Origin of the sequence: Actinocatenispora sera (assembly GCF_018324685.1) — a bacterium.
Classification (GTDB): Bacteria; Actinomycetota; Actinomycetes; order Mycobacteriales; family Micromonosporaceae; genus Actinocatenispora; species Actinocatenispora sera.
In genome coordinates, this window is the sequence record NZ_AP023354.1 from 2,319,330 (window position 1) to 2,434,672 (window position 115,343).

Below are 115,343 nucleotides of genomic sequence, written 5' to 3' on the forward strand. Positions count from 1 at the left end.
CCGCTGCTGAGGGCGGTCAGCCGGGCGACGTTGCCGGACCGCTGGGGCGCGGCCCGGGTCGATCTCACCGACGCGATCGCGCGGTCGAAAACCGCCGGAGGAGTCACGCGTGGCAGCTCGCCTCGTCGTCCTGGTGTCCGGAGCGGGGTCCAACCTGCAGGCGTTGCTCGACGCCTGTGCCGACCCGGGGTACGGCGCGACCGTGGTGGCGGTCGGTGCCGACCGTCCGGATGTCGAGGGCCTGGCCCGCGGAGCGCGCGCCGGTGCCGAGACGTTCGTCGTCCGGGTCGGCGACTTCCCCGACCGGGCCGCCTGGGACGCCGCGTTGACCGAACAGGTCGCCAAGTACGAGCCGGATCTGGTGATCTCGGCCGGTTTCCTGAAGCTGGTCGGACCGGCGTTTCTCGCCGCGTTCGGTGGCCGGTACCTGAACACGCACAACGCGCTGCTGCCGGCGTTCCCCGGCATCCACGGTCCGCGGGATGCCCTCGCGTACGGTGTCAAACTCGCCGGTGCCACGTTGTTCCTGGTGGACGAGGGTGTCGACACCGGCGCGATCATCGCCCAGGTGGCGGTCCCGGTGCTCGACGACGACACCGAGGACACCCTGTCCGAACGCATCAAGCAGGCCGAACGGCCGCAGCTGGTGGAGTACGTCGGCCGGATGGTCCGGGAGGGCTGGACGGTCACCGGAAGAAAGGTCACCGTTCCGTGAGCGACATCGCGAGGAAGCCGATCCGGCGCGCACTGGTCAGCGTGTACGACAAGACCGGGCTGGAGCAGCTGGCCAGGGCGCTGGCCGACGCCGGCGTGGAGATCGTGTCGACCGGCAACAGCGCCCGCACGATCGCCTCGTACGGGGTGCCGGTGACGGCGATCGAGCAGCTCACCGGGTTCCCGGAGTGCCTGGACGGGCGGGTGAAGACGCTGCACCCGAAGGTGCACGCCGGCCTGCTCGCCGACGTACGACGAGACGAGCACGTCAAGCAGCTGGCCGAGCTCGGCGTCGAGCCGTTCGACCTGCTGGTGAGCAACCTGTACCCGTTCCGGCAGACGGTGGCCTCGGGCGCGTCGTTCGACGAGTGCATCGAGCAGATCGACATCGGCGGCCCGGCGATGGTGCGCAGTTCGGCGAAGAACCACGCGAACGTCGCGGTGGTCGTCTCACCGGAGCTGTACCCGGAACTGATCGAGGCCATCGCGGCCGGCGGCACCACGGCCGAGCAGCGCCAGCGGTACGCGCTGGGTGCGTTCCGGCACACCGCGTCGTACGACGTGGCGGTCGCCTCCTGGCTGGGCGGCCAGACCGAGCGGGGTTTCCCCGGCTGGACCGGCGCCACCTGGGACCTCGCCACCACCCTGCGCTACGGGGAGAACCCGCACCAGCAGGCAGCGCTCTACCGGCACTGGCGGCCCGGCCTCGCGCACGCCGAGCAGCTGCACGGCAAGGAGATGTCGTACAACAACTACACCGACACCGACGCGGCGTGGCGGGCGGCGCACGACTTCACCGAGCCGTGCGTGGCGATCATCAAGCACGCCAACCCGTGCGGCATCGCGGTCGGCGCCGACGTGGCGGACGCGTACGCGAAGGCGCAGGCCTGCGACCCGCTCTCGGCGTACGGCGGGGTCATCGCGGCGAACACCACCGTCACCGAACCGATGGCCCGCAACATCGCCGAGGCGAGCTTCGCCGAGGTGGTCGCCGCGCCGGACTTCGAGCCGGCCGCGGTCGAGGTGCTCAGCAACCGGTGGAAGAACGTCCGGCTGCTGCGGGTACCGGCCGAGGCGGCGCCGGACCCGGTGGAGTTCCACGGCATCTCCGGCGGCGTGCTGATGCAGACCGTCGACAGGATCGACGCGTCCGGTGACGACCCGGCGAACTGGACCCTCGCCGCCGGTGAGCCGGCCGACGAGGCGACCCTGGCCGACCTGGCGTTCGCCTGGCGGGCGATCCGCGCGGTCAAGTCGAACGCGATCCTGCTCGCCGCCGACCGCGCCACCACCGGCGTGGGCATGGGCCAGGTGAACCGGGTCGACGCGGCGCGCCTCGCGGTGCAGCGGGCCGGCGCCGAGCGGGCCGCCGCGTCGGTCGGCGCCTCGGACGCGTTCTTCCCGTTCCCGGACGGCCTGGAGGTACTGGCCGAGGCCGGCGTGCGCGCCGTCGTCGAGCCGGGCGGGTCGAAGCGCGACCCGGAGGCGATCGCCGCCGCGAAGGCCGCCGGCGTCACCCTCTACTTCACCGGCACCCGGCACTTCTTCCACTGACGGTCGCGGCTGCCGCCCCCCGCACTGGTGGCAGCACCGCGCGCTCGGCGGTACATGGTTGGTCCGGGCGCGCGGGGCCGTGCCGGCGGCTCACGCTCGGCGTGGTGCCGACTCCGCGGGGATCGCCGCGAGCAGCGTCCTCGTCGCCTCGTCGAGGCGGCGCGCGTCCGCCGGGTCGAGGGTGTCGAGGGTGAGCGGGACGGGCTTGTCGCGGTCGATCGCGGTCAGCGGTGCGACCGGCGGGGCGTCGACGAAGCCGTGGATCGGCGCGATGGACTCGCCGACCGGGCGGGCGGAGAGGCGCGCGGCGGCGCGGATGATCACCCGCATCGGGGCGGCCAGCGGGCTGAGGTCGCCGCTCCTGGTGAAACCCGGGTGGTAGAGGACGTACCGGATCGGGTTGTCGGGCTGTGCCGCGAACGCCACGCCGAGCAGGTCGTTGGCCCGGCCGGCCTGGAGCTGCGCGGTCACCATGCCGTAGCCCCGTTCGAGTTGCAGGTCGTCCCAGTGGACCGCGCCCCTGGTCGTGCCGACGCCGGCGACGTTCACGATCACGCCGGTGTCGCTGCGGCGCAGTTGCGGGGCGAGGCCGTGGCTGAGCAACTGGCGGCTCAGGTAGTACAGCGCGAAGGTCTGCTCCAGGCCCTCCGCGGTGGCGATCCGCTTCGGTGCCTGCCGGTTCGCGAACAGGGCCAGCGCGTCGACGGTCGGGTACCGTGCGGCGATGTCGCCGATCGCGGCCCGGGTCGCGGCGACGCTGGACAGATCGGTCCGGATGAACTCGATCGGGCTGCGGGCGCGGCGGGCGGCACCGTCCTCGACCAGCCGCCGGCCCTTGCCGGGGTTGCTGCCCAGCGCGATCACGGTGTCACCGCGCTCGGCGCGGGCCAGCGCCAGGGCACGGCCCATACCGTCGGTTCCGCCGCTGATGACGACGACGCGTGGCCGGCTGGGTCGGATCAGGTCGGGCATGGGCTCATCCCTAGGTAGTTACTTCTGGTACGCACTACCATCATCGGTAACCATGGCAGGGTGCGGAAGGAGGCAGTTTGATGTCCGGTACGGACATGGATGTGCCCTCGATGGTGCGCGCCCCGCTGCCGAGCCCGGTCCCGGCCGAGGAGTACGAGCAGTGCCCGGTGACCGACGTGCTGCGTCGGGTCGGGGACAAGTGGTCGGTGCTGGTGATCGTGCTGCTGGGCAAGCGCTCGTACCGCTTCAACGAACTGCACCGGGGGATCGAGACCATCAGCCAGCGGATGCTGACCCGCACGCTGCGCGGTCTGGCGGCAGACGGGTTGGTGCACCGGGAGGTGTTCCCGACCGTTCCGCCGTCCGTCGAGTACAGCCTCACCCCGCTCGGGCGGACCCTGCTGGTGCCGTTGTCCGCGCTCGCCGACTGGGTGGTGCAGCACCGGGCCGAGATCGCCGCGGCCCGGCAGTCGCGTTCCTGACCCGACGCCGCGTCGCCGGAGCGCCGGTGCGGGTCAGCCCATGTGGTCGAGGTCGGCGCGGGTCACCTCGTGCTCCAGTGGCCGGCCCGACCGGTACCGGTCGATCTCGGCGAGCACGATGTCGCCCTGCCGCCGCCAGCCGGCCAGGGTGCCGGCGGCCTGGTGCGGGGTGAGCAGCACGTTGCGCAGGCCGCGCAGCGGGTGGTCGGCCGGCAGCGGCTCCGCGTCGTACACGTCGATCGCGGCGTCGATCCGGCCGGTGGCCAGCTCGGCGAGCAGCGCCTTCTCGTCCACCAGCCAGGAACGGGCGGTGTTGACCAACCCGGCGCGGTCCGGCATCAGCGCCAGCTCCCGGGCACCGATCAGGTGTCGCGTCTCGGGCAGTACGGGGGCGTGCAGCACGACGACCCGGGACTCGCGCAGCAGCGTGTCCAGGTCCGTACGGCGAACCCCGAGCGCGGCCGCGTCCGCCTCGGTGAGCAGCGGATCGGCGACCGACACCACGGCGCCGAGCGCCCGGGCCATCGCGATGAAGGCCCGGCCGGTACGAGAGGCGCCGACGACGCCGATCGGGCAGCCGGCGATCTCGTGCCGGGCCGGCGCGACCGATGCCTCGGCCCAGTCGGTACCGGCGTGCATCGCATGATCGAACCGGGGCAACTGGTGCAGCAGCGCGAGGGTGAACGCGAGCGCCACCTCGCCGACCGCCGGCGCCATCGCCTGCCCGGCCTGGGTGACCCGGATGCCCCGGTCGAACAGCTCGTCGGTGACGAAGAACTTGACGGTGGCGCCGGTGTGCGCGACCAGCCGCAGCTCCGGCGCCAGGTCCAGCAGCTCGGCGGTCAGCCGCGGCTGTCCCCAGCTGGTCACCAGAATCTCCGTACCGGGCAGCGCGGCGACCAGCCCGGTATGGTCGTCCACCAGCCGGAACGCGGGCAGGCCGGCGGGGAAGAACTGGCGACGTAGCGCGGGGGACACGCTCACCAGCACCGGATGGTCGATCATCGTGGTCCCTTCGGGTGGCAGGATTCGTGCAGGGCCGCCGGAACCGGCACGGGGGATGCCGGACCGCGGCCCAGGACAGGGAGGGGTACCGGGTGCGCGACGAGCTGGCCCACACGGCGCCGCGGCTGACCGAGGCGATCCGCGGTCGGTTGATCGCCGCACCGGTGACCCCGATGGACGAATCGGCGCACATCGTCCCGGCCGACCTCGACCGGTACGCGGCGGCGATCGCCGGCGCGGTCGACGGCGTCTGCGTCTGGGCGCACACCGCCCGTGGCCTGGAGCTCACCGACGCCCAGCGGGACGACGTACTGGCGGCGTTCCGGGACGCGACCGGCGGGCCGCTGCTCGCCGCGGTCGGCCCGCCGGCCGGGACCGGCGACGACTTCGCGAGCCAGTGCGCGGCGACCGCCCGGCTGGCCGAGCGGGCCGCCGCCGGCGGGGCCGACGCGCTGATGGTCTACCCGGTGTCGAGCCTGCGCGCACCGGACACCCAGGCGGAGCGGACGATCCGGCTGCACACCGAGGTGGCCGCCGCGGCCGGGCTGCCGGTGACCGGCTTCCTGCTGTACCCGGAGGCGGGTGGGGTCAGCTACCCGCCGGCACTGCTGACCGAGCTGTCGGCGCGGCCGGAGGTGCTCGGCGTCAAGCTGGCCACCCTGTACGACGCGGTCGGCTGCCAGGACGCGATCGCGGCGATCCATGCCGGCGGTGCGCTCGCGATCACCGGCGAGGACCGGATGTTCGGCCCGTCGCTGCTGTGGGGCGCGGATGCCGCGCTGGTCGGCGTGGCGGCCGCGGTCGCCGAGCTGTCGGCCCGGCTGGTGCACGCCTGGTTCGCCGGCGACACGGCGGCGTTCGTGCCGGCGGCGCGGCGGCTGGACCGGTTCGCCGCCGCGGTGTTCCGTGACCCGATGGACGGGTACGTGCAGCGCATGCTGTGGGCCGCCGAGCGCGAGGGCATCATCCCGGCGGCGGCGGCGCACGACCCGCACGGCGTCCGGCCGGACCCGGCCGACCGCGCCGCCGTCGTCGCCGCCTACCGGGACGCGATCGCTCACTGACCGGGGCGCCGGCCCGGCGCCGCCGAGGCGCCCCGACGGCCCGGTGCCCCGGTGCGTCATCGCGCCGCGTACGCGGCCTGCGCCGGGGCAGCGAGGTCGAACAGCGCGGCGGCGTTGCGCCAGTACAGCGCCTCGGCGGTGGCCGGGTCCAGCGCGGCGTCCTCGACCAGGCCGAACGAGACCGCCGGGTCGATCAGCGTCGCGTCGGTGCCGAACAGCAGCTGGGTGGCCGGTACCCGGGCGGCGACGTGCGCGACCTGGCCGGCATCGGTGATCGAGCAGGACGGTTCGAGGTAGAGCCGGTCGCAGCCGCGAGCGGCCTCGGCGGCGAGGTCCCAGCGGTTCGCGCCCATGTGCGCGGCGATCACCCGCAGCCGCGGGTTCGCGGCGAGTAGCCCGGGCAGGTCGAGCACGTCGCCGCCCCAGGTGTGGATCAGGATCGTCGCCGCGTACTCGTCGAGCAGCGCAAACGTGTCCCGCATCTGCGGCGACGAGATCTCCCGGCGCGGGTACCCGGTGTGGATCTTGACACCGCAGAACAGCCCCGACCCGGCGTAGCGCTTCAGGTCGGCCTCGGTGGCGGCCGGATCGTTCGGGTTCGCGACGAGGTAGCCGCGCAGCCGCGGGTTCGCGGCGAGGATCTCGGCCAGCTTGGCGTTGCCGCCGGGCGCGTCGTAGGTGACCGCCTCGGACGCGGAGACGATCTGCAGGCTGATGCCCCACTCGTCCATCACCCGCAGGTTCTCGGCCACGTCGCCGATGTCCATCGCGAAGAACCACGGCCCCCAGTGTCCGTGCACGTCGATCACCGGATGGTTCTTCACGGCTTCTCCAGGAGGGCTTCGAGGGTACCGCCGGTGACGGCGGCCCAGTCGGCGTCGGACAGCCGGGCGCCGCGCATCCGCAGCGTGGCCGGCGAGGTGTCGTGCAGCGGGGTACGCGAGCCGAACACGAGATGCTCGGCGCCCACCTCGCCGACGACCGTCTCGATCGAGTCCGGCGCGTTCAGCAGCCGGGTGGACGCGACGAAGCCGGGTTCGCGCCGGGCGAGCAGCACGAAGTCGGCGACGTGGTAGGCGTGGACGTCGAGGAACACCACCCGCGCGCCGCGGTCGGCGAACGCCGGCCAGCAACCGCGTACGTCGCCCTCCACCAGCGGCAGCAGGCCCCGGGCGAGTACCGCGTCGACGACGTGCCGGTAGCCGGGGAACACCGGCTCGCAGCCCTGCAGCGGGCCGAACAGTCGCACCGCGCGGACCCCGGCGGCGACCATCCGGTCGAGTTCCGCCTCGGCCCGCAGCGCGTGCCGCAGGTTGATCGTGGCGACCGGCAGGAAGCCCGGCCCGGCGGCGAGCGTCTCGGTGTTGCCGTCGACGTCGTCGAACCAGGCGCCCCGGCCCGAGCACACCAGCCCGGTCTCGATGCCGGCGGCGGTCAGCTTCGCGCGTACCGCCGCGGGGCGGAAGTCGAGCTCGGCGCGGGCCGGCCAGGTGCCGCAGAGGGTGTCGCAGTCGTACCGGATCGGATCAGCGCGCATGATGCTTGGACACCTTCCGTACCGCCTCGACGATGTCGGCCACGTCCCGCTCGGTGAACCGCTCGTTGCACTGCAGGACGAGCAGGGTGCGGTCGATCAGGTCCTCGGCCACCGGGCAGTCGCCGGCGGCGTACCGCATCTCGGCGCGGGCCGGCGGCGACGTGAACGGGAAGTTCGACGTGCCGAAGGCGTGCCGCTCGGTCAGCGCCGGGTTGAGGTAGACCGGCCGGTCCAGGTAGCCGGCGGTGACCGGGATCCCCTCGGCGGCCAGAGCCGCGCCGAAGCGCTCGTTGTCCGCGCCGGCGACCGCCGGGTCGAGCAGCATCGGGAACAGCCAGAAGCTGTGCCGCTCGATCTCGGCCGGCTCCGGCAGTCGGAGGCCGGGCAGGTCGGCGAGGTCGTCGACCAGCCGGCGCGCCACCGACCGGCGGGCAGCCACCACGTCGGCCAGCCGGGTCAGCTGCACCCGGGCGACCGCGCCGACCAGCTCGGTCATCCGGTAGTTGAGGCCGTAGAACAGGTGGGTGCGCTCGCCGGTGTCGCGCGGCCAGCCCTTGTCGGCGAACAGCCGCATCCGGCGGGCCAGCGCCGGATCGCCGGTGACGGTCAGCCCGCCGTCACCGGCGCTGATGTGCTTGGACTGCTGCAGGCTGAAGCAGCCGATGTCGCCCCGGGTACCGGCCCAGGTGCTGCCGCCGTCCGGCACGGTCAGGTACGCCTGGGCACAGTCCTCGATGACCGCGATGCCGCGCGGCCGGCACAGCGCCACGATCTCGTCGATGGGCGCCGGCCCGCCGAACAGGTGTACCGGAATCACGGCGCGGGTGCGCTCGGACAGCGCGGCCGCCACCGTCTCCGCGGTCAGGCAGCCGGTGACCGGGTCGACGTCGGCGAAGACCGGTACCGCGTTGCAGGCCAGTACGGCGATGACGGTGCCGAAGTCGGTGATCGGCGGGACGATCACCTCGTCGCCCGGCTCGGGGTCGATGGCGGCGACGGCGAGGTGCAGCGCGGCGGTACCGGACGTGCTCGCCACCGCGTGCCCGACGCCGAGGTAGTCGGCGAACTCGCGCTCCAGCGCGTCGACTTCGGTGCCGGTGACCCGCCACAGCGCGCCGGACGCGACGACCCGGGCCGCGGCGGCGGCCTCGGCGGCGCCGAAGGTACGGCCGGACGCGTCCGAGACGGTGGGGAAGGGGGTGTCGCGTACCGGTGTCCCGCCGTCGAGGGCGAGCGTCATCGTGTTCCTCCTGCTACTCGGCCGGCCGGCGGTGTCGGCAGCGCCCGGATGCGCCGGACGCGTCCGTTCGGCGCGCTGCGGGCCGGCAGGTATGGCCGATTATGGTCGCGACCGTAAGGCCAGGCAAGGGGGCAGCGCCACGTAGGTGCCAGGTAGTCCCATTGACCGCGCGCCGGTCCGGCGCTACCGTCCTGCAACGAACCATTTGAGCCATGACCTTAATTGGTAATAAGGCCCCTCGAGCTCGTGGTCTTGGAGGCACCGTGCCCACACCCCGACACGATCCCCGCTTCGACTCCCACCGCACCACGCCGCCCCAGCTGTCGCGCCGTGGCTTCGTCGCCGCGCTCGGTGGCGTCGCCGCTGCCGGCGCGTTGTCCGGCGTCGCGTTCGGCGGCCCGGCGTTCGCCGGCGCCGCGCCGCTCGCCGCCGACGCGGCGACCCTCGCCGACCTCGGTATCCCGCTGTCCGACGTGCTGGCCATCGGTGGCGCCGTCGGCCCCGGCCCGGACGGGCGGCCGGTGCTGTGGTCGGCGGTGTCCGGCGATCCGGCGCACCTGGTCGCGCTCGACCCGGCCAGCGCGAAGACCGTCTCCAGCCAGCCGCTGCCCGGCGCCCCCGGCTCGTACGCCGTGGCGATCGGGCCGGACGGCACGGTGTGGGTCGGCGCGTACAACACCGGGCAGCTGTTCCGGCGGCCACCGGGCCGGGACAGCGCGGTACAGGACCTCGGCCGGCCGCTCGCCAGCGAGACGTACATCTGGCGGCTCGCCATCGACGCGGCCGGCATCGTCTACGGCTGCACCTACCCCAGCGCCAAGGCCTTCGGGTACGACCCGGCCACCGGTGCGGTGCGCGACTACGGCACCGTGGTCCCGGGCATGTCGTACGCCCGCAGCATCGCCACCGACGGCGGCAAGCTCTACGTCGGCACCCAGCCGGACGCGAACGTGGTGGAGATCGACGTGGCCACCGGTGCCAGCCGCCAGCTGCCGCTGCCCGACGAGGTCGGCGACGGCGTCGGCAGCACCGTGTACGACCTGAACGCCTACCGCGGTCTGGTGTACGCCCGGTTCGGCTCCGCCATCGACGGCAGCCTCGGCATCTGGGACACCCGCCGGCGCAGCTGGAGTCCGTTGCGGGACAAGGTGGCCGGGCTGGACGTGTCGGAGCCGGGGCCGGGCGGGCTGGTCTACTACACCCGCAACGGGGAGCTGACCGGGCTGCTGCCGCGCACCGGTACCGAGGTGGGCACCGGGCTGACGTTCGCCGGCCGGGTGGTCAACAACCGCGGTATCGGCTGGGTTTCCCTGCCAGCCAAGGAAACCCCGGGTCAGACCCTGGTCGGGCTGCTGTGGCGCGGCGAGATGTTCTCGTACAACCCGAAGACCGGGGCCGCGTCGCGCACCGCGACCGACATCCCCGGCGAGCCGATCCCGCTGGCCAGCCTCGCGGTCGGGACCACCGGGCGGCTGTGGGCCGGCGGGTACCTCAACGGCGGGCTCGCGCAGCTCGATCCGCAGACCGGATCGCCCGCGTTCCAACGGTTCGCGCAGACCGAGAGCGTGCTGGACCTGGGCGCGGACATCTGGCTCGGCACCTACCCCGACTCCCGCCTCTACCGGTACGACCCGAGCAAGCCCTGGAACAGCCCGGAGTACTCGCCGGGGCCGGAGGGCACGCCGGAGAACCCGGTGAAGGTCGTCGACCTGCACGACGAGGACCAGGTACGGGCCCGGGCCAGCGTCGACGCGGGCGAGCACGTCGCGTACGGCACGCTGCCGAACACCACGCTCGGTGGCGCGCTGGTGCTGGTGGCGAAGGCGACCAACGCGGCGAGCGTGCACCGGCCGGTGGTCACCGACCAGTCGATCGTGTCGCTCGCGTACACCGCCGGCACGATCGTCGGCGGTACCTCGATCCACGGCGGGTACTCGGTGCCGGCGCCGACGCAGACCGAGGCGAAGCTGTTCGGGTTCGACCCGGTGGCCGACGCGAAGACGTTCGAGGCGGTGCCGGTACCGGGCGCCGAGTCGGTCGACGGCCTGGTCGTCGACGCCGACGGCGGCGTCTGGGGCTACGCGGCGGGCACCCTGTTCGCCTTCGACCTGGCCAGCCGTACCGTGACCCGCCGGGCCACGGTGGGCGCCGGCACCGGCCGGCTCGGCTACGACGCCGGCACGGACACGTTCCTGGTCCTGTCCGGTGGCACGCTGCACCGGGTGGCGCGCGCCGACCTCGCGGTGACCGCGGTGGTCGACACCGATGCCACCTTCCTCGCGGTCGCCCCGGACGGCACCGCGTTCCTCGGCGCCAACACCCACGTGTACCGGGTGGTGCCGGCATGAGCGAGCGTGCGCGAGCGAGTCATGGCCGTCGTCCGCTGCGGGCGCCTCGGCGAGAGGCAGGCACGAACGGAGGCGGCCCGAGGCGGGTCGCGTCGTCGCGCGGGCGGATGGCGGGTCGACTCGGCCGGCTGGCCGGACTGGTACTGGTGGCGGCGCTGGGCGCCGCGTCGCTCGTGGCCGGCCCGGCCGCCGCCGCGCCGGCCCGGCCGGCGGGCGGGACCGCCGCCGCGCCCCGGGTGGACGATCTGGGCCCGGCCTCCGAGGTCACCTCGACCGGCGTGGCCGAACCGGTGGGCGATCTCGTCTACACCGCGACGTCCGGTGTCTCGCCGGTGCAGGTGGCCGCGTTCGACCCGGCACAGCACCGGGTCACGACGACGATCGACCTGCCGACCGGCGCCGGGACCTGGGCGATGGCGCACGTGGGTACCGACCTGTACGTCGCCACCTACGACCCGGGCGACCTGTACCGGATCGACACGACGACCGGCACGGCGACGAAGGTGGCGAACTTCGGCTCGTTCGTCTGGGCGATCGCCGCGGCGCCGGACGGCACGATCGTGGCCGGCACCTATCCGGACGCCGGGGTGTGGAGCTACGACCCGGCGACCGGCCAGACCCGCAGGTACGGCGCCGCCGTGGCGGGCGAGCAGTACGTGCGGTCCATCGCGGTCACCGACACCACGATCTTCGCCGGCGTCGGCGCGCACGCGCACCTGATCGCGATCGACCGCACCACCGGGGACCGCACCGACGTGCTGCCCGCGCAGTACGCGAACCGGACGTTCGTGGCGACGCTCGCGCTGTCCGGCAACACCCTCGCCGCCGGCCTCTCGCCGACCGGCACCATGCTGGTGTTCTCGCTGGACGACCTGGCGCACCCGGTCGAGGTGCAGGCCGACGCGGCCGAGCAGTACGTCACCGCGATCACCGTGCACGGCGACTCGATCTACCTCGGTACCCGGCCGGCCGGCGTGCTGTGGCGCTACGACACGGCGAGCGACACCGTCACCCGGCTCGGTTCGCCGTACGACGGGGCGTACTTCAACCGGATCATGGTGGGCGCCGACGACGCCGTGACCGCGGAACTGACCAGCACGTTCGTCGACTACGACGCGGGCACGGGCACGTTCGACGGCACCGACCTGACCGCGGCGGGCCTGCCGCCGGCGCCGGAGCTGGCCATGCAGGTCACCGCCACCGACGACCGGGTCCTGGTCAGCGGCAAGGCCGGCGTGCAGGTGCACGACCTCGCCACCGGGGCCAGCCACCGGACGTTCCTGGCCGGTGAGGCGAAGACCATGACCCCGGTCGGCGGGCACGTCTACCTCGGTGTGTACACGCTGGCCCGGCTGTTCTCGATCGCACCGGACGGTACCGAGCTGCACAAGGTCGGGGACGTGGCGAACGAGCAGACCCGGCCGACCGACGCGGTGTACGACCCGGCGGTGGGCAAGCTGCTGGTGACCACCGAGGCCGACTACGGCAAGTACAACGGGGCGCTGGCCTGCTTCGATCCGCGCACCGGAGCGGTCCAGGTGTACCGCGGCGTGGTGCCGGACCAGTCGGTGCGCTCGGTCGCCGCCGCCGCCGGCACCGCCTACCTGGGCAGCGAGATCCGCAACAGCCTGGGTACCGACCCGGTCGTCAGGGAGGCGACGCTGTCCGCGTTCGACCTGCGCCGCGGCGCGGTGCGCTGGCAGGTCACGCCGGTACCGGGTGCCGGCCAGATCACCGACCTCGCCCTCTGGCGCGGCAAGCTCTACGGCACCACCGACACCGGGACCCTGTTCGCCTTCGACCCCCGTACCCGAGCCGTACTGTCCACAGTGGATGTCGGCGCCGGCGCCACGCTGGTGACCGCGGGCGGCCAACTCTACGGCGCCACCGGCGAGCGGATCTTCCGGGTGAACGGTGACGGCACCACGACCACCGTGCTCGACGACCTCGCCGCCGAAACCTACGGCCCACCCATGCTCGCCGCGGCCCCGGACGGCGACTCCCTCTACACCGTCCGCCACCGCAACCTCATCCGCCTCTGGCTCTGACCAACCCCGGCCCGCGCCGCCAAACCCTCCACAACGGACACAACAAGAACGGCGCGGGCCAGGGCGTCGCGGGAGCACGGCCTCGGACCAATGCGTAGCGGCCCGGCACCCCGACGGCGAGCACCCTTCCCCGACCTTCCGAGACGCCCAGGCGGCGTCAGGACCTCGTCTCCGCGTCCCCGGCGGGGGATGGTCAAGGGGGCGACCCCCTTGACGGGGAAGGAGCGCGAGGAGGGGGCGAAGCCCTCTCCTCGCATTCCGCCACGCGGGGTCAAAGCGGCGAACAGAGGTGGCCTTTACCGCACCAGCCACACGCGGCAGCCGTACAGAGGTGGCCTTCACACCAGCACCCCGAGCGGGCAGGCGGAGAACAGGGATGGCCTTCACACCGCCGGCCCGAACGCACCGGAACGCGGCAGACAACCGCCCTCAGCCGAGGCGGACCCGGTAGATGGTCGGGGGCCGCCCGGTCGTGCCCGCCATGACCCGCCCGATCGGCTGCGCCACCCCGGCCCGCTCCAACCGCTTCAACGTACGGCGGGCCGATCGCGGCTCGATGTCGAGCGCCTCGGCCACGTCGGACGCGGTGACCCCGTCGGCACCCCGCTCGTACAGCATGGCCTTGAGCCGGTCCAGGTTCGCCTTGGACAGGCCGGAGCGGCGCGCGGCCACCCCGACCGGCACCGGCTCGTCGTCGCCGGCCTCGGCCGGGCCGACCCCGCCGAGCATGATGTCGCCGCCGTTGCCGAGCGACACCACGGCGGCGAACGGTCCGGCGGCCCGGCAGCGGGCCAGGGCGCGGCGGGCCAGCGCCTCGGCCTCGGCGGCCGAGCGGCCGACGCCGCAGCCGACGTGCGCCCACATGTGCCGCTGGCTGAGCGCCCCGAGCAGCGGCAGCCGCTGGAAGCCGCCGGTCACGCCCTCCAGCACGCCGCGGGTGGTGACCAGCAGGTACCGGCCCTCCTGCAGGGTGAACAGGCTGCCGGCGAGCGCGGTGATGTCGTCGGCGAGTTCCTGGTCGGGTTCGGACAGGTCGATGAAGCCGAGCACCACCTGGGCGTCGGCGTGTACCCGGCCGGCGGAGGCCAGCATGATCGTCTGCAGTGCGGACCGGACCGACACGATCGCCGGGGCCAGCCGTACCGTCTCGATGTCGCCGCGGATCTGCTCGTACACCGAGCGGACGCAGGTGATCGCGACGCTGCGCTCGGCGCTGCGGGCGGCGGCCCGGTGGAAGTCGGCGAACTGCGCGGCGTCGCGCCCCGGCCGGTACTCCATCACCCGGACCCCTTCGACCGGCAGTGCGGCGTCCCGGAACGCCTCCACCACCTGGTCGCGGTCCAGGGTGTCGATGCTGATGGTGTCGACGGCGCGGCCGGAGGACAGCAGCTCGACGAGCACCCGGTACAGGGTGGCCCCGCTGTAGGTGATGTAGGTGGCGGGCCGGTCCAGCACCCCGGCCTGCTGCGCCAGCGTGTACGGGATGGCGCCGGTGAACAGCCAGGAGTCGACCTCCGGCGGCCGGTCGGCGACGATCTCTGCCGCCTGCGACTCGTTCTGGTACGGCAGCGGGTGCAGCTCCAGCTGTGGGAAGTCGCGGGCGGCGACCTGCTGTACCAGCGGTACCAGGTCAGGCGGACCGACCACACCGACGGTGGCCCGCACCTCCGCCTGGTACCGGGGGTTGGTCATCACGCCTGCATCGTGCCATGTCATGGAGCCGCCGTACCGTCCCGCACCGCCACGGTCGGCCCGGTGGCCAGCGCCTTCGGGTCGTCGAGCCGGGCCGCGCCACCGGTCAGGTCGGGGTAGGCGGCGAGCACCCGGTCGATCTGCTCGGCCTGGCCGGCGGAGAGCCGTTCGGCGTCGGCCAGGCACCAGTTGCCGGCCAGCAACCCGTCCCGGGCGAGTACCTCGTTGACCCCGGCGATGCTGCCGGCGAAGCGGTGCGCGGCGTCGAACACCGCCGAGTTCGCGTCGGTGAGCTGGGCGGCGCGGGCCAGCAGCTCCAGCGGTACCGGCGCACCGGCGCGGACGATCGCGCGGGCCTGGGCGTGCAGCGCCACCGCGGCCGGGGTCCACACCGCCCACTGGCCGAGCAGCCCGCCGACGATGTGCACCGTGGTCGGCCCGAACCGGTACGGGGTGAGCAGGTCGGCGACGATGTTGTCGTCGTTGCCGGTGTAGAGCGCGATCCGGTCCGCGCGGCCGGCGTCGACGACGGCGCGGATCACCTCGATCGTCGCGTACCGGTCGAACGGTGCGATCTTGATCGCCTCGACGCCGTCCAGCTCGGCGTACCGGCGCCAGAACTCGTAGCCGAAGCTGCGCCGGCCGATCGTCGGCTGCAGGTAGAAGCCGAAGACCGGGAGGATCTCGGCGACCGCGGCGACGCCGGCGAGAATGTCCGCCTCGGGCGCGTCGCCCCAGCCGTTCATCGCCACCAGCGCCAGGTCGTAGCCGAGGTCGGCGGCGAGTCGTGCCTCGGCGACGGCCCGGTCGGTCGGTCCGAGCACCCCGGCGACCAGCAGCGCGCGGCTGCCACCGACCGGGTTCGGCGCCACCGCCGCGGCCTCCTCGGCGGCCAGCCGCAGCACCGGCTCGTACAGCCCGTTGTGGTGGATCTCGAACTGGGTGGTGTGCACGCCGACCGCGACGCCGCCGGCGCCCGCACCCAGGTAGTACCGGGTCAGGCCGCGCTGCCGGGGCTCGTCCAGCCGCAGGTCGGCGGTGAGCGCCAGCGGGTGGGCCGGGATGACCATGCCGTCGCGCAGCCGGCTGCGCTTCTCGTCGTCGTACATCAGAACTTGCCCGCGCGCTCGGTGAAATGGGTGGGCTTGTCCAGCAGCGGTCCGCCCTCCAGCAGCCAGGCCACGGTCCAGTCGAGCATCTCGGCCAGGCTGACGGACGGGTAGCCGAACAGGCCGAAGCAGCGGGCCGCGTTGGACAGCAGCGCGGTGTCGGCCTCGGTACCGGCGAAGACCGGTTCGCGGTCGAGCCGGCGACCCAGCTCGGTGGCGAGCCAGCGCACCGAGGCGGTTTCCGGCCCGGTCACGTTGAGCACCAGCGGCGGCGTGGCCACGTGCGCCAGCGCGCTCAGCACGTACCGGTTGGCGTCGCCCTGCCAGACGACGTTGACGGCGGCGTTGCCGAGCTGCACCGGTTCGCCGGCGCGGACCGCCCGGGCGATGTCGGTGAGCACCCCGTACCGGCAGTCGATGGCGTAGTTGAGCCGGATGATCGCGAGCTTCGTGCCGGTCGCCGCCGCCTGGTGGGTCAGCACCCGCTCGCGCCCGAGGCAGGACTGCGCGTACTCGCCGACCGGGTCCGCCGCGACGGTCTCGTCGGCGCCGCCGGAGTGCAGCGGCACCAGCGGGTAGACGTTGCCGCTGGAGAACGCGACGAGGTTGGCGCCGGCGTAGCGCTGCGCCACCCGGCCCGGCAGGTACGTGTTGAGCGCCCAGGTGGTGGCCGCGTCGGCGGCGGTGCCGAACTTGCGGCCCACCATGTACACCACGTTGGGCGCGTCCGGCAGGCCGGCGAGGGCGACCTCGTCGGTGAGGTCGGCGGCGACGGTGTGCACGCCGGCCTCGTCCAGCTCGGCCCGGGCCTGCTGGTCGGAGAACCGGGACACGGCGTGCACCCGGCGGTCGCCGGGCAGCCGCTCGAACGCCTCGGCGGCCATCCGGGCCAGGCTCACGCCCATCTTGCCGGCGGCGCCCAGCACGACCAGGTCGCCGTCGGTGCGGCCGAGCTGCTCGATGAGCCGGTCGTCCGGCTCGTGTACCCGGCGGGCGATCAGCGTGCGCAGCGCCGTCATCGGTATCTCCTCCACTGCGGGCTGGGGAGGGCAGCTGGTTCCGGCGTCGGTCCCGAGCCCGCTCATCCCCAGGATAATGGCTGCGCCGAAAGTATCCGGAGCTAGACGGCGCGTCAACGGGTCCCGCTCCACGGTCACTGTTGCCGCAGGTATTGACCGCATCTCCGAGCCTGGCTATCTTCATCGTGACTTCAGGCACGACCGTAATTGATATGAGGGGTCGATCCTCTCGGGCCCGCGGGTCTTCGGCTGCGAGACCTCGCACCGGTGCTACCGGCCGCGCCGGTGGCCGACCACCGCGGCACCCGCTTCGACGCGGCCATCCCAGCGAGTCACGGACAGGGAGTGCAGGCAATGCGAGTACGGGCAATGGCCGCGGCGCTGGTCGCGGGCGTGCTGGCGGTGACCGCCAGTGCATGCGGCTCGGGCTCGGACGCGAAGGTGCCGTCCGATCCGAGCAAGGTGTCCGGCACGGTCACCATGTGGATCTACCCGATCAACGAGAAGATCGAGAACACCTGGTGGAAGTCGAGGGTCGCGGCCTTCGAGAAGAAGTACTCCAAGGTGAACGTCAAGGTCGTCGTCCAGCCGTGGGCGAACCGGGACGAGCAGCTGACCACCGCGATCGCCGGCGGCAAGGGCCCCGACGTGGTCTACCTGATCCCCGACCAGGTCCCGCAGTACGCCAACACCGGCGCGCTGGCCGACGTGTCCGACGTCGTCGCCAAGGACAAGGACTTCCGGCAGAACGCCCTGGACGCGATGAGCTACCAGGGCAAGCTGTACGGCGTACCGGTGCTGATGTCGGAGACGGGCACGGTCGCCAACAAGAAGGTTCTCGCCAAGGCCGGCATCGACGCGCCGCCGGCCACCTGGGACGAGGCGCTCGCCGACGGGGCCAAGCTGAAGAAGAAGGGCCTCTACCTCACCGACTACGTGGCCACCCCGGACGCCACCCTGAACCAGACCTTCTACCCGCTGCTGTGGCAGGCCGGCGGCAGCGTGCTGTCGTCCGACGGCAAGAAGGCGGCGTTCAACTCGCCGGCCGGGGTCAAGGCGCTGACGTTCGTCAAGACCCTGGTGGACAAGGGGTACGTGCCGAAGGACAGCCTGACCGTCACGCCGAAGCCGGACCAGAGCGTGCTGTGCACCAACAAGGCGGCGATGGGCTTCGCCAGCTCCACCGCCGAGGTCGGCATCTGCCCCGGGTACCAGGCGAGCGACTGGCAGGTTGCCGCACCGCTGAAGGAGACCAAGTCGGTCTCGTACGGCACGGTCGGCGGGCTGAGCGTGCTGTCCGGGTCGAAGAACGCGGCCGCCGCGAAGGCCTGGGTGCAGTGGATCAGCTCGGCCAGCCAGCTCAAGCAGTTCGACCTGGACCACGGCTACTCGTCGCCGCGTACCTCGCAGGGCAACCTGATGGCCGACCAGCCGCTCGTGGGCGACAGCGAGAAGTACCTCGGCCAGATGAAGACCGGCGTCACCAACGCCGCGGCCCCCCGGCAGCTGATGGACGTCGTCAAGCCGCACCTGCAGGCGGCGCTGCTCGGCAAGGTGAGCGTCAAGCAGGCGCTCGCCGACGCCGAGAAGGATGCGAACAAGCAACTCGCCCGGGGCTGACCCGGCTCGCCGCCGCCCGGAGCACCATTCCGGGCGGCGGCGTCCGCACGAGGTCGCGACGCCCTGCTGCCGGGGCCGCTGAGAACAGGAGCGCACATGACGACGCAGACCGCGCCGCGCACCGAGCCGGCCGGCACCGGCCGGCCCGCGCGAGCGTCTCGCTGGAGCCGGATGCGACGGTCGGGCAGCGGGATAGCGCTGCTGTTCGTCGCGCCGTACCTGCTGCTGTTCCTGGTCTTCCGGATCGGCCCGACGCTCGCCGGGATGGCGCTGAGCCTGGCGAAGTACCAGATCACCGGGATCGTCGAGTGGCGCGGGCTGTCGAACTTCCAGCGGCTGTTCACCGACGACCTGTTCTGGAACGCGCTGCGGGTGACCGTGGTGTACACGGTGATCGCGGTGCCGCTGACGCTGATCGTGGCGCTGGTGATGGCGCAGCTGTCGGCCCGCTCGATCCGCGGCATCCGGGTCTACCGGGCGCTGTACTTCCTGCCGGTGATCACCAGCCTGGTCACCAGCGGCGTGATCTGGCAGTGGCTGTACGCCGAGCACGGCCCGCTGAACGGGCTGTTCGGCCTGCTCGGCATCGGGCCGGTGCCGTGGCTGTCGTCGGGTGCGGCGGTGCTGCCGTCGCTGTCGCTGCTCAGCGTCTGGACCCGGTTCGGCTACGACATGCTGATCCTGCTGGCCGGGCTGCTCGCGATCCCGAAGGAGTACACCGAGGCGGCGATGCTCGACGGTGCCTCGGCCTGGCAGAGGTTCTGGCACATCACCCTGCCGCAGCTCAAGCCGGCGATGTTCTTCGTGGTGATCCTGGAGATCGTGCAGTCGTTCCAGGTCTTCGACGTCATCTACGTGATGACCGGTGGCGGCCCGGTGCGATCCAGCTACTCGCTGGTGTTCTTCGTGTACGACCAGGGCTTCCACTACTTCGACTTCGGTTACGCCAGCGCCGCCGGCGTGGTGCTGTTCGCCATCACCCTCGTCGTGTCGCTCGTGCAGCGGCGCCTGTTCCGGGAGGACTGACCGGTGTCCACTGTGGAGCGAGTCGCCCGGAAGCCGCGCCGCAACAGGCGGCGGCTGTGGGCGCACCTGCCGCTGGCGATCGTCGCGGTCGCGACGATCTTCCCGTTCTACGTGATGATCGTGCTGTCGCTGCGCAAGGGGCAGTCGCTGTCGCTGCCGGACGCGCTGCTGCCGTTCCACGTCAACTTCGGCGCGTACGCCGACGTGCTGGCGCACGCGCAGGTGGTGCGCTGGATGCTCAACACCGCCGCGTACTCGGTGCTCAGCGTCGTGCTGGTGCTCGTGTTCGCGTCGTTCGCCGCGTACGCGTTCGCGAAGAAGCGGTTCTTCGGCCGCAACGCGATGTTCTGGACGCTGCTCGCCACGCTCATGGTGCCCTACCATCTGACGCTGATCCCGCAGTTCATCCTGATCTCCCGGATGGACGGGCTGGACACGCTGTGGGGCCTGATCGTGCCGACGCTGGCGAACACCCAGGCGCTGTTCCTGATGCGGCAGTTCATCATGGGCATCCCGGACGAGCTGATCGAGGCGGCCCGGATCGACGGTGCCGGTGAGATCCGGTTGTTCTGGCAGATCGTGCTGCCGCAGACCAAGCCGATCCTCGCCACGCTCGGCGTGTTCGTGTTCCTGTGGCACTGGAACGACTTCCTCTGGCCGCTGGTCGCCACCCGCTCGCCGGACCACTACGTGCTCACCGTCGGCCTCAACAGCCTGCAGGCGCAGGACTCGTCGTTGACGGTGACGATGGCCGGCGCGGTGCTGACGTTCCTGCCGATCCTGCTCGTCTACGTGCTGCTGCAGCGGTACTTCGTGCGCGGCGTGACGATGAGCGGGCTGAAGTGAGCGCCGCCGTGCGGATCGGTCTCGTCGGGACCGAGAGCTCGCACGTCGACCACCTCGTGCGGTACTGCAATGCCGAGCACCGCGCCGGCCCCGCCCGGGTGGTCGCGGTCGCCCCGGCCACACCGGACGAGCAGGTACGCGACCTGGGCATCGACCGGGTCGTCGGGGCGCCGGAGGAGCTGCTCGGGCTGGTCGACGCGGTGGTGATCGCCGACCGGGACGCGCGCCGGCACGCCGGGCAGGCGCTGCCGTTCCTGACCGCCGGGCTGCCGACGCTGGTGGACAAGCCGTTCGCGGCCGATCTCGCGGACGGCGAGGCGATGCTCGCCGCCGCGCGGCGGCACGGTGCGCCGCTCACCTCGTACTCGGCGCTGCGCTGGCATCCGGCCCTCGCCACCGTGACCCGGCCCGAGCCGCGCGCGGTGGTGACCACCGGCCCGGCCGACCCGGCCAGCCCGTACGCCGGGATCCACTTCTACGGCACCCATCCGGTCGAGCTGGCGCTGCTGCTCGCGCCCGGCGAGATCGGGCCGGTGCAGGTGGCGACGGGCGACGGGATCGTCGTCGCCCACGCGGTCGTCGGCGGTACCGCGGTGACCGTCCAGTTCGTCGCGCCGGCCGAGCAGCCGGTGCCGTTCCACGTGCAGGTGACCGGCGCTGCGGAGGTCGTCGGTACCGCACTGGAACTGGGCCCGGACTACCTGCATCCGGGCCTGGACGCGTTCTTCGCGATGGTCCGTACCGGGACCCCACCGGTGCGGCTCGACGACCTGCTGCGACCGGTCCGGTTCCTCGCCCCGGTCGCGCACCACCTGGCAGCGCCGGGATCCGGTACGGCATCCACTCCGGTACGGACCCCGGATCCGGTGCCGCCCCGGAACACAGCACCGCCCCGGAACGCAGCACAGCCCTGATGCGGCTCCGCCGCTGGGCGGAGCCATGCTTCCGAGAAGGGATCACCGTGCGAAGACTCCGCCTCGTCCCCCTCGTACTCACCCTGCTCGCGCCGCTCCTGCTCGCGGGCGCCGCACACGCCGCGCCCGCCGCACCGGCCGGCGGCACCGATCCGGTGCAGGACCTCGGTACCCCGCTCACCTCGCTGACGGTGATGCAGGGCGCGGTCGGCCACGAGCCGGACGGCTCCGACGTCATCTACGCGGTGCCGGCCGGCGAGAACGCCGAACTCAACGTCGTCGACGTGCACAGCCGGACGTTGAAGCGGGCGATCCCGCTGCCCGGCGCGGCCGGCGCGTGGGCGATCACCGTCGCCACCGACGGCAGCGTCTACGTCGGCAGCTACTCCAACGCGCACCTCTACCGGTACACCCCGGCCGACGGCACGGTCGCCAATCTCGGCCAGCCGATTCCCGGCGAACAGTTCCTCTACGGGCTGACCGCCGGCGACGACGGCACCGTGTACGGCGGCACCTACCCGCACGCGCACGCGTTCCGCTACGACCCGGCGGACGGCAAGGTCACCGACTACGGCTCGCTGGACGACGTGCAGCAGTACGCCCGCTCCGCCGCGTACGACCCGGACGACCGGGCGCTGTTCGTCGGGCTGGCGACGCCGAAGGCGCGGCTGCTGCGCATCGACGTCGACTCCGGTGCGGTGACCGAGCTGACCCCGGACGATCTCACCGGCACCGAGTTCTCCGACCTGAGCTACGCGGGCGGCCGGGTGTTCGGCAACGACCACGGGCAGCTCGTGGTGTTCGACGCGAAGACCGGCCAGCAGGTGCACTTCACCGACCCGTCCGGTACCTCGGTGCGCGAGTTCCCGCTGTCCGGGCGGGGCGTCTCGCCGGCGCGGGACGGCGGCGTCTGGTTCACCACCAGCACCCTGCACCTGATCCGGTACGACCTGGCCACCGACACGCTGACCGACAGCGGCGTGCGGGTCACCCGCGGCGCGGGCATCGGGTACGGCTGGGTCGACGACCCGACCGGCCCCGCCCTGTACGGCCTGGCCGGCAACTACTCCGCCGGCACGTTCCGGTTCGACCCGGCCACCAAGGGGCTGACCCAGTGGTCCTCGCCGCTGCGGTACGTGCCGGTGCCGCTGATGAACGTGCTGCCGGACCCGACCGACGGCACCGTGCTGGTGGACGCGTTCCTGAACGGCTCGGCCGGCGCGTACGACCCGGCGACCGGGAAGACGACCGCCGCGCCGCGGCTGGGCCAGGTCGAGGACTGGGCCTGGGGCGACGACGGCAAGGTCTACTTCGGCATCTACCCGTACGGCCAGCTGTCGGTGTGGGATCCGCACGCGCCGGCCGGCGCCGACAACCCGCGCACGCTGTTCGCCCTGGTCGACAGCGACGAGCAGAACCGCCCGGTGGCGGTGGTACCGCACGGGCGGCAGGTCTACGTCGGCACCACCCCGGGCTACGGCGTGTACGGCGGGGCGCTGAGCGTCTACGACCTGGACACCGGCGACCTCGCCGTGCACCGCGACATCGTGCCCGACCAGACCGTGGCGTCGCTGCTGCCGGTCGGCGACGTGGTGTGGGGCGGCTCCAGCATCGACGGCGGCCAGGGCACCGAGCCCAAGGCCACCGAGGCGAAGCTGTTCCGCTACGACCCGGCGACCGGCACCAGGACCGCCGAGTACACCCCGGTACCGGGCGCAGAGAGCATCACCGCACTGACCGTCGGGCCCGATCACGACCTGTGGGGTCTCGCCGACGGCACCGTTTTCGGGTTCGACCCGGACACGCACGCTGTGGTCCGCCGCATTCCGGTGTTCACCGGCGGTACCGGCGCCCAGGACGGCGCGCTGGTCTGGCGCGACGGCATGCTGTACGGGGTGTCCGGCGGCCGGCTGTTCGTGGTCGACTCGCTCGCCGGCACCGCGCAGGTACTGCGCTCGAGCGGGCTGCTGCGGCTGGCGCCGGCCGCCGACGGCACGATGTACACGCTGCTGCAGCCGGAAGGCAGCGTCGACCGCACCCATCTCGCCGCCTTCACCCCGCCCGCCGACGCCTGCCCGAACTCCGACCTGCGCGGCACGGTCTGGGCCGGCGAAGTGGACAGCGGCGTACCCAACCGGTTCGTCGGCGACGGCTGCACCCTCACCGACCGGCTGCCCGACCCGACCGCGCACTGGCCCAGCCACGGCAGCTACGTCTCCGCCGTCACCAAGGCGGTGGACACGCTGGTACGCAACGGATCCGTCACCGACGACCAGGGCGACGCGATCGTCTCCGCCGCCGGTCGATCCACAGTGGACTGATCCCCTGGTGGCATCGGCGAGCTGCCCGCCCGCCGGTGCCACCACGCGGTGGTGATCGGCGTGCCTTCTCGTTTCCGGCGCGCATTTCCTGGACACGACGCCGATCGCTCGTCTGCAGGTCGCCTACCGCCGATGCGCTGGCGTGTCTGGGCACTTACCGGCCACTCGGTGAGCGAAGGCCGGCGCACCGCACTTGGCGAGATTCTGGAGAAGCTCGGGTACCGGGATCGCGGGTTTGCCCGCCTTGCCGGTGTCGGCGCTCTGCTCTCGAATGACCGATGTCACCGTTTGCGGCGCCAGATCGAACTGATGCAGAAGAAAGTCATCCGGGTCCAGGCACTCGATGTGGAGGGGGGCGCACGCCGATGTTGGGAAACCGTTCCGATCGTCGCTGACGATCACGTCCGCGCGCCCAACCACCGCCGCCGCCAGTACGTGTCGGTCTTTCGCGTTGTTCTCCATGCTGTTCACGATCGGCTCGTAGCCCTCGACGAGGGCATCGTCGAATGCGGCGTTCATGCACCGGAACATGTGGTCGATGCTGGACTCGGTGGCAGTCGGTGCGAGTTCGAGGATGTGACGTCTGGTTTCGTCCAGGATGCTGGCAGACCACAGTGGTCGATACAAACCTGCCTCCGCGATGCGCAAGAGCGTGTCGCGGAGGCAGCTAGGAATCAGGACGTTCGCGTCTAGCAGGGCGGAGAAAGGCACTCAGGTAGGTTATTCGTCCTACGGGGCGTTCTGCTGGAAGCGGATCACTCCGTGTTATCTGGCCGTTCAACTGATGGCAACGGGGCATCGTAGAGCCCCATGTCGATGCTGTCCTGGGTCAACTGCCTCAGGGCGCTCCGCCTCTCGCTACGCCGCCGTTGCTGGTAGTCGATCAAGTCCGCGAGCTTGACGCGGCGGTGCATGTTGGGCTTCTCGAAGGGGATCTTCCCTGCTTCAAGCATCTTCGTCAGGGTTGGGCGCGAGACGCCGAGGAAATCGGCGGCCTGCTGCGTCGTGAGTGTGGTGTGTTGAGGTGCGATGGTGATCGCGTACCCGTTGGCCAACGCCTCCACCGCATTGACCAAGACTTCGTGCAGGCGGGGCGGCAGCTCGATGGCAGTCCCGTCTGCGCCGATGAGTTTGGCGTGTGCTTCTGGAACCTCTGCCCCACGCTGGCGAAGTACCTGGAGCAGGTTGACAACGGTCGCGTGATCGGTGGCCTCTGGCAGGATCGTCTGCTCGTCCATCACTCTTGCTGCCGTCGTGGTCATAGCCTCAGCCTCACCTAAATTCGAAAGAAACGCAACCACCTGTCCGGTCAAACGAGGGAAGAGCATCCTCGTGGCGGCGAGGTGTCGCCGGTGTGGGTCGGCCGTCGGGTCTCGATCCTGGGCGGCGACCTGTCGGCGCGGTCTGGGCTGCCGTTACCCCTGGTCGGACGCGTGGTGGGGGAGGAGGTAGGCCAGGGCGAAGGTGACGGCGAGCAGGACGATGGCGACCGGGATCGTGGTGCGCAGCGCGGCGGTCCAGGCGGCGGCGTCGGGGTGCGACCCGGCGAGGCCGAAGAACAGCGAGCCGATCACCGCGGTACCGGTGGCGGTGGCGACCTGCTGTACCGCGTTCAGCAGGCCGGCGCCGGCGCCGACGTGGTCGCCGGACACGTCGCCGAGCACGAAGGTGAACAGCGGCGCGAAGACGGTGCCCAGGCCGAAGCCGAGGACCAGCAGCGCCGGCGCGAAGTGCCACCAGGCCAGATCGCCGGCGCCGACCAGGGTGAGCAGTGCGGTCAGGGCGGCGAGGCCGGCGGCGATGACCAGCACGCCGAGGTGCAGGATGCGGCGGCCGAGCCGGCCGGCGACGGCGCCGCCGACGATGCTGCCGACCACGATGCCCAGCGCGTTCGGCGCGCTGGTCAGGCTGGCCCGCAGCGGGCTGTAGCCCAGCCCCAGCTGCAGGTAGAGGGCGAACGACAGGGTCACGCCCATCACCGCGGTGAAGAACACGATGCCCAGCACCAGCCCGCCGGTGAACGAGCGCCGCCGGAACAGCGCCGGCAGCACCAGCGGATCCCGGCCGGCGCGGCTGCGTCGTACCTGGTGGGCTGCGAACACCGCGAGCAGCGCGGCGCCGAGCGCGAGCAGCGCGAAGCTCCACCACGGCCAGCCCAGCTCCCGCCCCTGCACCAGCGGGTACAGCAGGGCGACGAGGCCGGAGCCGACGAGCAGCATGCCGACCGGGTCGAGCCGCTGGCCGCGGGTGGGCCGCACCGACGGCAGGAACAGCACCGCGCCGACGATGCCGGCGAGCCCGATCGGCAGGTTGATCAGGAAGATCGACCGCCAGCCGGTACCGAACAGGTTCGCGCCGAGCAGCACCCCGGCGAGGATCGGCCCGCCGACCGCGGACAGCCCCATCACCGGGCCGAACGCACCGAACGCCTTCGCCTGGTCCTTCGGGCCGAACATGTCCTTGAGCAGCCCGAGCCCCTGCGGGATCAGGATCGCGCCGAACGCGCCCTGCGCGGCGCGGCAGGCGATCAGCATCGCCGGCCCGGTCGACAGTCCACATGCGACGGACGCGGCGGTGAACCCGATCGCGCCGAGCAGGTACATCCGGCGCCGCCCGTACAGGTCGCCGAGCCGGCCGCCGGTGATCAGGCCGAGCGCGAACGCCAGCGTGTAGGCGGCGCCGAGCCACTGCATGAACGTGGTACCGCCGCCGAGCCGGTGCGCGATGCCCGGCGCCGCGATGGTGGTGATCGTGCTGTCCAGCAGGTCCATCACCTCGGCGCACAGCACGACGGCGAGGCCGAGCCAGCGCCAGCGATATCCGGGTGGTGCCGCGGTGCGGGCCGGGGTGTTGGTCGCGCTGCCGGTCTCGGTTGTGGCCATGGAAGGCTCCCGTACATCGATCGTGGAACGAACAGTGTTCGTAAGTCGAGTACCGTTCTACGGCGCGAATGGTGATCGCGTCAACTGGTATGGTGGCGGCGTCACTGTGCGGAGGGACACGCCGACGACGTTCGCGGCGCGAGGAGGGTGCATGACCGAGATTCCGGCACCGCCGTGGCGCACCGGCAAGCGGCCGGTACGCCAGCCGCTGAGCCAGGACGCGATCGTCGCCGCCGCGACCCGGGTGCTCGATGCGGAGGGGCTGGACGCCGTCTCGATGCGGCGGGTGGCGCAGGAGCTCGGTACCGGACCGGCGTCGCTCTACGCGCACGTCGCGAACAAGGACGAACTGTACGAACTGATGCTGGACTCGGTGGTCGGTGAGACCGTGGAGGACGCCGAGCGCGCGGTGCGGGAGTCCGACTGGCAGCAGGGGGCGCGGCGGATCGCGCGGGCCGGCCGGGACGCGCTGCGCCGGCACCGGGATCTGGCCCGGGTGGCGATGACCGGGTTCCCGTTCGCGCCGAACAGCATGCGCGTCACCGAGGCGTACCTGGCGATCCTGCGCGGCGCCGGGCTGCCCGACCAGATCGTCGCCTGGGCGGTCGACCGGCTCGCCCTGTATGTGACCGCCGACGTGCTGGAGGGTGCGTACTACTACGCCAAGGGCTGGAAGACCGAGGAGCAGGCGCACGCCTACTTCGAGCAGGCCGCCGAGTACCTGCGGACGCTGCCGCCGGAACGGTTCCCGAACACCGTGGCGATGGTCGACGCGCTGGTGTCCGGCGGCTCGGACGAGCGGTTCGAGCAGGGCCTCGACATGATCCTGGACGGCGTCGCCAAGTACCTGCCGTGAGGCCGCGGACCGTCACAGCCGGGTGGCATGCTGCACCGCATGACCGACGAGGACGGACAGCCGACGCTCGCCGACCGGCCGGAGCGCGTCGCAGCGCCGGAGCGGGTCGGTGAGCGGATCGATCACGAGGACTGGGCGTGCGCGACCCTCGACCGGCAGCGGTTCGTCGACTGCGAGTTCGTCGAGGCCGACCTGACCGAGCTCGCGGCGACCGGTAGCACGTTCGAGCGGTGCACGTTCGTCGGCGTCCGGCTCAACGCCGCGGTGCTGACCCGGTGCGCGCTGCTGCACTGCACGCTGCGGGCCGCGTCGCTGTTCGGGGCCACGTTCGACGACTGCAAGCTGACCGGTACCACGTTCCTGGGGTGCACGCTGCGGCCACTGACCGTCCGCGGCGGCGACTGGTCGTACGTGTCGTTGCGCGGCCACGACCTCGGCCGGCTCGACCTGCGCGCGGTGCGGTTGCGCGAGGCCGACCTGTCCGAGTCCGACCTGAGCCGGGCCGACCTGCGCGGCGCCGACCTCGGGTACGCGAAGCTGTCGCACGTCAAGCTGGTCGACACCGACCTGCGCGGTGCCGACCTCACTGCCGTCGCGCTGCGCGGGCTGGACCTCACCGGCGCCCGCATCGACCTCGGCCAGGCCGTCCAGGTCGCCAGCTCCTACGGCGCGATCGTCGAGGTGTAACGCCGACGCCGCACCCCGCCGCCCCGTACGCTCGGCAGGAACGCTTGCCGGATGCCCGGGCCGCTGCACGGTTCGTGTTGGTCGGCCGCGTCGGTACGTCGAAACGAGGAGAGGTCTCCCCGGGGAGGAAGAAGCGGATGTCCTGCAGCCATTTGGACCGGGCGGCCGAGCGCCCCGACCCGCAGCCGGAGACGCCGGCCGGCTGCACCGACTGTCTGGCCGAGGGCCGGCACGACTGGGTGCACCTGCGGCTCTGCCTGACCTGCGGTCACGTCGGCTGCTGCGACTCGTCGCCGGCGACCCACGCGACCCGGCACTACCAGGGCACCGAGCATCCGGTGATGCGCTCGGCCGAACCGGGCGAATCGTGGCGCTGGTGTTTCCCCGACGCCATGGTCGGCTGATCCACGCCACTGCCGTCCGCCCGCGTCGATCATGGTGCGGTGCATCTCGTCCGCGGTGGATCATGCTGCCGTGCACGACGCCCGCGGTTGACCATGTTGCCGTGCACGCCGTTGCCGTGCACGCCGTCAGCGGTTGATCCTGTGCCGCGCCGTCGGTGCTGGCACGGCGCAGCACACCGTGATCGACGGGCCGGACGTGCGATGGGGCGTGGACCGGGGCGCCGGGGCAGCGTGACAGACTGCGGTGTGTGAGCGAGCAGGCGACGATTCTCGACGGCAAGGCGACCGCGGCGGCGATCAAGGACGAGCTGCGGGCGCGGGTCAAGGCGCTGACCGAGCGGGGCAGTACCCCGGGGCTGGGCACCATCCTGGTCGGCGACGACCCGGGCTCGCACGCGTACGTGGCGGGCAAGCACCGCGACTGCGCCGAGGTCGGCATCACCTCGATCCGGCGCGATCTGCCGGCCGACGCCACCCAGGCCGACGTGGAGCGGGCGGTCGACGAGTTGAACGCCGACCCGGCCTGCACCGGCTACATCGTGCAGCTGCCGCTGCCGGACCAGATCGACACCCAGGCGATCCTGGAGCGGATCGACCCGGACAAGGACGCCGACGGCCTGCACCCGGTGAGCCTGGGCCGGCTGGTACTGGGCGAGGCCGGCGCGCTGCCGTGCACCCCGCGGGGCATCGTCGAGCTGCTCACCCGGTACGGGGTGGCGCTGCGCGGCGCGGAGGTCACCATCATCGGCCGCGGTACGACCGTGGGCCGGCCGCTCGGCCTGCTGCTGACCCGGCGTACCGAGAACGCCACGGTGACGCTGTGTCACACCGGGACCAAGGATGTCGCGGCGCACACCCGGAACGCCGACGTCGTGGTGGTCGCGGCGGGTAGGCCGCACCTGCTCACCGCGGACATGATCAAGCCGGGCGCGGCGGTGCTCGACGTCGGCATCACCCGGGTACCGCAGGAGTCCGGCAAGGCGAAGCTGGTCGGCGACGTGCACCCGGGCGTGCGGGAGGTGGCCGGTCACCTGGCGCCGATGCCCGGCGGCGTCGGCCCGATGACCCGCGCGATGCTGCTGACCAACGTGGTCGAGGCCGCCGAGGCGCAGCTCGGCTGAGCAGACCGGCCGCGCGGCGGATCCGGGCCCGGGAGGTGGGCATGGCCGGCAAGGTGTCGGTGATCGGCGCCGGCGCGTACGGCGCGATGACGGCGCACCGGTTGGCCGAGTGCGACGCGTTCGACACCGTCGTACTGACCGACGTGGTGGAAGGCCGTGCGGAGGGGCTGGCGCTGGACATCGGGCAGTGCCGGCCGATCGTCGGGTTCGAGACGCACGTGGTCGGGCGCACCACCGGCCGCGACGGCGACGGGTACGACGTGCTGGCCGGTTCGGATGTGGTGGTGCTGGCGGCCGGCGTGCCGCGCACCCCGGGGATGGGCCGGCAGGAGCTGCTGGAGACCAATGCCGGGGTGGTGCGCGCGGCCGCGGCGCAGATCGCCCGGTACGCGGCGGATGCGGTGCTGATCGTGGTGACCAACCCGCTGGACGAGATGACCGCGCTGGCGCAGCGCGTCACCGGGTTCCCGCACGCGCGGGTGATCGGCCAGGGCGGGGTGCTCGACTCGGCCCGGTTCACCACGTTCGTCGCCGACGAGCTCGGTGTGCCGGTCTCGTCGGTGCGTACCCTCACGCTCGGATCGCACGGTGACGCGATGGTTCCGGTACCCTCACGGTCCACTGTGGATGGTCGGCCGCTGGCCGAGGTGCTCGACCCGGACGCGCTGGACGCGGTGGCCGAACGCACCCGTACCGGTGGGGGCGAGATCGTCGCGCTGCTCAAGACCGGGTCGGCCTCCCACGCGCCGTCCGCGGCGGCCGCGGCGATGGCCCGGGCGATCGTCGGCGACACCGGTACGGTGCTGCCGGTGTGCGCGTGGCTGACCGGTGAGTACGGGATCAGCGACGTCTACCTGGGGGTGCCGGCGGAGCTCGGCGCGGGCGGCGTGCGCCGGATCGTCACGGCGCCGCTGACCGAGTCCGAGCTGGCCGCGCTGACCGAGGCGGCGGACACCGTCCGGGCCCGCCAGGAGAACCTGCGCTGACCGGGCCGCGGACACGTGGCCGGGCCCGCGCCGCGAAGTCGCGCCGCCGGGAGCCTGGCTTGCGCCGCGAAGCTGCGGTGACCCGGGTGGTCAGTGCCGGGCCAGCGTGGTGCGGTACTGGCTGCGGGCGGCCCGGCGCGGCCCCTCGGCGGCGCACCACAGACAGAACACCACGAACGCGCTCGGGATCGCCGACCACAGCCACCAGGGCGCGTCCCAGCCGCCGAGCAGGCCGATCATCAGCCAGACCACGATCTGTGCCGCGGTCGACACCAGGGTCAGCCCGGTGAACAGCCGAAGCGCGAGGAACAGTCCGGCAGGCGGGTACGGGGTGACGGGTACGCCGCGCAGCGCGGTGGTGAGGTGGCCGCGGTTGGTGGCACCGTTGATCCGGTTCAGCGCCCCCGCGTAGGTTTCGGCGTCGAGTTCGTTGCGCTGGTAGGCGGTGCGCGCGGAGTCGCGGGCGATCCGCCGGTCGATGTCGTCGATCGGCAGGATCTCGGGCCACAGCAGGTGGCTGGCGACCGTGGACGTGGCGCTCATCGTACGGCTCCTGGGGGTATGGGTGGAGGCTGTCGGTGCTGCGCCTACCAACCTGCCCGAACGGCCGGTCGGTGACGATCCGGCGACCCGGCGTCCGGGTCCTGGAGCTGCCCCCACCGCCTTTCGGGTGCTGCACGGGCAGGCCGGTCGGCGCCGGCCCGGCCCCAGGGTGTACGGGCGGGAGCTTGTCCAGTACGCTCGTACTGTTAATGACGTGAGAGGAGAGCCCGGCCGATGGCCAAGATCAAGGTAGCCAACCCGGTCGTCGAGCTCGACGGCGACGAGATGACCCGGATCATCTGGAAGCAGATCAAGGACCAGCTGATCCTGCCGTATCTCGATGTCGATCTTGAGTACTACGACCTGGGCATCGAGCACCGCGACGCGACCGACGACCAGGTCACGATCGACGCGGCGAACGCGATCAAGAGGCACGGCGTCGGCGTCAAGTGCGCGACGATCACCCCGGACGAGGCGCGGGTCGAGGAGTTCGGCCTGAAGAAGATGTGGCGCTCGCCCAATGGCACCATCCGCAACATCCTCGGCGGCGTGATCTTCCGCGAGCCGATCGTGATGTCCAACATTCCCCGGTACGTGCCGGGTTGGACCAAGCCGATCGTCATCGGCCGGCACGCGCACGGTGACCAGTACAAGGCGACCGACTTCGTGGTCCCGGGGCCGGGCAAGGTGACGATCACCTACACCCCGTCCGGCGAGGGGCAACCGATGGAGTTCAACGTCGCCGACTTCAACGGCGGCGGCGTCGCCGTGGGCATGTACAACTTCGACGACTCGATCCGGGACTTCGCCCGCGCGTCGCTCCGGTACGGGCTGGACCGCAAGTACCCGGTCTACCTGTCGACCAAGAACACGATCCTGAAGGCGTACGACGGCCGGTTCAAGGACATCTTCGCGGAGATCTTCGAGGCGGAGTTCAAGGCCGACTTCGACGCCGCCGGCATCTGGTACGAGCACCGGCTGATCGACGACATGGTGGCGCAGGCCATCAAGGGCGACGGCGGCTACGTGTGGGCCTGCAAGAACTACGACGGCGACGTGCAGTCCGACGTGGTGGCGCAGGGCTTCGGCTCGCTCGGCCTGATGACCTCGGTGCTGATGACCCCGGACGGCCGCACGGTCGAGGCCGAGGCCGCGCACGGCACCGTCACCCGGCACTTCCGCCGTTACCAGAAGGGCGAGAAGACCTCGACCAACCCGGTCGCGTCGATCTTCGCCTGGAGCCGGGGCTTGGAGCACCGCGGCAAGCTGGACAACACCCCGGAGCTGGGCGAGTTCGCCCAGCAGGTCGAAGCGGCCTGCGTGGAGACCGTCGAGGCCGGCCAGATGACCAAGGACCTGGCGCTGCTCATCGGCAAGGACGCCCCGTGGCAGTCCACCGACGAGTTCATGTCCTCGATCGCCGACCGGCTCGCCGCCAAGCGCGCCTGACCGCACGACCGCCGGCGCCTCCCGGTGCCGGCGACCTTGCCAACGGCCCGGACCGTACTCGGTCCGGGCCGTTGGCGTGCTGCCTCCGTACGGGTGAATTCGGTTGCGGGGCAAGCGAAAGCGTGCTCGACTTCCGGCGTGATCGAACTGGACACCTCAGCGCTGGCCCTGGCCTATCGCGCCGAGTACGACGACCAACTGCGCGCCCGGGCGGGCAACAGTTACGGCGGCACGATCGAGCGGGTCGGCCCGCTGGTGCGCAAGACGGCCATGGAGGGCACCGGTTTCGTGCTGTACCGCGATCTCGGCGGGCTGCGCGGGGCCGAACTCGATGCGCTGATCGACGACCAGGTGCGGCACTACGCGGCGCTGGGCCAGTCGTTCGAGTGGAAGTGGCACCACTACGACGAGCCGAGTGATCTGACCGATCGGTTGCGCGCCAAGGGATTCACCCCCGAAGAGGCCGAGACCATCCACATCGGACCGGTTGGGCCGCTCGCCGTCGAAGGCCCGGCGCCGGCGGGTGTCGTGCTTCGCGAGGTCACCGAGCGCACCGACCTGGACCGGATCCGCAGCATGGCCGAAGAGGTCTGGGGGTTCGACTTCGGTTGGCTGCCGGACGCGCTGTCGCGCGAGACGTCCGGGCCGGACGACGACCCGACCGTCGTGGTGGTGGCCGAGGCCGGCGGCCGGGTGGTGTGCGCGTCCTGGATCCGGTTCCACACCGGTACCGAATTCGCCTCGCTGTGGGGCGGTTCGACCCTGGAACAGTGGCGGCGGCGCGGCATCTACCGGTCCCTGGTGGCCTACCGGGCCCGGCTGGCTGCCGCCCGCGGGTACGCCTACCTGCAGGTCGACGCGTCGCCGGACAGCCGCCCGATCCTGACCCGGCTGGGGCTGCTGCCGGTCGCCGTGACGGTCCCGTACATCTGGCGACCGTCCGAATAGGACGAGCCGGCTGGTCCGGCGGGAGCGAGCACGTCGCCGGACCGATGCCTGCGTGGCCAGGCTGAGCAGGTCGCCGGCCGATGGCTGCGTGGCGAGGGCGAGGCGGTGGCCGTCCCGAGGCCCGTCCGAAGAGGACGGGCCTCGGATCAGGCGAGCCGGCCGGCGCCCTGGGAGGGGACCGCGAGGAACGTCGCCGGCTCGGTGAAACCGTTGGTGGCGAAGGCGGTCCGGACCGCGGTGGCCACCGTGTCGACCGCGCCGGCGTCGGTGAGCGCGAGCACGCAGCCACCGAAACCGCCGCCGGTCATCCGCGCGCCGTACGCGCCGGCGGACAGTGCGGCCGCGACCGCGGTGTCGACCGGCGGCACGGTGATCTCGTAGTCGTCCCGCATCGAGGCGTGCGACGCGGACAGCAGCGGGCCGATCGCCCGCAGCTGGCCGGCGCGCAGCAGCGACACCGTGTCGAGTACCCGTTGGTTCTCGGTGACGACGTGCCGGACGCGGCGCCGCGACTCGTCGTCCGGCAGCGCGGCGAGCGCCGCGTCCAGGTGTCCGTTGGAGATGTCGCGCAGCGCCGGCACGCCGAGGATCCGGGCCGCGGCCTCGCACGCGGACCGGCGCTTGGCGTACTCGCCGTCGGTGTGCTGGTGCGGTGCGCGGGTGTCGATCACGAGCAGGGCCACGCCCGCCGCGTCGAGGTCGAACGGTACCTGCTCGGTGGACAGGTCCCGGCAGTCCAGGAACAGGGCGTTCCCGGCCTGGCACAGGATCGACGCGGACTGGTCGAGGATGCCGGTGGGTGCGCCGACGTAGCCGTTCTCGGAGCGCTGCACCAGCCGCGGCCGGGCCGGTACCGGAATGTCCACATCGGACAGGTCCGTCAGCGCGCCGAGCACCGCGCACTCCAGCGCGTGCGAGGAGGAAAGCCCGGCGCCGAGCGGCACGTCCGAGTCGATGAACAGCTGGGCGCCGGCGACCCGGTGCCCCGCCTCGTGCATCGCCCAGACCACCCCGGCCACGTACGCCGACCAGCCGGTCAGCGCGCCGGGGGCGGCGGCCGAGGCCGCGTCGATCTCGACGGTCTCCTTGGTCAGTGTCGAGTGGACAGTCCACTGTGGACTATCGAGCCGGCGGGCGGCGACCGTGGTGCGCTGCGCCAGCGCGAACGGCAGGACGAAGCCGTCGTTGTAGTCGGTGTGCTCGCCGATCAGGTTGACCCGCCCCGGTGCGTACCAGACGCCGTCCGGTTCCCCGCCGAACACCTCAGCGAACGACGTCACGAGCGCACCCCCGAGCTTCCCGGCGCCGCGACGGCGTCACGACCGGCCCTTGTCGTACTGGTAGAAGGTCCAGGCGTCGGCGATGATGGCGTGCAGGTCGGCCTTCGCCGGCGTCCAGCCGAGCTCCCGGCGCGCCTTCTCGGACGAGGCGACAACGACCACCGCGTCGCCCTCCCGGCGCGGTGCCAGCGTCACCGGCAGCTTCGCCCCGGTCACCTCGCGCACCACGTCGATCACCTGCTTGTTGCTGTACCCGTTGCCGTTGCCCAGGTTGAAGATCTGGTGCCGGCCCGGCGCGGTGTGCCCCAGCGCCAGCAGGTGCGCGGTGGCCAGGTCCTCGACGTGGATGTAGTCACGGATGCAGGTGCCGTCCGGCGTGTCGTAGTCGTCGCCGAACAGGAGGAACTCGTCCCGGTCGCCGGCCGCGGCCTGCAGCGCGATCGGGATCAGGTGCGTCTCCGGGTCGTGCCGCTCGCCCAGGTGCCCGGCGTCGGACAGCGACGCGCCGGCCGCGTTGAAGTACCGCAGGCTCACCGCACCCAGGTCGGAGGCGCCGCAGGCGGCGGTGATCATCAGGTCCACCGCGAGCTTGCTGCTGCCGTACGGGTTGGTGGGCGCCGGCGGGGTCTGCTCCGTGATCAGGCCCTCGCCCGGCCCGTCGCCGTACACCGCCGCGGTCGAGGAGAACACCAGCTTCGGCACGCCCGCGGCGCGCACCGCCTCCAGCAGCGCCAGCGAACCGCGGATGTTGGTGTCCCAGTAGAGCTCCGGCTTGATCACCGACTCGCCGGCGGCGATCTTCGCGCCGAAGTGCAACACCCCGTCGAACCCGGCCTCCGGCGTCAGCACCCGCGCGACGTCGTGGATCGACAGCTCGTGGAAGGCCACCTCGGCCGGCACGTTGTCCCGGTGCCCGGTCGACAGGTCGTCGAGGATCTCCACCTCGTGGCCGGCCGCGAGCAGCGCTCGGGTGACGATACTGCCGATGTACCCGGCGCCGCCGGTGACGAGAAGCTTCACGGTTCTACCTCGACTCCCTCAACATCTGCGCCGCCCGTTCCGGACGGATGTCGTTGACGAATGCCCCCATCGCCGACTCCGATCCTGCCAGGTACTTGAGCTTGCCCGGCGCGCGGCGGATGGAGAACAGCTGGAGGTGCAGGTAGGCGAGGTGCCGGTCGGCGTGTACCGGGGCCTGGTGCCAGGCCGACACGTACGGCATCGGCAGGTCGAAGAGCGCGTCGAAACGCCCCAGTACGTCCAGGTAGATGGGCCCGAACGCGTCCCGCTCGGCGTCCGAGAGCGCGGGGATGTCGGGCAGCTGGCGGTGCGGGTACAGGTGCACCTCGAACGGCCAGCGGGCGGCGGCCGGCACGAACGCGGTCCAGTACTCGTTGCAGGCCACCACCCGGGAGCCGTCCGCGCGCTCGGCCGCGAGCAGGTCGGCGAACAGCCCCCGCCCGCCGGTGCGGTGCCGGTACCGCCGGGCCGAGTCGAGGCTCGTCGCGGTCTGCGGCGTCACGTACGGGTAGCCGTAGATCTGGCCGTGCGGGTGGTGCAGGGTGACGCCGATCTCCTCGCCGCGGTTCTCGAAGCAGAACACCTGCGCGATGCCGGGCAGCGCGGAGAGCTCGGTGGTCCGGTCGGCCCAGGCCTCGACGACGGTACGCACCCGCTCCGGCGTCAGCTTCGCGAACGACGAGTCGTGGTCGGCGGTGAAGCACACCAGCTCGCAGCGGCCGCGGCCGGGCACCACCGGTACCAACCCCTCGGCGAGCTGGTGCCCGGTGCCGTCGCCGATCCGGTGGCTGAACGACGGGAACCGGTTCTCGAACACCACCACGTCGTAGTCGTACGCGGGGATCTCGGTGGCGCGCTCCGGGGTCGACGGGCACAGCGGGCACTGGTCCGACGGCGGCAGGAAGGTGCGGTTCTGCCGGTGCGCGGCGACCGCGACCCACTCGTCGAGCACCGGGTCGTACCGCAGTTCGGAGGCGGGCGGCGGCTCCGGCAGCTCGCGGCGGTCCGGCATGCTGCGGTCGGCGTCGTCGCGCTCGTCGAAGTAGATGAGCTCGCGGCCGTCGGCCAGCAGGATCGGGGTGCGCTTCATCGACTCGCCTGTCCAGCGTCCACGTCGTTGTCGGTATCGGGGGTGCCGCCGGCCGGTGCCACCAGCAGGTCGCCGACGAGCCCGCCCAGGATCTGCTGGGCGTCGTCGGGTAGCCCGTCGTCGGTGACGAGCGCGTCCGCCTCGTCCAGCCGGGCGATGGTGGAGATGCCGACCGTCTCCCACTTGGTGTGGTCGGCCAGTACGACCAGCCGGCGGGCCGCCGCCACCAGCGCCCGGTCGGTCTCCGCCTCCATCAGGTTCGGGGTGGTGAAGCCGGACCGTTCGTTGATGCCGTGCACGCCGAGGAACAGCTGGTCGAGGTTGAGCGACCGGATGGCGGTCTCGGCGAACGGGCCGACCAGCGCGTCGGACGGGGTGCGGATGCCACCGGTGAGCACGACGGTCTGGTCGGTGCGGCCGTTGTGGTAGAAGACCTCGGCGACCGGCACCGAGTTGGTCACCACGGTCAGCGACGGTACGTCCAGCAGCTGGTGGGCGAGCGTCCAGGTGGTGGTGCCGGCCGACATCGCGATCGCGGTACCGGGGGAGACCAGGTCGGCGGCCCGCCGGGCGATGGCTTCCTTCTCGGCCTGCTGGCGCATCGACTTGGCGGCGAAGCCGGGTTCGTCGGTGGAGCCGGGGGCGAGGGTGGTGGCGCCGCCGTGCACCTTGGCCAGCAGCCCGCGCTGCGCGAGCGACTCCAGGTCACGGCGGATCGTCATGTCCGAGACGTTGAACTCGCGCACCAGGTCGGATACCCGGACGCCGCCGTGCCGGCGGACCAGGTCCAGGATCGCGGACTGCCGTTGCTGTGCGAGCATCTGGGGGCCTCCTGCGGGTGCGCCGACTGCGATGCACCGGGCCGGACGAGCGGACGTGTTCGGCCCGGCTGACGGGGTGGCCCGCCGGTCGGCGGCGTGGGCCCCCAGTCGACGGAGTCCGTCGTCGCCGTTATCAACTCTTATGCCAGACCGACCAAGAGTCAACACGTTCGAACGAGAGTGTTGCACACGTCCGCCACCGCCCGATCGGTCGGGTCATCCTCGTACCGTCGGCCTGTTTCCCGCGCGTTGCCACCGGATGGCCGATCCGTGACTACCGTGTGGGCAGCGCGGATCGACGTACCGAGCCGGTTTGGCATCGATCGGGCCACGAGCCTGGTGAGGGACTTGACAGGTCCTCACCCTGGCGGTGGAATGTGGGGACTTTTGAAGGGTCGCGTTTGATTCCTCGTTCTTTCCTGTAGGGGGTTTCCCATGGCGCAGTCATCGACCGGAAGCGGTCCCGGTGCCGCTGGCCATGCCGTCTCTCGGCGCGGCCTGCTGCGTGCGGCCGGCATCGGCGCGGGCGCGCTGGCGGTGCCCGGCCTGGCCGCGGCGTGCAGCAGCGACAGCGGCTCCGGCGGGACCACGAAGGGTGGCGGCAGCAGCTCGAAGATCACCTTCGGCTCCAACTACTCCGATCCCGCGCCGAAGCAGGCGTTCGCCTCGCTGATCTCGGCGTCGAAGTCCAAGACCGGAGTCACCACCAAGATCAACACCACGGACCACAACACGTTCCAGAACAACATCACGTCCTACCTGCAGGGCACCCCGGACGACCTGGCCACCTGGTTCGCCGGCTACCGCATGCAGTACTTCGCGAACCAGGGTCTGCTCGACCCGATCGACGACGTGTGGGACAAGATCGGCGACAACTTCCCCGACGTGGCGAAGAACCTGTCGAAGGGCGTGGACGGGCACTACTACCTGGTGCCGATCTACAACTACCCGTGGGTGGTGCACTACAACAAGAGCACCTTCGCCAGCAAGGGCTACGAAGTCCCGAAGGACTGGGACGCCTTCATCGCGCTGTGCAAGCAGATGAAGAAGGACAAGATGGTCCCGCTCGCGTTCGCGGACAAGGACCTGTGGCCGGCCCTGGGCATGTTCGACATCCTGAACATGCGGATCAACGGGTACGACTACCACATGAAGCTCATGCAGAACAAGGCGGCGTACACCGACAAGGAAGTCACCAAGGTCTTCGACCAGTGGCGTGAGCTGATGCCGTACCTGCAGTCCGGCGCGAACGGCCGGATCTGGCAGGACGCGGCGAAGACGCTGGAGGCCAAGAAGGCCGGCATGATGTTCCAGGGCACCAACCAGGTCGCGGCGCAGTACGTGACCGACAAGAAGGACATCAAGGACCTGGACTTCTTCGCCTACCCGGCGATCAACCCGTCGTTCGGCCAGGACTATATGGACGCCCCGGCGGACGGCTTCATCATGCCGAAGAAGGCGAAGAACACCGCCGGCGCGAAGAAGGTGCTGGAGTACATCGGCACCAAGGAAGCCGAGATCGCCTACCTCAAGTACGACCAGTGGGACGTCGGTCTGGCGAAGGACCTGGTCGCGCCGACCTACAACGACATCCAGAAGAAGTCGGCGCAGATGATCGCCCAGCAGAAGGCGGTCGCGCAGTTCGGCGACCGGGACACCGACCCGGCCATGGCCACCGCGCTGGAGCAGGCGATCCAGAAGTTCATCGGTGAGCCCACTCCCGGCATGATCTCGACGATCCAGCAGAGCCTGGCCAAGCAGGCCAAGTCGATCTTCAACGGCTGAGTTCGCCCACCGCCGGTACGTGACCCGAACGTACCGGCGGTGCGTGCGCCGGCGGTGTACCGGTGCCGGTACCGGGTGCCGGCGAGAAGACGCAGATGGGAGTCCGAACGGATGGCTTCGACGGTGAACGACGCGTCGCCGGCGGTGGCGCAGGCGCCGAAGCGCCGTCGCCGCCGGCTCGGCCGGTTGACCAAGAAGGAGATCCTGGTCGTCCTCGGCATGCTCGCCATACCGGTCGTGGTCGACCTGGCGTTCGTCTGGGGCCCGGCGCTCGCCTCGGTGGTGCTGTCGTTCTTCCGGTGGTCGGGCGTCGGCGGGTTGCACCCGCGGGCCTGCCGGCCGTCCGGCGGCCTGATCCAGGACAACGGCTGCTTCACCGGCGTGGACAACTACCACCGGGCGGCGACCAACTACCCGCCGTTCTGGCCGGCGGTCGAGCACAACGTGTTGTGGCTGCTGGTGTTCATCGTGATCGCCACGCCGCTGGGCATGCTGTTCGCGGTGGTGATCGACCGCGGCATCAAGGGCAGCCGGATCTACCAGAGCGTGCTGTTCCTGCCGGTGATGCTGTCGCTCGCGCTGATCGGGATCATCTGGGAGTTCATCTACTCCCCGAACTACGGCCTGATCAACACGGTGATCGGCCACAACCAGGACAACAACCTGATCGACTGGCTGGGCAACCCGCACCTCAACCTGTGGGCGGTACTGGTGGCGGCGACCTGGCGACAGGCCGGGTACGTGATGGTGCTCTACCTGGCCGGGCTGAAGGCCGCCGATCCGGCGCTGCGGGAGGCGGCGCAGGTGGACGGCGCGAACGCCTGGCAGACGTTCTGGCGGGTCATCTTCCCGACGCTACGGCCGATCAACATCGTGATCATCGTGGTGACGGTGATCGAGTCGCTGCGCGCGTTCGACCTCGTCTACATCATCAACAAGGGCTCGAACGGGCTGGAGCTGCTGTCGGTGCTGGTCACCAACAACATCGTCGGCGAGACCTCGCAGGTCGGCTTCGGCTCGGCGCTGGGCGTCGTGCTGCTGGTCATCTCGCTGATCCCGATCTCGATCTTCCTGTACCAGAACTTCAAGCGGAAGGAAGGCCGATGAGCGAGCGTGCGCGGTATTGCGTGTCGTGCCTCCTCGGACTTCCGACGAAGGAGGAAGGCCGATGAGCGCGGCCACCGCCGACGTGGGCTCGGTGTCGCGGCAGCAGGTCGGACGCCGGGTGCCGATCGGCCGGATCCTGTCGTACGTGCTGATGATCGGCGCGACGGTGCTGTGGCTGGTGCCGATCCTGTTCGCGCTGTACGTCTCGCTGCGGCCCTACGCCGAGACGTCCAAGCTGGGCTACGTCTCGTTGCCGCACAAGCTGACGTTCTCGAACTACGTGAACGCGTGGCAAGAGTCGGACATGTTCCACTTCTTCCTGAATTCGGTGCTGATCACCCTGCCTGCGGTCATCATCACGCTGTTCCTGGCGTCGCTGGTGGCGTTCGTGCTGACCCGGGTGAACATCAAGATCAACGTGGCGATGCTGATCCTGTTCACCGCCGGCAACCTGCTGCCGCAGCAGGTCATCATCACCCCGCTGTACCGGCTCTACCTGCTGATTCCGCTGCCGCACTTCCTCGCCGACAGCGGCCTGATGTACAACTCGATCGCCGGCCTGGTCGCCATCAACGTGGCGTTCCAGCTGGGGTTCTGCGTGTTCGTGCTGAGCAACTTCATGCGCACCATCCCGGACGAGATGTACGAGGCGGCCATCGTCGACGGTGCCTCGCTGTGGACCCGGTACTGGAAGCTGACCCTGCCGCTGGTTCGGCCGGCGCTGGCCGCGCTGGCGACCCTGCTGACGACCTGGATCTACAACGACTTCTTCTGGGCGATCACGCTGATCGAGACCGGCAGCCGCCGGCCGGTGACCTCGGCGCTGGCCAACCTGCAGGGCCAGTTCGTCTCGAACCAGAACCTGATCGCGGCGGCCGCGATGATCGTCGCGATTCCCACTCTGGTCGTCTACATGCTGCTGCAGCGCCAGTTCATCTCCGGCCTGACCCTAGGCTCCACCAAGGGCTGACCGCCCCACCCCCGCCCCCCAACCCCCCAACCCCCCACCCACCCCCCGGTTGATCAAGGGATCGGTTCACGAAGGCCCAGGTCGGGCCGGACCGATCCCTTGATCGACTTTCCGGGCCCTTGATCAACGGTGCCGGTACGGGCGTGGGACGGGTCGCAGCGGGCTGTCGGCCTGCTGACACAATTGCGGCATGCCCGATGCTCGACCGCGCGTGTTCTCCGGTATCCAGCCCACCGCCGACTCGTTCCACCTCGGCAACTACCTCGGCGCGCTGCGCAGCTGGGTGCGGATGCAGGACACCCACGACTCGCTCTACTGCGTGGTCGACCTGCACGCGATCACCGCCGGGCACGAGCCGAAGGTGCTGCGCCAGCGCACCCGGGTGGCTGCCGCCCAGCTGCTCGCGATCGGCATCGACCCGGAGCGCTCCACCCTGTTCGTGCAGAGCCACGTGCCGGCCCACGCGGAGCTGGCCTGGGTGCTCGGCTGCATCACCGGCTTCGGCGAGGCCAGCCGGATGACCCAGTTCAAGGACAAGGCGGCCCGGCAGGGCACGGATCGGGCCAGCGTCGGGCTGTTCACCTATCCGGTACTGATGGCCGCCGACATCCTGCTGTACCGGGCCGCCGAGGTGCCGGTGGGCGAGGACCAGCGGCAGCACCTGGAGCTGTCCCGCGACCTGGCGCAGCGGTTCAACCGGGACTTCGGCAAGACGTTCGTGGTGCCCGAGGCGTACATCCCGGCCGACACCGCGAAGATCACCGACCTGCAGGACCCGACCAGCAAGATGTCCAAGTCGTCGTCCTCGCCGAACGGGATCGTCGAGCTGCTCGACGAGCCGTCCCGGTCGGCCAAGCGGATCCGCAGCGCGGTCACCGACACCGGCCGGGAGATCGTGTACGACCCGGAGCACAAGCCCGGCATCTCCAACCTGCTGTCGATCTACTCGGCGTTGTCCGGCGAGACGGTCGCCGAGCTGGAACGGCGGTACGAGGGGCACGGCTACGGCGACCTGAAGAAGGACCTGGGCCAGGTGGTGGCCGACTTCACCACCCCGATCCGGGAGCGTACCCAGGGCTACCTGGACGACCCGGCGGAGCTGGACAAGATCCTCGCGGTCGGCGCGGAGAAGGCCCGGGTGCTGGCCGACGCCACGCTGCGCCAGGTGTACGACCGGGTCGGGTTCCTGCCCGCGGCCGGATAGCGGGCGACCGGCCGCCGACCCGCTCGGTTGGCGCGCCGGTGGCCCACACCCGAGGCCGGGCTGTACGACAGGTGTACCGGCCGGTTAGGGTCTGCCTCGCGGGACCTCGGAGGCAGGAGGTGCGCTCGCCGGCGTGGCGCCGTCGGGCGTGGTGCGACACGGTCTTTTGCTGGAGGCGCGATGCGGGTCATCGGGGTGGCGATCGACGTTCCCGAGCCCTGGGGCAGCTATCTGAACCGGTGCCGGGCCCAGGCCGGCGATCCTCAGGCCGAGTACGTCCCGACGCACCTGACCCTGCTGCCGCCGACCCAGATCGACGACGACGCCGAGCCGGCCGTCGAGCGGCACCTGGCCGAGGTCGCCGACCGGCACGCCGGGTTCAGCCTGCTGCTGCGCGGCACGGGTACGTTCCGGCCGATCACCGACGTGGTGTTCGTCGCCGTCGCGGCCGGCATCAGCGAGTGCGAGCGGCTGGCCGCCGACGTGCGGTCCGGCCCGCTCGAGCGAGAAATCAAGTACCCGTACCACCCGCACATCACGGTGGCGCAGGACGTGTCGCAGCCGGCGCTGGACCAGGTGTTCGCCGACCTGGCCGGCTTCGAGGTGCGGTTCGACGTGGTCGGGTTCCGGCTGTTCGTGCACAACGGTGACAGCCGCTGGCGGCCCCGCCGGGACTTCGCGCTGACCGCCTGACATCCGCGGCGCCCCGGCCTGTCGCGCCGGCCGCCACGTCGCGCTGACCGCCTGACGTCCCGGCCTGTCGGGCCGGCAGCCACGTTGCGCCGATCGCCGGACGCCTCGGCCTGTCGGGCCGGCAGCCACGTTGCGCCGATCGCCGGAGACTCGTGCGGTCACGTCGGGCCGGGCAGCAGGGACCGGACGCCGGCGAGGTAGTCCGGCCGCTCTGGCCCGCCGATCAGCACCCGCTGCAGGATGTACCCGGGGACCAGCCCGAACAGTGCCGCGCCGGCCTGTCCAGGGTCGGTACCGGCGGGCAGCATGCCGGCCGCGGTGGCCCGCCGGGCGTAGTCGACGAACAGCGCCCGCAGCCGCTCGTACGTGCTGGCGACGAACTCGGCCATCGTCGCGTCGTGCATCGACTCGCCCCACACCTGGACCGCGAGCCGCAGTATGCCGCCCTCGCCGACGTGCCGGTCGACCTCGGTGAGGACGGTGTCGAGCAGGCGCAGGACCGGTGGCGGCGGATCGGCGTTCAGGCCCGCCCCGACGCCGGCGAGGATCTGGCCGATCGTCTCGCCGGCGATCGCGGTCATGATCTCGTCCTTGCTACGGAAGTAGCCGTAGACGGCGCCGGCGGACAGCCCGGACTCGGCCAGGATGTGCTGCATCGAGGTGCGGTGGAATCCGTTGCGGTCGAAGCAGCGGCGGGCGGCGTCCAGGATCTGGCGGCGCCGTGCAGAGCGGTGTTCGGCGGTGACCCGAGGCATGTCGCCACAGTAAAACGAATGTTCGTTCTTGACAACCGCGACACGTCGGTGGACCCTTGGAATCCAAGAGAACGACCATTCGTTTTGGAGCGGTCATGAACATCCGCACCGTGGAATCCGGGACCGAGGCGCCCGACACCGCCCGCCGGCGCACCGTCGGCCCGCTCGTCGGCATCGTGCTCGCCGTCGTGGCCGTGCAGGCTGCGCTGCTCACCATGTTCGCCTGGCCGGCGCTGCACAGCGCCCCGCGCGACCTGCCGATCGTCGTGGCCGGCCCGGCACCCGCCGCGCACCAGCTGGCCGGCCAGCTCGCCGCCGCCAAGCCAGGCGCCTTCGAGGTCGACACCGTCGCGAGCGACGCCGCGGCCGATCGCGCGCTGCGCCAGCGGGACGCGTACGGGGCGTTCCTGATCGGCCGCGGCGGCGTGCAACTGCACGTGGCGTCGGCCGCCTCACCGCAGATCGCGATGCTGCTGCGGCAGGTCGCCCAGGGCGCCGAACAGCGCACCGGTACGCACGTCGCGGTCACCGACGTGGTGCCGACCGACAAGGACGACCCGAACGGCGTGGTGCTGTCGATCGGCATCCTGCCGCTGGTGATGACCAGCATGCTGGCCGGCATCCTGCTCGGGCTGGCGATTGCCTCCCGCTGGCTGCGCCTCGTCGGGGTGCTGCTGTTCGCCGCGCTCGCCGGGCTGGCGTCGATGGCGATCGGGCAGTACGCGCTGGGCGCGGTGCCCGGCAGCTACGTGCTCAACGCCGCGGTGGTCGGGCTGCTGGCACTGGCCGTGGCCGGCAGCATGCTCGGACTGGTCGCGCTGCTCGGCGCGCCCGGCGCCGGCCTCGGGGTCGCCGTGCTGTTCGTCGTCGGGATCCCGCTGGCCGGGCTGACCTCGGCGCCGGCGCTGCTGCCGGCCGGGTGGGGTGCCGTCGGCCAGTTCCTGCCGCCCGGCGCCGGCGGCACGTTGTTGCGCTCGGTGGTCTACTTCGACTCGGCCGGCGCCGGCACGCCGCTCGCGGTACTGGCCGGCTGGGCGGTGGTGGGCCTGGCCCTGCTGCTCGTCGGGCGGGCCAAGCCGCGCCGCCGGCTGCCGGTGGCGGCCTGAGCGCGCCCCGGATGGCCGCCGCCGGTTACCGGCGGCGGCCTGAGCCGGGACAGCACGACGGCCCCGGGCGGGCTACCGCTCGGGGCCGTCGGCTGAACATGAAGCGACCCATGGGTGCTTCCTTCCAAGCTGGAAGGCCCAGGTGGACAAAGCCTGGGACCCATGGGCCGGATGGTTGCCTGGGATTCGCCGGCCGTCGCCCACCCACCTCAGCCACTCGCGGCTGGGGGTGCCGGGGGCGATGCCCGCCGGCGCGGGTCTGGGGGCTGCGCCCCCAGGAGGCGAAACGGAGAGATGAGGCTCGCGTTCTCCGCGAGCACACTCCGACCAATCTCGCAGTCGTCCGAACGGCGGCTAGCGGACAACCACCTCGCGAGTCCGTTTACCACACATGTATCGGACCACCTCCTTTCCCACGTGGCTCGAACAGTACGCCCGTACGCGCCGGGTCGCCAAGGTCTTTTCGGGGGTCTGTCGACAGGCGGGTGCCGGCCGATCCCGGCGCGGTCGGGGCGGCTTCGACGGGCGGTAGAAGAGCGGCGATACTGGCCCGGTGAAGCTGTCCCGACTGACCTCCACGCTGCTGATCGCCTTCGGCGGGTGGACCTGGATCATCTGGCCCCGGTTCGCGCTCGCGGTCTGGCAGGACGACCGGGCCTGGCGGCACGGTTCACCGACCGCGTTCCTGTGGGTGCACGTGCTGCTGATCGCGGCATCCGTACTGTTCGGTACCGCCATCGCGGTGCTCGGCGTGCGCGGCTGGCTGGCGTTTCGCGCCGCCACCGGGACCGGTGCGAGGGAAAAGCCTGGAAAGATACATACACATTGATCTGCCTGGGCCGAAGGCCACCTTCCGGGCCGCCATCGTCCGGGCAGGTCACGGCTCGGTACCGGGGTGCCAGGCCGCGACGATGTGGCGGGGCCGCTACAGCTACGCTGCCCACCGGTAACGCCACTGCAGCGGAGCAGTGGCAGGTGCGGAAGGAGACCGTCTTGCGCCGGGTGCGTGGGGTGCGGCTCGTCACGGTGCTCGCGGTCGGAGGGCTCTCGCTCGCCCTGGCCGCAGGCTGTGGCAAGCCGCCGGAGAAGAAGGCCGAGGGCGGCAGCGGCAGCAGCGGCCAGTACAAGGCCTGCATGGTCACCGACACCGGTGGCATCGACGACCACTCGTTCAACGCGTCGGCCTGGCAGGGCATGCAGGACGCGAAGAAGGACGACAGCAAGGTCGAGATCCAGAACACCCAGTCCTCCAGCGAGCAGGACTACGAGCCGAACCTGACGAAGTTCGTCAACGCCAAGTGCGACCTGGTGATCGGCGTCGGCGGCCTGATGTCGGACGCGCTGACCAAGGTGGCGAAGGCCAACCCGAAGCAGAAGTTCGCGATCATCGACGCCTCGGTCGACCTGCCGAACGTCTACTCGATGCAGTTCAACACCGCGCAGCCGGCGTTCCAGGCGGGCTACCTCGCGGCGGGCATGAGCAAGACCGGCAAGGTCGCCACCTACGGCGGGGTGAACATCCCGCCGGTGACGATCTACATGGACGGCTTCTGGGAGGGCGTCCAGTACTACAACAAGGCCAAGCACAAGAACGTGCAGGTCCTGGGGTGGAACGAGAAGTCCAAGAAGGGCGTGTTCGCCAACAGCTTCACCGACCAGAACAAGGGTCAGTCGCTGACGAAGACGTTCATCTCGCAGGGCGCCGACATCATCCTGCCGGTGGCCGGCGGTACCGCGCTGGGCACGGCGGCCACGACGGTCAAGAGCAACGGCAAGCAGTCCACCATCTTCGTCGACTTCGACGGCTGCGTCAGCGCGAAGAACTACTGCTCGACGTTCCTGACCTCGGTGACCAAGGGCATCGCGGCCGCGGTGCAGAAGGCGGTCGAGGGCGCCCAGCAGGGCAAGGCGCTGACCGGCAGCTACATCGGTGACCTGAGCAACGACGGCGTCGGCCTGGCCCCGTACCACGAGTGGGAGTCCAAGGTGCCGGCGGCGCTGCAGAAGGACGTCACCCAGGTCGGTGCGGACATCAAGGCCGGCAAGATCACGATCACCTCCGGGGCGCAGCCCAAGTAACGGGAGGCCGCGCGGACCGGCGGCCACCCGCCGATCCCGGTCCGCGACCTCTGGCGCCGCCCGGCGGCGGTACGGCAGCACCCTGCCGTACCGCCGCCGAGGCGTCACGTGCAGATAGGGGCGGGACGCTGAAACTCGAACTGCGGGGCATCACCAAGCGGTTCGGTGACCTGGTCGCGAACGACCGCATCGACCTCACGGTGGAGCCGGGAGAGATCCACGCGCTGCTCGGTGAGAACGGCGCCGGCAAGTCGACCCTGATGAACGTCCTCTACGGGTTGCTCGACCCGGACGAGGGCGAGATCGTCGTCGACGACGTACCGCGCCGGTTCGCCTCGCCGCGGGACGCCATCAACGCGGGCATCGGCATGGTGCACCAGCACTTCATGCTGGTCCCGGTGTTCACCGTGGCCGAGAACGTCATGCTGGGCGCCGAGCGCACCAGCGCGTTCGGCTGGCTGGACCGCCGCCGGGCCCGGCGCGACGTGGCCGCCGTGTCCGAGCAGTACCGGCTGCGGGTCGATCCGGACGAGCTGGTGGCGAACCTGCCGGTCGGCATCCAGCAGCGGGTCGAGATCATCAAGGCCCTGGTGCGCGAGGCCGACCTGCTGATCCTGGACGAGCCGACCGCGGTCCTGACCCCGCAGGAGATCGACGACCTGCTCACCGTGATGCGGTCGCTGAAGGCGGCCGGCAAGTCGATCGTGTTCATCACGCACAAGCTGAAGGAAGTCAAGGCCATCGCGGACCGGATCACCGTGGTGCGCCGCGGCCGGGTGGTCGGTACCGCCGAGCCGACCGCGTCCGAGGACGAGCTGGCCGCGCTGATGGTCGGCCGCAACGTGAAGCTCACCGTGGACAAGGAGCCGGCCACGCCGGGCGAGCCGGTACTGCACGTCGACGGGCTGACGGTGGCCGACGACCGCGGGCACCGGGCGGTCGACGCGATCGGCCTGACCGTGCACCGCGGCGAGATCCTCGGCGTCGCCGGGGTGGAGGGCAACGGGCAGACCGAGCTGGTCGAGGCGATCATGGGGCTGCGGCCGGCGATCGGCGGCTCGGTCGAGCTGGCTGGCCGGCCGGTGCTGTCGTCGGCCCAACACGTGGCCGCCAGTACCGCGGCGGTGCTGGCCAGCGGGGTCGGCTACGTGCCGGCCGACCGCGGCCACGACGGGCTGGTCAGCGACTTCTCGGTGGCCGAGAACCTGGTGCTGGACCGGTACCGGGGTGAACCGTTCGGGCGCGGCCTGTCGCTGAAGCCGACCGCGATCCGCGACTCGGCCCGCGAGCTGATCGACGAGTTCGACATCCGTACCTCCTCGCAGGCGACGCCGGCCGGCACCCTGTCCGGCGGCAACCAGCAGAAGGTGGTGGTGGCGCGGGAGATGTCGCGCCCGCTGTCGCTGCTGGTGGCGGCGCAGCCGACGCGGGGGGTGGATGTCGGTTCGACCGAGTTCATCCACGCCCGGATCGTCGCCGAACGCGACAACGGCGCCGGCGTACTGCTGGTCTCCAGCGAACTGGACGAGATTCTCGGCCTGGCCGACCGGATCGCGGTGATGTACCGGGGAAAGGTGCTTGCGGTGGTGACTCCGGACACGCCACGGGAGCGGATCGGCCTGCTGATGGCCGGCGTGACCGAGGACGCCGCCGGCGACATGTCGGCCGCGGAGGACGGCGATGAGTAGCGACGACGACAAGCCGGCGGTCGACGGCACCGGCGCGGCGAACACCCCGGACGGCAAGGACGAGCCCACCGGCAAGACCGGCGGCAGCCCCGACGCGGAGCCGACGGGCGGCACGCCGGCGGGGCCGGCCGGTGACTCGCGGCGCAGCCGTACCGGCATCGTCATCGACGCGCTGACCACGGCGAACACGGCCACCGTCACGGTGCTTGCGATCGTGCTGGCGCTGGTGGTCGGGGCGCTGGTGATCGCGCTGTCCGACCAGCAGGTGCTGGACTCGATGCAGTACTTCTTCAGCCGGCCCGGTGACACCTTCTCGGCGGCCTGGCAGGCGGTCTCCACCGCGTACGCGGCGCTGTTCACCGGCTCGATCGTCGACCCGGAGACGCTGAACTACGCCTGGTGGGGGATGGCGAGCTGGACCCAGGTCCTGACCCCGATCTCCGAGACGCTGACCTACGCGGCGCCGCTGATCGGTACCGGCCTCGCCGTCGGCCTGGCCTTCCGGGCCGGCATGTTCAACATCGGCGCGCAGGGCCAGGCCATGATGGGCGCGATCGGCGCCGGCCTGGTCGGGTTCGTACTGCCCTGGCCGCCGGTGATCGGCGTGATCGCGGCGGTGCTCGGCGGCCTGCTCGGCGGCAGCATCTGGGGCATGATCGCCGGCTGGCTGAAGGCCAAGTTCGGCGCGCACGAGGTGATCACCACGATCATGCTCAACTACATCGCCGCGCCGAGCTTCGTGACCTGGCTGGTGGTCCAGCACGGGATCCAGCAGCCCGGCCGCAACGACCCGATCAGCAGGCCGGTGGTGGACAACGCGCAGCTGCCGCACCTGTTCGGCAGCGGGCTGCGGGCGAACCTGGCGATCGTCCTCGTGGTCGCGGCCGCGATCGGGGTGTCCTGGCTGCTGCGGCGGTCCACCCTCGGCTTCGAGTTCCGCGCGGTCGGCTCGAACCCGAACGCCTCCCGGACCGCCGGGATCAACATCGACCGTACCTACCTGCTGGTGATGATCTTCGCCGGCGCGCTGGCCGGCCTCGGTGGCGCGGCCATCGTGCTGGGCAACACGCCGCACTCCATCACCCCGTCGGTGGTCGGCAACATCGGCTTCGACGGCATCACCGTGGCGCTGCTGGGCCGCGGCAAGCCGGTCGGGACCGTACTGGCCGGGTTGCTGTTCGGTGCGTTGCAGGCCGGCGCGTCGCAGATGCAGGTGACCTCGCAGATCCCGCTCGAGGTGTCGACGATCATCCAGTCGTTGATCGTCATCTTCGTGGCGGCGCCGGCGCTGGTGAAGGCGGTGTTCCGGCTGCGGGCGCAGCGGGTCGGCACGATCGGACAGAATCTGGCGAAGGGGTGGAACGGCTGATGGTCGGCCCAGGACAGGCGGTCCTCTCCGATGCCGTGGCGGAGTCCGTCGCGGTGCACGGGTACTGGACCCGGTCGCGCAAGGCGGGCCTGGTCTACCTGCTCGCCGGCGTGTTCGCGGCGGTGGTGTTCGGCCTGGCCACCCCGGCGCACGAGACGGCGCGCTTCACCCTGTCGGTACGGTCCAACGGTGCCGGCATCGATCTGCCGGCGCGGGTGTTCGCGATCGCGTTCGGCGTGGCGTGCATGCTGGTCGGCGCGGGCATGCTCGGCGGGTACCTGAAGCGGCGGTTCGGCGCGTCGACCGCGGTCGCGGTGACCGCGTTCGTGCTGTCGTTCCTGTGCTGGCAGATCGCCGGCCACTTCCTGCCGCTGGTGGGTCTCGCGCAGCAGACGCTCTACCTCGCGGTGCCGCTGATCCTCGGCTCGCTGGCCGGGGTGTTGGGCGAGCGCTCCGGCGTGATCAACGTGGCGATCGAGGGACAGCTGCTGACCGGCGCGTTCTGCGGCGCGCTGTTCGGGTCGATCTTCGCGAGCGCGTGGGTCGGGTTGATCGCGGCGGCGATCGGTGGCGGCGTGATCGGCGCGATCCTCGCCGTACTGGCGATCCGCTACCTGGTCGACCAGGTGGTGCTGGGCGTGGTGCTCAACGTGTTCGCGATGGGCGTCACCGGCTACCTGTACGACCGGTTCATGCAGCCGAACTCGGCCGCGTACAACACGCCGCCGATCTTCGGCCCGATCCGGATCCCGCTGCTGGCCGACATCCCGGTGATCGGCCCGGTGCTGTTCCAGAACACGATCATCACGTACCTGGCGATCGTGCTCGTCGTGATCGTCACGCTGGCGTTGAACAAGACCCGGTGGGGTCTGCGCACCCGGGCGGTGGGCGAGCACCCGACCGCGGCCGACACCCTGGGTATCCGGGTCCGGCTCGTCCGGTACCGCAACGTGATCATCGGCGGCCTGATCGCCGGTGTCGGCGGTGCGGCGTTGACGATCGGCTCGGTCGGCCAGTTCGGCAAGGACATGTCGGCCGGGCGCGGGTTCATCGCGCTGGCGGCGCTGATCTTCGGCCGGTGGAGCCCGACCGGCGCGCTGTGCGGGGCGCTGCTGTTCGGCTTCGCCGACGCCCTGCAGAGCTATCTGACGTCGATGAACAGCGTGATCCCGTCGCAGTTCCTGACGATGCTGCCGTACCTCGCGACGATCCTCGCGGTGGCCGGCCTGGTCGGCAAGGTGCGCGCGCCGTCCGCGGACGGCAAGCCGTACGTGAAGAGCTGACGTGACCGACCAGGACGAGCCGGCGGTCGACTGGCCCGCGCTGCGGGCGGCGGCCCGCGAGGTGATGACGCACGCGTACGTGCCGTACTCGAGGTATCCGGTCGGGGCGGCCGGGTTGACCGACGACGGCCGCGTGGTGACCGGCTGCAACGTCGAGAACGCCGCGTACGGCGTGGTGCTGTGCGCGGAGTGCGGGGTGGTGTCGGCGCTGCATGCCACCGGCGGCGGCCGGCTGGTGGCGGTGTCCTGTGTGGACAGCCGGGGCGCGGCGCTGATGCCGTGCGGACGGTGCCGGCAGCTGCTGTGGGAGCAGGGCGGGCCGACCTGCCTGGTCGACGCCGATCCGGCGCCGCTGTCGATGGCGGAGCTGCTGCCGCACGCGTTCGACGTCACGGACCTGTCGTCCGGTACGCCGGGCTGACCCGCCCGGCACGGGCCGGCGCGACGTTGATCAAGGGCCCGCACGTTGATCAAGGGCCCGCAAGGTTGATCAAGGGATTCGTACGGATTCACCGCGGTCTTCGGGTACGAATCCCTTGATCAACCGGGTGGAGCGGGACGGGACGGGACGGGGAGTAGGGGGAGTTATGGGGTTTGCTGCGGTTGACGTGATTCGGGCCAAGCGGGACGGGCGGGTGCTGTCCGACGCGGCGATCGACTGGGTGATCGGGGCGTACACCGCCGGCGAGGTCGCCGAGGAGCAGATGTCGGCGCTCGCGATGGCGATCCTGCTCAACGGCATGACCGGCGCCGAGATCGCCCGGTGGACTGCGGCGATGATCGCCTCGGGCGAGCGGCTCGACCTGTCCGGCGCGCGGCGCCCGACGGTCGACAAGCACTCCACCGGCGGGGTCGGGGACAAGATCACGCTGCCGCTGGCGCCGCTGGTGGCGAGCTTCGGCGTGGCGGTACCGCAGCTGTCCGGCCGCGGTCTCGGCCACACCGGCGGCACGCTGGACAAGCTGGAGGCGATCCCGGGCTTCCGGGTGCGGCTGTCCACGGCGGAGTTCGTCGGTCAGCTGCGCGAGGTCGGCGCCTCGGTGTGCGCCGCGTCCGACGCGCTCGCCCCGGCCGACCGCAAGCTGTACGCGCTGCGCGACGTCACCGGCACCGTCGAGTCGATCCCGCTGATCGCCAGCTCGATCATGAGCAAGAAGATCGCCGAGGGCACCGACGCGCTGGTGCTGGACGTCAAGGTCGGCTCGGGTGCGTTCATGAAGGACCTCGACTCGGCGCGCGAGCTGGCCCGCACCATGGTCGAGCTCGGCGGCGCGCACGGGGTGCGGACGGTCGCGCTGCTCACCGACATGGCGACCCCGCTCGGCCTCGCGGTGGGCAACGGCATCGAGGTGGCGGAGTCGGTACAGGTGCTGGCGGGTGGCGGGCCGGCCGACGTGGTGGAGCTGACGCTGGCGCTGGCCCGGGAGATGCTCGCCGCGGCGGGCCGGCCGGACGTCGATCCGGAGGCAGCGCTGGCGAACGGTACGGCGATGGACTCGTGGCGCGCGATGGTGCGCGCGCAGGGCGGCGACCCGGATGCGCCGCTGCCGGCCGCGGCGGAGACGGAGCTGGTACGCGCCGAGCGGGCCGGCGTGGTGTCCACGATGGATGCGTACGGGGTGGGCATCGCGGCGTGGCGGGCGGGCGCCGGGCGGGCCCGCAAGGAGGACCCGGTGTCGGCGGCGGCCGGGGTGTTGCTGCACCGCAAGCCGGGCGAGTGGGTGGAGCGCGGCGACGTGCTGGCCGAGCTGCGCGCCGACGATCCGGCCCGGATCGCGCCCGCGCTGGACGAGTTGCGCGGCGCGATCACGATCGCCGACGAGGCCCCGCCGCGCCGGCCGCTGGTCCTGGATCGCGTCAGCTGACAGTTGACGTCAACGAAAGGTTGACGGTCTACCATGCGTCAACCTATGGTTGACGCATGGCAGACGACTTCGTGTCCCTGGGGGCACTCATCGACCAGGTCAACTCGACCACCGACGACCCCGTCGAGCGACTCGCCAGCGCGGCCCGCCGCGCCGGCGAGCTCAGCGCGCTCGGCGACCAGCTCATCGGCCACTTCGTCGACACCGCACGGGTCTCGGGCGTCTCCTGGGCCCAGATCGGGCAGGCGCTCGGCGGGGTGAGCAAGCAGGCCGCGCAGAAGCGGTTCTCGCCCGACTTCTCGCGCTTCACCGCCCGCGCCAGGCACGTGATGACCGGTGCCGAGGCGATCGCGATCGAGCACCGGCACAGCTACATGGGCACCGAGCATATCCTGCTGGCGCTGTGTGCCGATGCGCAGAGCGTCGCGGCGATCGCGCTCGACGCGGTCGGCGGACCGCTCGCGGAGATCCGGGACGCGGCCACCGCGGCGCTCGGCCCGGCGAGCCCGGTGCAGGGCAAACCGCGGTTCACGCCGAAGGCGATGGCTGCGCTCACCGGCGCGATGAACGAGGCGATCAGCCTGAACCACAACTACATCGGCACCGAGCACCTGCTGCTCGGCCTGCTCGCCGCGGGCTCTGGCGACGACCCGTCGGTGGCGGCCCGGTTGCTCGCCGAGCGCGACATCACCCACCAGGCGGTGCAGGACAACGTCGTCGCGCAGATCGCCGGGATCCTGCGGGAGCGAAACGAGACCCCCTGATGCCGGGTGCCGCCGCGCCGACCTCATAGTCTCGGCACCATGCCTGAACTGATCAGCACACCGACCCAGATCCCGGTGCCCGGCGGCAAGGTGATCAAGGAGTACGTGGGACGCGTCAACAGCGGCACCGAGGCGGTGTCGGTGGCCCACATGATCGCCCCGGCCGGCTGGGACGAGCCGGCGCAGACCCCGGAGTTCGACGAGTACACGGTCGTCCTGCGGGGTCTGCTGCGGGTGGAACACGACGGCGGTGTGATCGAGGTGGCGGCCGGCCAGGCGGTGATCGCGCGCGCCGGCGAGACCATCCGGTACACCACGACCGACGGCGCCGAGTACGTCGCGGTCTGCCTGCCGGCGTTCGCCCCGGACCTGGCCCACCGCGCCTGACCGGGGACAGCGGGCGTCGCGACGTCCACCGATAAGGGCACTCGACGACCCACCCGCGTCATCAAACGCTGCGTGCCGCGTTGATCACCGAGAGGTTGATTTCGGGTCTCGTCGACCCGGCACGACGCAGGAGGTGACGGGGGCGTGGACGGCTCGATCCTGGACCGGATGGCGCTCGCCCCGGACCCGACCGAGGTACGGCGGGGCACGCTCGACGAGCTGAGCCGGCTCGGCGTCCGGCTGCCGCCCCCGCAGTACCCGCTGATCTGGGATCCGGGTGACCGGGTGGCGATCCGGCCGCGGCGCGACCTGGCCTGCCGCGCCGCGATCCTCACCGTGCTGCTGGCGGTGCACGACGGGCTGCCGCGGCGCGGCGCGATGCGCTGGCTGCGGGACGCCCGGCTGCTGGACCGGGTCAGCCGGCGGGAATGGCGGTTCATCGCCGGCCGGGTCGGTGACCCGGCGCTGGTCGACCTGCAACGCGACGCGGCGCACGGGCTGGTCTGGATGCTCGGCCTCGCCGACGACCTGGACCCGCTGCTACCCCGATCCGACCGGCTGGACGTCCTGCTGCCCGACCCGTGGGCCGACCCGGCCGCGTTCGACGGCTGGCTGAACCGGCTGCCCGGGCCGCGGCGCGATCCGGCCGACGCCGCCGCACTGCTCGACCTGTACTGCTGCCTCGACTGGGCCTACCAGGAGGGGGAGCGCCACGGCGACCCGGCGCCCGGGCCGGTACCGCCGGTCGCGATCGGCGCCCGCCGCTGGGCGCTGGAGTGGGCGGTGGTGCTGCGCGGCCCGTACCACGGCGACCCGCCGGACTGGGACGACGTCGACCTGTCGGTCTGACCCGGCCAACCCGCCCGCGCCGACTCCGCATCGGTGCGGGCGGGCCGTCAAGCAGGGCGTGGGAGCCGGCCACGGCCGGCGCCCACGCGCGCTACCGAACCATCCGTGCGCCAGACACCCTCGCCGTAGGCGTAGCAGGTGTAGAAGGTCGTGACCTTTCCGTTGGTCTGGTGGTCGGCCCAGGAACCCATCATCTTCCAGATCACACCGACCTTGGTGCACGCCGGCGATCCGGGTCAGCCGCGACGTGGCCAGGCCGCCACGCGGTAGCCGAAATGTCGCGGCCTGCACCGAGCGACTAGGGTCGGTACATGGCACGACCAGTACCCACCATCGACGAGATTCGGCAGGCACCCAAGGTCCTGCTGCACGACCACCTGGACGGCGGGCTGCGGCCCGCGACCATCATCGAGCTGGCCGGCGAGATCGGCTACACGGACAGCCTGCCCTCGACCGACCCGGACGAGCTGGGCCGCTGGTTCGTGGAGGCGGCGAACTCCGGCTCGCTGGAACGATACCTGGAGACGTTCGACCACACCGTTGCGGTGATGCAGACCGCGGAGGGCCTGCAGCGCGTCGCCGCCGAGTGCGCCGAGGACCTGGCCGCCGATGGCGTGGTGTACGCCGAGGTCAGGTTCGCGCCGGAGCAGCACACCGCCCGCGGGCTGAGCCTGTCCGAGGTGGTGGCGGTCGTCCTGTCCGGCTTCGCGATCGGCAGCCACCGCGCCGCCGAGGCCGGGCACCAGATCCGGGTCGGCACCCTGCTCACCGCGATGCGCCACCAGGCCCGGTCGATGGAGATCGCCGAGCTGGCGGTCGAGTTCCGGGACGAGGGCGTCGTCGGCTTCGACATCGCCGGCGCCGAGGCGGGTTTCCCGCCCACCCGGCACCTGGACGCGTTCGAATACCTGCAGCGGGAGAACTTCCACTTCACCATCCACGCCGGGGAGGCGTTCGGGCTGCCGAGCATCTGGCAGGCGATCCAGTGGTGCGGCGCCGACCGGCTCGGCCACGGCGTGCGAATCGTCGACGACATCGCCCGCACCCCGAACGGGCACCGCATCGGCCGGCTCGCCCAGTACCTGCGGGACAAGCGGATCCCGCTGGAGCTGTGCCCGTCGTCGAACGTGCAGACCGGCGCCGCCGCCTCGATCGCCGAGCATCCCATCGGGCTGCTGCACGACCTGCGGTTCCGGGTCACCGTCAACACCGACAACCGGCTCATGTCCGGTACCAGCATGTCGCGGGAGATGGCGCTGCTCGCCGAGGCGTTCGGGTACGGCTGGAACGACCTGCAGTGGTTCACCGTCAACGCGATGAAGAGCGCGTTCATCGGCTTCGACGAGCGGCTGGCGTTGATCAACGACGTGATCAAGCCGGCGTACGCGAAGCTGATCGGCTGAGGCGATGCGGCTGCTGCGTGCGCTCGGCTGGGTCCTGGTCGTCCTGCTCACCGTGGTCATCGTGGTGCGCTGGGCCGGCTGGGACCGGATCACCCCGTTCGTGCAGGCGATGGTCTTCGTGCCGTACCTGAGCGGGCTCAGCCTGCTCGGCATGCTGATCCTGTTCGCCGGTGGCCGCAAGAAGCTCGGCATCTTCATGGTCCTGGTGACCATCGCGTACGCGGGCGCGCTGCTGCCGCGATGGGCGGTCGGCCCGGTGCCCAAGCCCAAGGGCTACCAGCTGCGGGTGATGACGGTGAACCTGCACGAGGGCGGCGCGGACGCGGCGGGCCTGGTGCGCCGGATCGCCTCGGTCAAGCCCGACCTGCTCGCGGTGCAGGAGCTCACCCCGGCCGCGGTGGGTGCGTTGCGCCGGGCCGGGATCGACAAGTACCTGCCGGGCCAGGTGCTCAAGCCGGCGGACAAGACCACCGGAACCGGGCTGTACTCGGCCGGCAACCTCCGCGCGAGCAGCCTGTCCGGCACCACCTCGACGCTCGCCCGGGCCACCCTGCGGGTCGGCGACACCACCCTGGACATCGTCTCGGTGCACACCCGTACGCCGATGTTGGGGTCCACCGTGGGCGACTGGACCCGCGACCTGTCGGCGCTGCCGCGTACCACCGAGTCGGGCAGCCAGCTGCTGCTCGGCGACTTCAACGCCACCCAGGACAACCAGGCGTTCCGGCAGCTGGAGGACAACGGCTACCACGACGCGGCGATCGGCGTCGGTGCCGGTCTGAAGCCGACGTACGCCGGCTGGCCGGTGCCGCCGACGCCGGTCGACCACGTGCTGCTCGACCGCGGCGTCAAGCCCCGGGGCATCGACACCTACCGGCTGCGCGGCACCAGCCACCGGATCCTCGTCGCCGACCTCGCGGTCGGCTGAACGGCCCCGGCCGGGCGGCGGCACGGAGCCGAAGCGGGCGAGTGGGACGCGCAGGTGCGGGCGCCGACCGGTCGGGTGGATCGCGCAGGTGCGGGCGCCGACCGGCTGGGTGGATCGCGCTGCCCGGCCGGGCCGGTGGGGCTTTCCGGCCGGTGGCTCGACGCTGCCCGGCCAGTGCGGTCAGGCCGGCGTGGTCGGGCCGTTCGGCTCGGTGCTGCTGCGCGGCGGCCCGGACGGCTGCTCGCTCGGCGGCGCGGTGGGATCCTGCGGCGCGACCGGCCGGGACGGCGGCTCGTCGGCCGGCGGCCGGGAGGGCTCGTCGTCCAGCCCGATGCGGATGTTCGGGTCGGTCGGGATGGCGGCCGGCGGCGGGTCGTCCAGACCGATCCGGATGTTCGGGTCGTGCGAGACCTCGACCGGCGCCGCGTCGAGCGCGTCGCGCACCACGTGCAGGGCGCTCTCCGGCAGCTCGGACTGCATGATCGTGGCGCCCGGGAAGCGCTCCAGCTCGCTCTGCAGCGCCGCCGTCGACACGTTGCTGACCAGCAACGCCAGCGCCGTGGTGCCCGGCCGGACGGTCTCCCGCAGCTGCTTGACCTCGTGATCCTTGATGCCGGTGTCGATCAGCTTGCCGAGCAGCGCGCCGCCACCGCCGGCGGCGGCACCGCCGACCAGCGCGCCGATCGGGCCGCCGAGCAACGTACCGATCAGCACGCCCCACATGGCGCCGCCGAGCGCGCCGCGGCCCGGGGTGAGGTCGGTCGTCTCCCGCACCATCGACCGGCCGTCGGTGCCGCGGCTGACGAACACGGCGTCGTGCAGGGTCAGCTGACCCTCCTTCACCAGCCGCGTCGCGGCCAGCAGGAACTCCTGAGCGCGCATCGCGTCGTCGAAGTCGATGACGACCAACTTGCGGGCATCCTGTTCGGCCACTGACCCCTCCCGGCATCCGGCTTCTGGGCCAAGCCTAACGGCTCGGCGGCGTCGTGGCCGTACGGTCGTTCTTCACGCCCGGCGGCCACGTCCGGTTGCGGACAGTGGCGCGGCACTCATTGCCCGTACCTGCGTGTCTTCGCAGGTCATGAGCGTGTTGAACTGATCGGGTCCGGCCTTGGGGGAGGCGGACGAGATTCCGAGGTGGGGGAAATGCGTACCACTGTGTTCACCGTGCTGTTTGCCGTGCTGTCGATCCTCGTCCTGGTGAAGGCGATCCGCGCCATCCGCCGCGACGGCTCCTGATCCGCCGCTGCGGCCGGTTCGCCGCGTCGTCCCGGCCAGCGGCACCGCCCGACCCATCGACGTGCCGGTCGCACGATCGGCTACTAGGGTCGGTCGGGAGATCGGTGTCCCGCCCGGGCACCGGCGTCAGCCGACGGTCGGGGAGGCAGCAGGTGACCGAGCAGGTCGTAGGGGCGGCGGAGGAACTGCGCGGGTACGACCCGCGGACCGGTGCGGAGGTGGGGTCGCCGGTGCCGGCGACCGACCCGGCGACCCTCGATGCGGTCGCGCGGGCGGCGGCCGAGGCGGCGGGACCGCTGGCCGCGCTCGGGCTGCCGGAACGCGCCGGGTTGCTGCGCGCGGTCGCGACGGCGCTGCGCGAGCACGACGCCGAGCTGATCGCGTTGGCCGACGCGGAGACCGCGCTCGGTTCGCCGCGGCTGCCGGGCGAGCTCGCCCGGACCGCGGCGCAGTTGGAGCTGTTCGCCGACGCGGTCGAGGAGGGCTCGTTCTGCGAGGCGACGGTCGACCTGCCGGACCCGGGCGCGACGCCGCCGCGGCCCGACCTGCGCCGGTTGCTGCTGCCGCTCGGACCGGTCGCGGTGTTCGCGGCGAGCAACTTCCCGTTCGCGTTCTCGGTGGCCGGCGGCGACACCGCCTCGGCGCTCGCGGCGGGCTGCCCGGTGGTGCTGAAGGCGCACCCGAGCCACCCGGTCACCTCGGTGCGTACCGGTGAGGTCGTCGCCGCGGCGCTCGCGGCGGCCGGAGCGCCTGCCGGTACCTTCGCCGTCGTGCACGGGGAGCAGGCCGGCCGCGACCTGGTCACGCACCCGGCGATCACCGCGGTCGGTTTCACCGGTTCGCTCGGCGGCGGCCGGGCGCTGTTCGACCTGGCGTCCTCGCGACCGGACCCGATCCCGTTCTACGGCGAGCTGGGGTCGCTGAACCCGGCGGTGGCCACCCCGGCCGCGGTCGCGGTGCGCGGGGCCGAGATCGCCAAGGGCTTCGTCGGGTCGTACACGATGGGCAGCGGCCAGTTCTGCACCAAGCCGGGGGTGCTGTTCCTGCCCACCGGGCACGCGCTGGCCGAGGCGCTGGTGCAGGCGAGCCGGGCGGCCACCGTCGCGCCGCTGCTCAACGCGCGGATCCGGGCCGGGTACGACGCGGGCGTGCGCGAGCTCGCCGCGGTGCCGGGCGTCCGGCCGCTGCTGGCACCGTCCACCGTGGACGGGCCGGGGTTCGGGGCGAACCCGGCGCTGCTCGCGGTCGACGTACCGACGCTGGTCGGGCACGCCGACGAGTTGCTGCGGGAGTGCTTCGGCCCGGTGTCGCTGATCGTCGAGTACGCGGATGCCGACGAGTTGCTGCGCGCGATCGAGCTGCTGCCGGGCAGCCTCACCGGCACCATCCAGGGCGAGGAGAGCGAGCCGGAGCTGCCGGCCGCGCTGCTGGAGGCGTTCACCGAGCGGGCCGGCCGGGTGCTGTGGAACGGCTGGCCGACCGGCGTGGCGGTGTCCTGGGCACAGCACCACGGCGGCCCCTGGCCGGCGACCACCGCGCCGCTGTTCACCTCGGTCGGCGTCACCGCGATCCGCCGGTTCCTGCGCCCGGTGGCGTACCAGGACGTGCCGGATTCGCTGCTGCCCGCCGCGCTGCAGGACGCGAACCCGCTCGGTCTGCCGCGCCGGGTCAACGGCGTCCCCACCGACGCCCCGGTCACCCGCCCTGACCGCGCTCCCGCGCCGATCGAGGCCGGCCCTCCGACGCGGGCCGCGACCGGTACGAATCCCTTGATCAACGCGGGGACGGGCGGCGAGGGGTGAGCGACGGCGCATTGCCTTCGGTCGACGGGGCTGGCAAGCTCGCGATCGCAAGATCAGCGACAACCCTGGTCGTCAGCGGGACGGCAGGGGTGGCAAGGGAGCAGCGGTGGCAACCGACGAGCAGGTCATCTACGACCCGCAGACCTACCAGACCGGCATGCCGTACGAGCAGCTGACCCGGCTGCGCGAGGCGGCGCCGGTGTCCTGGGTGCCGGAACGGTCGGTCGACGGCGTCGACCACGGCCCGGGGTACTGGGCGGTCTGGCGGCACGCCGAGGTCAAGTACGCGCTGAAGCGGCCGCAGCTGTTCTCCTCCGAACTGGGCGCCACCCAGATCCGCGACCCCGCGACGCCGGAGGACCTGGCGTACGTGCGCAAGTCGATGCTGAACATGGACCCGCCGGAGCACTCCCGGCTGCGCCGGATCGTGAGCCGCTCGTTCACCCCGCGGGCGGTCGACCGGCTGCGGGAGCGCATCGTGGAGCGGGCCCGGCTGATCGTCGACGAGATGATCGACGGCGCCACCGACCGCACCGCCGACTTCGCCAAGGTCGCCGCCGACCTGCCGGTGTGGACGCTGGCCGACGTGCTCGGCGTGCCGCAGACCGACCGGTACCTGATGTTCGACTGGGCCAGCCGGGTGATCGGCTTCCAGGATCCGGAGTACGCGGCGATCTCGCTCACCGACGCCACCGGCACCACCCCGATGGCCAAGGCGGCGCTCGCGGTGCGGCCGAGCCCCGGCCCGGACGGCACCATGCCCGACCCGCGCACCCGTGGCGGCATCCCCGACCTGTACGCGTACGCGCACGAGCTGGCGGCCGAGAAGCGCCGCGCGCCGGGCGAGGACATCATGTCCCTGATGCTGTCCCAGGTGGACGGCGACGGGCTGTCCACCGACGAGTTCGAGAACATGTTCTGGCTGTTCGCGGTGGCCGGCAACGAGACGCTGCGCAACGGCATCCCGGGCGGCATGTACGCGCTGCTGCACCACCCGGAGCAGTGGCAGCGGCTGGCCGCCGACCGGTCGCTGCTACCCGGCGCCGCCGACGAGATGCTGCGCTGGTGGACTCCGGTGATCCACTTCCGCCGGACCGCCACCGAGGACACCGAACTGGCCGGCCAGCGCATCGCCGTCGGCGACAAGGTGGTCGTCTACTTCGCCTCGGCGAACCGGGACCCGCGGGTGTTCGACGATCCGGACACGTTCGACGTGACCCGGTCGGCCGGCGATCACCTGTCGTTCGGGCACGGCCCGCACTACTGCCTGGGCTCGATGCTGGGCAAGGCGCAGCTCGTGGCGATGTTCGACGCGCTGCTGGACCGGCTGGTCGAGGTCCGCGCCGCCGGCGAGCCGCAGCGGCTGCGCTCCAACTTCCAGCACGGCATCAAGCACCTGCCGGTCAGCTGGACCCTGCGCTGAGCGGGGCCGGGAACCGTTGCCCGGCAACGGCTCCCGGCCCGGACGTACTACCCGAAGGCTCCCGCCCCCGGGTTCGCTACTCGGACGCCTTCGCCGTCGGCGTCACCAGACGCTTCAAGGACGCCGCGATGGCGCCGACGATGCCGCGCGGCAGCAGCCGCAGTACCAGGATCAACGCCAGGCCGTAGGCGATGATCTCGACCTGGCCGCCGGCGTGGCTGGACACCGCCGGCAGCCACTCCTTGGCGAACCGGGCGAGCGAGACGACCACGAACGCGCCGACCGTCGCCCCGTACACGCTGCGCCGGCCGCCGACGGTGGCGATGATCAGCAGCTGCAGCGACAGGTTCAGGTCCAGCGTGTTCACGTCGACGAAGCTGGACCACAGCGCGTAGAGCGAGCCGGCCAGCGCGCTGACCACCGCGGCCAGCACGAACGCGAACCGCTTCTGCGGCGCCGGGTCCACGCCGGCCGACTGCGCCGCGATCGGCGAGTCGGAGATCGCCAGCAGGGTGGTACCCAGCTGCGAGCGGCAGACCCGCTGCACCACCAGGCTCGCCACCACCAGGACCCCGGCCGCGAGGTAGAAGAAGCTCACGTCGTCGGAGAACTCCAGCCCGCCCAGCGACAGCGCGGGCAGCCCGGAGATCCCCTCGGCGCCGCCGGTCAGGTCGAACTGCTTGACCACGACGGCGAGCACCAGGCCGACCGCGATCGTGGCGAGGGTCAGGTAGTGGCCCGCGGCCCGGAACAGCGCCAGCCCCAGCAACCAGGCCAGCAGCCCGGCCGCGATCATGCCGACCAGGATGCCCAGCAACGGACTCTGGTGGTAGTGGACGGTCATGATCGCCGTCGCGTAGGCGCCGGTGCCGTAGAAGGCCGCCTGCCCGAGCGAGACCTGCCCGGCGTACCCGGTCAGCGGCACCAGCCCCAGCGACGCGGTGGCGAGCAGCACCAGCAGCACGCCGTCCGACATCGTGTACGGGGCGACCCGGGTGAACACGAACGGGATCAGCAGCAGCGCGACCAGCAGCAGCACGGCCGGCAGGCCCACCCGGACCAGCGGTCGCAGCACCCGGTGGGCATCCACCCGGCCGAGCAGGCCGCTCGGTGCCTCGGCCGGGGCGGTGTCGGTCGCGGCCATCAGACGCGTTCTCCCGTGACTCGGCGCAGCAGCCCGGTCGGCCGGGCGATCAGCGCCACCAGCAGTACCGCATAGGCGATGCCGTCGGCGAACCCGGACTGGGACGACGGCAGGTACCCGCTCGCCAGCGCCTCGACGACGCCGACGGCGAGGCCACCGGCGACCGCGCCGGCCGGCCGGTCCAGCCCGCCGATCACCGCGGCGGCGAAGCCCTTCAACCCCAGCCCGATGCCGACGCTGGCGTCCGGCGACTGCAGCGGGGCCAGCACGATGCCGCCGATCGCACCGAGCGCCGCCGAGGCGAGGAACACCAGCAGCGACATCCGGCTCGGCGAGATGCCGGACAGCCGGGCGGCGTCCGGATCCATCGCGGTGGCCCGCATCGCCCACCCGGTGCGGGTGTGCGTGAGCACCAGCCAGACCGCGAGCATCACCAGCGCCGCGATGCCCACCACCCAGACGTACTGGCGGTCCATCGAGGCCCCGCCGAACCGCAGCGCCTCGCCGCCGGTGAACGGCCGGGCGAACTTCGGCTCGGTACCGATCGTCACGAACGCGATGCCCTCGATGACGATCGAGGCGCCGATGGTCAGCATGATCGCCTGGTCGGTACGGCCGGCCGCCTGTCGCGGCAGCACCAGCCGCTCCAGGGCCAGCCCGACCAGTACGGTGACGGCCAGCGCGGCGAGCGCCGCGAGCACCATCGGTACCTGGTGCTCCTCCAGGACCGCGAACAGCAGCCCGGCGAGCATCACGAACTGACCCTGGGCAAAGTTGATCACCCCGGTGACCTGGGCGATCAGGGCGATGCCCAGGCCCACCAGGGCGTATGCGGACCCGGTCGTGAGACCGGTGACCACGTACTGCAGCAGTTCGCTCATCAGCCGAGATCGCTGAGAGACCACGTCCCGTTCTTCACCTGAAGGACGGTCAACGAGGACTCACTGACCCCGCCGTGGTTGGTCGAGCTGAACTGGTACGTGCCGAACGCGCCGTCGTAGCTCAGGTTCTCCAGTGACTTCTGGATGTCCTGCGGGTCGGCCGAGCCGCCCTTCTTGATGGCGGCGACGATCAGGTTCAGCGCGTCGGCGGCCATCGGCGCGAAGCCGGAGAAGCCACCGTACTTGGCCGAGTACTCGGTGAAGAAGTTCTTCTCGGTCTGCGCGGCCGGGGTGGTCGCGGTGATCTCGTTACCGGCCAGCACCCGGGAGTGCACCATGTACGAGCCCTCGGACGCCGCACCGGCGCCCTTGACGAACAGCTCCGAGCCGGCGCCGGTGTCGTAGTAGACGTGGTCACCGGGGAACTTCTTCTGCCGCAGCGCCTTCGCGGCCAGGCCGGACTGCGGCGGGATCGCCCACACCACGACGGCGTCCGGCTTCGCGGCGGTCACCTTCGTCGCCTGGACGCTGAGGTCCTTGACCGAGTCGGAGAACTTCTGGTGCGCGACCAGGTCGATCTTGCCGGCCTTGTCGAGCGCCTGCCATTCCTTCAGCCCGGCCTCGCCGTACGGGTTGTCCACCGACAGCACGGCGATCTTCTTGATCTTCTTCTTGGCGAACGCCTTCATCATGACGTTGCCGATGATGTCGGTGTTGCCCGGCGTCTTGAAGACGTACTTCTGGACCGGGTTGACGATCGCGCCCGAGGATCCCATCGAGATCATCGGGATCTTGGCCTTCTCCACCACCGGGATGACCGGCATGGTGGTGGGCGATGCGCCAGCGCCGACGATCGCTGCCACGTGGTCGTTGTTGATCAGCGCCTTCGCCACGGTCACCGACTCGTCCGGCGTCGACTTGTTGTCCCGGATGATCAGCTTGATCTTCTTGGTCTTGCCGCCGACCTTGATTCCGGTCTTGTTGATGTCGGCCTGGACCATCTTGAGCGCCCGCTGGTACGCCTCGCCCTGAACCGCGGCGGGGCCGGACAGTTCGAGGTCGGCCCCGATGACGATCTGCGAGCTGTCGTCACCGCCGGAACTCTGCTCCTTGGCACATCCGGTGCCGACGGAGAGTGTCACCACTGCGGCAAGACCAGCCGCTACCCAGTGTCGCGTGGACACCTGCTCGCCCCCTGCTCAGTTCGTGGGATCGAACGGGTGGGCCGAGACGGCACAACCCGTCGCGCCACCGCTCAGCCGGACCACAACGTGCGTGGCCGCCGCGGGTCGGGCGGGTCGACGTGCGAACGACTACCGCAGTGCAGCGCAGCGATGATCTTCATGATCTTCGTGCCGGGCGTCAAGCGGTGGACCTGCGCGGATGTCGGATTGATACTCAACCGCAAGACAGCTCACGCAAGCCAACGCGGAGATGACCGTACGCCACGACATAGGTGGAGATCGATGCGTGGTGATGTACGTCGCGGCGCCGGCCACCGCGTGTGTCGAGTCAACCACCCATCGTCGATCCGGTACGCCGATCGGGTGACCGTGGCGGTCGGAACCGGGGCCCGGCCGGTACGGAGGGTCAGGGCACGGTATTCAGGACAGCGCGGTCTGCCGGGCGGTCGCCGGCCGAGCCGCTGCGATGATCGTCCGGCGCACGGCGGTGGCCGACGCCGGCCGGCACCCCAGCGCGGCCTGCCGGGCCAGCACCCGGGCCTCGTCGCGGTAGAGCCGTACCCCGCGGCGCACCAGCACCCGCGGCGGCTTGCGGTGCTCGCGCAGGTCACGGGCCAGCCGCCGGCAGAAGGTGACGGCGCGCGGCCGGCGCAGCGCGTACGCGGCGGCGAGCACGCCGCGGTCCCGGCACGCGGCGGCGATCTCGGCGGCAAAGATGCCCTCGGCCACGAACACCCGGGCGCCGCGCAGCTCGAGCCGCTCGTACCCGGTGCACCGGTCCACGCTGATGTCGTAGTGCGGTACCTCCACCGAACCGGTCCGGGCCAGCAGCTCGATCGCGGCGACCGCGGCGGTGGCGTCCCAGCTGACCGGCGACTCCCAGTCGACCGGCGCCGGGTGCGGGCCGGTCGCCGGCCCGTCACCGACGCGGGCAGCCGCGGGTCGTCGCCGTTGAGGTAGAAGTCGTCCAGCGGGAGCACCGGCACGCCGCACCGGCGCGCCACGTACGACTTTCCGGAGCCGGACGGCCCGGCCAGCAGCACGACCCGGGCGATACCTCCGTCGGCGTGCATCGCCCCTCCGTTCGGCTCCGTCGACAGGTCTCGAGCAGGGTACCGGTGCGGCCGCGCCGCGGCGGCGGCACCGATCGCCACCCGCGGCCGAGAAAGCACCGCTGACCTGCTGTTTCGTTCCGCGCCTGGGGTTGCGCAGGGTGGCCGGAAACACGGTCGGCGCGCAGTGCACGGCCCCGGGGAGCCTCGCCCCGGGGCCGCCTCGAGCGCCTGTCGCCGCGGTCGCGTCAGTTGCTCAGGTGCCACTCGCCGTTCTTGACCTCCAGTACGGCCAGCGCCGACTCCTGCAGCCCGGAGTGCTGCTTCGCCGAGTTCTGGATCCGGCCGGAGAGCCCGTCGATGCCCATCGACTCCAGCGCGTTGCGCAGCTTGGTGTGGTCGGTGCCCTGGGTGTTCTCGATCGCCTGCTTGATCATCCGCAGCGCGTCGGCCGCGAACGAGGCGAAGCCGGAGTAGTTCCCGTACTTCGAGGAGTACTCCTTGAACCACTGCTTCTGGTCGGCGACCTGCGGCGTGGTGGAGGTGACGTCGTTGATCGCGAGCGTCTGCGGGAACACCATGTGGGTGCCCTCGGCGGCGCTCTGCGCGCCCTTGACGAACAGCTCGGCGCCGGCGCCGGCGTCCATGTAGACCTTGTCGCCCTTGATCCCGGCGTCCTCGAGGTTCTTCGCGGCGATACCGGCGGCCGGCATGACCGCCCACATCACGACCGCGTCCGGGTGCGCGTTCTTGATCTTCGTGGCCTGCGCGCTCATGTCCTTGTCGTCCTGGCCGAACGACTGGCTGTCGACGACCTTGATGCCGTTCTTCTTCGCCAGCTCGGTCACCGACTTGCGGCCGTCCTGCCCGTACGGGTTGGACACGTTGAGCAGCGCGATCGACTTGACGTGCTTCTGCTTCAACGACTTCATCAGCACGTCGGCGTCCTGCGCCGGGTTCGGCGAGATCTTGAACGTGTACTGCCGCTGCGCCACCGGTTCGGTCACCGCACTGGCCGAGGACAGCGCGATCATCGGTACCTTGGCCTTCTCGACGATGCTCGTCACCGGAATGGTGCAGGCCGAGCAGCCACCGCCGATCAGCGCCGTCACGTGCTCGTTCTTGATGAAGTCGTTGACGTTGGTGGTGTTCTTGGCCGGATCGGTGCCGTTGTCCTTGATGATCAGCTTGAGCTTGCGGCCGTTCAGGACACCCTTCTTGTTGATGTCCGCGACCTCGAGTTGCAGCGCCTTCTTGTAGACCGTGCCGATGCTCTGGGTGGGACCGGACAGCTCGAGGCTGGCTCCGATCTTGATGTCACCCTTGCTGTCCGACGCGCTCGACTCGTCGGCCGCGCAGCCGCTGAGCCCGACCGCAGCGGCCGCCAGCGCGGCACAGCTGAGGGCCGCGGCAGTACGCCGTAGCTGAAACACGTGTGCTCCTCCTCGGTGTGTCCGGTTCGGCCGGGAGGTGGGACGTCAGTCCACCGCGGTTGCCTCCCGGCCGCGTACCGCCCGGGCGAGCCGCCCGGCCAGTCCGATCAACCCGCCGCCCACACCCCGGGGCAGGAACAGCAGGATGACGATCAGCGCGATCCCGTACACGACGATCTCGTAGTTGCCGGTCGCCTGCGGAATCACCTTGGGGATCAGGGTTTTGGACGCCTCCGAGAACGTGATGACCACGAAGGCGCCCACCGGGGCACCCCAGACCAGCCGCTGCCCGCCGATGGTGGCGATGATCAGCAGCTGGACCGAGCTGAGAATGCCGGCCTGGCCGGGGTCCATGTACGTCGACCAGTGCGCGTACAGGCTGCCGGCGAGCGCGGACAGCGCCGCGGCCAGCGTGAACGCGTTGCGGCGCAGGCCGGCGATGGACACCCCCGCCGCGGCCGTCGCGACGGGGCTGTCGCCGAGCGCGGTCAGCGCCTTGCCGACCGGCGAGCGAAGCAGCGCGTCCACCACGATCACCGCGAACAGCAGCACCAGCGCGACCAGGTAGTACATGTCGACGTCGCCGGAGATGGTGAAGCCGAACGGCGCCAACGCCGGGATGCCGGGGATGCCGTCCGCGGCGCCGGTCAGCGGCAGCTGGTTCGCCAGGTAGCTGACCAGCAGCCCGAACGACAGCGTGGCGAGCACCAGGTACTGCCCCTGGGCCCGGAAGATGAACGTGCCGACGAGGTAGGCGACCGCGGCGGACAGCGCCATCCCGGCGACCATCGCGAGCAACGCGTTGGTGTGCCAACGGGTGGTCAGCAGCGCCGAGGTGTACCCGCTGATCGCGAAGAACGCCGCCTGCCCCAGCGAGATCTGCCCGGCGTGCCCGGTCAGCGGGATCAGCCCGAGCGCGGCGATCGCCTGGATCGCCATCAGCACGCCGACCGACATGGTGTAGAAGGGCACCCGGGTGAACACCGCCGGCACCAGCGCCAGCACCCCGAGGAAGATCGCGTACCGCAGCCAGCGGGACCGCAGCACCGCGGCGAGCACGTCGGTCATCCTGACTCCTCCGCGGCGGCGAGTGCGTCGTCGCTCATACCCGCACCACCGAGGCCCGGTGCAGCAGCCCGGTGGGCCGGATCAGCAGCACCAGCAGCAGCAACCCGAACGTCAGCGTGTTCTTGTAGTCGCTGCTGATGTACCCGGTCGCGTACGCCTCGACCAGGCCCACCAGCAGCCCGCCGAACACCGCGCCGACCGGGGACGACAGCCCGCCGATCACCGCCGCGGTGAACGCCTTGAGCCCGAACGGGATGCCGACCGAGGCGTCCGGCGGCTGCAGCGGCGTCAACACGATGCCGCCGATCGCACCGAGCGCCGCCGCCAGGGTGAACGCCAGCAGGCTCATCCGGGCCGGCGAGATGCCCATCAGCCGGGCCGCGTCGGTGTCCATCGCGGTGGCCCGCATCGCCGTACCGGGCAGCGTGCGGGTCAGGAACAGCCACATCAACACGACCGCGACCACGGTCGCGAGCGCGCACCACAGGTACTGCCGGGGCAGCCGTGCGCCGCCGAACGAGATCGGGCCACCCCCGGTGAACGCCTTCGCGAAGTGCGAGTCGGCGCCGAACACCAGCAGCGCGAGACCCTCCAGGGTGATCGAGGCGCCGATGGTGAGGATGACCAACCGTTCCCGGTTGGCGCGCCGGGCCGGCCGGATCACCAGCAGGTTGAGCAGCGCGCCGACCACGGTGGTGATCAGCAGCGCGAGCAGCGCGGCGACCGGCTCCGGCAGGCCGGCCCCGGCGAAGCTGGCGAACGTCAGCCCGCCGATCATCACGAAATCGCCCTGCGCGAAGTTGATCACGCCAGTGACCTGGAAGACCATCGCGACGCCGAGGCCGACCAGGGCGTAGGTGGTGCCGGTGCCCAGCCCGGTCAGGGTGAAGGTCAGAAACTCCGACATGCGCCGCTACCGCGCCGCTCTGCAGCTGTTCACTGGGCCGGCTGCCCCAGGTACGCCTGGTGCACCCGCGGGTCGTCGCGCAGCGCGTCGACCGAACCGGCGGTCACCACCGTGCCGCGGTCCAGCAGGTAGCCGCGCTGCGCCACGTGGAAGGCGACCTGCGCGTTCTGCTCGACCAGCGCCAGCGTGGTGTCCCGGCCGGCCAGCTCGACCAGAGCGTCGGCCACCTCCCGTACCGCGAGCGGGGCGAGCCCCAGTGACGGCTCGTCCAGCAGCAGCAGTCTGGGCCGGCTCATCAGCGCCCGGCCGATCGCGAGCATCTGCTGCTCGCCGCCGGACATGGTGCCGGCCGGCTGCCGCCGGCGGTCCTTCAACTTCGGGAACAGCTCGTACACGGTGGCGAGCCCCTCGCCGGTCGACGACCGGGCCCGCGAGTACGCCCCGAGGTGCAGGTTCTCCTCGACGGTGAGGCCGGCGAACACCCGCCGACCCTCCGGTACCAGGGCGAGCCCGGCTCGGGTGCGCCGCTCGGCCGACCAGCGGGTGATGTCCTCGCCGGCGAACTGGACCCGGCCGCGCCACGACTTCAGCAGCCCCGCGATCGTGCCCAGCAGGGTGGTCTTGCCGGCGCCGTTGGCGCCGATCAGCGTCACCGCCTCGCCGGCGCGCACCTCGATGTCGATGCCGTGCAGCGCCTCGATCCGGTCGTACCCGGCGACCAGTCCGGTCACCGACAGCACCAGCTCGCCGTCCCCGGCGCCGCTCGGCGTCTTCTCCTCCGTGGCCTGCTCGCTCATGTCCACTCCTCACCGAGGTAGGCGGCCCGGACGGCGGGGTCGGCGGACACCTCGTCCGGCGTCCCGTCGGCGAGCAGCCGGCCGTGGTCGAGCACCAGGACCCGCTTGGACACCGACAGCACGCTGGCCACGTCGTGTTCGACCAGCAGCACCGTGATGCCCTCGGTGGACACCTTGGTGAACAGTTCGGTGAGGTCGACGCTCTCCGAGGCGGACAGCCCGGCGAGCGGCTCGTCCAGCAGGATCAGTTCGGGGTCGCCGGCCAGCGCGCGGGCGATCTCGACCCGCCGCTGCAGCCCGTACGGCAGCGAGCCGGCCGGCTGCTTCGCGTACTCGGCGATGCCGACCCGGTCGAGCAGGTCGAGTGCCCGGGCCCGTTCGGCCTGGACCTTCCGGTGCGCCTGCGGCAGCAGCACCATGTCGCCGACCGCGGTCGCCCAGCCGCGGGCGACCCGCGGCAGCAGCACGTTGTCCAGCACCGACAGCGAACCGAAGACCTGCAGGTTCTGGAAGGTGCGGGTGATGCCGAGCCGCGCGATCTGGTGCGGCTTGCGGCTGGTCAGGTCACGCCCTTGCAACGAAATCTTGCCGGTGGTGAGCCGGACCGCGCCGGACAGCACGTTCAGCAGGGTGGTCTTCCCGGCGCCGTTCGGTCCGATCAGACCGACGACACCGCCGTCCTCGTGGTGAAAGGACAGGTCGTCGATGGCCGCGACGCCCCCGTACCGCACGGTTGCCGAGGAGACCTTCAGGGCGCAGCTCATCGGATCGACGGCCCATGTAAAGCTGACATTTTTCCCTTACCAACGCTCGATCCACACGGCACTTCCTGGCCGTTCTGTCGCGGGTCATTCTCGCGCCGTGGAGCAACGGGAGGAATGGTGGCCGGGCAGCTGGCTTGTGCCGGACCGCGGCGATATCTTCGTAGCTTGACCCTTACACGTCAAGGGGACACGAACCCGCCGCTGTCAGATTGATACGGATCGATGACATGATGTCGGCAGCGACCGGTTCCGGGCCCCGTGACCAGGCCGGATGGACCGCACAGTTAGTAGTGGTTTCAACACTCTCCGGACGGACGGGATGTCACCCGGCCGGCCGGTGTGCGGTGTCCCACTTGCCGTACCCTGCTCGGGGTTTCTCTTTCTGATCGAGCGTGGTGGAATCCCCGGGGGCTCGGTGTGGTGGCCCGGCCCGACAAGCACAAGCAGTCACGCAGTCTTGGAAGGCGGCAGCAAGTGAGCAAGCGGACCGCGGCGACCCAGGCAGGACGCCAACGCCGGCGGCGCCCGATTCCGCGGCTGAGCGACGTCCGCATCCAGTCGAAGCTGGGCCTGATCCTGGTCGTCCCGGTGCTCGCGGTGGTCGCGCTGGCCGGAATCGAGCTCGCCAATGCCGGTAAGACGCTGTCCGAGGCAAACAAGGTGGACTCGACTCTGCTGTTGAGCACCCGCGCCGGCGGCCTGATCGAGCAGCTGCAGAACGAGCGGCTGGACGCGGCCGAGACGATGATGGCCAAGGGGCGTTCGGGCCACTCCGGCCTGACCGACCAGTTCAAGAAGCAGTCCTCCGCCACGGACGAGGCGATCGGCCAGTACCAGAGCGAGCGGGACAAGATCGCCGGCTCCTCCGAGGACCTCCCCAACCTGCCGGTCATCGACGACCAGCTCGACGCGCTGACCAAGACCGGCCGCAGCGAGGTGCTCTCCTCGTCCAGTGACGCCACCGTCGCGTCCGTGACGTTCCGGTACCAGGTGCTGATCTCCGAGCTGCTTGACCTGCGCGACTCGATGACGCACCTGACCAACGACCGCAGCCTGTCCAGCCAGCTCACCGCGAACGCGGCGCTCTCCGACGCCAAGGAGTCCGCGGCACAGGAGCAGCTGGCGCTGCTGCGGGTCATCAACGATCCGAACGGGTTCGACGCAACCAGCTTCGAGACGTTCCTCGGCACCCTGACCGACCAGCAGAGCGCGTACGACTCGTTCAACCGGACCGCCTCCGACGACCAGCGGCAGGTGCTGGAGGACGACGTCAACGGCCTGAAGGTGCAGGACTCCACCCGGCTGGAGACCGATGCCCGTACCGTCGGGCTCGGTACCCCGCTCGGCATCAAGGCCAGCGACTGGAACTCCGCGATGTCGAAGCGGATCAAGGCGATCCGCTCGGTGGAGGAGACGCTCGACGCCGTTGCGGCCGGGCACGCCCGTGAGACGGTCAAGTCGGTGGGCCAGCAGGTGATCGCGGAGGCCGGCGCCGGCCTGGTCGTGCTGGTGATCGCCATCCTGCTGGCACTGCTGGTCGCCCGGGCGATGGCCCGGTCGCTGCGCCGGCTGCGGGAGGGCGCGCTGCAGGTGGCGTACGAGGGCCTGCCGCAGGCGGTCGGTCAGCTGGAGACGGCCGAGTCGATCGGCGGCATGAGCCCGGAGGAGATCGCCGGACAGGTCCGCGACCCGATCCAGGTGCGCGGCCGGGACGAGATCGGCCAGGTCTCCGAGGCGTTCAACGTGGTCCACCGGGAGGCGGTCCGGGTGGCCGCCGCCCAGGCCGTGCTGCGCGCCAGCGTCTCCACCATGTTCATCAACCTCGCCCGCCGGTCCCAGCTGCTGGCCGACCGGCTGATCGGCCACCTCGACCGGTTGGAGCAGGGTGAGGAGGACCCGGACCGGTTGGCGCAGCTGTTCCAGCTCGACCACCTGGCCACCCGGATGCGCCGGAACGACGAGAACCTGCTGGTCCTCGCCGGCGCCGACTCCACCCGTGCGCGCCGCGAGGCGGCGCCGCTGGGTGACGTGCTGCGGGCCGCTCAGTCCGAGGTCGAGCAGTACACCCGGATCGAGTTCGGTGTGGTCGACCGTGACGTCGAGGTCGAGGCGACCGCCGTCAACGACGTGGTGCACCTGGTCGCCGAGCTGCTCGACAACGCGACCGCGTTCTCCTCGCCGGACACCGCCGTCGTGGTGGACGCCCGCCGGGTCGGTGACCGGGCGATCGTGCAGATCGAGGACCGCGGCATCGGCATGTCGGGTGACGTGCTGGCCGAGGTGAACGAGCGGCTGGCCAATCCGCCGCTGGTCGACGTCGCGGTGTCCCGGATGATGGGTCTGGTCGTGGTCGGCCGGCTGGCGTCCCGGCTCGGCATCAAGATCGAGCTGCGGCCGGCGCCCGAACGCGGCACGGTCGCCGACGTGGTGCTGCCGGCCGCCGTGCTGGTACCGACCGAGCGGCCGGGCGTCCGTCCGGGGGAGCTGCCGACCCAGGGCGGCCCGCTGGCGCTGGAGACCGGTCCCGGCCGCGCCACCCGGGACTCGTCCCGCCCGGTCGTGCCCGAGCCGGCCGACCCGATGCCGGGCATCCCGTTCCAGCCGCCGGCGCGAGACAGCCTGGCCGACGCGGCCAACGGGCACCGGCTCAACAACGGGTCGAGCGCGCTGCCCCGGCGTCAGCCGGGCCAGGCGGACGAGCCGACGACCGCCGACCCGACGCCGACCCGCGGTGCGGACGAGCCGATCCGGCGCAGCCTGTTCGATCCGCCGGCCCGCAAGCTCGCCCAGGAGCAGACCGGCAGCTTCGACGCGCCGCCGCCGGCCGCCTACCCGCAGCCCGAGCCGACCGCGTTCGAGCAGACCTCGTACCGGCAGCCCGAGCCGCAGTCGTTCGAGCAGCAGCCGGAGCCCGGCCCGTACCAGCGGGCGACGGGCGCGGAGCCGGACCGGACCGCGTCGTTGCGGCGGGACGACAGCAGGCTGCCCGCCTCGGCGGCGGACGACACCGTCACCTTCGACCGGATCCCGGCCGAGCCGCCGCGCCGGTCGCTGGACGACTCGGTCCGGCGCGCCCCGCAGCGGCCGGTGTCCGACCCCGAGCCGGCCGGTGAGTCGATCGCCGGCACCCTCGGCGGGCACGACCCGTGGGCGGAGCCGCCGGCCCGCCCGATGGCCGACGACCTGACGGTGGAGACACCGCAGCTGCCCGGCCGGGACGTCTGGTCCCCGGCCGAGCCGGCTCCGATCGAGCCGGCCACGGCGGCCCAGCAGCGCCGGTACGACGGCCGCTCGAACGAGGAGATCTCGGCGCACCGCGGGCTAGACTCGGCCACACCGGAACCCGAGCACGGTTCCGGGTCAGGTCGTGGCGAGATCATCCCGAGGAATGTCGACGACACGATGGAGTTGCCCATCTTCCGCGAGGTCGAGTCGGCCTGGTTCCGGACCAGCCCGTCCCGGCCCCGGACCGCGCCGGCGGTCGGCGCGCCACCCGCGCCGGTGGCGTCCGCTGCCCGGCCGGCGGGGATGACGGCGACCCGGGCACAGGAGGCGCCGGTGCGTGCGGCCGAGCCGAAGAAGCGGCCCACCGTGCTGCCCACTCGGGTGCCGTCCGGCAGCGAGTCGCCGCGAAGCCAGCCGGTGAGCCGGCCTGCCGAGCCGGCGCGCCGCCCGGCCGAGCCCGCCCCGACGAGGTCGGCCACCCCGCCGGTGGCCGAGACGCCGCTGAGCCGGTCGATGGCCGAGATGCCGCCGAGTCGCGCTGCGGAGGTCCCCTCGGAGGGTCGGCCGGACATCGATCCGTGGCGTTCGGCCGCGGACAAGGGCTGGCAGGCGGCCTCGGCGATCACCACCCCGCGGGAGTCCGACACGACCTCCGCCGGGTTGCCGATCCGGCGGCCGATGGCACAGCTCGTGCCGGGCGGCATCGAAGAAGCGTCCCGCCCGAAGTCCCAGGCACGGGAACGTTCACCCGAAGCGGTCCGCGGGCTGTTGTCCGCGTACCACCGAGGCGTCCAGCGCGGGCGCGCCGGCGGCGGTGACTCGCCGCGGGCGGGTGCCGCGCCCGGACACAGGAGCACCGGCAACGGTGCTGGCGAGGAGCAGGAGGCATGACGACCCAGCAGATAGGTACCCAGGACCTCGGTTGGCTGCTGTCCAACTTTGCGGACAGGGTTCCAGGAGTGGCGCACGCGGTCGCGGTCTCCGCCGACGGCCTCTTACTCGCCTCCTCCCGGGACCTACCCCGCGACCGGGCCGACCAGCTTGCCGCCATCGCGTCCGGGCTGGTCAGCCTGACCCAGGGCGCATCGAGGTGTTTCGAGGGCGGCGCGGTGTTGCAAACCGTCGTCGAGATGGACAACGGCTTTCTCTTTCTGATGTCGATCAGCGACGGATCCTCGTTCGCGGTGCTGGCTGCCCGGAGTTGTGACGTCGGGCAGGTGGGGTACGAGATGGCATTGCTGGTCGACCGAGTCGGCGATGCGCTCACCCCGGCACCGCGCGAGGGGACCGCACGGTTGAGCTGAGGGGTCTCGTGGATTCCCTCGGGCTGACGGCTCGGTGCGCGGCGGCGTGGTACGCCGGTTCCGCGCATCGAGTCGGGACCATCCTGGATCGGGGTGTGGGGCATGATGAATGACCCTGATGAGCCGAGCAACGCGCTGGTTCGCCCCTACGCCGTGACCCGTGGCCGGACCCGGCCCCGGGTGGAGATCGCGATCGAGGCGCTGGTGGAGACGACCGCTCGAGGTCGTGACGCCAGCGTGGTCGGTGGGCGGGAGCAACAGCTGATCGCGGGGCTGTGCGCCCTGCGGGTGCAGTCGCTCGCCGAGATCGCCGCACGTATGCAGATGCCTTTGGGAGTGGCTCGGGTTCTGGTCGCGGACATGGCCGCGGACGGGCTCGTCGCCGTGTACGAACCGACCGCGGTCGGGGACGACGCCGTGGGCACGGAACTGCTGGAGAGGGTGCTGAGTGGGCTTCGGAGGCTCTGACGAGGGCTACCGCCGGCCGAGCGGGCGGGTGACCTCGTCCAAGATCGTTATCGCCGGTGGCTTCGGCGTCGGAAAGACCACACTGGTCGGATCCGTCTCGGAGATCACGCCGCTGACCACCGAGGCGATCATGACCTCGGCCAGCGCGTCTGTCGACGACCTTGCCGGAGTGCCGGGCAAGAGCACGACGACGGTCGCGATGGACTTCGGCCGTATCACGATCGACCAGGACCTGATCCTCTATCTGTTCGGTACCCCGGGCAGACCCGGTTCTGGTTCATGTGGGACGAGCTGGTGCGCGGCGCGATCGGCGCGATCGTGCTGGTGGACACGCGACGACTGGCCGACTGCTTCGCCGCGGTCGACTTCTTCGAGCACCGTGGCCTGCCGTACCTGGTCGCGGTGAACTGCTTCGACGGCGTGCAGCTGCACCAGCTGGACGACGTCCGGGAGGCGCTTGCGGTGGGTGCGCAGGTGCCGGTGATCCCGTGCGATGCGCGCAGCCGGGAATCCACCAAGCAGGTGCTGATCACGCTGGTGGAGTACGTGTTGAAGATGCGGCGCGGTGCGGTGGCTCCGTCCCGGTAGCGCGGCCGCGTTCTGCTCGACGCCCCGCTCGGCTTCGGCCGGGCGGGGCGTTTCGCGTCTGCCTACACCGTGATGATCGACTGCCGCCCGAGGGGGGCGGCCCCCGTGGGCCAGAACTCAGAATTCCCAATGCGTAACGGTGAGTTACGTCACCCGCCTAAACTCCGTCCAGGTAGAGGTCGCGTGTCCGTTCGGGACGGCTCGACCGCCTGGTCGTACCCGTCTCGGACGGTGTGCGGCCTGGACATGAGGGGGGAAACGAATGCGACCACGGCTGGCAGTTGCCGCCGTAGGCGCCGTCGCTCTGTTGGCGACGGTCGGTGCCTGCAGCAAGAACACCGGGTCGAACGAGAGCGGCGGCGGTCAGGGCTCGACGCAGAGCGGGTCGATCGCGACCGATCCGGCCGACTCGCAGGGCCCGGCGAAGCCGATCAGCGGCGCGAAGACCGGCGGCACGCTCTATCAGTACGCGGAGGCGGACTTCGATCACTTGGACCCGACCCGGGCCTACGTGAACAACGCGACCGCGGTGACCAACCTGTTCGCGCGCACCCTGACGATGTTCCAGGACGCGGGCAACGGGAAGCTGAAGCTGGTCGGTGACCTCGCCACCACGCCGGGCAAGGACGTGTCCACCGGTACCAAGTGCACCTCCTGGGAGTTCACCCTCAAGAGCGGCATGAAGTACGAGGACGGGTCGACGATCACCGCCGCCGACGTGGCGTACGGGGTGGCGCGGTCGTTCTCGCCGGACCTGGCCGAGGGCCCGCACTACATCCAGCAGTGGCTGGCCAACGACGTCAACTACAACAAGACGTACAAGGGCCCGTACAACGGTGGTGCGGCGATCCCGCCGGGGGTCAAGGTCGACGGCAACAAGATCACCTTCAACTTCAAGCAGCCGCACTGCGACATGCCGTTCGCCGCGTCGTGGGGGACGACGACGCCGCTGCCGAAGGCGAAGGACACCCGCACCAAGCTCGACCTGCACCCGTTCTCGTCCGGCCCGTACAAGGTGGAGACCTACACCCGGGACAGCAAGCTCGTGCTGGACCGGAACAAGTTCTGGGATCCGAAGACGGACGCGGTCCGGCACGCCTACTTCGACAAGTTCGAGACCGACATCGGCCAGACCGCCGACCAGCAGGCGAACTCGATCAAGGCGAGCCAGGGCAAGAGCGCCAACGCGGTGATGGGCGCGAACGTGCCACCGGCGCTGATCCCGGCGGTGCAGGGCGATCCGGCGGTGAAGAGCCGGGTGGCCGCGGGCTTCACCCAGTTCGTCTGGTACATGGCGATCAACAACCAGCGGATCACCGATCTGAGGGAACGCCAGGCGCTGAACTACGGGTTCGACCGGCGCTCGTTCATCCAGGCGCTCGGTGGCAGTACGGCCGGGGACCCGGCGACGACGCTGCTGTCGCCGACCACGATCGGCTTCAAGAAGTACGACGCCTATCCGTTCAACGTGGACAAGGCGAAGCAGCTGCTCGGCAACAAGCACCCGAAGCTGGTGTTCGCGTTCGCGAACACGGCGCAGTGGCAGAAGCGCGCGACCAACGTGCAGAGCACGCTGCAGAAGATCGGTTTCAAGATCGTGCTGAAGCCGATCGACGCGGCGAGTTACTACACCGAGATCGGTCGTAAGGACAACCAGTTCGACCTGTACTTCGCGGGCTGGGGTTCGGACTGGCCGAGCGGTTCGACGATCATTCCGCCGGTGTTCGACGGTCGGAACATCCAGGCCCAGGGCAACTCGACCTACCCGTACTTCAACAGCGACTCGGTCAACACCCAGATCGACAAGCTCAGCAAGCAGACCGCGACCCAGGCGGCGCCGGGCTGGGCCAAGCTCGACAAGGACATCATGACCAAGTACGCGCCGGTTGTGCCGGTTTGGTACGACAAGGCCTACCAACTGTACGGAACGAACGTCGGCAACATGAAGATCGGACAGAGCACCGGCTGGCCGGTATATTTCAATGCGTACCTGAAGAACGGCAAGTAATTCGGTTGCCGATCGCGGCAATAAGGGTTCCTTAAGCGGGGGCCGGATCGTACTGGTCCGGCTCCCGTTTTTGCTGCCCCGAAGTGCCGCGATGGCGGCTCAATCGTTAGCCGGCTGTGACGGGCCAGGGCCGCGCGTCCACTAATTTCACAGGCGGGTGCCGGCGGTCCGGCCCTACCGTGCGCCGTCCGGCCGCGGTGTGATGAGGAGGGGAAGACATGCGACCACGGATGGCTGTGGCTGCCCTCGGCGCCGTCGCTGTCGTCGCTGCGCTCGGAGCCTGCAGCAAGAACACGGGCGAGAGCAACGGCCCGGGTGACCAGGCCAAGAAGCAGTCCGGCGGCATCGGCACGGCGGCCGACTCGAAGGGCCCGGCGCCAGCGGTCAAGGGCGCCAAGAAGGGCGGCACGATCTACCTGATCCAGGAGAAGGACTTCGAACACCTGGATCCGGCCCGGGTCTACGTCAACAACGCCCAGGTCTTCGGCCGGCTCATTCAGCGGCAGCTGACCACGTTCGTCGACGACCCGAAGACCAACAACTCCACCCTGGTCGGCGACCTCGCCACCGACCCGGGCAAGGACATCTCCAACGGCAAGTGCACCTCGTGGCAGTTCACCCTCAAGGACGGGCTGAAGTACGAGGACGGCACGCCGATCACCGCGAAGGACGTCGCCTACGGTGTGGCGCGGTCGTTCTCGCCGGATCTGGCCGACGGCCCGCACTACATCCAGCAGTGGCTGGCCGACTCGATCGACTACACCAAGGACTACAAGGGTCCCTACAACGGCGGCTCGGACATGCCGCCGGGGGTCAAGGTCTCCGGTCAGAAGATCACCTTCGACTTCAAGAAGCCGCACTGCGACATGCCGTACGCGGCGTCCTGGGGCACCACGGCCCCGGTGCCGAAGGCCAAGGACACCAAGACCAAGTACGACCTGCACCCGGTCGCGTCCGGCCCGTACAAGATCGACACCTACAACCGGGACAGCAAGATCGTCCTGAGCCGCAACAAGTACTGGGACCCGAACACCGACCCGCTGCGGCACAACTACCCGGAGCACTTCGAAGTCGACATGGGTCCGGACGCCGTCCAGCAGACCAACCGGATGATGGCGTCCAACGGTAACGACGCCTACGGCATCATGCAGGCGTCCGGCGGTGTCGACTCGACGCTGATCAAGAAGGTGCAGAACGACGCCTCGCTGAAGCCTCAGGTCCGCGCCGGGTTCACCCAGTTCACCTGGTACCTGGCGATCAACAACCAGCGGATCAAGGACCTCAACATCCGCAAGGCGCTGAACTACGGCCTGGACAAGAAGTCCTACATCCAGGCACTCGGCGGCAGCGCGAAGGCCGACCCGGCGACCACCCTGGAATCGCCGACCACGTCGGGCTTCAAGAAGTACGACGCCTACCCGTACGACCCGGCGAAGGCCAAGGAACTGCTCAACGGCAAGCACCCGAAGCTGGTGTACGCCTACACCAACACCGCCAACGGGCAGAAGTACGCGCCGATCGTGAAGAACAGCCTCGAGAAGGTCGGCTTCAAGATCGTGCTCAAGCCGATCGACGGCGCGAGCTACTACACCGAGATCGGTCGCAAGAACAACCAGTACGACCTTTACCTGGCCGGTTGGGGTTCGGACTGGCCGAGCGGTTCGACGATCATCCCGCCGGTGTTCGACGGCCGGACGATCATTCCGCAGGGCAACAACGACTACTCGTACTTCAACGCCGATGACATCAACAAGCGCATCGACGAGATCAACCTGATGGCTCCTGACAAGGCGGCCCCGGAATGGGCCAACCTGGACAAGGAGATCATGACGAAGTACGCGCCGGTCGTGCCGTTCTACTACCAGAAGGAATACACGCTGATCGGTAAGAAGGTCGGTGGCGTGGACCTGGGTCTGTCGAGCGGCTGGCCGGAGTACACCAGCGCCTACGCCAAGTAGGCGACGGCGTCACACGGCCTCGGGAGCCACTCCCGAGCACGACGAACCGGGCCGGACTCGCGCAATGCGGGTCCGGCCCGGACGTGTCTGGGTGGACCCTACGACCACGATCTGGCCTCTGACGCAAAGCAATTGCACGGATGCATTCAGTGACTTTTGAACGGCCTCGGAGTCGACTGGGAACGCAATCGTTAGCCGGCCGTGATGGCTGCCCGTGTCAAGTCCATTAACTTGCTCTCATCGCTGGCACGCGCCTCGCCGCGTCCCAGTCCCCCCGCGCGCCGACCGGCGGCGGTAGTAAGAGGAGGAAGAATGCGACCACGGGTGGCTCTCGCCGCCGCCGGCGCTCTCGCCGTCGTCGCTGCCCTCGGAGCCTGCAGCAAGAACACCGGCTCCACAGGCGGTTCGAACGACGACGTGAAGGCTCAGCAGGGCGGCATCGGCACCGCCGCGGACTCGAAGGGTCCGGCTGCGCCGGTTTCCGGCGCGAAAAAGGGCGGCACCATCTACCTGGTGCAGAAGGACGACTTCGAGCACCTCGACCCCCAGCGCATCTACGTGAACAACGCGCAGGTGTTCGCGAAGCTGTTCAGCCGGCAGCTGACCGGGTACATCGACGACCCGAAGACCGGCAAGTCGATGCTGGTCGGTGACCTCGCCACCGACACCGGCAAGGACGTCTCCGGCGGCAAGTGCACCACGTGGCAGTTCACCCTCAAGGACGGCCTGAAGTACCAGGACGGCTCGCCGATCACCGCCGCCGACGTGGCGTACGGCGTGGCCCGGTCGTTCTCGCCGAACCTGGCCGACGGCCCGCACTACATCCAGCAGTGGCTGGCCGACTCGATCGACTACAACAAGACCTACAAGGGTCCCTACGACGGTGGCGCCGCGATGCCGCCGGGCGTCAAGGTCGACGGCAACAAGATCACCTTCGACTTCAAGAAGGCGCACTGCGACATGCCGTACGCGGCGGCCTGGGGCACCACCGCTCCGCTGCCGAAGTCGCAGGACACCAAGACCAAGCTGGACAGCAAGCCGTTCTCCTCTGGCCCCTACCAGTTCGACACCTACAACCGGGACAGCAAGATCGTGCTGGTCCGGAACAAGTACTGGGACCCCAAGTCCGACCCGATCCGGCACGACTACCCGGACAAGTTCGAGGTCGACATGGGCACGGACAACCCGGCCCAGACGAACCGCATGATCGCCGACAACGGCAAGGACCAGTACGGCATCATGCAGAAGAACGTCGATCCCTCGCTGGTGCGGAAGGTGAGCGGCGACGCGACGCTGCAGAAGCGCCTGCTCAAGGGCTACACCCAGTACGTCTGGTACCTGGCGATCAACAACCAGCGGATCACCGACGTGAACGTGCGCCGGGCGCTCAACTACGCGATGGACAAGAAGTCGTTCATCCAGGTTCTTGGTGGCCCCAACGTCGCCGAGGCGGCCGGATCGCTGGAGTCGCCGACGACGACCGGTTACCAGAAGTACAACGCCTACCCGTACAACGTGGACAAGGCGAAGAAGCTGCTGAACGGCAAGCACCCGAAGCTGGTGTACGCGTACGGCAACAGCGTGAACGGCCAGAAGGAAGCGACGAACATCAAGTCCAGCCTGGAGAAGGCGGGCTTCCAGATCGTGCTGAAGCCGATCGACCCGGCGAGCTACTACACCGAGATCGGTCGTAAGGCCAACAAGTACGACCTCTACCTCGCGGGTTGGGGTTCGGACTGGCCGAGCGGTTCGACGATCATTCCGCCGGTGTTCGACGGTCGGAACATCCAGGCCCAGGGCAACTCGACGTACCCGTACTTCAACAACGCCGACGTGAACAAGAAGATCGACGAGATCAACGATCTTTCGCCGGAGAAGTCGGCGCCGAAGTGGGCGGAGCTGGACAAGGAGATCATGACCAAGTACGCCCCGGTCGTGCCGGTCTGGTACGACAAGGAGTACACGCTGACCGGTAGCAAGGTGGGCGGCTGCGTGCTGGGCAACTCCAGCGGCTGGCCCGAGCTGACCGGCGTGTTCGCCAAGTGACGTCGTTCTGACCCGATCCGCGTCGTGTGACGGGGGATCGCTCCGGTGGCCGGGCCCGCCCGTGCGGGCCCGGCCACCGGCCTGTCCGGGCCCGCCCGCCCACTGGACCAACGGCGTACCGTTCGCGATCACGTTCCGGTGTTCAGTTAACGTCGCGGAACGATTCTGAGCAGGTCGGTTGTCAGCCGCTCGGTTGCCAGCAGGTTGGTTGTCAGGAGGCACCATGCGCCAACGTCGCATCGTCGCAGTCGCGTGTGCGGCGCTGCTCGTCGCCGGGTTCGCCGGCGCGTGCAGCAAGAACACCGGCGAACACACGAAGGGCCCGGCGATCCGGCAGGACGCCGGTTCGATCTCCACCGACCCGGCCGAGTCGCAGGGGCCGGCGAAGCCGATGCCGGGCGCGGTGCGCGGCGGCACGCTCTACTCCATCCAGCAGACCGACTACGAGACCCTCGACCCGCAGCAGATCTACGTCAACGCCTCGATCGCGGTGGGGCAGCTGTTCACCCGGACGCTGACGATGTTCCGCAAGGACCCGAAGACCGGCAAGGACCTGCTGGTCGGCGACCTCGCCACCGACACCGGTACCGATGTCGACCAGGACGGCAAGACCTGGCGGTACACCCTGAAGAAGGGGCTGAAGTACGAGGACGGGACGGCCATCACCGCGTCCGACGTGGCGTACGGGGTGGCCCGGTCGTTCTCGCCGCAGGTCGCCGAGGGTCCGCACTACATCCAGCAGTGGCTGACCGGCCGCACCGACTACAACAAGACCTACCAGGGCCCGTACGACGGGGGCGCGAAGATGCCGCCCGGGGTGACGGTCTCCGGCCGCTCGATCACGTTCCACCTGCAGCAGGCCGAGCCGGACTTCCCGTTCGCCGCCTCGATGGGGACCACCACGCCGCTGCCGCCGGCGCGCGACACCGGGCCGCGCAAGCTGTCCGACCACCCGTTCTCGTCCGGCCCGTACAAGATCGAGTCGTACCAGCGGGAGCACCAGCTGGTACTGGTGCGCAACAAGTACTGGGATCCGCGTACCGACCCGGTGCGGCACGACTACTTCGACCGGTTCGTCGTCGAGATGGGCCCGTCGCCGGTCGAGATCACCAACCGGTTGCTCGCCGACAACGGCAACGACCGGTACGCGGTGCAGGTCGGCGCGGTCGCGCCCGAGCTGATCAGCAAGGTGCTGGGGGATCGGAGCCTCGCCAAGCGCGAGCTCGCCGGCTACCTCGACTACGTCCGGTACCTGAACATCAACACCCGCCGGATCACCGACGTCGACGAGCGCCGCGCGATCAACTACGCGATGGACAAGGCGGGGTTCCTGCAGGCCGAGGGCGGCAGCCCGGTCGGTGACGTGGCCTCGACGATCCAGTCGCCGACCACGATCGGCTACCAGAAGTACGACGCGTACCCGACGCCGGGCAACCACGGCGACGTGGCGAAGGCCAAGAAGCTGCTCAAGGGCGCGAAGCCGAAGCTGGTACTGGCGTTCCCGAACACCGCCGTCGGCCAGAAGGAAGCGACGAAGATCCAGCAGAGCCTGAGCCGGGCCGGCTTCCAGATCGTGCTCAAGCCGGCCGACCAGGACAACTACCTGACGGTCCTGGGCCGGCGCGACAACCCGTACGACATCTACGTGTCGGCGTGGGCGTCGGACTGGCCGAGCGGCTCGACGATCATCCCGCCGCTGTTCGACGGCACCGCGATCGCCGCCTCCGGCAACAACTCCCGCACCTATCTGGACGCGAAGCCGGTCAACGACCGGATCGCGGCGATCTCGAAGGAGCCGGCGGCGAAGGGTGCCGGCGACTGGATGAAGCTGGACCGGCAGATCATGACCGACTACGCACCGCTGGTGCCGCTGTACTACGAGAAGAACCTCTCGCTGTACGGCAGCCGGGTGCACGGCATCCTGCAGGGCGGCGCGCCGCGGTACTACGACGCCTGGGTGACGCAGTAGCGGATGGCCGCGCATCGGGTGCTGCGGTGGGCGGCGGCGGGCATGGCAGTGCTCGCCGCCGCCACCGGCTGCACCGGCGCCGGCCACCGGCCCGATCGGGTGCGCCCCACCCTGTCCGGCCCGGCCGAGCCGGTGCCGGGGGCGAAGCGCGGCGGCACCCTGACGATCCTGCAGCAGGCCGACTTCGTCCACCTGGACCCGCAGCGCCAGTACGTGACGCACGCGAACGCGGTCGACCAGCTGATGGTGCGCACCCTGACGATGCTCAAGAACGATCCCCGCACCGGCCGGCAGGTACTGGTCGGTGACCTCGCCACCGACGCCGGCACCGACGTGCACCACGACGGGAAGACCTGGCGCTACACGCTGCGCGACGGGCTGCGGTACGCGGACGGCTCCACGGTGACCGCGGCCGACGTCGCGTACGGGGTGGCCCGGTCGTTCACCCCGCAGCTTGCCGACGGCCCGCACTACATCCAGCAGTGGCTGACCGGCACGGCCGACTACGACCGGACCTACCGGGGCCCGTACCGCGGCGGCGCGAAGACGCCGCCCGGCGTCACGGTGTCCGGCCGGACCATCACCTTCCACCTCGCCGCGCCGCACCCGGACTTCGGGTACGCCGCGTCGCTCGGCACCACCGCACCGATCCCGGCCCGTACCGACCCGGGGCTGGCGCACGCCGACGGGTACGACACGGCGCCGCCGGCGACCGGCCCGTACCGGGTGTCGAGGTACCAGCGGGGGGTGCAGCTCACGCTGGTGCGCAACCGGTACTGGGATCCGCGCACCGATCCGGTCCGGCACGACTACCCGGACCGGATCGTGGTGCGCATCGGCGCCGACCCGCGGCAGCAGACCGACCGGCTGATCGCCGACGAGGGCGCCGACCGGTACGCGGTGTCGATCGACGGCGTACCACCGGAACGCGTCGCCGGGGTGCTCGCCGACCGGTCGCTGCGCTCCCGCGAGGTGGTCGGCTTCTGGCCGTTCGTGACGTACCTGATGATCAACACGCGCCGGGTCGCCGGCATCGCCGAGCGGCGCGCGATCAACTACGCGATCGACAAGGCCGGCTACCTCGACGCGATCGGCGGCCCGTCGCACGGCGAGGTGGCCTCGACGCTGCTGTCGCCGACGGTGCTCGGCTTCGACCGCTACGACGCCTACCCGTCGCCCGGCCACGGCGGCGCCCCGGCCAAGGCACGCCAGCTGCTCGGCGGCCGGCACCCGACCCTGCGGTACGCCTATCCGGACACCTCGAAGGACCGGGCGGCGGTGAAACCGATGGTGGCGTCGCTGCGCCGGGCCGGCTTCCGGGTCGTCACGACCGCCCTGGCGGCGGCGGCGTTCTACCCCGCCGTCGCCCGGCCGGACAACCGCTACGACCTGTACCCGGTGTCCTGGGGTGCGGACTGGCCGACCGGTACGACCGTGCTGCCGCCGCTGTTCGACGGGGCCGGGATCCGGTCGAACGGCACCAACTGGTCACTGCTGTCGGTGCCGGCGCTGACCGACCGGCTGCGTGCGGTGAGCGCCGAGCAGACCGCGCCGGCGGCAGGCGACTGGGCGACGCTGGACCGCGACATCATGCGCCGGTACGCGCCGTGCGTGCCGCTGGTGTACATGAAGAACCTGTCGCTCGCCGGCAGCCGGGTGCACGGCGTGTTCCAGAGCGGCACCGCCGGCAGCCCGCTGTTCTACGATTCCTGGCTCGGCTGACGGCCGAGGCCCGACTCCTGGCTCGGCTGACGGCCGCGGTTCCCACCAGCTGACATCACAACCCGTTGATGCTGATTTGTGACCATCTCTCGATACGTTTCCCCAGGAAAGCGCTTTCGAGGGGGTTGACCAGGTGCGTCGGGTCGTCATTGCGTCGGCAGCCGCATTGCTGTGTGTCGGCGCGGCCGCGGGCTGCAGCAAGAACACCGGCGACAAGCCGATCGACAAGACCAAGCACACGGTGCAGACCAGCGCGGTCGACACGAACCCGGCGCACTCCGCCGGCCCGGCCAAGCCGGTACCGGGCGCGGTGCGCGGCGGCACCCTCTACGCGTTGCAGGAGCAGGACTTCGAGCACCTCGACCCGCAGAACGTCTACATCTCCGACGCGGAGTCGGTGTCGGAGTTGATGTCCCGGTCGCTGACCACGTTCCGGGAGGGCTCGTCCGGCAAGCTGACGCTGATCGGCGACCTCGCCACCAACCCCGGCGTCGACGTGCACCACGACTGCCGCACCTGGCGGTTCACCCTCAAGTCCGGCCTGAAGTACGAGGACGGGTCGACCATCACCGCCGCCGACGTGGCGTACGGGGTGGCGCGGTCGTTCGCGCCGGACATCAACCACGGCCCGCACTACATCCAGCAGTGGCTGGCCGGCTCCGTCAACTACAACGCCAAGTACAAGGGCCCCTACAACGGTGGCGCGAAGCTGCCGCCGGGGGTGACCGTCCAGGGCGACCGGCAGCTCACGTTCCAGTTCCCGAAGCCGGCCTGCGACCTGCCGTTCGCGGCCGCCTGGGGCACCACCGCACCGGTGCCGGCGGCGCGGGACCACAAGCCGCTCGCGCTGGACACCCACCCGTTCTCGTCCGGGCCGTACAAGATCGCCAAGTACACCCGGGGCACCGAGCTCGACCTGGTGCGCAACAAGTACTGGGACCCGCGGACCGATCCGCTCCGGCACGACTACCCGGACAAGATCGTCACCCGCATCGGCGCCACCGCCGACCAGCAGACGCACCGGGTGCTCACCTCGCACGGGGACGACGCCGCCACGGTGAGCCGGTCGGCGGTGCCGGCCGAGCTGGTCCCGGTGGTGCAGCGGGACGGCACCGCGCGCGACCGCACCCTGGCCGGCTTCACCCCGTACGTCGAGTACCTGAACATCAACACCGAGCGGGTCACCAGCCTGGCCGAACGGCAGGCCATCGAGTACGCCTTCAACCGGCGCGGCTACCTCCAGGTCGCCGGCGGGTCCGCGGCGGGCGAGCCGGCCACCACGATCGAGTCGCCGCTGACCGCCGGCTACCACCGGTACGACGCCTACCCGGCGGGCCCGTCGGGCAACGTGGAGAAGGCGAAGAAGCTGCTCGGCGGCAAGCACCCGAAGCTGGTGTACGCGTTCACCAACACCGAGGAGGGCCAGAAGAAGGCCACCGTGGTGCAGGATGCGTTGCAGAAGGCGGGTTTCCGGGTGGTGCTGCGGCCGGTCGACAAGTCCTCGTACTACGCCACGGTGGCGAAGCGGGACGCCGGCTTCGACATCTTCGTCACCGCCTGGGGCTCGGACTGGCCCAGCGGGTACACGATCATCCCGCAGCTGTTCGACGGGCGCGCGATGGACGTCAACGGCAGCTGGACCTGGCTGAACGAGAAGGATGTCAACGACCAGATCGCGAAGCTGTCCAACGAGGACGCCAACGCCGCGGCGGCCGGCTGGGCCAAGCTGGACGAGCACATCATGCGGGCCTACGCGCCGGTCGTGCCGATCGACTACAAGAAGAGCCTGACCCTGGTCGGTGACAAGGTCGGCGGCGTGTTCCTGAGCGGTTTCGTCGGCGCCCCCGTCTACTACGACGCCTACGTGAAGGCCTAGGAGTCCGCCCGGCCGAGCCGGGTGGCGGCGCTGACGACACCGCCTAGCGGCGGATGACCAGGCCCTCGATGCGCACGAAGAGGCTGCGTTCGGTGTCGTCGCCGGTGAGCGGATCGAAGCCGTCCAGGTAGACCCAGCCGTTCTCGGACGACGAGCGCACCCCGGTGACCCGGAACCAGTAGTTGGTGCTGAAGTGCGGACCGGCGGACGGGCCGATCAGGACCGTCTCGCCGGCACGTGGCAGCACGCCGCACACGGCGCTCATGATCGGTCACCCCGATGCTGCTGACGACTGGCGGCCACGACGGCCCCCTTCTCCGCCAGGGCCGGGCTCGCGGTACGGACGAGCCCGGCCGGCCGATCACGGACGCCGCCGCCCGGTCTGGCGAGGCGACGACGTCCGTGGCTTGGACGGACCGGCGAGCCGGACGTTTCAGATGGCGATGCCGGTCCTGGACAGTGTGCGCGTTAACAACCCAATACGCAACTCCCGAAGTTCGACCCGGAGCGTTTCGTCGCACTGGCTGTGCGTCGCGGTCGGGATCAGTTGTCCGATCGGGGGGCCAGGCCATGGCGTCGGATACCGCTCTTGTTGCACCATGTGCACATGTCGACCAGGACCAGCCCCACCGTCAAGCGTCGCCGCATCGCTGCCGAGCTGCGTCGACTGCGAGCTCGTACCGGAATGTCGGCCGAGGAGGCCGGCCGCCAGGTCGGCCTGAGCAAGTCGGCCATCAGCCGGATCGAGAACGCCGAGTCGACGCCGCAGGTCGCCACGGTTGCCGCACTGATGCGGCTCTACGGTGTTGCGGAGAGTGACATCGAGCAGATCTCCGACGTCGCCCGGCAGGCCCGTACCCGGGGCTGGTGGCAACGGTGGAACGATGTGCTGCCCGGGTGGTTCGACACGTATGTCGGGCTGGAATCGGAGGCCAGCCACATCAGCGAGTACGAGCCGCAGCTCGTACCGGGCCTGCTGCAGACCGCCGACTATGCCCGCGCGGTGATCCGTGCGGAGCACCCGGACGAGACCCCGGAAGCCATCGAACGCCGCGTTGAGCTGCGACTTCAGCGGCAGGAGCAGCGGTTGGAGCACCCGCCGAAGCTGTGGGTGGTGCTGGACGAGGCGGTGCTGCACCGCATCGTCGGCAGCCGCGACGTGATGCGCAACCAGCTCAAGCGGCTGGCCGACGTCGCGGTGCAACCGGGCAATGACATTCAGGTGCTTTCGTTCGAGGCGGGCGAGCACGGCTCCATGGGATCCGCATTCTTTATCCTCCGGTTTCCGGAGGCTGGTGACACTCCGTGCGTGTATCTGGAGACCAGAGCAGGTAGCCTCTACTTGGAGGAAATCGACGAGGTCGAGCAATACACGACCCTGTTCGACCATTTGCGTGCGACAGCGGTCGGTGTGCGTCGATCCGAGGAGATGATCTCCGAGGCAATAAACAGGCTCTAGACCTACCTGGGGCCTGCCCTACTGAGAAGAAAGGAGCGCGGGATGATGTCCTCGCCAGACCTGACCCGCGCCCTCTGGCGCAAGAGTACCCGCAGCAACGGCTCGGGTGCATGCGTAGAGGTGGCACGGAACCTGCCCGGAATTGTCGCCATCCGAGACAGCAAGGATCCGCAGGGTCCTGCCTTGACGGTGGCGCCGACCGATTGGGCGTCCTTCACCGCACTGGTCAAGGGCGGCCGGCTGGACGGCTGAGCACCGAGACAGGTTGACGACGGTCGGCCGCGACACCACTCGTTGGTGCAGCGGCCGACCGTTGCCGTGCCCACCCGGTCCGCGGTGCGCCGGGGCACCCGCCGCCGGGCCCGGCGGCCCGCGGCGGCGGCCGGGATATGTTGGGCGCACACGCTGGTACCGGGGAGGAACATCGATGAGCCGTCGGCTGCTGCTGGTGCACGCCCATCCGGACGACGAGGTGATCGGCACCGGCGCCACGATCGCCCGGTACGTTTCGGAGGGTGCCCAGGTCACCCTCGTCACCTGCACCCTCGGCGAGGAAGGCGAGATCCACGTACCGGAGCTCGCCCAGCTCGCCGCCGACCAGGCCGACCAGCTCGGCGGGTACCGGATCGCCGAATGGCGGGCGGCCACCGCGGCGCTCGGACTGACCGACGCGCGGTTCCTCGGCGGCGCCGGCCACTTCCGCGACTCCGGCATGATGGGCACCCCGGCGAACGACCACCCGCGCGCCTTCTGGCGGGCCGAGGTCGACACCGGTGCCGCCCTCGTCGCCGACATCATCCGCGAGACCCGGCCGCAGGTGCTCGTCACGTACGACCCGAACGGGTTCTACGGGCACCCGGACCACATCCAGGCACACCGGGTGGCGATGCGCGGCGCCGAGCTCGCCGCGCCCGACTGGCAGGTGCAGAAGATCTACTGGACCGCGGTGCCGCGCAGCATCTTCGCCGAGCGGCTGGCCGAGTTCGCCGAGCGGGCGGACAACCCGTTCGGGGATGCCCGTACGGTCGAGGACCTGCCGTTCGGGTGCGCCGACGAGGAGATCGCGGCCCGGGTGGACGGCTCCGCGTTCGCTGCGGCCAAGGCGGCCGCGATCCGCGCGTACCCGACCCAGATCCCGCCGGACAACTGGCTCAACACGCTGGCCGACACGGACGGTGGCGCGCTCGGTGTCGAGTACTTCCAGCTCGCGGCCGGTACCCGCGGCGTGCCGGACGGCTGGGAGGACGACCTGTTCGCCGGAATCGCCGAAGACGGCCCGCAGGCCGAGGCCGAGGCGGGGACGACTACGCTGCGCGCATGACCAGCCGCCGCGATCCGCAGGACGCGGGTCGCTCGCCGACCCGGCCGGGCGGCCCGCTCGATCTGGTGCTGCGGATCGCCGGCGGGATCGTCGCGGTGTGGGGTGCGGTCGTCGCGACGCTGCTCGAGGCGTTCCTCGTGCCGCTGCGGCTCGACGGCGTCCGGGTGCCGGTCTGCCTGCTGCTCGCGGTCGTCGGCAACATCGCCCTGATGCGGTTCGCGCACGCGGTGACCGGCAACCGGTTCGTCGCGCTGCTGCCCGGGCTGGTCTGGTTCGCGATCACGATCGCGCTGAGCAACCAGACGGCGGCCGGCGACACCGTACTGGTCGGCGGCGACTGGGTGCCGCTCGCGCTGCTGCTGCTCGGCGCCGCGTCGGTCGCGATCGGCGCCTACCTGGTCGTCGTGCCCCGCCGCCGATGACGCCCGCCGTTTTGCGCCGGCTTGCGGTGCCGGCCTTGCCGGCACACAGGTTGGTTGGGCATTCTGTGGCCGGATTCGCGCCAGGAGATCTGGACCTCGATGCCGACCGTACCGGTGCCGGCGTCGACCGGCGCGCCTCGCCGAGGACTGAGGGGTAATTCTCGTGTTGCGTCACCGCTGGACGCCGGTCGTGCTGGTCGCCCTTGCCCTGTTCGTGATCAACGTGATCGGCCGGGTGGTGGTCTACGTGGCCGGCATCGACGGCGACCAGCAGATGTTCATGGCCAGCCTGTACTCGATGATCGCGATGGTGCTCGTCGCCGGGTACGCGGGCTTCCGGTGGACCCGGCGGTACGAGATGGTTCGGGTCGTCGGCGAGGTCGGGCTCGCCATCATCCTGGGCAGCCTGCTGACCACGATGGTCAGCCCGCTGTTCGTCGGGCTCAACCCGTTCTCCGGCGGCGCCTCCATCTACCTGCGGATGCTCGGCGTCTGCTTCGTGCTCTGCGCGATCGGGGCGTTGGTCGGGTCGCTGATCGTGCTGGCGGTCGGGCAGGATCGGACCGGCCGGGCGTGGAAGTACCAGGAGCAGCGGTTGCGCGCGAAGCCGCGCCGTACCGCCAAGCGCTGAACCGGGGGCACCTCTGTGCGCCGAGGTGCGCCCGCGGCGCTGCCGTAAGGCCACTTCTGCCCGGCGCCGCTCGTGGCCAGCGGTGTAAAGCTCCCTCTACCCGGCGCCGCGGGGGGCTGGCGGTGTAAAGGCCACCTCTGTTCGCCGCTTTGACCCCGCGTGGGGGGATGCGAGGAGAGGGCTTCGCCCCCTCCTCGCGCTCCTTCTCCGTCAAGGGTGCCTTCGCCCCCTTGACCATCCCCCGCCGGGGACGCGGGGACGAGGTGTGGACGCCGCCTGGCTCGCTTCGGAACGTCGGGGACCGGTGAGCGGGCCTGACGCCGCCTGGCCGCACCGGAACGACAGGGTTCGGTCATGTGGCCGGACGGTGCCTGGCCGCTTCGGGGGTGTCGACCGCTGGGGTGGCGCTTCGGGGGTTACGGGGCGGTGCGGTAGTGGTAGTGGTGGTGGGGGTGGAAGGTGAGGCGGGCGTAGAGGGCGCGGGCTGCCGCGTTGTCCTCCTCCACCTGGAGGAACGCGGTGTGGGCGTGGTCGAAGGTGGCGTCGGCCAGGGCGGCCATCACGTGCCGGGCCAGACCACGGCGGCGAAACTGCGGTGCCACCTCGATCGCGCTGAGGCCCAGGTGCCCCTCGGCGACCGCGCCGCGGCCGATGGCGGCCAGCGTGCCGTCGATGCGTACCTCGGCGAAGTGGGTGTCGCCGGCGGTGAGCACGGCGGACGCCGCGGGGGTGACGCCCTTGCGCGCGCCGAACATCGCGAGCCAGTCGGCGGAGGGCGCACCGAACAGCTCGACCGGCGGCAGCCCGGCCGGCCGCTGCGCGGTACGCAGCCGGTCGATCGGCGCGGTGAGCAGCATCGTCGGCGCCTCGGCCGGCCAGCCGCGGGCGGCGAGTGCGGCGTCGAGTTCGGCGGCGCGGCGCAGGTCGGGGTCGTCGCCGGCGGTCGGTGCGTCCGGGTCGGCGGCGATGATCTGGGCGCGCGCCGGCTGGTCGTGCCGGCGGTACCAGGCGACGACGGCGTCGATCGCCTCGGCGAGCGGCAGGCCCGGGTCGCCGGCGGCGATGACCGAGTTGGCCCGCCGGGTCCAGCCGTCGGAGCTGCCCAGCAGCCAGTCGCCGAGCTGGTCGCGGTGCCGCGGCTGCCAGGTGGCCGCGGCGATGTGCTGCAGTTGCCCGGCCGACACCCGGCGGCGGCGTGGCGGTACCGGCTTCGCCGCCTCGACCTCGTCTCGCGGCACGGTGACGACCGGGCCGCCGCGGTCCGGCCGGACCGACACCGCGGTGTCGTCGGCGGCGACGAGCTCACCCAGTACGTCGAGGAACTTGCCGGCGCCGGCCGCATCTCGCACCCGGCGGCGAACGACCACGCGCCTGCCCACGTCTGCGCTGCTCAGCATGGCACTACTATCCGGCAGTATCGATGGCCGCGGCAGATCGGGGGTGCGGGGCGCCCAGATCGGGACAGCACACCCCCGCGGCGGTACGACGGGCCGGTCGGCAGTTAGGCTGTGCGGCGGAGACTCGCGGCCGGCGCCGATGCGGACCGCGGGCTGCCGGGAACGGAGAGGACGACGACCCGTGACATACATCATCGCCGAACCCTGCGTCGACGTCATCGACAAGGCCTGCATCGAAGAGTGCCCGGTCGACTGCATCTACGAGGGCAACCGGATGCTCTACATCCATCCGGACGAGTGTGTCGACTGCGGGGCATGTGAGCCGGTCTGTCCGGTCGAAGCCATCTTCTACGAGGACGACGTCCCGGAGCAGTGGCGCGACTACATCTCGGCCAACTACGACTTCTTCGACGACCTGGGCTCGCCCGGTGGCGCGTCGAAGGTCGGCAAGATCGAGAAGGACGCCGGCGTCGTGGTGGGGCTGCCGCCGCGGGAGAACGCGCACTGAGCGCGACACCGGTGCCGCATTCGGGCGGTCGCGTCTCGGCGCGGCTGCCCGATTTTCCGTGGGACCAGCTCGGCCCGTACAAGGCGCGGGCCGCGGCGCATCCCGGCGGCCTGATCAACCTGTCCATGGGTACCCCGGTCGACCCGGTGCCGGAGCCGGTGCAGGCGGCGCTCGCCGCCGCGGGCGACGCGCCGGGCTACCCGACCACCGCCGGTACGCCGGAGCTGCGAAGCGCGATCTCGACGTACCTGAGCGACCGGTTCGGGGTGCCCGGCACCGCCGGGGTGTTGCCGACGATCGGCTCGAAGGAGCTGGTCGCCGGGCTGCCGGCGCAGCTCGGTCTGGGCCCCGCCGACCTGGTCGTGATCCCGCAGCTGGCCTATCCGACGTACGCGGTCGGGGCCAGGCTGGCGGGCGCGCAGTGCCTCGCCGCCGACTCGCTCACCGCGATCGGCCCGCGGCGGGTCGCGCTGCTGTGGCTCAACTCGCCGGCGAACCCGACCGGCAAGATCTTGCCGGTCACCCACCTGCGCAAGGTGGTCGCCTGGGCGCGGGAACGCGGCGTGATCGTCGCCAGCGACGAGTGCTACCTGGAGCTCGGCGGCACCGAGCAGCCGGTGTCGATCCTGCACCCGGACGTGTCGGACGGCGACCTCACCGGGCTGCTCGCGGTGCACTCGCTGTCCAAGCGATCCAACCTCGCCGGGTACCGGGCCGGGTTCGTCGCCGGTGATCCGGCGCTGGTGGCCGAGCTGCTGGCGGTGCGCAAGCACGCCGGGCTGATCGTGCCGACGCCGGTGCAGGCGGCGATGACCGCCGCGCTGCGCGACCCGGCGCACGTCGACGCGCAGCGACAGCGGTACGACCGGCGGCGGGAGCTGCTGCGTGTCGCGCTGGGCTCCGCCGGGTTCACGATCGAGCACTCGCAGGCCGGGCTCTACCTGTGGGCCACCCGGGACGAGGACTGCTGGCAGACCGTCGAGTTCTTCGCCGAGCGCGGCATCCTCGTGTCGCCCGGCACGTTCTACGGCCCGGCCGGCGGCCGGCACGTGCGGGTGGCGCTGACCGCCACCGACGCGCAGGTCGCCGACGCCGCCGACCGGCTGGCCGGCTGACGGTAGCGGGTTGGTGCGGCCGACGGTCGCGCACCACCCCGCCAGCCTCTGCGGAGCAGGACCAGCCGCTCGCCGGCGAACTCGTGGCGCAGACCGGCGCGGCACCCGTCGGGGCGAGTCGGACGGCGCTCCCCGGTCAGTTGTGCGCGTGCAGCTCGGTGTTGAGGGCGATGCCGGTACGGCCGGCGCGCGGTACCGCCTCCAGCGCGCCGGTGAGCGAGTTGCGGCGCAGCAGCAGGTTCGGCTGGCCGGACAGCTCGCGGGCCTTGACCGTACTGCCGTCCGGCAGGGTCAGCTTCGCCCCGGCGGTGACGTAGCAGCCGGCCTCGACCACGCAGTCGTCGCCGAGTGAGATGCCGATGCCGGCGTTGGCGCCGAGCAGGCAGCGCTCGCCGATGCGGACCACCTCGGTACCGCCGCCGGACAGGGTGCCCATGATCGAGGAGCCGCCGCCGACGTCCGAGCCGTCGCCGACCACCACGCCCTGCGAGATGCGCCCCTCCACCATCGAGGCGCCGAGCGTGCCGGCGTTGTAGTTGACGAAACCCTCGTGCATGACGGTGGTGCCGGCGGCGAGGTGGGCGCCGAGCCGGACCCGGTCGGCGTCGCCGATGCGCACCCCGGTCGGGACCACGTAGTCGGTCATCCGGGGGAACTTGTCCACACTGGACACCGTCAACCGGTGGCCGGCGCTGCGGGCGGCGAGCCGCACCGCGTCGACCCGATCGGCGGCAACCGGGCCGAGGTCGGTCCAGGCCACGTTGGCCAGCACACCGAAGATGCCGGTCAGGTTCGCCTCGTGCGGCCGGATGTGCCGGTGCGACAGCAGGTGCAGCCGCAGGTACCCGTCGACGGCGTCGGCCGGCGGCTCGCCGAGCGAGCCGATCACCGTGGCGACCGCGACCGTACGCACGTCGCGGACCTCGTCGCGGCCCAGCGTCGCGGCGAGCTGGTCGCCGAGCACCTCGACCGCCTCGGTGGCGTCCAGCTGTGCGGTACCGGCACGCTCGACCCCGAACGGAGGGGCGCCGAGCCCGAGCTTGGCGGCGGGGAACCAGGTGTCCAGGATGGCGCCGTCGGCCTCGACGGTGGCGATCCCGACACCCCAGGCGGAAGTAGGCTTCGTCGTCACCCGCACCACCGTACCGGTGGGCCCTGGGCCGCGCCGACGCGTCCCGCCAGCCGGTCCACCGCTGGCACACCGGCTGGCGGATGCGCCGCGTCAGCCGGTCGGCAGGTAGCGGGTGAACCAGTCCAGCAGCCGGGTGTGCTGGTCCAGAATGGCCCGCTGTCCGCGCGTCACGTGCCCTTCGTTCGGGTAGCGCACGTGTTCGACCGGGGTGCCCGACTCGGTCAGCGCGGTGGCGAACTCGGTCGACTGCACCGGCGGTACGCCGGTGTCGTCGGCGCCGGCGAACAGCAGCGTCGGGGTGCGTACCCGGTGGGCGAGCGACAGCGGGCTGCGGGTGAAGTGCGGGCCGCCCGGCATGTCCGGGGTGGCACCGAGGAACGCCACGTCGAACCAGCCGATCTCCGAGGCGAAGTGCTGCACGTACCAGTCGGTGACCGAGGACGCGGCGACCGCGGCGGCGAACCGGTCCGGGTGCGCACCGACCAGCCAGCAGGACATGAACCCGCCGTAGCTGTGCCCGGTGACACCGATCCGGCCCGGCTCGGTGACCCCGCGGTCGATCATCGCGTCGATGCCGGCGAGCAGGTCGCCGGCATCCGCTCCGCCCATGTCGCCGACGACCCGGTCGACGTACGTCCGGCCCCGTCCGGTGGAGCCGCGCGGGTTGACCGACAGCACCGCGTAGCCGTGCGCGACGAGCAGCGGGATCAGCGGGTAGCCGAGCTGCCAGCGGTTCCGGAACGCGAGCACCGGACCGCCGTGCACGTGCAGGATCAGCGGATGCGGGCCGGACTCGTCGGGTCGGGCGAGGAAGCCGCCGATCCGCAGCCCGTCGGGGGCGATCCAGTCCACATAGGACAGTGTGCCGGCGCCGTCCCGGACCCGGTGGCCGCCGTCGTGCCCGGCGGCCAGCACGGTGCGCGGGCCACCGTCCTCGCCGAAGACGACCAGCTCGGGCGGCTGCGCGTAGCTGGACTGCACGGCGACGAACCGCCGCCCCGGTAGCGGCGCCAGCGCCGGCAGGAACTGGCCGATCGTGTCGGTGCCGGACCAGATCTCGTCGCTCGACCGCCGCCCGACGAACGGGGCGGTGGCGGCGACGGTCGGCGCCGCCGGCCGTGCCGGGACGTGCTCGACACCGGTTCCGGACACCACGCCGACAACCGTCTCGGGCTCGCGGATCCCGGTGTACCACAACGCATCGCGCCAGCACAGGTCGGTGACGTCGACGCCGTGGGTGTCCACGTCGGACACCTGGCCGGTGGTCGGGTCGAGCAGCTTGGGTTGGCCGGCGACCACGCCGCGGTCGGAGCACCAGGACTCGACGAACGCGACCGCGGAACCGTCCGGTGCGCCGGCGGGCAGTGCGACCTGCCGGTCCGACCGGTACCCGACCTGCTGCCCGCCGGCCACCTCGATCAGCGTGAGCGTCGCGGTGTACCAGGAGTTCTCGGTGGGACGGTCGGAGACGACCGCGGCGATCCGGTCGGTCCCGCACCAGTCGGCCTCCCAGACCGCGCCGGTGACGGTCAGTCGCTGGACGGAACCGGTTGCGGTGTCCCAGATCCACAGCCCGCGCTCGCCCTCGTCGGCGCCGGTACCGGTGACCGCGGGCTCGTCGCCGCTGCCGGTACCGGGGGCCGGGCGCTGGACGCCGAGCAGCAGCCGGCGCGCGTCCGGCGCCCAGCGCAGGTACTCGACCGTGCCGGGCACCGACGGTGCCGGGGTGTCGGCGCCGGTGTCCGGGTCGACCAGCCGGGCGGCGCCGGCGGTGGCCACCGCGAGGCGGGCACCATCGGGTGACCACTGTGGACAGGCGTCGCCGCCGCTGCCGAGCCGGGTCGTCGCGCCGGTGTCGAGGTCGACCAGGTGCAGCACGGCGTCGGGCCGGTCTCGCCAGGCGGACCGGACCTCGCCGATGACGGCGGCCCGCCGGCCGTCCGGTGCGGCGTCCACCGCGAGCACCTGCCCCAGCCGGCCGAACGACGAGCCGTACAGCGCGGTGAAGTGCTCCTCGACGGTGCGTCGTGAGGTGCTGTCGGTTCCCACTGTGTGCTCCTGTCCACGCCCGCTTTTCACGACCTGTCGGACAATGCTAGACAAGTTCCAGCGCCGAGGTTCGGCGGTGTGAGGCGGTGTGTGATGGGACGACCTGCCCGGTGGGGTGTCGCGGTGCTGGCACTCGGTGTGACGGTGACGGCGCTCGCGGGGTGTTCGAAGAACACCGGCGAGCACGGCGGTACGACACCACGGCCGAAGATCTCCGGTGGGATCGCGACCGATCCGGCCGACTCGCGCGGTCCGGCGCCGGCGGTGGCGGGTGCGCGCAAGGGCGGCACCATCGACCTGCTGCAGGCCAGCGACTACGGCCACCTGGACCCGCAACGCACGTACTCGATCCGGGAGTTCGCGATCGAGCAGGAGTTCGCCCGGCCGCTCACCTCGTTCCGGCAGGGCCCGGCCGGCAAGATCACGCTGGTCGGTGATCTCGCGACCACACCCGGTACCGACGTGCATCACGACTGCACGACGTGGCGGTTCACCCTCAAGAACGGCCTGAAGTACGCCGACGGCAGCACCATCACCGCCGCCGACGTGGCGTACGGGGTGGCGCGGTCGTTCGCCTCGTTCGAGGCCGACGGCCCGCACTACATCCAGCAGTGGCTGGCCAACTCGCCGGACTACAACGCGAAGTACCACGGGCCGTACGACGGGGGAGCGCCCGTGCCGCCCGGTGTCACCGTCTCCGGGCAGACGCTGACGTTCACGTTCGCCAAGCCGCACTGCGACCTGCCGTTCGCGGCGTCGATGGGTACCACGGTGCCGGTGCCGAAGGCCAAGGACACCAAGCAGAAGTACGACCTGGCGCCGTTCTCGTCCGGGCCGTACCGGATCGCCGGCTACGCCAAGGGCAGCAAGCTCACGCTGGTGCGCAACAGGTACTGGGATCCGGCCACCGACCCGATCCGGCATGCCTACCCGGACCGGCTCGTGGTCAAGATGGGCCTGACCGACGAGTTGCAGGCCAACCAGGAGATCGCCGACTCCGGCGACGCGCAGTACTCGATCTCGCAGAACAGCGTGCCGCAGCAGCTGCTGTCGAAGGTCACCGGCGACGTGGCGGCGCGCAGTACCAAGGGCCTCACCTCGTTCGTGCAGTACCTCGCGATCAACACCCAGCGGGTCAGGGATCTGCAGGTGCGCAAGGCGATGGAGTACGCGATCAACCGGGCCGGGCTGGTGCAGGTGGTCGGCGGTCCGCTGCGCGGCACGCCCACCACGACGATGCTGTCACCCGCCACGATCGGCTACCACCAGTACGATGCGTACCCGGCCGGGCCGAACGGTGACCCGGCGAAGGCGCGGAAACTGTTGCACGGCAAGCATCCCAAGCTCGTGTACGGGTACGAGAACAACGCCGAGGGGCAGAAGCAGGCGACGGTGGTGAAGGCGGCGTTCGAGAAGGCGGGGTTCCGCATCTCGCTGTCGCCGATCGACGCGGCGACTTTCTACTCCAGCCAGCAGCGCCGGGACAACCCGTGGGACTTCTACCTGGCGAACTGGGCGGCGGACTGGCCGAGCGGTTCGACGGTGCTGCCGCCGCTGTTCGACGGCCGCGGGTTGCAGCCGCAGGGCAACTCCGACACCTCCTATCTCAACGATCCGGCGGTGAACAAGCAGATCGACCGGATCGGCGCGCTGCCGTTCGCGCAGGCCGCGCCGGAGTGGGGCAAGCTCGACCAGCAGATCGTGACCGACACCGCCGCGGCGGTTCCGGCGTACGACTCGAACTTCGTCGGTGTCAACGGATCCCGGGTCGGCGGCGTGGTCCTCTCCAAGGTGCTCGCCACCCCCGTCTTCACCGACGTCTACGTCAAGGGGTCATGACGCGCCCGGCGGGTTGTCGATCACTCGCGGACTCGCGCCGAGGTTGCGCCCGAGCTTGCGGGTGTAGGTGGGGACCGAGTCGACCAGTGTGTCGATCACGGGAAAGGCTCCCACGAGTTCCCTTGCCTCGGCTGCAGCGTCGGCGAGCGCGGCCGGTGTCCGATCGACCAGATCGGTGACCCGGCCGAGTACCTCGTCGGCGTCGAGCCGCACAGCCTCAGCCCGTGAAGCCGAGCAGCGATGTACCGCTCGTCGACCGGGATGAGCTCACCATCGGTGGTGGCTTCCTCGACCCGCTCGGGGAGTACGAACTGGACAGCGCCCGCGACGTCCTCGCCCACGTGGGTGAGCAGTGCGAAAGGGCTCTGCGCCGAGACACGGAACTGCGCCGCCCACGATCGAGCACGTACGGGTTTTCCGGCAGTAAGCCACGAAGGAAGGGTCGACGACTCGGTGCGGGTGCTCGTGGCGAGTCAGCGCCATCGACAGCGACAGGGGCGTGGCGTTCGGATCGGCACGGTAGTCGTCGTCTTAGGTGAAGGACAGACGGCCGTGCCGGTCCTGCGCGACGTGGCCGGCGATCCGTCCCTCCAGGATCACTTCCAGCCGCTCGGGTCGCGCCGTGGGCGGCATGTCAGCGGCCTTTCCGGGCACCGGCCTGGCCTTGGGCATGGGCATCTTTCGTCCGGTGTCCGAGTCGGTCGCGACGGCTCCGGCGGCACGTGCCGGGACGTCGGTCGGGTCGGGCGCGGGTGCGACAGGATGTTCCGGGACGTCGACGTTCATGCTCAGGCCGAGCGCGGACAGGAGTGCGAGCACTCTCGCCAGTGCCGCACCGCCGTGGCCGGACTCGACCTGGTTGATCCACAGTCGGCTCGTGCCGACCCGTGCCGCCAACTGCGCCTGGGTCATGCCCAGTGCCTTGGGTTGGTCATGGACCAGGTTGCCGACGTCCTGGACGGTCTTGACTCGCAAGGCGGCCCCTCTTCATTCTCGCGAATGCCAACTGTATGGGATCGCTTACATTTCGTAATGTCTCCGATAACTTACTTTTCAAAATGTCAGCGATAGCTGACATAGCCGGATGGCTGCTATCCCTTACATCCCGCGCGGGGCAGCGGCGCCACGAGCGAGGCTTTGTGCGCGTCGTAGGGTGCGGCGGTGGACAGTTTGAGTAGCGAGACGCTGGCCGATCCGGTGGCGCTGACCCGGGCGCTGGTGGACATCGAGTCGGTGTCCGGCGACGAGCAGCGCATCACCGACCTCGTCGAACGGGCGCTGCGCTCGGCGCCGCACCTGGCCGTGCAGCGCGACGGCAACGTGCTCTGTGCCCGTACCGAGCTGGGGCGGGAGCGGCGGGTCGTGCTCGCCGGTCACCTGGACACGGTGCCCATCGCGGACAACGTGCCGGCCCGGGTGGACGGCGAGGTGATGTACGGCTGCGGCACCAGCGACATGAAGTCCGGCGACGCGCTGGCGCTGCACCTCGCGGTGACGCTGGCGGCGCCGCGGCACGACGTGACGTACCTGTTCTACGACTGCGAGGAGGTCGAGGCCGAGCGCAACGGCCTCAACCGGATCGCCCGCACCCGGCCGGACTGGCTTGCCGCCGACTTCGCCATCCTGCTGGAGGGTACGTACGGCGAGATCGAGGCCGGCTGCCAGGGGACCATGCGGGCCCGGCTGACCACCACCGGGGTGCGCGCGCACTCGGCCCGCAGCTGGCTCGGCAGCAACGCGATCCACGCCGCAGGCGAGGCGCTCGACCGGCTCCGGGCGTACCAGCCGCGCACCGTGATGATCGACGGGTGCGAGTTCCGGGAGGGGCTGAACGCGGTGCGCATCGCCGGCGGGGTGGCCGGCAACATCGTCCCGGACGAGTGCACCATCGACGTGAACTTCCGGTTCGCCCCGGACCGTACCGAGGCGCAGGCGCACGCGCACGTTCGCGAGGTGTTCGCCGGACTGCCGGTGGGGATCGAGATCACCGATTCGGCGCCGGGCGCGCCGCCCGGGCTGTCCGAACCGGCCGCGGCGGAGTTCCTGGCCGCAATCGGTACGAAGCCGCGCGGCAAGTTCGGCTGGACCGACGTGGCCCGCTTCGCCGCCCTCGGCATCCCGGCGCTCAACTACGGCCCCGGCGACCCGAACGTCGCGCACGCCCGCGACGAGCGCGTCGAGATCCCGCGCATCCGGTCCGGCGCCGAAGCGCTCCGCCGCTGGCTCGCCTGAGCCACTGCCGACCGGAACGGCGCCGCACCACGATCAACAGTGCTCCGCCGCCGGCTCGCCTGAGCCACTGTCGAACGCAACGCTCCGCACCACGATCAACCGGTGTGGGGCGGACCGGTGGGACGGTGGGCGGGTGGTACCGCTGGCGGGGTGGGGTGCTGGCTAACGTGGGGGCCATGAGTGACGGATCCGGGGTGGACGAGGGCCGGTCGACCGATCGGGACCGGTCGGTGAAGGGGCCGAGCTGGCAGCGCGGCCCGGTGGTGCTGCGTCGCGCGTCGCTGCCGCGAAGCATGGTCGACCAGCGGCTGCTGGACTCCCGGGAGCCGGTCGACTGGGTGCACACCGACCCGTGGCGGGTGCTGCGCATCCAGTCCGAGTTCGTCGAGGGGTTCGGCGCGCTGGCCGAGCTCGGCCCGGCGGTCAGCGTGTTCGGCTCGGCCCGTACCAAGCCCGGCTCCGAGGAGTACCGGCTGGCCGAGCAGCTGTCCGCCGCGCTCGCCCGCGCCGGGTACGCGGTGATCACCGGCGGCGGCCCCGGCACCATGGAGGCGGCGAACAAGGGTGCCAGCCTGGCCGGCGGCACGGCGGTCGGCCTCGGCATCGAGCTGCCGTTCGAGCACGGTCTCAACGACTGGGTCGACCTGGGCATCAACTTCCGGTACTTCTTCGTGCGCAAGACGATGTTCGTCAAGTACGCGAGCGCGTTCTGCGTGCTGCCCGGCGGGTTCGGCACCATGGACGAGCTGTTCGAGGCGCTGACGCTGGTGCAGACCAAGCGCGTCACCTGGTTCCCGGTGATCCTGCTCGGCCGCTCGTACTGGCAGGGGCTGCTCGACTGGCTGCGCGACACGATGGTGCCGGCCGGCACGATCAACCCGTCCGACCTGGATCTGATCCGGGTCACCGATGACGTCGACGAGGCGGTGGCGTGGGTGCTGGAGAGCGACCAGGCGCGTGATGCCCGGAAGCCCGACCCGCACACCACCGAGCCGCCGGTGGAGGGCTGAGATGGCCGCGATCGGGGTGTTCTGCGGTTCGTCCACGCAGGTGAGCAAGACCTATCTCGACCTGGCGGCCGATGCCGGCGCGGAGCTGGCCCGGCGCGGCCATCTGGTGGTGTCGGGCGGCGGCAGCGTCGGCATGATGGGGGCGCTGGTCGCCGGCTGCCGCGCCGCCGGCGGCCGGACCTACGGGGTGATCCCCGAAGTGCTGTACGGCCGGGAGATCGCCGACGTCGGTTCGGACGAGCTGGTCGTCACCGCCGACATGGCGGAGCGCAAGAACCGGATGATCGCCACCGCGGACGCGTTCCTCACCCTGCCGGGCGGGGTCGGCACCATGGACGAGCTGTTCGAGGTGTGGACCACCGGTCACCTCGGGCTGCACCACAAGCCGATCGCCTTGCTGTCGACCGACGGCTTCTACGATGGCCTGATGTCCTATGTGGACACTCTGGTACGGGACCGGTTCCTGTCCGCCGACGCCCGCGACCTGCTGCGGGTGGTGCACGACGTCCCGGCCGCCGCCGACGTGCTGGAGGCGGCCCTCGCCGCCGGCTCGCACTGAGGCGCGGTCGCGCCGGTGCGGCCGGGCGTCGCCGCCTCGCGCCGATCGCGGTCGCGAGTGCCGGCCCGGGAGGGGTGCGGGCCGGCACTCGCGGGTCAGCGGAACCGGTGAGCGTTGCGGTCGCACCAGTCGGCGAAGGTGGCGGGCTCGCGGCCGAGCAGCTCGCGCACCGTGCTGGTGCGGAAGCCGACCGTGTCGGCGCGCATCTGCTCGAACCCCTCGACGATCGCCTCGGCGAGCGCGGGTGGGGCGCCGTGGGGGAAGCGTGCGGCGACCGCCTCGGCGGCCGTACGGATCGGCCGGACCTCGATGTCCCGGCCGACCGCCGCGGCCAGTACCTGGACCTGCTCGGTCACGGTGAACGTCTGCTCGCCGGTCAGCGTGTACGCGGTGCCGGCGTGGCCGTCCTCGGTGAGCGCCAGCGCGGCGACAGCGGCGATGTCGGCGGGATCGATCGGGGCGAACCGCCCCGGTCCGACCGGGTCGAGCACGTAGCCGCCGGACCGGATCGTGGGCAGCCAGTCGAACGCGTTCGTCATGTACCCGCCGGGCCGCAGCACGGTCGTCGGGATCCCGGACTCGCGCAGCAGCACCTCCCGCTCGTGGTGCCACCGACCCATCGCCGGCATCGGGTCGCCGAGCACGTTGTACGAGGAGAGCTGCACGACGTTGGCCACGCCGGCGGCGCGGGCGGCGGCCACGGCGTGCTCGGTGTGGGTCAGCCCGATGCCGGGGGTGAGCAGGAACATTCCGTCGACGCCGTCGAGTGCGCGCGCGAGCGACTCGGGGTCGTCGAGGTCGGCGAACGCGCGCTCGGCGCGCTCCGGCAGCGTGGCGGCGCGGGCCGGATCGCGCACCAGCGCGCGGACCTCCGCGCCGCGGTCGACGAGCGTACGGACCAGTTCGCGGCCGATGTTTCCGGTTGCACCGGTGACCAGTAGCATGAGCAGTCCCAGGGTCGTTTACGGGTTAATGATGTGCCTCGGAATGGAACGATAACCGGTTAACGACATGCCGTCAACGCCGACCTGCGCTGCAGTGGAGGTACCGATGCCCGGACTGTTGGACCTGCACGGCCGCACCTCGAAGGCGCTGCGGGCACTGGCCGAGGCGGCGGTGCAGCGACACGGCCTGCACCTGGGGCAGGACCACCTGCTCGCGGCGCTGTGGGAACGGGACGGTCGCACCCCGGGCGAGATCGCCGCCGCGGTCCGCGTCACCACCCCGGCGGTGGTGAAGATGGCCGGCCGGATGATCACCGCCGGCTGGATCACCCGGCGCCCCGACGATCGGGACAACCGCCTCGTGCGGCTCTGGCTCACCGACGCCGGCCGCGCCCTGCAGGAACCCGTCGAGGCCGCCCGGCGCCGCCTCGAGGACCAGGTCACCGCCGGCCTCACCGACGACGAGCGGACGGCACTGCTGTCCGCCCTGACCAAGGTGCACGACACAGCCGTCGCGCTGCTGGCCGATCCACCCGATCACACCACCGGCTGACCGCGCCGGAGCCCGGCACCGAGCCAGCCGTCCCAAGACGGCCGCGCGTCGTTCACCCGGCCCCAAGACAGCCGCGCGCTGGTTCACCCGACCCAAGACGCCGGGCGTCGGTTCATCCGACCCAAGACGCCGGATATCGGTTCATCCGACCCAAGACGCCGGATGTCGGTTCATCCGACCCAAGACGCCGGATGTCGGTTCATCCGACCCAAGACGCCAGGCGTCGGTTCATCCGACCCCGAGAGCCGGGCGTCGGTCGTCCGACCAGGACGGCCGGGCGTCGGTCACCCCGGAGCCGGACGCCAGGCGTGCGGTCAATGGGCCGGGGGCGGCCAGGGCAGGACGGTCAGCTCCGGCCAGCGCCGCCGCCAGCGGGCCGCCTTCGCCTCGTAGACCGAACGCGGCGCCTGCACCGGATTCGGCCGCAGCACCAGGTTGAACACGTCGGACAGCCCGTGCGGCGCGTAGACGCGCCACCGGTCGCCCGGCTCGGTGCGCACGCCGACGCAGCAGGTGGTGGCGGCGAAGCTGTCGATCGCCGCCTCGCTGGAGGTGTAGGCCGGGCAGGGCACCCCGAACTTCGCCTCGTACCAGAGGTGCACCCGGGCCTCGTTGCGGATCTCGATCTCGACCGGCAGGCCCGCGAACACCGCGCGGCCGGCCGCGATCACCTCGTCCTCCGCCGCCCAGGACAGGTCGGCGTCGTCGAAGTAGAACACGTCGTAGTCCCTGATGCCGCCGCTCGGCGCCCGGTGCGTCACCACGTTCCACACCGTCTGGAACACGCACCCGGCCGTCAGGTACCACCCGGGCAGGTCGAGGGTTGCGGTGCGGGCCAGCACCTCGGTGAGCAGCTCGTTGCGCTGCAACGTGGTCCGCAACGCGGGCAGCTGTTCGTCCAGCGGCAGGAGACCGATCATGCCGCCTGACTACCAGCCGGCTGTGACAGAACCGCCCGCTCCCGGGTCAGGCGAGGCCGCGGCGGGCGGCGGCGGGCTGCCGGTCGCCGCGGATGGTGGCGACCATGTCCAGCGCCTGCCGGGTGGCGCGGACCTGGTGGGCGCGGAAGAACCGGGCCCCGAGCCAGGCGCTGACCACGCTGGCGGCGAGTGTGCCGGACAGTCGGCCGGCCACCGGTACGTCCAGCGACTCGCCGACGAAGTCCTTGTTGGACAGGGCGACGAGTACCGGCCATCCGGTGCCGGCGAGTTCGTCCAGCCGGCGGGTGAGCTCCAGCGAGTGCCGGGTGTTCTTGCCGAAATCGTGCGCCGGGTCGATCAGGATCCCGTCCCGCCGTACCCCCAGCGCGACCGCGCGGTCGGCCAGCCGCGTCACCGTGTCGAGCACGTCGGCCACCACGTCGTCGTACGCCGGCCGGTGTGGCCGGGTACGCGGCGGCAGCCCACCGGTGTGCGAGCAGACCAGGCCGACACCGGTCTCCGCGGCGACCTCGGCCAGCCGCGGGTCGGCGCCCGCCCAGGCGTCGTTGAGCAGGTCGGCACCCGCCTCGACGGCCTGCCGGGCCACTTCCGCCCGCCAGGTGTCCACCGAGATCACCAGGTCGGGATGCCGCGCCCGGATGGTCGCCACGAACGGGACGATCCGCCGGATCTCCTCCTCCGCGTCGACCACCTGACCCGGGCCCGCCTTGACGCCGCCGATGTCGACGATGTCGGCTCCTTCCTGAACCGCCCGGTCGACGGCCGCGAGCGCCGCCTCGGTCCCGAACGTGGCGCCCTGGTCGAAGAACGAGTCCGGGGTCCGGTTGATGATGGCCATCACGGCCAGCTCGGTCGGCTCGAACGTGCGGCGACCCAGCCGCACCGGACCGCTGTCCACGCGCTACCTCCTGACGGTGTCGGCACCATCGTCCATCAACCCAGGGCAAACGCCTGGTCGGCCCGGTGGCGGCCGGCGCGACGGGTGAGGCCCGGACCGGCACTACACCGTACCGGGGTCCTGTCGGTCTGTTCGTCGTGTCACGATTGCCGGTATGCGCGAGATTCTCCTGCTGCTCGTGGTGGCTCTGGTGGCCGCGGCCATCGTGTTCGGTGTGATCGTCGCGATCACCGGTGCGGCGCGTGGCCTGCAGCCGGCCGAGCCGGACGAACGGGCCCGCCGACTGCCCGGCGACCGGCCGCTCGCGGAGCGCGACCTGGGTACGGTCCGGTTCGACGCGGTCCTTCGCGGGTACCGGATGGCGCAGGTGGACGCCGCGCTGCGCCGCGTGTCGTACGACCTGGGCTACAAGCAGGAGCTGATCGCGGCGCTGGAGGCCGAGGTCGCGGCGCTGCGGGACGGCCGCACCGCCGATGCCGACCTGCTGCGCGACCGCCGCCTTGCCGCCGCCGCGCCCGTCCGCCGGGTGGCCCAGCGCCCGGCGACCCCGACCCCGACCGACCCGGCCGGCGCCGCGGCTGCGGGCGCAGTGCCGGCCGGCGAGGCGGTAGCGGACGCAGCGCCGATCGACGAGGCGGCTGCGGGCGCAGTGCCGGCCGACGAGGGGGCAGCGGACGCAGCGCCGATCGACGAAGCGGCAGCAGACACCGTGCCGGTCGACGACCCGGCGCCCGCCGGGGATCCCGCGCCGGTCACCGGTGCCGAGACCGACGGCGGTGCCCAGGCCCTGCAGCCTGCCGACCGCGCCGAGCCTGACGACCTCGCGACGGCTGCCGACGGCGCCGAGTCCGCGGACACGGTCCCGGCCGACGAGGGCGAACGGGCTGAGGACGCGGCGGACGATCCGGCGGCGGGAAGGCCGGACACCGACGGCTCGAACGGGCGGGCGGATGGTGCGGCGCGCCGGGTCGCCGGCCAGCCGGCGGTGAGCTGACGCCCATGAGCGAGCGGGAGCGAAGCACGGGCATCGTGCGTGGGTGCCTCCGGCCCGAGCGAGGCAGAGCGGGGAGCGGGCATGAGTGATGCGCGGAGGTCACCGGATCTGTTGATCGGTGCGGACGGCCGGGGGCGTTGCCCGTGGGCCGGCAGCGCGCCGGAGTACGTCGAGTACCACGACGACGAGTGGGGTCGGCCGGTGCGCACCGACGACGGGCTGTTCGAGCGGCTCACCCTGGAGGCGTTCCAGTCCGGGCTGGCATGGATCACCATCCTGCGCAAGCGGCCAGCGTTCCGGCAGGCGTTCGCCGGCTTCCGGATCGGCAAGGTCGCCGCGTTCGGCGAGGCGGACCGGGAGCGGCTGCTCGCCGATGCCGGCATCGTGCGCAACCGCGCGAAGATCGACGCCGCGCTGGGCAACGCCCGGGTGGCGGCCGAGCTGCCGGGCGGCCTCGCCGCGCTGATCTGGTCGTACGCGCCGAAGCAGCGGCCGCGCCCGAAGCGGCTCGCCGACGTGCCGGCCACCAGCCCCGAGTCGGTGGCGCTGGCGAAGGAGCTGAAGCGGCGCGGTTTCCGGTTCGTCGGCCCGACCACCGCGTACGCGTTGATGCAGGCCGCCGGGTTGGTCGACGACCACCTGGCCGGCTGTATCGCCCCCGGCAACACCGCCGCCTGACCTGCCGCGGGCCGGTGCGCCGCCGCCCGCCTGTGCGGCGCGCTGTCGGCCTGCCGCTGGTGGGGGGCGCCGCCCGCCTGCGCGGCGCGCTACCGGGCTGCCGCTGGTGGGGGGCGCCGCCCGCCCGTGCGGCGCGCTACCGGGCTGCCGCTGGTGGGGGACGCCGCCCGCCCGTGCGGCGCGCTACTGCCGCTGGTGGGGGACGCCGCCCGCCTGTTCGGCGCGCTGACCGGGCGACCGCTGGTTTCCTGCGTCCGCTGGGACGCCGCCCGGGTGTCCGGCGCGCCGGCGCCGTCGGGCCCGACCACCACTGGTTGTCCGCGGTCCGGCGGGACGCCGTTGCCTGCCGGTCCGCGGACCGGGCATGGGTGCTGCCCCGGTGCGCCGCGGAGTTCCCGGCATGCGGAAAGATAAGGGTTGCCTCAGCAGCACCGCGAGCTGCGGGTGATCGTGACGGCAGGCGGAGGTGTCATGACGCAGTGGATGGTCGCGGTCGGCCCGGAGCAGTTCCAGGCGGAGCGGCTCTACCAGCACGATCAGCTGGAGGTACCGCTGCCGGCGATGCTGCCGATGGCGGTCGGTGACCCGGTCGCGCTGGTCGCCACCGGGGGCACCGTTGACGAACCGGTCGTGTTCGGCCTGGCCCGCATCGTGACCCCGCCGTACCCGGTGGACCGGGTGCCGGACGACCCGGACGACGCCGACGTGGCCGGCCTGCCGGCGGCGATGGTGGTCGAGTACCTGGTGCGCGCGGTCGACCGGCCGGTGCCGCTGGCCGACCTGGCGCTCCCGGAGGCGATGGAGTTCGAGCCGGGCGATCCGGCCGTACTGGGCGAGCCCGGGTACGGGCGGATCGTCGCGGCGTTGGGGGCGCCGCGCAGTCCGGTCACGCCGAAGCGGGAGTGGCTGGTCAGCCTCGACCTGCCGATCGAGGCCGACTCGCCGGCCGAGGCGGTCCGGATCTTCTGGACCTACGTCCGGCAGCTCGGCCCGGCGGAGCTGCCGGCGTTTGTCTCGCCGCGCGGCGACGAGACCGCGATGCGCCCGTACGTGCTCGGCGTCGAACACGAGATGGACCCCGAGGAGGACGAGTAACCGTCGGCCACCGGCCGCCGGCCCGCACCCGCGACCCGCACCGTTGATCAAGGGATCGCGACACGCATTGCTGGCACGACGTGACCCGATCCCTTGATCAACTTCACCGGGAGGGCAACTTCACCGGGAGGGCAACTTCACCGGGAGGGCGGCTTCACCGGGAGGGCAACGACCGGGAGGGCAACGACCGGGAGGGTCAGCGGCCGTGGAAGGCGGGGCGGCGCTTGGCGACGAACGCCTCGGTGGCGGCCCGGTGGTCGCTGGTCGCGCCGCAGATCGACTGCGCGTCCGCCTCGACCGCCAGCGCATCCCGCAGGCTGCCCGAGGCGCCGGTCGCGAGCTCGCGCTTGAGCTGGCCGTACGCCACGGTCGGGCCGGCGGCGAGCCGGGTGGCGAGCGCGGTGGCCGCGGGCAACACCTCGTCGTCGGTGGCGACCAGCTCGGTGAACAGGCCGAGCCGGTCGGCGGTGGCCGCGTCCACCTTGGTACCGAGCAGGGTCAGTTCGGTGGCCTTGGCGTAGCCGACGAGCCGGGGCAGCGTCCAGGAGATGCCGGTGTCGCCGGCGAGGCCCACTCCGGCGAAGCTCATCGAGAACGACGTACCGGGGCCGCCGATGCGGAAGTCGGCCAGGAACGCCAGCGCCGCGCCCGCACCGGCGGCCGGCCCCCGTACCGCGGCGACGACCGGCTTGGGCATCCCGCCGAGCAGCTCCGCGATCGGCGTGTAGTGCTCGTGCACGGTGCGCATCGGGTCGCTGCCGGCGCCCAGCGTCTCGATGTGTTCGCGCAGGTCCTGGCCGACGCAGAAGCCGCGGCCGGCACCGGCGAGCAGCAGCGCCCGGCAGTCGTCGTCGGCCGCCGCGTCGCGCAGCGCGTCCCGCAGCGCCTCCTTCAGCTCGACCGACAGCGAGTTCAGCGACTCGGGGCGGTTGAAGGTGAGCGTGACGACGCCGGTGTCGGCGCGGTCGACCAGCAGTACCTCGGTCATGGCAACCCTTCGGATTCCTCAGCGGTGGGTGGTGGGCAGGCAGGAGTCCACGTACCGGTCGGCGGCGGCGCGCAGCCGCCCCGCGTACCGGTCGAAGAAGGCGGCCGCGGCGGCGCCGGGCCAGTCGGGCGGCAGCAGCTCGGCCGGCAGCTGCGGGTCGGAGAACAGGAACGTCCGCCAGGCGTGCACCAGCCGGAACCGCGCCGCGTACGCCTGCTCGTCGGTCACCGTGGCCGGCAGCCCGGCGACCACCGGCGTGTACTCGGTGACGAACTCCCGGTACGCGGTGGCGAGCGCGGGCAGGTCCCAGGCGCGGCGGACCAGGTCGCTGGCGCCCGCGGTGTCGCCGTCGTGCCGGGCGACGAACCGTGCCGCGGCGACGCCGACCTCGTCCAGCAACGCGGCCACCTCGGCGTCCCGCGCCCGTACCGTGCCGCGGCGGGGCGCCGCCCAGGTGCTCGGGGACAGCGCGCCGAAGCCGAGATAGCCAAGGGTGTCGGCGAGCCGGCTGCGCTGCGCGCGGGTGGCCGACCCGGTCAGTACCAGCAGATCGAACCGGCCGTCCCAGTCGCGCCGGGTGGTCCGGTAGATGCGCGCGGCGGCCTCGTCGAGCCGGCGCATCCCCCGACCGGTGAGCGCGTAGCCCGGCCCGGCCGGCAGCCGTACGGGGGCCAGCCAGCCCTGCCGGACCATCCGGGAGATGGCGGTGCGCACCGCCGGCGCGGCGATGGACAGCGGCGCGAGCAGCCGGACGAGGGCCGCGACCGGTGCCTCACCGCCGCGCGGCCGAAGGTGATCTCCATAGAGATCGAACAGCGCGGAGCGGGCCTGCACGCTCGCGAGTGTGACAGTTCGATACCGAAGATGCCAACAACTGTCACATATCCCCGGGGCCGGTTTGGGTCCCGGCCCGCTTATCAGGGAAAATCATCGTCGTGGAAGTGCGTCGCTGGCCGGCGGGCCGGCTCGGCCGCGACGCGCGGAAGGTATCGGCCGCGGGAAAACCCGCGGTGTCGAGTCGAGGGGAGACAACATGGCGGCCATGAAGCCGCGGACGGGCGACGGTCCGCTGGAGGTCACCAAGGAGGGCCGCGGCATCGTCATGCGGGTTCCGCTCGAAGGCGGTGGCCGGCTGGTCGTCGAGATGACCCCGGAGGAAGCCGGCGAGCTCGGCGAGGCGCTGAAGAACGTCGCGGGCTGATCCGTTTGCGGGGGGCCGTGCGGCACCCCACCGATCCATACCGGCCCGGTACCGATCCTTCGGTGCCGGGCCGGTGTCCTGACCTGGTCGTCCCGACCTGCTGTCCGATCTCGCTGTCCCGCTTCCGGGACGGATGGAGCTGCGTGTGGCTTCCTTGACCCTGCGACTCGGCACCGGAACCCGGCCCGCGGTACTGGCCGTGCCGGTCGCGCCCACCGGCGACGACACCGACGACTCTGCCGCTGGGCCCGGCTCGGCTGGCAAGGCCGGCTCCGCCGGTTCGGCTGGCAAGGCCGGCTCCGCCGGTTCGGCTGGCAAGGCCGGCTCCGCCGGTTCGGCTGGCAAGGCCGGCTCCGCCGGTTCGGCTGGCAAGGCCGGCTCCGCCGGCGGTGCGGCGGCCGCGGTGCTGGCAACGGTGCCGCTACCGGCTGGCACCGAGAGCGTGCTCGCCGCCTACCTGGCCGACGTCGAGCACTCCGGAGCCGCCGGCAGCATCGAGGTGCTGCCGCGCCCCGGCGAGCGGCCGCAGCGGCTGATCGCCGTCGGTGTCGGCGACGGCACCGAGGCCGACTGGCGGGCGGCGGGTGCCGCCGTGGTGCGCGCCGCCGCGAAGCAGCCGGCGCTGACCGTCGCGGTACCGGACGGGCTGACCGACGCGCAGCTCGCCGGGCTGGCCGAGGGGATCCTGCTCGCCGGGTACCGGTTCAGCCTCGCCGCGGACGACAGCGGTGCACCGGCGCTGAACCGGGTCACCATCGCCGCCGACGCCGCCCGGTACGGCCCGGCACTGGCGCACGCGCAGGCGGTCGCCGAGGCGACCGCGCTGGCCCGGGACTGGGTCAACACGCCCAGCAACGACAAGTCGCCGGAGTGGTTCGCCGGCCGGATCGCCCGCGCCGCCGAGAAGCACCAGGTGCAGGTACGCATCCGGGACGCCGCCGCGCTCGCCGCCGAGGGGTTCGGCGGGGTGGTCGCGGTCGGCGAGGGCTCGCCGCGCCCGCCGCGGCTGGTGGAGCTGCGCTGGCGGCCACGCGGTGCGCAGCGGCACGTGGTGCTCGTCGGCAAGGGCATCACGTACGACACGGGTGGCATCGACATCAAGCCGATCGGCGCGATGGAGCTGATGCGCAAGGACATGGGCGGTGCCGGCGCGGTCGCCGCGGCGACGATCGGTGCCGCCGCGATGCGACTGCCGGTACGCGTCACGGCGCTGCTTCCGTTGGCCGACAACGTCGTCAGCGGTGCGGCGTACCGGCCGGGCGACGTGGTGCGGCACTACGGCGGGATCACGACGGAGATCCAGAACACCGACGCGGAGGGTCGGATCGTGGTGGCCGATGCCCTCGCGTACGCGGTGCGCCGGCTCGCCCCCGACGTCCTCGTCGACCTGGCCACCCTGACCGGGGCGCAGCGCGTCGCGCTGGGCAAGAAGACCGCCGCGCTGTACGCGACCGACGACGAGCTGGCCGCCGCGCTCGCCGCGGCCGGCGACGACGCCGGCGAGCCGATGTGGCGGATGCCGCTGCCCGCCGACTACGTCGAGAAGGTGCACAGCTCCACGGTCGCCGACCTGAACAACGCCCCGGTACAGGGCGAGGCCGGGTCGGTGATGGGCGCCCTGTTCCTGCGCGAGTTCACCGCCGGCCACCCGTGCTGGGCGCACGTGGACATGTCCGCACCGGCCTGGTCCGCCAGCGCCGCCGGCGAACTGCCGAAGGGCGCCACCGGCTGGGGCGTCCGCACCCTGCTGCGCTACCTCGCCACCCAGTGACAGCGATGATCCCCGGCCCCGAGGCCGGGGATCATCGGCGTGCGTCGCACGGCCCGCCGGCCCTGCCCACGCCACCCTGACGGTGGTGGCGGTTCAGGCTGGCTCGGCGGGGGAGCGGCCGGGCAGGGCCCGGTCGAGGAAGTCCTCGACGGCGTCGAGCACCGCGTGGAACCGCAGCGACGAGAAGAAGTCGAAGTTGTGCTGGGTGCCCGGCAGCTCGGCGTAGGCGACCGGCCGGGTGGAGACCCGGCGCAGCTCGGCGGCGAAGGCGCGCGCGTCCTCGACCAGCACCATCGTGTCCAGGGTGCCGTGCACCAGCAGGGCCGGCGGCGCGTCCGGCCGCAGCCACCCGGCCGGCGCCGCGGCGGCCGAGCCCAGGGTGCCGGCCCTCCCGTAGTACCCGTAGAGGCCGATCACGGCCGCGACCGAGGTACCGGCCGAGCCGGAACCGGACGATGGCCGCCCACCGGTGAGCGCGGTCATCATGGCCAGGTGCGCGCCGGCCGAACCGCCGGCCAGGACGACCGTCGACGGATCCGCGCCGTACTCGGCGGCGTGCTCGCGGACCCAGGCGAGGACCCGCTCGACATCGCCGAGCCGGTCGGCGTAGTCGACGTGCCGTAGCCGGTAGTTGGCGCTGACGCAGACCCAGCCGCGGCTCGCCAGCCGATACAGCAGGGGCCGGCCGCCGAGCAGCTTGTCGCCGACCGCGAAGCCGCCGCCGTGCAGGTATACCAGTACCGGGGCGTTCGCCGGGCGCCGCCGGGCGAGGTACACGTCGAGCAGCTGGCCGCGGCCGGGTGCGGCGCCGTACCGGAGGTTGCGGAGCCACCGCACTCCCGGGCGGTAGGAGACGAACGGGACGAGCAGCCTCGGCCACGACATCCGGGTGTGCCGGTGCCGGCTGGGGGCGCC

102 protein-coding genes and 3 pseudogenes (1 of these 105 only partly in view) are annotated in these 115,343 nt (G+C 71.4%); 65 read left to right on the forward strand and 40 right to left on the reverse strand.

All coding sequences use genetic code 11. From position 1 onward, the window contains the following. Positions 1-109 precede the first annotated feature (109 nt). Positions 110-715, forward strand: coding sequence for a phosphoribosylglycinamide formyltransferase (gene purN, locus Asera_RS11190; RefSeq protein WP_030449314.1), 606 nt, complete (start codon positions 110-112; stop codon positions 713-715). Beyond that, on the forward strand, positions 712-2,268 hold the full coding sequence (gene purH, locus Asera_RS11195) for a bifunctional phosphoribosylaminoimidazolecarboxamide formyltransferase/IMP cyclohydrolase (protein ID WP_030449315.1): 1,557 nt from the start codon (positions 712-714) through the stop codon (positions 2,266-2,268). Before purN ends, purH begins: the two co-directional genes overlap by 4 nt. Before the next feature lie 90 nt (positions 2,269-2,358). Here purH and Asera_RS11200 read toward each other — a convergent pair whose 3' ends face one another. Then, positions 2,359-3,240, reverse strand: a complete 882-nt coding sequence (locus tag Asera_RS11200; RefSeq protein WP_030449316.1) for an SDR family NAD(P)-dependent oxidoreductase — start codon at positions 3,238-3,240, stop codon at positions 2,359-2,361. Between the two features lie 80 nt (positions 3,241-3,320). Here Asera_RS11200 and Asera_RS11205 point away from each other — a divergent pair, with 80 nt between their 5' ends. Further along, entirely contained in the window at positions 3,321-3,722 is a 402-nt protein-coding gene (locus tag Asera_RS11205; protein ID WP_030449317.1) for a winged helix-turn-helix transcriptional regulator, read from the forward strand. Between the two features lie 33 nt (positions 3,723-3,755). Here Asera_RS11205 and Asera_RS11210 read toward each other — a convergent pair whose 3' ends face one another. Next, a complete protein-coding gene (locus tag Asera_RS11210; protein ID WP_030449318.1) occupies positions 3,756-4,727 on the reverse strand; it encodes a hydroxyacid dehydrogenase in 972 nt (323 codons plus the stop codon). A 92-nt stretch (positions 4,728-4,819) separates the two neighbouring features. Between Asera_RS11210 and Asera_RS11215 the strand changes: the two genes are divergently transcribed. Then, on the forward strand, positions 4,820-5,791 hold the full coding sequence (locus Asera_RS11215; protein ID WP_211255779.1) for a dihydrodipicolinate synthase family protein: 972 nt from the start codon (positions 4,820-4,822) through the stop codon (positions 5,789-5,791). Between the two features lie 56 nt (positions 5,792-5,847). Here Asera_RS11215 and Asera_RS11220 read toward each other — a convergent pair whose 3' ends face one another. From Asera_RS11220 to Asera_RS11230, 3 genes are read right to left on the reverse strand one after another with little or no spacing between them, the layout of a single operon-like run. Beyond that, the gene (locus tag Asera_RS11220) at positions 5,848-6,615 is read right to left on the reverse strand and encodes an amidohydrolase family protein (protein WP_030449320.1); all 768 of its coding nucleotides are present in this window, start codon (positions 6,613-6,615) and stop codon (positions 5,848-5,850) included. Further along, complete coding sequence (locus Asera_RS11225) at positions 6,612-7,328, reverse strand: hypothetical protein (RefSeq protein ID WP_035298487.1); 717 nt, start codon at positions 7,326-7,328, stop codon at positions 6,612-6,614. Before Asera_RS11225 ends, Asera_RS11220 begins: the two co-directional genes overlap by 4 nt. Continuing rightward, entirely contained in the window at positions 7,318-8,568 is a 1,251-nt protein-coding gene (locus Asera_RS11230) for a DegT/DnrJ/EryC1/StrS family aminotransferase (RefSeq protein WP_030449322.1), read from the reverse strand. Before Asera_RS11230 ends, Asera_RS11225 begins: the two co-directional genes overlap by 11 nt. A 263-nt stretch (positions 8,569-8,831) precedes the next feature. Here Asera_RS11230 and Asera_RS11235 point away from each other — a divergent pair, with 263 nt between their 5' ends. Continuing rightward, a complete protein-coding gene (locus Asera_RS11235) occupies positions 8,832-10,916 on the forward strand; it encodes a ligand-binding sensor domain-containing protein (RefSeq protein ID WP_051802958.1) in 2,085 nt (694 codons plus the stop codon). 107 nt (positions 10,917-11,023) lie between these two features. Beyond that, positions 11,024-12,964 carry an outer membrane protein assembly factor BamB family protein gene (locus Asera_RS11240; RefSeq protein WP_051802959.1) on the forward strand — a complete coding sequence of 647 codons (1,941 nt, stop codon included), beginning with the start codon at positions 11,024-11,026 and terminating at the stop codon, positions 12,962-12,964. Positions 12,965-13,393: 429 nt separating this feature from the next. Here Asera_RS11240 and Asera_RS11245 read toward each other — a convergent pair whose 3' ends face one another. The 3 genes from Asera_RS11245 to Asera_RS11255 are packed head-to-tail and all read right to left on the reverse strand — an operon-like array spanning position 13,394 to position 16,784. Next, positions 13,394-14,656, reverse strand: a complete 1,263-nt coding sequence (locus Asera_RS11245; protein WP_051802960.1) for a helix-turn-helix domain-containing protein — start codon at positions 14,654-14,656, stop codon at positions 13,394-13,396. Positions 14,657-14,676: 20 nt separating this feature from the next. Continuing rightward, entirely contained in the window at positions 14,677-15,765 is a 1,089-nt protein-coding gene (locus Asera_RS11250) for a dihydrodipicolinate synthase family protein (RefSeq protein WP_211255780.1), read from the reverse strand. Beyond that, the gene (locus tag Asera_RS11255) at positions 15,765-16,784 is read right to left on the reverse strand and encodes an NAD-dependent epimerase/dehydratase family protein (RefSeq protein ID WP_030449327.1); all 1,020 of its coding nucleotides are present in this window, start codon (positions 16,782-16,784) and stop codon (positions 15,765-15,767) included. The genes Asera_RS11250 and Asera_RS11255 overlap by 1 nt, the downstream gene beginning before the upstream one ends. A gap of 354 nt (positions 16,785-17,138) precedes the next feature. Between Asera_RS11255 and Asera_RS11260 the strand changes: the two genes are divergently transcribed. From Asera_RS11260 to Asera_RS11280, 5 genes are all read left to right on the forward strand, one after another. Next, positions 17,139-18,404: an ABC transporter substrate-binding protein gene (locus Asera_RS11260; protein WP_030449328.1), complete on the forward strand. Its 1,266-nt coding sequence runs from the start codon at positions 17,139-17,141 to the stop codon at positions 18,402-18,404. 96 nt (positions 18,405-18,500) lie between these two features. Continuing rightward, a complete protein-coding gene (locus tag Asera_RS11265) occupies positions 18,501-19,430 on the forward strand; it encodes a carbohydrate ABC transporter permease (protein WP_030449329.1) in 930 nt (309 codons plus the stop codon). A gap of 3 nt (positions 19,431-19,433) precedes the next feature. Further along, positions 19,434-20,276, forward strand: a complete 843-nt coding sequence (locus tag Asera_RS11270; protein WP_211255781.1) for a carbohydrate ABC transporter permease — start codon at positions 19,434-19,436, stop codon at positions 20,274-20,276. After that, positions 20,273-21,190 (forward strand): Gfo/Idh/MocA family protein, encoded by a 918-nt coding sequence (locus Asera_RS11275; protein ID WP_030449331.1) that lies wholly within the window; start codon positions 20,273-20,275, stop codon positions 21,188-21,190. The genes Asera_RS11270 and Asera_RS11275 overlap by 4 nt, the downstream gene beginning before the upstream one ends. Before the next feature lie 47 nt (positions 21,191-21,237). Next, the gene (locus tag Asera_RS11280; RefSeq protein WP_030449332.1) at positions 21,238-23,511 is read left to right on the forward strand and encodes a hypothetical protein; all 2,274 of its coding nucleotides are present in this window, start codon (positions 21,238-21,240) and stop codon (positions 23,509-23,511) included. A gap of 123 nt (positions 23,512-23,634) precedes the next feature. Here the strand turns inward: Asera_RS11280 and Asera_RS11285 are convergent, their stop codons facing one another. From Asera_RS11285 to Asera_RS11295, 3 genes are all read right to left on the reverse strand, one after another. Beyond that, entirely contained in the window at positions 23,635-24,222 is a 588-nt protein-coding gene (locus Asera_RS11285) for a PIN domain-containing protein (RefSeq protein WP_030449333.1), read from the reverse strand. Between the two features lie 44 nt (positions 24,223-24,266). Next, on the reverse strand, positions 24,267-24,773 hold the full coding sequence (locus Asera_RS11290) for a helix-turn-helix domain-containing protein (protein ID WP_051802962.1): 507 nt from the start codon (positions 24,771-24,773) through the stop codon (positions 24,267-24,269). Positions 24,774-24,926: 153 nt separating this feature from the next. Continuing rightward, on the reverse strand, positions 24,927-26,393 hold the full coding sequence (locus Asera_RS11295; protein ID WP_030449335.1) for an MFS transporter: 1,467 nt from the start codon (positions 26,391-26,393) through the stop codon (positions 24,927-24,929). Positions 26,394-26,544: 151 nt separating this feature from the next. On the opposite strand from Asera_RS11295, the gene Asera_RS11300 reads away from it, so the two are divergent. From Asera_RS11300 to Asera_RS11320, 5 genes are all read left to right on the forward strand, one after another. Continuing rightward, entirely contained in the window at positions 26,545-27,249 is a 705-nt protein-coding gene (locus tag Asera_RS11300) for a TetR/AcrR family transcriptional regulator (RefSeq protein WP_030449336.1), read from the forward strand. A 39-nt stretch (positions 27,250-27,288) separates the two neighbouring features. Beyond that, complete coding sequence (locus Asera_RS11305) at positions 27,289-27,936, forward strand: pentapeptide repeat-containing protein (RefSeq protein WP_084132728.1); 648 nt, start codon at positions 27,289-27,291, stop codon at positions 27,934-27,936. A gap of 137 nt (positions 27,937-28,073) precedes the next feature. Next, on the forward strand, positions 28,074-28,340 hold the full coding sequence (locus Asera_RS11310) for a UBP-type zinc finger domain-containing protein (protein WP_030449338.1): 267 nt from the start codon (positions 28,074-28,076) through the stop codon (positions 28,338-28,340). A gap of 248 nt (positions 28,341-28,588) precedes the next feature. Next, positions 28,589-29,461 carry a bifunctional methylenetetrahydrofolate dehydrogenase/methenyltetrahydrofolate cyclohydrolase gene (locus Asera_RS11315; protein ID WP_030449339.1) on the forward strand — a complete coding sequence of 291 codons (873 nt, stop codon included), beginning with the start codon at positions 28,589-28,591 and terminating at the stop codon, positions 29,459-29,461. Positions 29,462-29,502: 41 nt separating this feature from the next. Then, a complete protein-coding gene (locus Asera_RS11320) occupies positions 29,503-30,447 on the forward strand; it encodes a malate dehydrogenase (RefSeq protein WP_030449340.1) in 945 nt (314 codons plus the stop codon). Between the two features lie 90 nt (positions 30,448-30,537). Here the strand turns inward: Asera_RS11320 and Asera_RS11325 are convergent, their stop codons facing one another. After that, positions 30,538-30,990: a hypothetical protein gene (locus tag Asera_RS11325; RefSeq protein ID WP_030449341.1), complete on the reverse strand. Its 453-nt coding sequence runs from the start codon at positions 30,988-30,990 to the stop codon at positions 30,538-30,540. A gap of 234 nt (positions 30,991-31,224) precedes the next feature. Between Asera_RS11325 and Asera_RS11330 the strand changes: the two genes are divergently transcribed. Next, positions 31,225-32,439, forward strand: a complete 1,215-nt coding sequence (locus Asera_RS11330) for an NADP-dependent isocitrate dehydrogenase (protein ID WP_030449342.1) — start codon at positions 31,225-31,227, stop codon at positions 32,437-32,439. 138 nt (positions 32,440-32,577) lie between these two features. Next, positions 32,578-33,387, forward strand: a complete 810-nt coding sequence (locus Asera_RS11335; RefSeq protein WP_157035149.1) for a GNAT family N-acetyltransferase — start codon at positions 32,578-32,580, stop codon at positions 33,385-33,387. A 146-nt stretch (positions 33,388-33,533) separates the two neighbouring features. Here the strand turns inward: Asera_RS11335 and galK are convergent, their stop codons facing one another. The 4 genes from galK to Asera_RS11355 are packed head-to-tail and all read right to left on the reverse strand — an operon-like array spanning position 33,534 to position 37,598. After that, on the reverse strand, positions 33,534-34,667 hold the full coding sequence (galK, locus tag Asera_RS11340) for a galactokinase (RefSeq protein WP_030449344.1): 1,134 nt from the start codon (positions 34,665-34,667) through the stop codon (positions 33,534-33,536). A gap of 36 nt (positions 34,668-34,703) precedes the next feature. Then, positions 34,704-35,687 carry a UDP-glucose 4-epimerase GalE gene (galE, locus tag Asera_RS11345; protein WP_030449345.1) on the reverse strand — a complete coding sequence of 328 codons (984 nt, stop codon included), beginning with the start codon at positions 35,685-35,687 and terminating at the stop codon, positions 34,704-34,706. 4 nt (positions 35,688-35,691) lie between these two features. Further along, the gene (gene galT / locus Asera_RS11350; protein WP_030449346.1) at positions 35,692-36,777 is read right to left on the reverse strand and encodes a galactose-1-phosphate uridylyltransferase; all 1,086 of its coding nucleotides are present in this window, start codon (positions 36,775-36,777) and stop codon (positions 35,692-35,694) included. Next, entirely contained in the window at positions 36,774-37,598 is an 825-nt protein-coding gene (locus Asera_RS11355; protein ID WP_051802963.1) for a DeoR/GlpR family DNA-binding transcription regulator, read from the reverse strand. The genes galT and Asera_RS11355 overlap by 4 nt, the downstream gene beginning before the upstream one ends. A gap of 435 nt (positions 37,599-38,033) precedes the next feature. On the opposite strand from Asera_RS11355, the gene Asera_RS11360 reads away from it, so the two are divergent. The 5 genes from Asera_RS11360 to Asera_RS11380 all read left to right on the forward strand — a co-directional run bounded on the left by Asera_RS11360 (position 38,034) and on the right by Asera_RS11380 (position 43,357). After that, on the forward strand, positions 38,034-39,383 hold the full coding sequence (locus Asera_RS11360) for an ABC transporter substrate-binding protein (RefSeq protein WP_169745913.1): 1,350 nt from the start codon (positions 38,034-38,036) through the stop codon (positions 39,381-39,383). Positions 39,384-39,494: 111 nt separating this feature from the next. Beyond that, positions 39,495-40,490 (forward strand): carbohydrate ABC transporter permease, encoded by a 996-nt coding sequence (locus tag Asera_RS11365; RefSeq protein ID WP_030449349.1) that lies wholly within the window; start codon positions 39,495-39,497, stop codon positions 40,488-40,490. Between the two features lie 61 nt (positions 40,491-40,551). After that, positions 40,552-41,460, forward strand: coding sequence for a carbohydrate ABC transporter permease (locus tag Asera_RS11370; RefSeq protein WP_212804557.1), 909 nt, complete (start codon positions 40,552-40,554; stop codon positions 41,458-41,460). Positions 41,461-41,650: 190 nt separating this feature from the next. Then, the gene (trpS, locus tag Asera_RS11375; protein ID WP_030449075.1) at positions 41,651-42,664 is read left to right on the forward strand and encodes a tryptophan--tRNA ligase; all 1,014 of its coding nucleotides are present in this window, start codon (positions 41,651-41,653) and stop codon (positions 42,662-42,664) included. A gap of 180 nt (positions 42,665-42,844) precedes the next feature. Then, a complete protein-coding gene (locus Asera_RS11380; RefSeq protein ID WP_035298363.1) occupies positions 42,845-43,357 on the forward strand; it encodes a 2'-5' RNA ligase family protein in 513 nt (170 codons plus the stop codon). A gap of 158 nt (positions 43,358-43,515) precedes the next feature. Here the strand turns inward: Asera_RS11380 and Asera_RS11385 are convergent, their stop codons facing one another. Next, positions 43,516-44,112 (reverse strand): TetR/AcrR family transcriptional regulator, encoded by a 597-nt coding sequence (locus Asera_RS11385; RefSeq protein WP_030449077.1) that lies wholly within the window; start codon positions 44,110-44,112, stop codon positions 43,516-43,518. Positions 44,113-44,207: 95 nt separating this feature from the next. On the opposite strand from Asera_RS11385, the gene Asera_RS11390 reads away from it, so the two are divergent. The 13 genes and pseudogenes from Asera_RS11390 to Asera_RS11450 all read left to right on the forward strand — a co-directional run bounded on the left by Asera_RS11390 (position 44,208) and on the right by Asera_RS11450 (position 57,833). After that, positions 44,208-45,218 (forward strand): hypothetical protein, encoded by a 1,011-nt coding sequence (locus Asera_RS11390; RefSeq protein WP_051802894.1) that lies wholly within the window; start codon positions 44,208-44,210, stop codon positions 45,216-45,218. 553 nt (positions 45,219-45,771) lie between these two features. Then, on the forward strand, positions 45,772-46,047 hold the full coding sequence (locus Asera_RS11395; protein ID WP_051802895.1) for an SCO4848 family membrane protein: 276 nt from the start codon (positions 45,772-45,774) through the stop codon (positions 46,045-46,047). A gap of 182 nt (positions 46,048-46,229) precedes the next feature. Beyond that, positions 46,230-47,297, forward strand: coding sequence for a BMP family lipoprotein (locus Asera_RS11400; protein ID WP_211255770.1), 1,068 nt, complete (start codon positions 46,230-46,232; stop codon positions 47,295-47,297). A 188-nt stretch (positions 47,298-47,485) separates the two neighbouring features. Continuing rightward, on the forward strand, positions 47,486-48,985 hold the full coding sequence (locus tag Asera_RS11405) for an ABC transporter ATP-binding protein (protein WP_342344442.1): 1,500 nt from the start codon (positions 47,486-47,488) through the stop codon (positions 48,983-48,985). Further along, on the forward strand, positions 48,978-50,354 hold the full coding sequence (locus Asera_RS11410) for an ABC transporter permease (protein WP_084132626.1): 1,377 nt from the start codon (positions 48,978-48,980) through the stop codon (positions 50,352-50,354). The genes Asera_RS11405 and Asera_RS11410 overlap by 8 nt, the downstream gene beginning before the upstream one ends. Continuing rightward, a complete protein-coding gene (locus tag Asera_RS11415) occupies positions 50,354-51,637 on the forward strand; it encodes an ABC transporter permease (protein ID WP_051802918.1) in 1,284 nt (427 codons plus the stop codon). Before Asera_RS11410 ends, Asera_RS11415 begins: the two co-directional genes overlap by 1 nt. Before the next feature lies 1 nt (position 51,638). Beyond that, positions 51,639-52,049: pseudogene (locus Asera_RS11420) on the forward strand (cytidine deaminase); the annotation flags it as partial. A 175-nt stretch (positions 52,050-52,224) separates the two neighbouring features. Then, the gene (locus Asera_RS11425) at positions 52,225-53,502 is read left to right on the forward strand and encodes a thymidine phosphorylase (protein WP_030449083.1); all 1,278 of its coding nucleotides are present in this window, start codon (positions 52,225-52,227) and stop codon (positions 53,500-53,502) included. A gap of 56 nt (positions 53,503-53,558) precedes the next feature. Next, positions 53,559-54,266 (forward strand): Clp protease N-terminal domain-containing protein, encoded by a 708-nt coding sequence (locus tag Asera_RS11430; RefSeq protein WP_051802896.1) that lies wholly within the window; start codon positions 53,559-53,561, stop codon positions 54,264-54,266. 39 nt (positions 54,267-54,305) lie between these two features. After that, positions 54,306-54,653 carry a cupin domain-containing protein gene (locus tag Asera_RS11435; RefSeq protein WP_030449085.1) on the forward strand — a complete coding sequence of 116 codons (348 nt, stop codon included), beginning with the start codon at positions 54,306-54,308 and terminating at the stop codon, positions 54,651-54,653. Between the two features lie 144 nt (positions 54,654-54,797). Beyond that, on the forward strand, positions 54,798-55,502 hold the full coding sequence (locus Asera_RS11440; RefSeq protein WP_342344417.1) for a DUF4272 domain-containing protein: 705 nt from the start codon (positions 54,798-54,800) through the stop codon (positions 55,500-55,502). 311 nt (positions 55,503-55,813) lie between these two features. After that, on the forward strand, positions 55,814-56,905 hold the full coding sequence (locus Asera_RS11445; protein WP_030449087.1) for an adenosine deaminase: 1,092 nt from the start codon (positions 55,814-55,816) through the stop codon (positions 56,903-56,905). Positions 56,906-56,909: 4 nt separating this feature from the next. Continuing rightward, positions 56,910-57,833: an endonuclease/exonuclease/phosphatase family protein gene (locus tag Asera_RS11450; RefSeq protein WP_051802897.1), complete on the forward strand. Its 924-nt coding sequence runs from the start codon at positions 56,910-56,912 to the stop codon at positions 57,831-57,833. Positions 57,834-58,013: 180 nt separating this feature from the next. Here Asera_RS11450 and Asera_RS11455 read toward each other — a convergent pair whose 3' ends face one another. Then, positions 58,014-58,766 carry a DUF1269 domain-containing protein gene (locus tag Asera_RS11455; RefSeq protein WP_051802898.1) on the reverse strand — a complete coding sequence of 251 codons (753 nt, stop codon included), beginning with the start codon at positions 58,764-58,766 and terminating at the stop codon, positions 58,014-58,016. 458 nt (positions 58,767-59,224) lie between these two features. Here Asera_RS11455 and Asera_RS11460 point away from each other — a divergent pair, with 458 nt between their 5' ends. Further along, the gene (locus Asera_RS11460) at positions 59,225-60,874 is read left to right on the forward strand and encodes an aldehyde dehydrogenase family protein (RefSeq protein WP_244843837.1); all 1,650 of its coding nucleotides are present in this window, start codon (positions 59,225-59,227) and stop codon (positions 60,872-60,874) included. Between the two features lie 106 nt (positions 60,875-60,980). Beyond that, on the forward strand, positions 60,981-62,297 hold the full coding sequence (locus tag Asera_RS11465) for a cytochrome P450 (protein WP_030449091.1): 1,317 nt from the start codon (positions 60,981-60,983) through the stop codon (positions 62,295-62,297). A gap of 76 nt (positions 62,298-62,373) precedes the next feature. On the opposite strand, the gene Asera_RS11470 is transcribed toward Asera_RS11465, so the two are convergent. The 9 genes from Asera_RS11470 to Asera_RS11510 form a co-directional block, all read right to left on the reverse strand. After that, the gene (locus Asera_RS11470; protein ID WP_084132628.1) at positions 62,374-63,441 is read right to left on the reverse strand and encodes a branched-chain amino acid ABC transporter permease; all 1,068 of its coding nucleotides are present in this window, start codon (positions 63,439-63,441) and stop codon (positions 62,374-62,376) included. After that, positions 63,441-64,322, reverse strand: coding sequence for a branched-chain amino acid ABC transporter permease (locus Asera_RS11475; RefSeq protein ID WP_030449093.1), 882 nt, complete (start codon positions 64,320-64,322; stop codon positions 63,441-63,443). The genes Asera_RS11470 and Asera_RS11475 overlap by 1 nt, the downstream gene beginning before the upstream one ends. Continuing rightward, positions 64,322-65,467: an ABC transporter substrate-binding protein gene (locus Asera_RS11480; RefSeq protein ID WP_051802899.1), complete on the reverse strand. Its 1,146-nt coding sequence runs from the start codon at positions 65,465-65,467 to the stop codon at positions 64,322-64,324. Before Asera_RS11480 ends, Asera_RS11475 begins: the two co-directional genes overlap by 1 nt. 459 nt (positions 65,468-65,926) lie before the next feature. Further along, positions 65,927-66,499, reverse strand: coding sequence for an ATP-binding protein (locus Asera_RS11485; RefSeq protein ID WP_212804559.1), 573 nt, complete (start codon positions 66,497-66,499; stop codon positions 65,927-65,929). A gap of 307 nt (positions 66,500-66,806) precedes the next feature. Then, complete coding sequence (locus tag Asera_RS11490; protein WP_030449096.1) at positions 66,807-67,991, reverse strand: ABC transporter substrate-binding protein; 1,185 nt, start codon at positions 67,989-67,991, stop codon at positions 66,807-66,809. A 45-nt stretch (positions 67,992-68,036) separates the two neighbouring features. After that, positions 68,037-69,059, reverse strand: coding sequence for a branched-chain amino acid ABC transporter permease (locus Asera_RS11495; protein WP_035298368.1), 1,023 nt, complete (start codon positions 69,057-69,059; stop codon positions 68,037-68,039). Positions 69,060-69,093: 34 nt separating this feature from the next. Further along, positions 69,094-69,966, reverse strand: a complete 873-nt coding sequence (locus tag Asera_RS11500; RefSeq protein ID WP_030449098.1) for a branched-chain amino acid ABC transporter permease — start codon at positions 69,964-69,966, stop codon at positions 69,094-69,096. 29 nt (positions 69,967-69,995) lie between these two features. After that, complete coding sequence (locus Asera_RS11505; RefSeq protein WP_035298403.1) at positions 69,996-70,709, reverse strand: ABC transporter ATP-binding protein; 714 nt, start codon at positions 70,707-70,709, stop codon at positions 69,996-69,998. Between the two features lie 50 nt (positions 70,710-70,759). Next, positions 70,760-71,527, reverse strand: a complete 768-nt coding sequence (locus tag Asera_RS11510; RefSeq protein ID WP_030449100.1) for an ABC transporter ATP-binding protein — start codon at positions 71,525-71,527, stop codon at positions 70,760-70,762. Between the two features lie 474 nt (positions 71,528-72,001). On the opposite strand from Asera_RS11510, the gene Asera_RS11515 reads away from it, so the two are divergent. The 10 genes and pseudogenes from Asera_RS11515 to Asera_RS11560 all read left to right on the forward strand — a co-directional run bounded on the left by Asera_RS11515 (position 72,002) and on the right by Asera_RS11560 (position 88,691). Continuing rightward, positions 72,002-75,643 (forward strand): sensor histidine kinase, encoded by a 3,642-nt coding sequence (locus tag Asera_RS11515; RefSeq protein ID WP_051802900.1) that lies wholly within the window; start codon positions 72,002-72,004, stop codon positions 75,641-75,643. After that, positions 75,640-76,056 (forward strand): roadblock/LC7 domain-containing protein, encoded by a 417-nt coding sequence (locus Asera_RS11520; protein WP_030449102.1) that lies wholly within the window; start codon positions 75,640-75,642, stop codon positions 76,054-76,056. Before Asera_RS11515 ends, Asera_RS11520 begins: the two co-directional genes overlap by 4 nt. A 105-nt stretch (positions 76,057-76,161) precedes the next feature. Next, positions 76,162-76,524 (forward strand): DUF742 domain-containing protein, encoded by a 363-nt coding sequence (locus Asera_RS11525; protein ID WP_030449103.1) that lies wholly within the window; start codon positions 76,162-76,164, stop codon positions 76,522-76,524. A gap of 28 nt (positions 76,525-76,552) precedes the next feature. Continuing rightward, positions 76,553-77,112: pseudogene (locus tag Asera_RS11530) on the forward strand (GTP-binding protein). A gap of 307 nt (positions 77,113-77,419) precedes the next feature. After that, positions 77,420-79,120 (forward strand): ABC transporter substrate-binding protein, encoded by a 1,701-nt coding sequence (locus Asera_RS11535; protein WP_169745910.1) that lies wholly within the window; start codon positions 77,420-77,422, stop codon positions 79,118-79,120. Positions 79,121-79,338: 218 nt separating this feature from the next. Continuing rightward, the gene (locus Asera_RS11540; protein WP_030449106.1) at positions 79,339-81,078 is read left to right on the forward strand and encodes an ABC transporter substrate-binding protein; all 1,740 of its coding nucleotides are present in this window, start codon (positions 79,339-79,341) and stop codon (positions 81,076-81,078) included. Positions 81,079-81,390: 312 nt separating this feature from the next. Continuing rightward, entirely contained in the window at positions 81,391-83,124 is a 1,734-nt protein-coding gene (locus Asera_RS11545; protein ID WP_030449107.1) for an ABC transporter substrate-binding protein, read from the forward strand. A 223-nt stretch (positions 83,125-83,347) separates the two neighbouring features. Beyond that, entirely contained in the window at positions 83,348-85,093 is a 1,746-nt protein-coding gene (locus Asera_RS11550) for an ABC transporter substrate-binding protein (RefSeq protein WP_030449108.1), read from the forward strand. A 3-nt stretch (positions 85,094-85,096) separates the two neighbouring features. Beyond that, positions 85,097-86,815 carry an ABC transporter substrate-binding protein gene (locus tag Asera_RS11555; RefSeq protein WP_030449109.1) on the forward strand — a complete coding sequence of 573 codons (1,719 nt, stop codon included), beginning with the start codon at positions 85,097-85,099 and terminating at the stop codon, positions 86,813-86,815. A 133-nt stretch (positions 86,816-86,948) separates the two neighbouring features. Continuing rightward, a complete protein-coding gene (locus Asera_RS11560) occupies positions 86,949-88,691 on the forward strand; it encodes an ABC transporter substrate-binding protein (protein WP_030449110.1) in 1,743 nt (580 codons plus the stop codon). A gap of 43 nt (positions 88,692-88,734) precedes the next feature. Here the strand turns inward: Asera_RS11560 and Asera_RS11565 are convergent, their stop codons facing one another. Beyond that, complete coding sequence (locus Asera_RS11565; protein WP_030449111.1) at positions 88,735-88,956, reverse strand: hypothetical protein; 222 nt, start codon at positions 88,954-88,956, stop codon at positions 88,735-88,737. Positions 88,957-89,298: 342 nt separating this feature from the next. On the opposite strand from Asera_RS11565, the gene Asera_RS11570 reads away from it, so the two are divergent. The 5 genes from Asera_RS11570 (at position 89,299) to Asera_RS11590 (ending at position 92,524) form a co-directional block, all read left to right on the forward strand. Beyond that, positions 89,299-90,150, forward strand: a complete 852-nt coding sequence (locus tag Asera_RS11570) for a helix-turn-helix domain-containing protein (RefSeq protein WP_030449112.1) — start codon at positions 89,299-89,301, stop codon at positions 90,148-90,150. A gap of 42 nt (positions 90,151-90,192) precedes the next feature. After that, on the forward strand, positions 90,193-90,402 hold the full coding sequence (locus tag Asera_RS11575) for a DUF397 domain-containing protein (protein ID WP_244843839.1): 210 nt from the start codon (positions 90,193-90,195) through the stop codon (positions 90,400-90,402). A gap of 175 nt (positions 90,403-90,577) precedes the next feature. Next, a complete protein-coding gene (mshB, locus tag Asera_RS11580; protein ID WP_030449113.1) occupies positions 90,578-91,471 on the forward strand; it encodes an N-acetyl-1-D-myo-inositol-2-amino-2-deoxy-alpha-D-glucopyranoside deacetylase in 894 nt (297 codons plus the stop codon). Beyond that, on the forward strand, positions 91,468-91,893 hold the full coding sequence (locus Asera_RS11585; RefSeq protein ID WP_051802904.1) for a hypothetical protein: 426 nt from the start codon (positions 91,468-91,470) through the stop codon (positions 91,891-91,893). Before mshB ends, Asera_RS11585 begins: the two co-directional genes overlap by 4 nt. Positions 91,894-92,056: 163 nt before the next feature. Beyond that, entirely contained in the window at positions 92,057-92,524 is a 468-nt protein-coding gene (locus Asera_RS11590; protein ID WP_030449115.1) for a hypothetical protein, read from the forward strand. A 416-nt stretch (positions 92,525-92,940) separates the two neighbouring features. On the opposite strand, the gene Asera_RS11595 is transcribed toward Asera_RS11590, so the two are convergent. Beyond that, entirely contained in the window at positions 92,941-93,921 is a 981-nt protein-coding gene (locus Asera_RS11595) for a GNAT family N-acetyltransferase (RefSeq protein ID WP_035298371.1), read from the reverse strand. Between the two features lie 181 nt (positions 93,922-94,102). Here Asera_RS11595 and fdxA point away from each other — a divergent pair, with 181 nt between their 5' ends. Together fdxA and dapC are read left to right on the forward strand one after the other, a co-directional pair. After that, a complete protein-coding gene (gene fdxA, locus Asera_RS11600) occupies positions 94,103-94,429 on the forward strand; it encodes a ferredoxin (RefSeq protein ID WP_030449117.1) in 327 nt (108 codons plus the stop codon). Between the two features lie 11 nt (positions 94,430-94,440). Then, positions 94,441-95,544 carry a succinyldiaminopimelate transaminase gene (gene dapC / locus Asera_RS11605; protein WP_030449118.1) on the forward strand — a complete coding sequence of 368 codons (1,104 nt, stop codon included), beginning with the start codon at positions 94,441-94,443 and terminating at the stop codon, positions 95,542-95,544. A gap of 136 nt (positions 95,545-95,680) precedes the next feature. Here the strand turns inward: dapC and dapD are convergent, their stop codons facing one another. Together dapD and Asera_RS11615 are read right to left on the reverse strand one after the other, a co-directional pair. Continuing rightward, complete coding sequence (gene dapD / locus Asera_RS11610; protein WP_030449119.1) at positions 95,681-96,676, reverse strand: 2,3,4,5-tetrahydropyridine-2,6-dicarboxylate N-succinyltransferase; 996 nt, start codon at positions 96,674-96,676, stop codon at positions 95,681-95,683. 90 nt (positions 96,677-96,766) lie between these two features. Further along, complete coding sequence (locus Asera_RS11615; RefSeq protein ID WP_030449120.1) at positions 96,767-98,725, reverse strand: S9 family peptidase; 1,959 nt, start codon at positions 98,723-98,725, stop codon at positions 96,767-96,769. A 123-nt stretch (positions 98,726-98,848) separates the two neighbouring features. On the opposite strand from Asera_RS11615, the gene Asera_RS11620 reads away from it, so the two are divergent. Beyond that, positions 98,849-100,564, forward strand: a complete 1,716-nt coding sequence (locus tag Asera_RS11620; protein ID WP_035298373.1) for an ABC transporter substrate-binding protein — start codon at positions 98,849-98,851, stop codon at positions 100,562-100,564. Here the strand turns inward: Asera_RS11620 and Asera_RS33040 are convergent. The 3 genes and pseudogenes from Asera_RS33040 to Asera_RS11630 all read right to left on the reverse strand — a co-directional run bounded on the left by Asera_RS33040 (position 100,559) and on the right by Asera_RS11630 (position 101,539). Further along, complete coding sequence (locus Asera_RS33040; RefSeq protein WP_030449122.1) at positions 100,559-100,777, reverse strand: hypothetical protein; 219 nt, start codon at positions 100,775-100,777, stop codon at positions 100,559-100,561. The genes Asera_RS11620 and Asera_RS33040 overlap by 6 nt on opposite strands. Positions 100,778-100,881: 104 nt before the next feature. Then, a pseudogene (locus Asera_RS33910) lies at positions 100,882-100,956 on the reverse strand (hypothetical protein); the annotation flags it as partial. Between the two features lie 139 nt (positions 100,957-101,095). Continuing rightward, positions 101,096-101,539 (reverse strand): helix-turn-helix domain-containing protein, encoded by a 444-nt coding sequence (locus tag Asera_RS11630; RefSeq protein ID WP_157035130.1) that lies wholly within the window; start codon positions 101,537-101,539, stop codon positions 101,096-101,098. A 186-nt stretch (positions 101,540-101,725) separates the two neighbouring features. On the opposite strand from Asera_RS11630, the gene dapE reads away from it, so the two are divergent. From dapE to Asera_RS11645, 3 genes are all read left to right on the forward strand, one after another. Beyond that, positions 101,726-102,796 (forward strand): succinyl-diaminopimelate desuccinylase, encoded by a 1,071-nt coding sequence (gene dapE / locus Asera_RS11635; protein WP_030449124.1) that lies wholly within the window; start codon positions 101,726-101,728, stop codon positions 102,794-102,796. Positions 102,797-102,972: 176 nt separating this feature from the next. Beyond that, the gene (locus Asera_RS11640) at positions 102,973-103,806 is read left to right on the forward strand and encodes an LOG family protein (protein ID WP_084132634.1); all 834 of its coding nucleotides are present in this window, start codon (positions 102,973-102,975) and stop codon (positions 103,804-103,806) included. A gap of 1 nt (position 103,807) precedes the next feature. Then, a complete protein-coding gene (locus Asera_RS11645) occupies positions 103,808-104,365 on the forward strand; it encodes an LOG family protein (RefSeq protein WP_030449126.1) in 558 nt (185 codons plus the stop codon). Positions 104,366-104,460: 95 nt separating this feature from the next. Here the strand turns inward: Asera_RS11645 and Asera_RS11650 are convergent, their stop codons facing one another. Beyond that, positions 104,461-105,309 (reverse strand): NAD(P)H-binding protein, encoded by an 849-nt coding sequence (locus Asera_RS11650; RefSeq protein ID WP_030449127.1) that lies wholly within the window; start codon positions 105,307-105,309, stop codon positions 104,461-104,463. A 106-nt stretch (positions 105,310-105,415) separates the two neighbouring features. On the opposite strand from Asera_RS11650, the gene Asera_RS11655 reads away from it, so the two are divergent. Beyond that, the gene (locus Asera_RS11655; protein ID WP_030449128.1) at positions 105,416-105,862 is read left to right on the forward strand and encodes a MarR family winged helix-turn-helix transcriptional regulator; all 447 of its coding nucleotides are present in this window, start codon (positions 105,416-105,418) and stop codon (positions 105,860-105,862) included. 314 nt (positions 105,863-106,176) lie between these two features. On the opposite strand, the gene Asera_RS11660 is transcribed toward Asera_RS11655, so the two are convergent. After that, on the reverse strand, positions 106,177-106,782 hold the full coding sequence (locus Asera_RS11660; protein ID WP_030449129.1) for a nucleotidyltransferase family protein: 606 nt from the start codon (positions 106,780-106,782) through the stop codon (positions 106,177-106,179). Positions 106,783-106,828: 46 nt separating this feature from the next. Then, positions 106,829-107,641 (reverse strand): dihydropteroate synthase, encoded by an 813-nt coding sequence (gene folP, locus Asera_RS11665; RefSeq protein WP_051802922.1) that lies wholly within the window; start codon positions 107,639-107,641, stop codon positions 106,829-106,831. 214 nt (positions 107,642-107,855) lie between these two features. Between folP and Asera_RS33915 the strand changes: the two genes are divergently transcribed. The 3 genes from Asera_RS33915 to Asera_RS11680 all read left to right on the forward strand — a co-directional run bounded on the left by Asera_RS33915 (position 107,856) and on the right by Asera_RS11680 (position 110,468). Beyond that, positions 107,856-108,695, forward strand: coding sequence for a DivIVA domain-containing protein (locus tag Asera_RS33915; RefSeq protein WP_051802907.1), 840 nt, complete (start codon positions 107,856-107,858; stop codon positions 108,693-108,695). 81 nt (positions 108,696-108,776) lie between these two features. Next, positions 108,777-109,373, forward strand: a complete 597-nt coding sequence (locus Asera_RS11675; protein WP_030449132.1) for a DNA-3-methyladenine glycosylase I — start codon at positions 108,777-108,779, stop codon at positions 109,371-109,373. Positions 109,374-109,844: 471 nt separating this feature from the next. After that, positions 109,845-110,468 (forward strand): hypothetical protein, encoded by a 624-nt coding sequence (locus Asera_RS11680; protein ID WP_051802908.1) that lies wholly within the window; start codon positions 109,845-109,847, stop codon positions 110,466-110,468. 196 nt (positions 110,469-110,664) lie between these two features. On the opposite strand, the gene Asera_RS11685 is transcribed toward Asera_RS11680, so the two are convergent. Next, a complete protein-coding gene (locus Asera_RS11685) occupies positions 110,665-111,456 on the reverse strand; it encodes an enoyl-CoA hydratase-related protein (protein ID WP_030449134.1) in 792 nt (263 codons plus the stop codon). A gap of 18 nt (positions 111,457-111,474) precedes the next feature. Beyond that, entirely contained in the window at positions 111,475-112,290 is an 816-nt protein-coding gene (locus Asera_RS11690; RefSeq protein ID WP_030449135.1) for a PaaX family transcriptional regulator, read from the reverse strand. Between the two features lie 199 nt (positions 112,291-112,489). Here Asera_RS11690 and Asera_RS11695 point away from each other — a divergent pair, with 199 nt between their 5' ends. Together Asera_RS11695 and Asera_RS11700 are read left to right on the forward strand one after the other, a co-directional pair. After that, positions 112,490-112,657, forward strand: coding sequence for a DUF3117 domain-containing protein (locus tag Asera_RS11695; RefSeq protein ID WP_084132636.1), 168 nt, complete (start codon positions 112,490-112,492; stop codon positions 112,655-112,657). 145 nt (positions 112,658-112,802) lie between these two features. Continuing rightward, complete coding sequence (locus tag Asera_RS11700; RefSeq protein WP_244843841.1) at positions 112,803-114,428, forward strand: leucyl aminopeptidase; 1,626 nt, start codon at positions 112,803-112,805, stop codon at positions 114,426-114,428. A 93-nt stretch (positions 114,429-114,521) separates the two neighbouring features. Here the strand turns inward: Asera_RS11700 and Asera_RS11705 are convergent, their stop codons facing one another. Next, positions 114,522-115,343, reverse strand: partial view of an alpha/beta hydrolase gene (locus tag Asera_RS11705; protein WP_051802909.1) — the 3' portion only. Its footprint extends 318 nt past the window's final position; the window shows 822 of its 1,140 coding nt (coding positions 319-1,140); its start codon lies off the right edge, out of view — the gene reads right to left on this strand; the stop codon is at positions 114,522-114,524.

Coding starts and splice junctions, on each gene's coding strand:
- Asera_RS11200 (WP_030449316.1), bottom strand. CDS start 3,240: ATGCCCGACCTGATCCGACCCAGCCGGCCACGCGTCGTCGTCATCAGC.
- Asera_RS11205 (WP_030449317.1), top strand. CDS start 3,321: ATGTCCGGTACGGACATGGATGTGCCCTCGATGGTGCGCGCCCCGCTG.
- Asera_RS11210 (WP_030449318.1), bottom strand. CDS start 4,727: ATGATCGACCATCCGGTGCTGGTGAGCGTGTCCCCCGCGCTACGTCGC.
- Asera_RS11225 (WP_035298487.1), bottom strand. CDS start 7,328: ATGCGCGCTGATCCGATCCGGTACGACTGCGACACCCTCTGCGGCACC.
- Asera_RS11230 (WP_030449322.1), bottom strand. CDS start 8,568: ATGACGCTCGCCCTCGACGGCGGGACACCGGTACGCGACACCCCCTTC.
- Asera_RS11240 (WP_051802959.1), top strand. CDS start 11,024: ATGGCGGGTCGACTCGGCCGGCTGGCCGGACTGGTACTGGTGGCGGCG.
- Asera_RS11245 (WP_051802960.1), bottom strand. CDS start 14,656: ATGACCAACCCCCGGTACCAGGCGGAGGTGCGGGCCACCGTCGGTGTG.
- Asera_RS11250 (WP_211255780.1), bottom strand. CDS start 15,765: ATGTACGACGACGAGAAGCGCAGCCGGCTGCGCGACGGCATGGTCATC.
- Asera_RS11255 (WP_030449327.1), bottom strand. CDS start 16,784: ATGACGGCGCTGCGCACGCTGATCGCCCGCCGGGTACACGAGCCGGAC.
- Asera_RS11260 (WP_030449328.1), top strand. CDS start 17,139: ATGCGAGTACGGGCAATGGCCGCGGCGCTGGTCGCGGGCGTGCTGGCG.
- Asera_RS11265 (WP_030449329.1), top strand. CDS start 18,501: ATGACGACGCAGACCGCGCCGCGCACCGAGCCGGCCGGCACCGGCCGG.
- Asera_RS11290 (WP_051802962.1), bottom strand. CDS start 24,773: ATGACCACGACGGCAGCAAGAGTGATGGACGAGCAGACGATCCTGCCA.
- Asera_RS11295 (WP_030449335.1), bottom strand. CDS start 26,393: ATGGCCACAACCGAGACCGGCAGCGCGACCAACACCCCGGCCCGCACC.
- Asera_RS11300 (WP_030449336.1), top strand. CDS start 26,545: ATGACCGAGATTCCGGCACCGCCGTGGCGCACCGGCAAGCGGCCGGTA.
- Asera_RS11305 (WP_084132728.1), top strand. CDS start 27,289: ATGACCGACGAGGACGGACAGCCGACGCTCGCCGACCGGCCGGAGCGC.
- Asera_RS11310 (WP_030449338.1), top strand. CDS start 28,074: ATGTCCTGCAGCCATTTGGACCGGGCGGCCGAGCGCCCCGACCCGCAG.
- Asera_RS11320 (WP_030449340.1), top strand. CDS start 29,503: ATGGCCGGCAAGGTGTCGGTGATCGGCGCCGGCGCGTACGGCGCGATG.
- Asera_RS11325 (WP_030449341.1), bottom strand. CDS start 30,990: ATGAGCGCCACGTCCACGGTCGCCAGCCACCTGCTGTGGCCCGAGATC.
- Asera_RS11330 (WP_030449342.1), top strand. CDS start 31,225: ATGGCCAAGATCAAGGTAGCCAACCCGGTCGTCGAGCTCGACGGCGAC.
- galT (WP_030449346.1), bottom strand. CDS start 36,777: ATGAAGCGCACCCCGATCCTGCTGGCCGACGGCCGCGAGCTCATCTAC.
- Asera_RS11355 (WP_051802963.1), bottom strand. CDS start 37,598: ATGCTCGCACAGCAACGGCAGTCCGCGATCCTGGACCTGGTCCGCCGG.
- Asera_RS11360 (WP_169745913.1), top strand. CDS start 38,034: ATGGCGCAGTCATCGACCGGAAGCGGTCCCGGTGCCGCTGGCCATGCC.
- Asera_RS11365 (WP_030449349.1), top strand. CDS start 39,495: ATGGCTTCGACGGTGAACGACGCGTCGCCGGCGGTGGCGCAGGCGCCG.
- Asera_RS11370 (WP_212804557.1), top strand. CDS start 40,552: ATGAGCGCGGCCACCGCCGACGTGGGCTCGGTGTCGCGGCAGCAGGTC.
- trpS (WP_030449075.1), top strand. CDS start 41,651: ATGCCCGATGCTCGACCGCGCGTGTTCTCCGGTATCCAGCCCACCGCC.
- Asera_RS11380 (WP_035298363.1), top strand. CDS start 42,845: ATGCGGGTCATCGGGGTGGCGATCGACGTTCCCGAGCCCTGGGGCAGC.
- Asera_RS11385 (WP_030449077.1), bottom strand. CDS start 44,112: ATGCCTCGGGTCACCGCCGAACACCGCTCTGCACGGCGCCGCCAGATC.
- Asera_RS11390 (WP_051802894.1), top strand. CDS start 44,208: ATGAACATCCGCACCGTGGAATCCGGGACCGAGGCGCCCGACACCGCC.
- Asera_RS11410 (WP_084132626.1), top strand. CDS start 48,978: ATGAGTAGCGACGACGACAAGCCGGCGGTCGACGGCACCGGCGCGGCG.
- Asera_RS11415 (WP_051802918.1), top strand. CDS start 50,354: ATGGTCGGCCCAGGACAGGCGGTCCTCTCCGATGCCGTGGCGGAGTCC.
- Asera_RS11425 (WP_030449083.1), top strand. CDS start 52,225: ATGGGGTTTGCTGCGGTTGACGTGATTCGGGCCAAGCGGGACGGGCGG.
- Asera_RS11430 (WP_051802896.1), top strand. CDS start 53,559: ATGGCAGACGACTTCGTGTCCCTGGGGGCACTCATCGACCAGGTCAAC.
- Asera_RS11435 (WP_030449085.1), top strand. CDS start 54,306: ATGCCTGAACTGATCAGCACACCGACCCAGATCCCGGTGCCCGGCGGC.
- Asera_RS11445 (WP_030449087.1), top strand. CDS start 55,814: ATGGCACGACCAGTACCCACCATCGACGAGATTCGGCAGGCACCCAAG.
- Asera_RS11450 (WP_051802897.1), top strand. CDS start 56,910: ATGCGGCTGCTGCGTGCGCTCGGCTGGGTCCTGGTCGTCCTGCTCACC.
- Asera_RS11470 (WP_084132628.1), bottom strand. CDS start 63,441: ATGGCCGCGACCGACACCGCCCCGGCCGAGGCACCGAGCGGCCTGCTC.
- Asera_RS11475 (WP_030449093.1), bottom strand. CDS start 64,322: ATGAGCGAACTGCTGCAGTACGTGGTCACCGGTCTCACGACCGGGTCC.
- Asera_RS11495 (WP_035298368.1), bottom strand. CDS start 69,059: ATGACCGACGTGCTCGCCGCGGTGCTGCGGTCCCGCTGGCTGCGGTAC.
- Asera_RS11500 (WP_030449098.1), bottom strand. CDS start 69,966: ATGTCGGAGTTTCTGACCTTCACCCTGACCGGGCTGGGCACCGGCACC.
- Asera_RS11510 (WP_030449100.1), bottom strand. CDS start 71,527: ATGAGCTGCGCCCTGAAGGTCTCCTCGGCAACCGTGCGGTACGGGGGC.
- Asera_RS11520 (WP_030449102.1), top strand. CDS start 75,640: ATGACGACCCAGCAGATAGGTACCCAGGACCTCGGTTGGCTGCTGTCC.
- Asera_RS11525 (WP_030449103.1), top strand. CDS start 76,162: ATGAATGACCCTGATGAGCCGAGCAACGCGCTGGTTCGCCCCTACGCC.
- Asera_RS11540 (WP_030449106.1), top strand. CDS start 79,339: ATGCGACCACGGATGGCTGTGGCTGCCCTCGGCGCCGTCGCTGTCGTC.
- Asera_RS11545 (WP_030449107.1), top strand. CDS start 81,391: ATGCGACCACGGGTGGCTCTCGCCGCCGCCGGCGCTCTCGCCGTCGTC.
- Asera_RS11550 (WP_030449108.1), top strand. CDS start 83,348: ATGCGCCAACGTCGCATCGTCGCAGTCGCGTGTGCGGCGCTGCTCGTC.
- Asera_RS11555 (WP_030449109.1), top strand. CDS start 85,097: ATGGCCGCGCATCGGGTGCTGCGGTGGGCGGCGGCGGGCATGGCAGTG.
- Asera_RS11565 (WP_030449111.1), bottom strand. CDS start 88,956: ATGAGCGCCGTGTGCGGCGTGCTGCCACGTGCCGGCGAGACGGTCCTG.
- Asera_RS11570 (WP_030449112.1), top strand. CDS start 89,299: ATGTCGACCAGGACCAGCCCCACCGTCAAGCGTCGCCGCATCGCTGCC.
- Asera_RS11575 (WP_244843839.1), top strand. CDS start 90,193: ATGATGTCCTCGCCAGACCTGACCCGCGCCCTCTGGCGCAAGAGTACC.
- mshB (WP_030449113.1), top strand. CDS start 90,578: ATGAGCCGTCGGCTGCTGCTGGTGCACGCCCATCCGGACGACGAGGTG.
- Asera_RS11585 (WP_051802904.1), top strand. CDS start 91,468: ATGACCAGCCGCCGCGATCCGCAGGACGCGGGTCGCTCGCCGACCCGG.
- Asera_RS11595 (WP_035298371.1), bottom strand. CDS start 93,921: ATGCTGAGCAGCGCAGACGTGGGCAGGCGCGTGGTCGTTCGCCGCCGG.
- Asera_RS11640 (WP_084132634.1), top strand. CDS start 102,973: ATGAGTGACGGATCCGGGGTGGACGAGGGCCGGTCGACCGATCGGGAC.
- Asera_RS11645 (WP_030449126.1), top strand. CDS start 103,808: ATGGCCGCGATCGGGGTGTTCTGCGGTTCGTCCACGCAGGTGAGCAAG.
- Asera_RS11650 (WP_030449127.1), bottom strand. CDS start 105,309: ATGCTACTGGTCACCGGTGCAACCGGAAACATCGGCCGCGAACTGGTC.
- Asera_RS11655 (WP_030449128.1), top strand. CDS start 105,416: ATGCCCGGACTGTTGGACCTGCACGGCCGCACCTCGAAGGCGCTGCGG.
- Asera_RS11660 (WP_030449129.1), bottom strand. CDS start 106,782: ATGATCGGTCTCCTGCCGCTGGACGAACAGCTGCCCGCGTTGCGGACC.
- folP (WP_051802922.1), bottom strand. CDS start 107,641: ATGGCCATCATCAACCGGACCCCGGACTCGTTCTTCGACCAGGGCGCC.
- Asera_RS33915 (WP_051802907.1), top strand. CDS start 107,856: ATGCGCGAGATTCTCCTGCTGCTCGTGGTGGCTCTGGTGGCCGCGGCC.
- Asera_RS11675 (WP_030449132.1), top strand. CDS start 108,777: ATGAGTGATGCGCGGAGGTCACCGGATCTGTTGATCGGTGCGGACGGC.
- Asera_RS11680 (WP_051802908.1), top strand. CDS start 109,845: ATGACGCAGTGGATGGTCGCGGTCGGCCCGGAGCAGTTCCAGGCGGAG.
- Asera_RS11685 (WP_030449134.1), bottom strand. CDS start 111,456: ATGACCGAGGTACTGCTGGTCGACCGCGCCGACACCGGCGTCGTCACG.
- Asera_RS11695 (WP_084132636.1), top strand. CDS start 112,490: ATGGCGGCCATGAAGCCGCGGACGGGCGACGGTCCGCTGGAGGTCACC.